This window comes from Sungkyunkwania multivorans, from assembly GCF_042675645.1.
Classification (GTDB): domain Bacteria; phylum Bacteroidota; class Bacteroidia; order Flavobacteriales; family Flavobacteriaceae; genus Sungkyunkwania; species Sungkyunkwania multivorans.
Window position 1 is genome coordinate 286,655 of record NZ_JBHTJH010000004.1, and the last position, 115,343, is coordinate 401,997.

A 115,343-nucleotide genomic window follows, 5' to 3' on the forward strand; every position below is an offset into this window, starting at 1 on the left:
ACTCACCATTCAAAGACTGGTAGCGTTTAGATGATTTTCTATCGGCAAGCAGTGCCGCCTTTTCCGATTCATAGGAGATAGAAGTTGCCCTAGATGGCAGTCTGTTGATCGAGCTAACTTGAGGGTCTTCAATATGCGAAAGCTCAGGGTCTTGAAAACTTAATGCTTCACAGCTAAGAAATATAGTTGATAGGAATAAAATTTGTCGAAAGTACATAAGTCATTTCTTTTGTGAACACTAAATTATGGTAGATAATGCTGATATTTATCCTGTACTCTCCTGTATGCGTTTCTCAATGGTATTTTTGAAGTACTTTACTGAAGATCAAGTAAAGAGCTCCGCAAGAGATCCACGCCGGCAGTGTAACAAAGGACAAGAAGACATCAAATTGAATAGAGATAAAATAGAAAACTCCGAAGCTAATGGCCCAAGCTAGTAGCACGGCCATATTGAAATTGCTTTTTTTGGCTTCTGCATAAAATGGAATTATCCCAACTCGCTTGCCAAAAAAATGCTCAAATACAATAATCGCTCCGATCGGCGCCAAAATAAAGCCATACAGTGCGACAAAACCCAACAATTTCATTGCAAAGGCAGGAAAAATACCGGCTATTGTGGCGATGGTGCCAGCGATGATCGTCACCCAGAAAGTGGATACTTTTGGTATGATCGCCTGAAAGGCCAATCCGGCCCTGTAGATTGTAGGGTTGGCTGTTGTCCATCCGGCTAAGATAACGGCGACAATTCCAAATAAACCAATGGCATTATTGGCTAAAGGCCCAGGGGCGATGGGTGGTGCTTGTCCATTGGTCAAAAATGTTTGAGCCTCTGGCGTTTTGAGATATACGGCGTAGAGAAGTGCAGCGGCAATCCAAGCCATATAGTGACCTACATACATTCCGGCGGCTGTAGTCCAACCCGATGACGATGATCTTGCAAAGCGAAAGACCGAGAGATCAGACATGCCCACATGCATGGCAGCATTTGCGAACCATGACCATAGTACTACATGCCAAAACGTAAACTTCACTTGGCCAGGGAAAGGTTCAGAGCCTTCTCCCCAGATGTTCCAGAAATCATCAAAATTTCTCACCCCAAGTTGATTTAAGGCAACAATACCACAAGCTAGAAATGCCAAAACAATGATTGGAGACATCCAATTGGCCGCTTGAGAAACAGTGCTATACCCTTTTGCTGCAATGATCGAAATGACCGCTCCCACTATGATGACAATGACGATCCAGGTTATGCCATTGGGCATCGTATCGGTTAGTTTTGGCATTTCCATATCAAAGGGCACGCCTACGGCAGTCGCCGACACCGTGATCATCGCTCCGGCGAGGAAACAAAATAGAATTCCATTTGCCAGATTGTAGGTGGTCACTAGATTTTTACCACAAATTTTTTCCAAATGATAGTAAAGTGTGAGTCTGTGTTTTACGGCAATTTCAGCAGTAAAGAAGCGCCAGCTCAGCACGGCTAGCAAGTTACCGATCAATAGGCCAATGATAAGGTCAAAAGCGCTTACACCAGCAGTAAGGAAAAGCGGTCCGATCATAAACTCGGTTCCAGCGGCATGTTCTCCTGCATACATGCCTAGAAAGCTTTTCCAACCTTTCCAACTATACTTGGGGACTGGTGTTCTTTCGAATTCACCCCCGGCTATTTCCTCAATTTCTTCTTCAATATTGAATTGACTCATGCTAGGCTGTTTTTAGGATTGATCGACCAAATGATCTGGCAAGTCGGTTACTTTTTCGCAGCAGAGCTGCTCCATTATCTGTTGTAATTGGGTTTTTAGGATACTTATAGTATGATCACCTCCTGTTTTTCCCAAGGCGGCAACTCCATACATGAATGACCTGCCCATAAATGTAAATTTGGCACCGCTTGCCATGGTTCTGGCCACATCTGGCCCCGATCGTACGCCACTGTCCATCATTATGGTGATCTTGTCACCATACTTCTTTGCTATTTCGGTTAACGGCTTTATGGTAGATTGCCCGGCATCTAATTGCCTTCCGCCATGATTGGAAACGATGATCCCGTCGAGACCTAGTTTAATGGCGCGCTCTGTGTCGACCTCGCTAGCCACGCCTTTTAAGACGATCCTTCCTTTCCAAAGGTCTCGAATAGGCGCAATTTTCTCTTCATTCAATCTTCCGCTGAATGTTTGATCCATAAACTGGCCAAGGGCACTCAGATTCATGTTCTTTGGCATATAGGGTTTTAAAATTTCAAAGTTCGGCTGGCCTTGAATAAGTGTTTGCAATGCCCAATTTGGTTTACCTAATATCTGCAGGATATTTTTTACAGACATTTTTGGGGGCATCGCTAAACCGTTTCTAATATCTCTTGGCCGATATCCGAAAGTTGGCACATCGCATAGTAGCACCAATATTTCGTTGCCGATTGCTGCGGCTCTTTTCAAAATATCATCTCTTAACCTTTCTTCGGTAGGGTGATATAACTGGAACCATGCCTTGCCCTCAGTAATTTCTCCAATGCGTTCGATACTACTGGTGGTTACCGTGCTCAATACAAAGGGGATATTGTGTTGAAAAGCTGCTTTGGCCAATATTTCGGGAGCATTGGGCCACATCAGTCCTTGAAGCCCAACGGGTGCTATTCCGAAAGGGGCATCATAGGTCTCACCAAACAAGGTCGTTTTCATATCCGAGCCTTTGTGTAAACTGAGATATTGTGGTTTGAGTTCTACTTGCTGGAGGTCCGATCGATTCCGATGCAAATTCACATCCTCATTACAACCTCCATCGAGGTATTCGAATGCAAATTTTGGGATACGCTTCTTGGCCTTTGATCTGAGATCATCAATCGATGGATATCGTTTATCGTAGTTCCACATCATATTAATTTGTCGTTTGCAGAGGAACAAGCTTTTGTAACTTGTAGTTGTTCTTTAAAAACCTTCTGTCCAATTTTTGATTGCCGATCACCATAGCCGCTCCAAGTGCTGACCCCAACGGAGATCTCGTGGTTCTCACCTTATGATCTTTAAAGTGATTGGCCATCAGGGTCACAAAAATGTGATTGTCGGTGAAACCGCCATCGATGTATATCTTTTTGATACTCGTATTTCCGATGGCCATTTTTATGGTTTCAAACTGAAGTTGCATTAGTTCGATCATCAACTGATGATAGGCTTCTTCAAAGGTGGCAAAAGCCGCTAATTGGGTTCTTTCGATCTCTTTTCGTTTTAGCAGGATACTTTCAAAGTGGAAATGGATATCCTCACGGGAGATCAACTTATGGTATATGTCAGAATTGAATTTAATTCCTTGATGATAGCCATATGGTTTTTGAAAGTGGTCGCTAATATTTTTTACCTGTAACTTATATTCGTTCCCCATAAAAAATCGCGTTGCCTTTATTCTTTTGCCATCAACACTCATATAATTGAGACAATTATTTTTTAGGTCCTTTGTTGTCAATGGTTCATCATTAAAGGGATTTAGAGCAACGCTCCATGTTCCGGTCGAAAGTAATAGAAACGGTTTTTTCTCGCTTAGCAAATAGGGGATCAAGGCCGCGGAGCTATCATGAATACCAACCCCGACAGCATACTTTTTGCCTTTGTAATCGATTTTGATACTGGTTTGTGTTGGGACGATAGGGGGTAGGACGCTATGGAGTCCTTCCGCATAGACCCAATGGTGATAATCCTTTTTGTTGTAGTCCCATAGTCCGGTGTGGCAACCGATACTGGTGTATTCGCTTAGCGGGATTCCTGTAAATAGATAGGATAGATATTGTGGAAAATGAAGGGAATATTTTATTTTTTCGAATATCTCAGGGCGAGTTTCTTTGAGCCAGAAAAGCTGCATGCCCGAATTGAGCATTCCCGATGTGGGTGATGCTGTGTCCGTGGCTATTTCAGTAGCATCGCCGTGATGTGAATGAAATTTCTGGACAACTTCACTGGGGATAGGCTTTAGGTAGTTGTAGAGCGGCGTAAGCACCTTTCCGTTGGCATCTATGTGAACAAAACTAGCTCCATACGTTGAGAAATTGATTTTTTTAATGTTGAACTTCTTAGCATTTAAGACGCTGTCAAAGACCGAAAGAAGCCATTTCTTCAACTCGGTCAAGTTTTCGGTAGGGTGTCCATCTTCATCTTCTATCTCATCAAAACTTGTATATTCCCTGTGCACTTCGTTATAATCATCGTCGAATAGAAAGAACTTTTTATTGGTCTTACCAATATCAAAAACTGCTGTTACTTTCTGTCTTTGCATGATATGAGTTCCTTTAGAGGCCAGTGGCGACTGTTTTTGTGCCACGTTCATCGATAAGGCTTCTTCGTACCGCTAACTCTCGATAAGCATCTACTGGATATAGGGCGGCATTGTTTAGAAGACGTGCTTCTCTTACCAGTGGTCTCACATCTGTACGATATGCGTTTTGCAAAATTTCTTGGCATAGGACCACATCATGATCTTGCTGAGCCTGTCTAAGCAGATTTTGATCGATCAACAGGGCTTGGGCATAAGCTATCATAATAGCCTCTAACGACTGAATTAGATCTTCGAGTGGATCCTTAACGTTATGGCTGGCATCGATCATCCAAGCCGGTGTTGGATTTTGTGAATTTTTTTCCATTCCGAAGACCAACTCGTTAAAGATCAAAAATAGTGCATAAGGTTTAATAGAACCTACTGTAAGGTCATCATCGCCGTATTTACTATCGTTAAAGTGAAATCCTCCTAGTTTTCCTTTCATCATCAAGGTGGCTACGATCTGCTCGATATTCGTATTAGGCAAATGATGACCTAGGTCGACTAGGGTGAATGCTCGTTCTCCGCATGCATTGGCCAGCATAAATGAAGTGCCCCAATCTTGAATGACCGTACTGTAAAAATTAGGCTCGTAAGGCTTGTACTCTATAAAGAGTTTCCAATCCTCAGGCATTGCCTTATAGATATGTTGCAAGCTCTCTTGTGTGAGTTTCAAGGCCGATTGAAAATTTTGTTGACCTGGAAAGTTACTGCCATCGGCTAGCCATACGGTAAGGCTTTTTGAACCTAGCGCATTTCCTAATTTCACTACTTCGATGTTGTGCTCAATGGCTTTCATTCGGATCACTGCATCGGCATTGCTGAGTGAACCGAACTTGTAGCTCATTTTCATGTCGGGTTGGTCCTGAAAGGTATTTGAGTTTACAGCATCAAAAAGAAGCTTATTGGATTTAGCAATTTCCTTGATGGCCGAAATATCTTCCGGAATGTCCCACGGGATATGCAAAGAAACGGACCCCGCAGCATTTGTCAACAGATGAAGAATTCCGATATCATCTAGCTTTTCTTCAAGTGAAGCAGGCTCACCGGCATATGAAAACCGTCCAAAGCGGGTTCCGCCTGCTCCTAGGGCCCAACTGGGGATAGCTACTTGAAAGTCGCTTAGTTTTTGGAGGATCCAGGAGACATCGACCTCTCTTTTGATCAACGAATTGCTCAAAAAACTGAACTCGCGATGATGTTCATCACTTTTCTGTTTGTTGATCTCGCTTATTTGATTTTGATGTATTCTCATATATTCTTAGCAGTTTACCTTACAAACGCATTGGCCATACCACCGTCTACATTGATCGTGTTACCGGTACTTTTATCTAAGATAGCACAAAGTGAAAAAACCGCATTCGCTATATCTTCCGGTAGGATTATTTCATTCAATAAATTGCGTTTGGCGTAGTGCGATGGCAATTCATCAACAGAGATGCCGTATGCCTTGGCGCGCCCTTCGGCCCATTCACCTTCCCAAATCTTACTACCTATTATTACACCGTCTGGATTAACAGTGTTCACTCGAATCTTATACTTTCCAAGTTCCGAAGCTAAAAGTCGTGTCATATGCTGTTGTGCAGCTTTGGCCGTACCATAACCAACATTATTTGGACCAGCCACCAACCCATTCTTACTGGCAATATTTATTATAGAGCCTCCTCGGCCTTGCTTCTTCATGATGTTCACTCCATGCTGCACCATAAGAAATTGTCCTTTGACCAGCACATCTTGTAGCAGATCCCATTCTTTCACTGAAGTGTCTTCAAGTGGTTTGGAAATTGCCAGACCAGCAGAATGGACAATGATATCTACACCACCAAAATCGATACTCGCTTTTTTGTAAGCCTTTATAATGGCATTCTCATCAGTCACATCACATTCGGCAACCGAAGCCTCATCTTTATTAAATGACTTCATCGCTTCGATAAGGTTCTTTTCATCTAGGTCAGTGAGCAACACATTGGCACCTTCCGCCACCAGCTTGTCGGCGATTGCCTTTCCAATACCACCAGATCCACCAGTAACTATAGCTATTTTTCTCGATAATGGTTTTTCGGGAGGCATTCGTTTGAGTTTCGCCTCTTCTAGTAACCAATATTCGATGTTAAAAGCTTCTTGTCTCGGCAAGGCCGTATATTCTGAGATTGTTTCAGAGCCTCTCATAACATTGATGGCATTCACGTAAAACTCACTCGCGACTCTGGCGGTTTGTTTGTTTTTGGCAAAGGTAAACATGCCTACTCCGGGATAGATGATCACCACAGGATTGGGGTCGCGCATGGCAGGGCTATTGGGATGCTTGCAGCTTTCATAATAGTCGGCATATTCTTTTCTATATTTCTCAAACTGCGGTTCTATCATTTTTAATATTGCTTCTGTATCTTCCAGTGGATAGTTTGTGTCGATAGATAATACCAGAGGCTTTATTTTAGTTCGTAAAAAATGATCTGGACACGAGGTGCCCATAGCCGCCAGTCTTTCTAGATCATTGCTGTTGATGAATTCGAGCACTGCCTCAGTGTCGTTAAAGTGCCCGACCATAGCTTTTTCGCTACTGCACAATCCTCGGAGAACAGGAGCTAGCATTGCCGCCTTTTCTTGACGGACATCTTCAGGAAGGCTCTCGACCCTAGATCCGCCAAAAGAAGGACCTCTTTTTTCTGCTTTTTCTTCAATATAGTTCGCTGCAGCATCGATTACTTCCAGACTATTTATGTAACATTCATAAGAGGAATCACCCCAGGTAAATAATCCGTGATTACCTAGCACAATTCCCCGAATGCCAGGATTTTCTTCCAGGCACTTTTCCAATTGAAGTCCGAGATCAAACCCAGGGCGTTGCCAAGGCACCCATCCCATGGTATCTCCCCAGATCTCTTTTGTGATCTTTTGCCCGTCCTTTGCGGCTGCGATTGCTATGAGTGCATCGGGATGAAGATGGTCTATATGTTTAAAAGGCAGCAATCCATGCAGAGGAGTATCGATCGATGGTGCTTTACTGTTCAAATCGTAAATACAATGATTAAAAAGAGCGACCATTTCGTCTTCATGTTCAATGCCTCTGTAGACAGTTTTCAAATTTCTTAAGCGTTCTGTGTACAAGCCTGCGATTCCTTCTCTTGTCAAAGTTCCTATGTCTCCTCCAGAACCTTTTACCCACATTACTTCTACCGTATTTCCAGTGAGCGGATCCTTTTCCAGCGTTTTGCAGCTCGTATTACCCCCTCCGTAGTTGGTTATCCGCAAATCGGCGCCTAAAATATTCGAACGATATAGGAATAACGCAAGCTCGTCTCCTTCTAGTTTTTTAGAATGATCGTGATCCCATAGGTAATTTACATTCCGGAAAGTTTTGGCATTGATGTCCATTCGGGTTTTTTTAAATTGAACTATCTCGATATCACGAAAGTATTGTGGCATTCACTATTCTCCATCCTGCACTGTACTGTTCTTTGAAATTATATTTTCATAATTCAATAGAAAATTATTTAATTTTTTGATGAATATTTATGTAAATGGCTTTTATTTTCACTTTTATCAATTAAATTGGCATTTGATAAAGAAAAGTCAGGATGGAATCCTTAGCACATATGGAAATTGACCATAACTCGCGAATCCCCAAATACAAACAAGTGATCGATTCTATAGTTAAAGGGATCGCTAATGGAAGTTTTAAGATCGGCGAGAAAATCCCATCTATAAATGAGATAAGTGAAGAATACTATTTGTCGCGCGACACGGTTGAAAAGGCTTATAGCCAGCTGAAAAAGAGCAATGTGATCGTTTCGGTGAAAGGGAAGGGTTACTACGTTTCCAAAACAGATCTTGACAGCAAGGTTCGGATACTCTTTTTGGTCAATAAACTCAGTTCTTACAAAATGCGCATCTACAACGCTTTTAGGCGCAAAGTAGCCTCAAAGGCCAAGATCGATCTTAAGATATACCATTGTGAAGAGCAGATCTTTTTGAATATACTTGAAGAGAACATTGGCAACTATGATCATTATGTGGTCATGTCACATTTTATCAACAGCCATCAAGAGCATGTTGGCCATACGGATGAGGTTCTGGCTGCTTTGAGAAAAGTGCCCTCCAAAAAACTCATATTGGTAGATAATAGATTAAACGAAATTGAGAACTGTGTTTCGCAGATCTATCAAGATTTTGAAAAGGACATCTTTGGTGCCTTGAATCAGGCGATCAATAAGCTCAAAAAATATGACAAACTAATTCTGGTGTATCCAGAGAGATCTGTCTACCCTTATCCAAAGGAGATTCTCAGCGGTTTTAAGCGTTTTTGCCTTGCTAATGCATTTGAATTTGAAGTTCTTGATCAGATATATGAAGGAATGGAATTTCAGTCAAGAGATGCTTACATCACCATTGAAGAAATGGATCTTGTAAATCTATTGAAGCAAGTAAGAGATCATCATTTGGAAATAGGGAAAGACATTGGGATTATATCTTACAATGACACCCCTTTGAAAGAATTATTGGACATCACCGTGATAAGTACCGACTTTAATGCTATGGGCGAAAAAATTGGAAACATCCTGCTCGATGGCAAAGGTGAAAAACTAATTAAAAACCGCTTCAGTTTTATCGACAGAAAATCTATTTGATCAGGTACTAGACTTTTCGATTCTCTCCATTAAAATTACTCTTCATCAACTTTCTTGCAGTACAGTACAGGATGGATAATATTTAACCCTATCTTAATATTGTTGATAATAATGCAAAAAGAACGACTTTTTTATAGCTATTTATCAGTAAATGAGTTTTTTTTTGAATAATCGACAATAATCAAAGCTAACTGTTTTATAATGAGGAATTTGCAATTTAAACAATTTAAGAAAACCGGACTATGGTTACTGGTCCTTAGTTTCATTTTTGTAACCCACCAAATAAAGGCAAATACCGATCAAGATCGAATTATTTCCGGGACTGTGATATCCGAGGAAGGAACACCACTTCCAGGGGTAAATGTGATCGTGAGGGGAACCAGGATAGGTCAAACTTCAGATTTTGATGGCAATTATAGAATCAATGTTCCGGTAAATGCCGAAATCTTGGTGTTTTCATATATAGGATTTCAAACCCAAGAAGTGACCATAGGGACGCAGACCGTGATCAACATTACCATGAAACCAGATGCGACCAATTTGGATGAAGTGGTTGTGATCGGTTATGGGGAGCGAAAGCGGGAAGAACTTGTTGGAGCGGTTTCAACGGTTCAATCCACTACTATTGAGAATCAACAGGTGCCTACTTTCGAACAAGCTTTGATTGGGCAGGTTTCTGGTGTTCAATTTAGAGATGGTGGTGCCCCAGATGGAGGACCTCAAGTAATAGTCAGAGGACTTTCAACCTTCGGAAACAACAATCCTCTGTATGTGATCGATGGTTTTCCAATAGGAACAAATGCGGGGGTACAGCGTGACAACTACTTGCTCAATTCGATAAACCCTGCTGACATAGAGTCTGTAAGTGTTTTAAAAGATGCTGCCTCAAAAGCGATATATGGATCGCGAGCCTCTAACGGTGTCATCATTATCACCACCAAAAAAGGAAGACGAAATAGAAAACCAGTGATTACGATGAGCACCAATGTTGGCTTTCAGAATGTCCCTGAATACGAAGCACCACCAGTTCTCAATGCCGCTGAATTAGCGCAATATACACTAGAGTATTTTGAAGACCAGGAGGCTGCGGGATCCCCCTTAGGCGGCTTACAACAAAACCAACGTGCTTTTTTGCTTGGAACTAATGATTATGGTGAAGATAACGATTGGTTCGACCTCATTACACGTACAGGATATGTACAGAATTATAACATAGCCGTTTCGGGAGGTAGCGAACGCTCTAGGTACAGCGTATCACTAGCAATGCAAGATAGAGAAGGTATTATCATTAACAGTTCTTTTACACGATATTCATTGAATTTTAATTTCGACACACAGATCAGTGACAAATTGCGATATGGATTGAACTTTGCTCCGACAAAATCCATTGCTACAGGCGGGCGTACAGATTCGGCAGCTGGTAATTTCAGGATATTCAATGCGGTGGCCTTGTCTGCATGGACGGATCCAACAGCACCCTTACGTGATGAGGATGGAAGGCTAACAGCGGTAGCCGACGGGAACTTAATATTCCGGTCGAGAAATCAAAATCCGGTAACATTAATGACCGAAAGAATTGATGAGAGACGATCGGACATATTACGACTCGGTACATTTTTAGAATATACGATCGTTCCTGGACTAAGAGCTAAAACCTTTGGTTCAGTGCAACTGGTGGATAGAAGAAACAACTCATTTACACCATCACGCTTCCCTGGAAGTAGCTTGTTTGCAAGTTTAGATGGTACAGGCAGAGCTACAGCGAATGTATTTGAACTTAACAATCTCAATATGGTTTGGGAGAATACCCTGAACTACCGAAAGGCATTCGGACAAAATGATGAACATCAAATCGATCTGTTGGCTGGTTTTAATATGGAGAAAAGACAGTCATCAACGACCACAGCAAATTCTGCCAATCTTGTGGATGAGAATATTAAATTGCCAAGTGCAAACAACTCTGTAGAACCTCAAGATTTTACCGGAGGTTCTGCCACCGAAGCGAACGGTATCATTTCAATTATTGGAAGGGCGGATTATAATTATGATCAACGTTATTATTTTACCTCTACTTGGCGAAGAGATGGTTCTTCCAAATTCGGACGTGACTCCAGATATGCCGATTTTATCTCAGGCGGATTGGCATGGAGGATCTCTAACGAATCGTTCTTCGAATCTTTGAAGCCGACTTTTTCAGAATTTAGAATTGAAGGAGGATATGGTCTAAGTGGGAATAATAGCAATATAGGTAATTATACTGCACAGGGAGCCATAGCACAAGGAAACGACTATAATTTTGATGGTGTAAATGCTCCAGGGGCGAACGTGAGCATTCTACCGAATAGGCAGGCGCGTTGGGAAGAATCCAAAGAAATAAACTTTGGTGTTGATCTCGGATTTTTTAATAACCGAGTTTTCCTCACTGCTGATTATTATGACTATACTTCAATTGACTTCCTATTTAGCCAACCATTACCAAGAACTAGTGGTTTTGGAAGTATTGTTTCTAATTTAGGGGAAATTCAGAATAAGGGTATAGAACTAGAGCTGACCACGAGAATTATAGAAAAGAAGGATTTCCGATGGACCGCGAGTATTAACTACACGAGAAATAGGAATGAGGTTATCGATGTTCCTCAAGAAGACAATGCCTTTTTTCCAGGAGGAAGCGATTTGAGCGGGGGCAATATTACCGAGGTCAGAGAAGGACAACCTTTGGGGCAATTTAGAGGATTGAAGGTCACTGGACTCTTTACACAAGAAGACTTGGATAATCCAGACCAGCCAAAATATAGAAATGCTTCGCAAACTATCGTCGGCTCACTAAAATGGGAAGATGTTCCAACGATTGACACCGATGGAGATGGAATTCCGGATCAAGCCGATGGCGTTTTAGACTTTGCCGATGTGACGACCATTGGCGACTCCAATCCCAATTTCATATTTGGTTTTAACACTCGGATCAATTATAAAAACTTTGATCTCACCATTACAGGAGATGGCGCTGTTGGGCAACAAGTATTGCTAGCGCAAAATCAGTACCTTTGGAATCAGGATGACGGGCAGTTCAACATTGATAGAGTATTATTGGAAAGATATCGACCTGGAGATGACCCCAGAACAAAGGTCATCCCTGGTACCGGTAGTCGATTTAGTCGACAAGCCTTCAGAAGAACCAATTCACTTCACATTCAAGATGCCGACTATTTATGGGTAAGGAATATCACACTTGGCTATCGTTTACGCGGTGACAAGTTCAACAATGCCTTCGATAGTGTCAGAATCTATTTTAGTGCACAGAATCCATTTTTATTCACAGAATATGACTACGGCGCCCCGACAGTTAACAGGGCAGCAGATAATGCAATAGTTCGCAATGTAGATAATGGGGCTTATCCAATTGCAACTACAGTAAGTCTTGGATTTGATATTACATTCTAAATAAAAACGTACCAATGTTAAAAACATATTTCATGATGAAAAATATCATAAAAACAGCTGTGATCGCTCTATTGATAACGGGATGTCAAGATTTTTTGGAAGAGACGCCCGAGGCATTTAGAACAACTGATAGCTTCTTTCAGACCGAAGATGAGATAGACCAGGGCATCGCCTCGACCTATCGCGTAAATAGAGGCATACACAATAACCTCCAATTAAGATTTGGCGAGACGAGGGCTGATAATACGAACATCGAAATTACAGGAGATGGTGGCGGACTGAATGATGACCAGATGAACGAATTTACCATGGACGCTACAAACGGTCTTCTCTCTAGTTACTGGAATGACAATTATGTTGGAATTTCAAGAGCAAACTTCGTGCTAGCCAGTATCGATGATGTCGAATATCAAGAGCAAGAAATCAAAAACGCTCGAAAAGGAGAGGCACTTTTTTTAAGAACATTATTCCACTTTAATTTGGTGAGGATTTATGGGGATATACCATATATTGATCGTCCTGGGGAAAGCCCAGATCAGATCTTGTCCGAGGAATTCATCGCACGAGACCCGGCTGATCAGGTCTACTCCGAGATTTTGAATGATGCGCAACAAGCCATTGATCTATTACCAAGCGATACCGATGATGAAGGAAGGGCTACCTTAGGAGCCGCTTTAATGTTAAAGGCTAAAATTCACATGGCGTTGCAACAATATACTGAGGCCCGACCGCTACTAGAACAAATTACCGGTCTTGGCTATTCGCTTTTGCCCAACTATGGCGACGTGTTTTTGACCAAGAATCACAACGAAGGAATTTTTGAGATTCAGTATAGTCCAGCATTGGACCAAGGAGCTAACTTTTTCACCAATTTTGTACCTAACAGAAGTGGTAATGACATTCTGGGTCCCAATGCTGCGCCTAACAGCCGAGGCAACCAATTTCAGCCAACCGAAAGCATACTGGACGCTTATGACCCGATGGATGAACGTTATCTGCATAACATATCAACTTATACCGATTCTAATAGCAATTTATTTTATTGGGTTAGCAAATTTGCAAAACCATTCGATCAAAATCAGCCTGGTCAACAGGATATTAATTGGCAGATGTACAGGTATGCAGATGCCTTACTGATGCTAGCCGAATGTTATGAAAAAGTAGGTGGTGGAGATCCAGCCACATTAGTAGGACAAATAAGAGCCAGAGCTGGACTTTCGCCCACTTTATCAGCAGCCGAATTAGCTGACTTAGAACAGACGATAGCCGATGAACGCCGAAAAGAATTAGCTTTCGAAGGTCATAGATATTTTGACCTTCTACGAACCGGTAAATTGGTAGAAGTCATGACCGCACATGGAATTCAGGAGATCGCGAATGGTCAAACAGTGACTGGAGCTGAGGCCTACCAAAACATTAGAGATGTCTTTGGGATTCCTTTCAATCAGGTACTAGAGTTTGGTTTTGAACAAACTCCGGGATGGGAATAGTCAACTGAGTTTTAAGTTAAGGTATAAATTGCGGGAGTAAGGTGTGGTTGTTTAAACGGCCATGCCTTGCTTCTTTAAACAAAAGGAATGAAAAATCCTCACAAAATTGTAGCGTCAATTCTTTTGATCGTCTTATCGATTGCATGTAAGGAAAGAAAAAAGGATGATTTCGCTATTCATGAAGACACAAGACCCAATATCATCTTTTTGTTGACGGATGATCAGCGTTGGGATGCTATAGGTTATGCCGGGAATACCGTCTTAAAGACTCCCAATATAGATACCTTGGCAAAAGATGGGGTGTATTTTAAAAATGCCTATGTCACTACTTCAATCTGTGCAGTAAGTAGGGCAAGTATTCTTACCGGACAATATGCCCGAAGACATAAAATTTGGGGTTTTAGTAAAAATTTTACAGAAGAACAGCTTGACAATACGTATCCACTCTTATTAAGGAGATCCGGATATTACATCGGTTTTATTGGTAAATATGGGGTGGGGAATCAACTTCCCGTTGATAAATACGACTATTGGAAAGGCTTTGAAGGACAAGGCACCTTTGATCAAAAGGATAGAGATGGAAATGCAACACATCTAACAGATATGATAGGCAAGCAGGCCACGGAATTTTTGGAATTGCAAAGGGGCTTGGACAAGCCATTTTGTTTGTCGGTAAGCTTTAAGGCACCTCATGTAGAAGGAGACCCTGGAGTTTTTCTGCCTAATGAGGCTTATGCCGAGCTATATGAGGATGCTACCATCGATATTCCGAAAACATCAACTTCAGAATATTTTGAATATTTTCCTTCAAACTTCACTACGAACAACGTAGCAAGAAATAGATGGGAAGATCGATTTTCGACATCAGCGCAACAACAAGAGTCCATTAAAAAATACTATCGACTGATTCATGGAGTAGACGTTGTCGTCGGAGAGATATTGAAAAAACTAAAGGAAACAGGACAAGATAAAAATACGGTCATCATATATACCAGTGACAACGGCTTTTATCTTGGCGAATATGGTTTCGCTGGCAAGTGGTATGGTAGTGAGGCATCCATTCGTGTACCTATGATCATTAATGATCCTCGTTCTAAGGTTAAAGGTACGGTGATCGATAAAAAGGTACTTAATATAGATGTTGCACCTACGATACTATCAATAGCCGCAGTAGAGGCTCCAAAAATGATTCAAGGGGAAGATCTCACAAAGTTGATGGCTGACCCTGATACCGAATGGAGAGATTCTTTTTTCTATGAACACCTGTGGAAATCTTCAAATGATTATTACATTCCAAGCACCGAAGGCGTGGTAAGCGGAGATAAGAAATACATGAAATACTTCATGAATCGGGATACCACCGATGTGATCTTTGAAGAATTATACGAGCTGTCCAAAGACCCTTTCGAGACGAACAACCTTATGGGGAATCAAGACGCGAAGATGTTAGAACAGGCGATGAGAGAAAAATATTGGAAACTAAAAAAATTAGCCGAGTAATATGATCTCTATAATTGGGAACGTTGGTTCGATTGGTCGTGGTCTATTATTGCTATTGATACCAGCTTGTATCATCAATGCCCAATCGAAACCGTACTGGCAAAATCCAGAGGTGGTCAATGTCAATAAGCTTCCAGCTCGGGCTACCTCCATATCATATCCCAATGAAAGATTGGCCATAGCGACCAATAAGGATGCTTCCCCTAGAAAACTTTCTTTGAACGGACCATGGAAGTTTCACCTTGTCAAAGCGCCTTCCGAAGTACCACAGAATTTCTTCATACCTTCTTATTCCGTAGGCGAGTGGAAAGAACTTCCTGTACCTTCCAATTGGGAATTGCATGGTTATGGCAAACCATGGCATCGCCTTACCCATCAGATATGGGAAAAGAAAGGAGTTAAAGAGCCTAATGTTCCCGAAGATTACAACCCCACGGGTCTATATAGGAAGAATATAGACCTCCCTAAAAAATGGCGAAACATGCAAATTACCTTGCATGTAGGTGCGGTTTCTTCATGTCTTACCGTTTGGGTCAATGGAAACTTTGTAGGCTACAGCGAAGACAACAGATTACCTGCCAGATTTGATATTACGAATTTTTTGAAAGCAAAAAACAATACGATCGCCTTTCAAGTATCGCAATGGAGCGATGGCAGCTATCTTGAGGATCAGGACCATTGGCGCATGAGTGGTATCACACGAGAGGTGTACCTTGAAGCTGCTCCAAAGGTACAACTTTACGACTTTGCGGTGCGAACGGATCTAGATGATAAGTACAATGATGCCGTATTAGCAATACGCCCAGAGATCATGAAATTTAAAGAGATCGATACCAAAGATTGGACAGTGACCGCACAACTTTATGATACTGATAAGCAACCAGTACTTTTGGAAGCACTGGAGATTCCTGTCGAGGAGATCTTAAAGGAATATTACCCGCAGATCGGCAATCGACCTTTTGACAATCTGATGAAGGTAAAGGTGGAAAATCCTAAAAAATGGTCTGCAGAATACCCCAACCTATACACATTGGTCCTTTCATTAAAAGATAATAATGGAAAATTGACTGAAGCTAGAAGTACAAAAGTTGGTTTCCGTGAAATTGATATTAGTGATGGACAGTTTAAGGTCAATGGTGTCCCGGTGCTGCTCTATGGAGTCAACCGTCATGATTGGGATGCTGTGACCGGAAAAGCGGTTACAAAAGAAGCGATGCAAAAGGACGCTCAACTTATGAAGCAACTCAATGTGAACGCGTCCAGGTCATCACACTATCCTAACCCACCATATTGGTATGAGCTTTGCGATGAGTACGGAATCTACGTAATGGATGAGGCCAATATCGAAAGTCACGGGAAAGGATCGCTCTTTAGCAATGTTCCTGCTTGGCATACCGCATTTCTAGAGCGTGGTATTCGAATGGTAGAGCGCGATAAGAACCATCCAAGTATCATCAGTTGGTCGCTAGGTAATGAAGCTGGATTCGGACCCAATCATGCTGCACTCTCAGCTTGGGTCAAAGAATTTGACGCTACACGTCCGATTCACGCCGAGGGTGCCCAGAATATCTATGGCTACAATTGGCCAAAACCCGAACCGAAGGATCGTAGCTATACCGACTTTTTAAGTAGAATGTATAGGCTTACGGATGACATGATCGACCTTGCCACTAAACCCGATGACGATCGGCCAGTGATATGGTGCGAGTATGCACATTCCCAAGGAAATTCTACAGGAGATCTGGAAAGCTACTGGAAAGCGATACGAAAATACCCTCGACTTGTAGGCGGCTATGTTTGGGATTGGCGAGATCAGTTGATCGCTAAAGAGAGCAATGACGGTAAGGTGCTATGGAAACATGGCGAAGACTTTGGGCAACCGCAGGCTGATCTCAATCCTGTGCAGAAAGGGTTGATCTCCGCAGATGGAAAGGTCAAATCAGGAGGATGGCAGGCCAAATATGTCTGGCAACGTGTAAAAATAGAAGCTGACAGTAATGTTAGAGGGAAATTTAAGGTACACAACCGCCATTTTCGTACGAATCTTAGCGAGTATGATGTGACTTGGGAAATTACTGAAGATGGAAGAGTGGTCCGATCTGGTATCTTGGCATCTCCTGATGTTCTTCCCAATAAGACAGGAATCCTTCAGATACCACTTCCAGAAATTCAGCCCAAGCCAGGACTTCACTATCATGTAAAGATCGCCTTTGTGTTAAAAGAAGGTAAACCTTGGGCTGACAAAGGTTTTGAAGTGGCCGCCGAGCAATTCCTTTTACAATACATCCCGAAGAAAGACACCTTGGTAACAGAACCAACTACAACTTTAGAAGAAACGGATTCACACATTACTATTTCGGTCAATGATATAGCCGTTGTCTTTGATAAAATAAATGGGGAGCTTATAAAATATGCTTTGAAAGGTGAAAATTTTATCAGTGTAGCTCCCAGGCCCAATTTTTGGCGCCCTCCTACAGACAATGACTTGGCTTCGGGTATTATGAACCGGCAGAAATTTTGGAAGGGAGCTTCCAAAAGTCTACGATTAGCCAGTATTTCATCCGAGAAGAATTCGCATACAGTTAAAGTGAAAACAAGGCATGAAACAGGGGATACCAAATTGGTAGTGATGCAGCAATATACGATTCACAAAGATGGTTCCATGCAACTGGACTATCAGTTGGAGCCGGCGGCAAATCTCCCTGAAATTCCTCGCGTTGGCTGGCAGCTACAAATTCCGTCCGAATTTGACAAATTAGAGTGGTTTGGGCGAGGACCATTAGAAAGTTATGTCGATAAGCGGACGGGAGCCTTTCTTGGAAGATTTTCAACTTCCGTGAAAAAAGATTTCACTTATTATGTGCGCCCTCAGGAAAGCAGTAATAAAACAGATGTGTTTTGGGCAACGCTGTCCAATTCAAAAGGTCAAAAGCTTTATATTGAAGCGATATCTGAACCATTGAGTTTTAGTGCGTGGCCATTTACCCAAGATCAAATTGAAGATGCCAATCGTATTGAGGAGCTTAAATTTGAAAACACCATAACGTTAAATATTGATTATAAACAGATGGGTGTGGGTGGAGATAATACCTGGAATATTGATGCTCGGCCACATGAATCTTTTAGGATTCCTGCTAAAGCTTACCAATATTCTTTTCGAATCAAGATGGTGAAAGAATAGTCCCTGTCAGGATACAACAAGACGGTTTTTACTTTTCTTTATTCTATTTTGTGAAGTGATATTAAATTCAATGGTCTATGAGGTGGTACTTCGTATTTATGGTTTTACTGGCGTTTTCTTGTAAAGAAGAAAGGACTTCCCCTTCTGGAAAGACGCAATTATCGGTAGCCCAGGATTGGAAAGCCAATTGGGTCACTATTCAAAGCGTATTGCCCGAAAAAAATGCCTGGCTGGCTTTCAGGAAATCTTTCGAATATAAAAAAGACACTTCTCAAGCCAAACTGCGATTAGCAGTAGATTCAAAATATTGGTTATGGATCAATGGAGAGCTTATCGTTTTTGAAGGAGGTCTAAAAAGAGGGCCGACTCCTGATGATACTTATTACGATAAGGTAGATATGACCAATCTGCTAAAGGATGGGAAAAATACTGTAGCAATCTTGGTCTGGTATTTTGGCAAGGACGGAATGACACACAAATCTAGCGGTAAAGCTGGGTTAATTACTGAATTATATCAAAGTGACCAACTCATTCTTCAAACGGATGACTCCTGGAAAGCTATTTCACATCCAGCTTACATTTCTAAAAGTGAGGATCCGCAACCCAATTGGCGCTTACCGGAATCCAATATTGTATTCGATGCGCAAAAAGACGTTCCAGATTGGGTACAATCCGATTTCGATGATAGCGGTTGGCAAGATGCAAAAGTGATTTGCCAAGGTATTTGTCCTCCTTGGAATCAACTGGTGAAAAGGCCGATTCCTTTTTGGAAAGACTTCGGGTTAAAAGCTTATGGGAATACATTCAACTTCCCTTTTGTAAGCAAGGGGGATACCATAAAATGTAAACTACCTTATAATGCCCAAGTAACACCATTTTTAAAAGTGAATTCCAAAGCAGGTGAAAGAATTACCATGCTGACCGACAATTACAAAGGGGGATCGGAATATAATATGAGAGCGGAGTATATCACTAAAGAAGGTGAGCAAAGCTATGAGTCCTTGGGGTGGGTCAATGGACATATAATGTATTATGTAATTCCTAAGGGAGTAGAAGTTTTGGATCTAAAATATCGTGAAACCGGTTATGATACCGAATTTGCCGGTAGCATTGAGGTGGATGATGCGTTTTATAATCAGATGTGCAAAAAAGCAGTGCGTACCTTGTATGTGACGATGCGCGATAATTACATGGACACGCCTGGTCGTGAGCGTGCCCAATGGTGGGGCGATGTGGTGTTGGAAAGTGGAGAAGCCTTCTATGCATTGGACCGTAAAGCCGATGCCTTGACCAAAAAGGGGATGCTCGAATTGATGAATTGGCAACGTAGGGACAGTACCATTTTTTCTCCTATCCCTGCGGGAAACTGGAATCAGGAATTACCAGGGCAAATGCTCATGAGCGTTGGCTATTACGGCTTTTGGAACTATTATTTGAACACTGGCGATCTTGAGACCATCCAAAAAATATACGAACCCGTAAAGCGTTACCTTTCTCTATGGAAGCTTAGAGAAGATGGCACCGTAAACGTTAGAAAAGGAGGTTGGACCTGGGGAGACTGGGGGCAAAATAGAGACATACCACTTTTGATGAATACTCAATATTATCTAGCGCTTAAGGGCTATGCAAAATTATCTGAGGCAGTTGGAAAGCAAAATGAGGCCGATTCTGTCTATCATCTCATGAAAGGCTTTAAAACTGCATTTAATACAAAGTTCTGGAAGGGAAATCACTACCGATCAATGAATTATAAGGGAGCAACGGACGATCGTTCACAGGGCTTGGCCGTTGTTTCTGGTCTAGCTGATAAGGACAAATACGATCCGATCTATAAGGTTTTGCAAACTGAAATGCACGCAAGTCCTTATATGGAAAAATATGTGCTTGAGGCTTTGTTCATGATGGGGCACGACGATTTTGCCCTGCAACGAATGAAACAACGTTTTTCAAAGATGGTGCTCAACACCACCTATTCGACTTTATGGGAAGGTTGGGGCATCGGCGCAGAAGGCTTCGGAGGTGGTACTACAAATCATGGGTGGAGTGGAGGAGGGCTTACCTTGTTATATCAATACGCTACTGGTATTAGACCGACTTCTCCAGGTTGGAACACATTCCAGATTAAACCGCAGCCAGGACCTTTAAAGCATATTAGAGCAGTCGTTCCTAGCATTAAAGGCGATATTAGAGTTGAACTAAAGAACGAAGAGTCCTTTATACTCAAAGTTGAGATTCCCAAAGGAACCAAAGCGAGTGTTTATTTGCCTTCCTCATTCAAAAAAGTTGAGGTCAATAAAACCGGCATGGCCTATACCGAAGAGGGACCATATAGAATCTTTGAAGTTAATGAAGGGTCATACACATTTATTGCAAAGTATTAGCCCTTCTTCATTTGGCACATAACTAAAACCAAAAAATCAAGACATGATCAAAGCCGTATTATTCGGAATTGGATCTTGACGCCTATTGGGCTCAATTTGAAGGACTGCAAAAATATCTTCTCGGGCATCATCTGTAGTAGAAGATAAGGTCAACTACCTCTTTGCTGCTAACGCCTGCGCCACTTTGGTATTGTCAGTTCATGGTTATGGGCTATTTTTTCAATTCTACCGACCATTGATCGATAAATTGCATAGGCTTGATGGTGCCATCGCTACAAAACTCCAGAGGCGCACTCCAATATTGATAATCATGACCTTTGATATTGTCAGATGCCGAACCCCATAAGTCGCCTATCCAGATATACTTTTCACCTTCAGCTGTATTTAATTTCATTACATACGATTGCTGCGCTGGAATGATGGGCTTTTGCTGTATTTTTTTCCCTGTTATAAAAACATTGGCTTTGGTCAGAGATATTGCGTTTCTTCCACGATATAATTCAACTTCATTGATATAGATACTTTCATATGGATAGTCGATTTTGGGAACTATTTTAAGACGATCGACCTTTATCTGATCAAATTCAAGTTTTATTCGTTCACTTAAAGCTGTTTTCTTAACCTCCCTATTCCTAAATGTAATGTCTTTCCATTCTCGTCCTGTCCAAAGCTGTAGATCAAAACTTGGAGTTGTAATTATAGGATGAACTCTTGGATTACTGACATCACCACAATTCTCAGGGCGATTACCGGAAAATGTATAAATGGATAATTGATCTATTTTGGTTGTAGGATTGAAGGTGATTTCAATAGCATCAAATGTATCATCTGTCTTGGTCAATGTGGAATAAGCAGTTCCTCTTTTGATACCATCTATAAGTGTTGGTGCAAACTTGCCTGGATATCTATTGATATTTGATGTGAAAGTATAACCCTTCAAAGGGTTGTCCGATACATACACTCTGGCCCCAGAACCGTAATTACAAAAACAACAGGTATAATCCGTTAGCAAATAGTACTTTCCACCTTTTTTAAACATGGTTCCAGCTTCCATATGTTTGGCAATGATACCTCCGTTTTCCATTGTGGAAGAAAGGTAGTCATCGTTTAATTTTTCTACGGATACTTGATGATTTTGTATGGTGTTATAGCTTAAATAACAAGTATTATCTTCATCAACAAAAAGCCCGAAGTCTCCGAGGCCAATTTTGGAGTTTGCCATGTTCACATTGCTATTGACGATCTTGAAAGGCCCTTGAGGCGTATCGCTAGTCGCTACCCCGAATTGCCCGTCCCAAAGCTTGGGGTACCAGTTATACCAGAGTACATATTTCTTGGTTTTTTTGTTGTAAACAACATGCGGCCGGTAATAGACGCCTTCGGGTTGGTCGGGTAATAATTTGCCCTCATATTTCCAGTTTTTCAGGTCTTTCGAACTGTAACAACGATAGTGATTTTGGGTGGTAAAACCGTTGGTGCTGCCATACGAAGTGCCATACCAATAGAAGGTGTCTCCAAATTGAATGAGACGACCGTCATGCGCATCAACGATCTCACCGTTTTCGTCAAACCTTGATTTTGTGTTATCGATGGTGATCTGTTGTGAGAAACTCAAACATGAAGCAAGAAAAAATAACGAGATAAGTACCCAACCAAAGCATTTCATATTTTAGTGTTTATGAAATAACAAAGTTGAACCGATTTAATGGAAAAAGTATCCTGTACCGTGCTGATAAGGTTGAGGCAGGTAAGTGCATGATGATTGTTCAAATAACAATATGTAGCTTTATTCCAACTAGCATAAACTAAAAGAGCAATGAGAATTACCAGATATGTATTGCCCATTATAGCTATGGCATCATTCTTCATTTTGTCGTCATGTAAGAAAGAAGAAGAAAAACCATCACCGCCTAATATCATCATGATCGTAGCAGATGACTTGGGATGGTACGATTTGGCTTGTTATGGCAATGATTTTATTGAGACGCCAAATCTAGATCGATTGGCAGCAGAAGGCATCAAATTCACCGATGCTTATGCTGCCGCACCGCTATGCAGTCCATCTAGGGCAAGTTTGATAACAGGGCTACATCCTATTCGCGTTAATATTACCGAGCATATTCATGGCAATCAGCCCGCCGGTCCCAATCAAAAATTAAGAACACCGCCCATAAACCAGCAGCTGGATACCACATATCAAACTATTGCGGAAGCGCTGAAAACTAAAAATTATAAGACGGCTTTCATAGGAAAATGGCATTTGGGAGGCGGAAAATTCACACCAGACAATCGGGGTTTCGACCTAAATATCGCCGGTGCATGGAATGGGCTACCGACAAGTTTCTTTTATCCTTTTTTCACTCCTGGAGAAAAGCCTGAGATACAAGACTCCTCGAAAGAAGGGGATTTTTTGACGGATGTTTTAACCGACAAGGCTGTTCAATATATTGAGCAGCAGAAAGATTCAGTATTCTTTTTGAGCTTGAATTATTATTCACCCCACGTACCCATTGAAGCCAAAGACAGCTTAGTTGAAAAATATCGGAACAAAAGAGGAAGCGATGACGAGCGTGTAATGCCAAATATTCATTATGCTGCTATGATAGAAAGCATTGACATTAATGTAGGCCGTGTAATGAAAAAGTTGAAGGATCTGGGAATTGACGAGAATACGTTGGTTCTGTTTACCTCTGATAACGGCGGCTTATCGGTAAGGGAAGTTCCTGCTTTTGCCAAACACACACCGCCTACCGACAATGGTATGCTTCGCGAAGGCAAAGGATATGTTTATGAGGGGGGAATCAGAGAGCCCTTGATCATACGGTGGCCAGCGCTGATCGAGGGGAATCGAATCGATTCGACCCCGGTGATCGCCCAAGATTTTTACAATACCTTTATGGAAATTGCTGGAGCTTCAGAAAGAACGACCGATGGCACAAGTTTGCTACCTTTATTTAAAGGAGATTCGATGTACGATAGGGGATTGTTATGGCATTTACCGCATTACAGTCCGCAGCGAGGAAAACCTTCTACAGCGTATCGAGAGGGAGATTGGAAGCTCATTCATTTTTATGAAGACGACAGCTTTGAGCTTTATAACCTAGAAGAAGATATTGCTGAAAGTAATGATCTAGCGCAGCGAGAGATTCAAAAGCTGGAGGAATTGAAGGCTAAAATGGAAAGTTTACTCATAACCATGGATGCCAAATTCCCAGAGCCAAACCCCGATTATGTCGATGAATAGTTTTAAGTACAGGTTCTTAGTTGAGCGATGCTTTATGATCATTCCATTTTGTTTTTTGCTCTGGATCAACACTTACGGTCAAGATGCAGATTATATATTAAGATCGAATATTCCATATTATGCTGATTCCATCATAAAAACAGACTCCTATCTGCAAGAAAAATGCTTATTGGATATTTATTATCCTACTAAGATCAAAAATTTCCCGACTGTCGTCTGGTTTCATGGGGGAGGACTAGCGGGTGGTGAAAAGTTCATCCCTGAAAGGTTAAAGAATCAAGGAGTCGGCGTCGTGGCTGTCAATTATCGGCTGTATCCAAAAGTTAAAAACCCAGCTTATCTTGCGGATGCCGCAGCGGCTGTAGCTTGGGTGTTCAAACATATTGAAAGCTATGGGGGTACTGCACAACAAATTTTTATTTCTGGACATTCTGCGGGCGGTTATCTCGCCAGTATGTTAGGAATAGACAAAAAATGGCTTAAGGAACAGCACATAGATGCCGACGATATCGCAGGTGTCATTCCGATGAGTGGACATACAATTACGCATTTTACCATCCGCAAGGAAAGGGGTATTTCGGGAGAGCGACCTGTTGTAGATGAGTTCGCCCCATTGTTTCATGTCCGAAAGGAGGCATCACCTTTTTTGCTCATCACTGGAGACCGCAATCTGGAAATGCTTGGCCGTTATGAGGAAAATGCTTATTTCTTTCGTATGATGAAAGTTGTGGGGCATAAAGATGTCACGTTGTACGAACTAAAAGGCTATGGCCACCAAATGACGGAACCGGCGTTTCCTTTATTGTTGAAATTCATTCGGGAAAAGTCAAAGCGATAGCCCATCATTGATGAATGTTCGGCCGGCGATCTTTTCGATCACCCCATATTTGTTGATTGCGAGCTGCTTGAATTTATAGATTTACTAGAAGTAGTTTTACTTGAATACCTTTATCTTTATAAAAAAATAAAAAGGTCATTATATTTATACTTTTTTAGAAGAAATTGTATATTTGCCGACCGTAATACAAAATCATTTTGGTCGCGTAGCTCAGCTGGATAGAGCATCTGCCTTCTAAGCAGACGGTCACAGGTTCGAATCCTGTCGCGATCACGAATAAGCAAGCCTAACCGAGGAATCGGTTAGGCTTTTTTCGTTCGCAGAAAGTCATGCTCGCATGATCTTTCGAGCGGACGAAAAAAGGCGCCAGCGTCGCAGGCGCTGTGAGGCTTACTTTCAGCACGGATGGCAAGGGAACTTGAATCCTGTTGCATGATCTTTCAGTGAACGAAAAAAGGCGTCAACGTTGCAGACGTTGTGAGGCTTATTTTCAGCACGGATTGGAAGGGAACTTGAATCCTGCCTATCAATCTTTCGAGCGAACGAAAAAAGGCGTCAACGTTGCAGACGTTGTGAGGCTTACTTTCACCACGGATGGCAAGGGAACTTGAATCCTGCCCATCGATCTTTCAGCGAACGAAAAAAGGCACCAGCGTCGCAGGCGCTGTTGGGCTTATTTTCAGCACGGGCCATAGAGGTTTTTTGGCTTATTTTTCCATGTGGTGAATTGCCACGGCTATTTTTGAGTCGGCCGTCCCATAGTAGAGAAACCATTTGTTTTTTAACTTTACCAGCCCCTCTACAAAGCAAACTTCGTTCACCTCACCAACTTTCTCATAATCCTTATCGGGATGAATAAAATATTGTTCTGTTCGGTCGAGTAACTTATAGGGCTCGTTCTTGTCAAAAAGTGCTTGGCCAGCAGCATAGGTGAATTTAGGTAAATTGGAGTCATTGAAATTAGCTGCATTACTTCCATTATATATCAATAAAATCCCTTCTTCTTTGAATATGGCAAAAGGGCCGGGTTCAACCAATCTACTATCAAAATAGCCCTTCCGAGGATGTAAGACCGATATCATCCTTTTATTTTCCTCATCCTTACATACTTCCCAATTGATCACGTCTTTTGAGGTGGCCAAAAACAAATTTGTATCTCCAAAATACATCCAATATTTTCCATCTATTTTTTTAGCAATATTTTTGTTTTCGACCAATTCTACAACAATGGCTCCCGATTTTGACCAAATATCTTTATCCTCTTTTAAAACAAGTCCATGCTTGGTCCATGTAACTAGGTCTTTAGAAGATGCAATCGCTAGGCGCGCTGTTTTGCCATCATAGGCCGTATAGGTCATAATGTAAAGCCCATCCTCACTTTCGACAATTCGTGGATCTTCAACTCCATCAAAATAACAGTTTAGACAATCTTCCAATGCTGCATCCTTATCCATCTTCTTATAATTCCATTCATACGCTTTCATAAAATCGTTATCCGGATAGAATACGGGTCTTTCTTGTTTTGTAAAATGAAGTCCATCGGAACTGATCGCAAGGCCAATGCGAGATGTTCCGCTTGAATCTTGTGCTCTATAGAACAGGTAAATTTCACCGTCTTTTACTATTGCGGAAGGATTTAGTACATTTCTTTCCTCCCAATTCCGGTGTTTTTTTGTTATAGGACATTCAAAATGTAGGCTTGCTGTGGGCCTTAGGATAGGGTTAAGACTATCGACCTTTGTAAAACCTGTGAAGGCCCAATGCTGGAGGTCATGTGGTGGTCGATCGGTCTTTAAGGATTTCTCCTTGCAGCCACAAAACAAAGTTGCCAATAGGATCACCAAATAAAAAGACTCAGTCCTATGAATATTATTGAACATGGTATATTTTATAGTGTGGATTGATGTAGTTGTAAGGTAGTGATTTTAAATTCAGTGTCTTATTAATAGCCATTATCAGCAATCTTCTTATTCGGGCATTTCAATTTCAAAACTTTGAGTAACCTTTGCAATTGAAGGACTTACATTTTGATTTTAAGAAGTTTTAATGGTATTAACCAATTAATGAGCTTAAAACAAGTATCTTTGAACAACGTACTATCTTTCTGTTGATATTAATTATCCCTTCGCACCACTACAGCGATTTCTGAGGCTTTGTACTTTGAGCCTTTATTTTGATCAATGAAACCCTAGTGACCAACCTAATGACTGATTGCTGGTAAGTAACTATCTAATAGTAATTGTAATCTTACGTTTTGCTTATGTCATTGCGCTGCAATTCGTTTTAATTCAACTGTATATGGCTTTATTAAAAATGGGTGTTATCGGTACTTCCAAAAAAGAAGATGAAAGACGCGTGCCTATTCATCCAGAGCATTTAAAAAGACTTCCAGAACATATTCGAAGGCAACTTGTTTTCGAGAAGGGCTATGGAGCGCCTTTCAATGTCAAAGACGAAGAAATTAGCGACGTCACTGGTGGAATGGCAACGCGAAGTGAAATATTAACTGATATTGGTTCTGTAATAATTGCCAAACCAGTTCTATCAGATCTAGAGGAACTAAAAGAGGATGGCACGCTTTGGGGATATCCGCATTGTGCACAACAGTCACAAATTACACAGATCGCAATAGATAAGAAATTAACCCTGATCGCTTTTGAAGATATGTATGTATGGAATCCGAGCGGACAAATGGGAAGACATACATTTTATAAGAACAATGAAATGGCCGGTTATAGTGCGGTTATACATGCACTGCAATTAAAGGGAATAGATGGTCATTATGGCAACCAGCGAAAGGTGATCATCTTTAGCTTTGGTGCCGTTAGTAGAGGCGCCATTTACGCCCTAAAGGCACATGGTTTTAGAGATATCACCATCTGTATTCAAAGACCGGATCACGAAGTAAGAGAAGAAGTGCTAAATGTGCACTATGTTCGGATTAGAAAAGGAGGCGAAAACGAACCAAGATTAATTGTGGTTGAACATGATGGTTCGGAACGACCGTTATTAGACCTGATAGAAGAAACTGAAATCATCATCAATGGAACCTATCAAAATACCGATGATCCCATTGATTATGTGAAAGCGCATGAAAGATCGATGCTTAGACCTGGTACGCTAATTATCGATGTGAGCTGCGATGAGGGCATGGGGTTTTATTTTGCAAGGCCTACCACCTTTAAAGATCCGATCATAGCGATCGATGATATCGATTACTACGCAGTGGATCATACGCCGAGTTATTTTTGGGAAAGTGCTTCCCGGTCCATTTCAGCTGCGTTGCTCGTGCATTTGCCTTCTGTGATCGCTGGTCGCGAAAGTTGGAATGAAAATGCAACCATTAAAAATGCGATAAATGTTGACAAAGGAGTCATTGTGAAAGACGCTATTCTAAGGTTCCAGCATCGTCAAAAGGATTATCCCCATCATGTGAAGGCATAAAGAAACAATATGTTTCGAAAAGTACGGTTGCCAATATTGGATTCTAAATTATCGTGAACGTGTTTTTATAGGATGAACCGTGACTACCAGCGATGGGGTAAGATTTGTCTAGAGCCAGCTCTGTGCTCAGTCGAAGGGTAGTCCCAAAGTACCTTTAGCTGAAATTGCAGTTTTACATCAGTATGTATAGGCCTTCACCACTCGGGTTTATAGATCAAATAACTTTTTGGGATGTCGATTTTAATATAGGTCGCAATGTAGTCTTCGCTATACATTTTTATGGTGTCTTTTGATACCTTCGACAAGGTCTCTTTTATAAAGCATTCGCCACATTGTGGATTTTTGAAATAAACTTGAACAATGAACTTTCCTTTTTTATAGGTGTATAAATAGCTTTCCGCCTTTTTGGGGTTTAAATCGTCTATGTCGGTCACATCAATGTTTGTAAACTTCCCAACTCTACCGTTCTCATAAAATTTTAAATACGTAGGATTCGACTTTAGATACTGATTTTGCATCGAGTCGTTAGAATGGTCAAAAGTGTTTATCAGAGAAATTTGTCGATACATTTTAGAGGTGTCAACAATGGTGTATGCAATAGGGTCGGAATTTGGTTTGATTTTTTCAAAATGAAATCCTATTCGTCGTTTCCCAAATTCGTTTACAGAGGAACAGCTCAATGTTATTATGAATGCTAAAAAAAATAGTATAAGAAGTGGAAGCTTGGACATTTAACGTAGTTTGGTCTTTTAATGATGTTTTCTGGTTTTAATAGGCTGACTAGCATGCTTATGTATGTAATTTAGCAAATAAAAACGAATTGAGAATCCGCAAGACAGTCAGACTAGGAGCTTACCAGAACGACTCGGTTAAACTGCTTACTTATCGCTATCTTTTCGTTCAGTACTAGATTTCCGTATAATGGGGTTTTGATTAATTTCTTTTGTTTTCTCTACAAAGGCTTTATTTAAAGCCTTGGTCTTTTTTTTCAGCTCATTCTCCTTTAAAGTACCGTTTTGTAATTCGATCTCTAGCTCGATGTGCTGTGAAATTCTGTTCAATGTCATGTTATACTGTTCTGCTACTAAACTACTTTGATTAAAAGAATATGTATGAAACAGATTTCTCATTTTTTTAGCAGATTCAAATTGAGACAATAATGACTTGTAGGTGCCCTTGGAAATATACTGGCTGATCTTTGAATCGGAAAAAATGATCTCTTCGGTAAAGTTTGGATAATTTAAAGCATTGATAGCAACGTTGAGAGAGTCTAATTTTACCTGTTGGTATAGGTCAATGAGGCTTTTATTTTCTATGAAGTTTTGATCTACGTTGCTCTTGGATATTTCTAGAATATCGATCACATACTGCTTGTCTTTTCTTTTTTCTGCGAGGTCAGAGAAATAAAACGCCAATAGCACACCGATGATCGTGGCTATTAGAGTAAAATAGAAATCGATTCCATTGCTATATCGCTTTCTAATGCCTTTGAACTTCCTACTGAATGAGAAAATTGTGATAACAACAACTAAGATTAAGATGATGACAATTAAAAATCTCATATTTTTTCAATTTAAAATTAGGCATAATGTCTCTTTTAAGGATGGTAGCCAATTTCATAACCATCTGGCTTTAATTCCCATATGCTTAAACTCATCAATTACGTTATTTTTTGCATAACATAATACAGCATTTTTCAAGTTAGGGAACTGTTTTGCATCTTCAGCGGTCTCTATGTCCCAATAATGTTCCCAACCTTCTCCAAATCGCAAAAGTTGCATGTAAATACTGTTTCCACCATCTTGATATATCTCGGTCACTGCATTTGCCAGTCTCTTGGGAATGGGCAGTTGTTTGAAGTATTGTGTTACCTCTGGTATAGGATCATAACCTTCTTTCTCAAGATCGATGTCCCTTTGGTCATACCAGATCACAAATTCGAACAGATCAAATTTTGGCACCAGCAATTGTTGGATATACATGAGTTCTTGGATCATGCATAATTTAAAACCAAAATCTACGAACTCCATTTGCTCTTCATCGATCTCTTTGATGATATATTTGTCTCTTGGTATTTCTTTGACGGAGGGGCCTTTGAAGGTAGTTATCTCAATGGCTTCAACCTTTCCTTCATTTAGATCGAACCAAACACTTATGTTATTCAACACTAAGACTCCTGATGGATCATGGTCGAAACGTTTGACCCTCTTGTTTTTGTTCGCGCTGTAATAGGCAGTGGCTTCCTCATCATTCAAAAAGAACGCTCCTTTAAAGATCTCTTGAGGGCTAAAGTCAAAATTTTCTTCTTTAAGCTCGAGTACAAGACTTTCAATCGCCTTGCCATTTTTTGAATAGGCCAAGACACCTAATTCATCCCAAGTGTAGATGGTGTTGTACTTTTTCTTGACAGCTCTTTTCGGTGCCGATAAAACATTCTCTAAAACCCGTATGTCAATAGGAAATTGCAATGCAGAATCATTGATGCTAAAATTATCTTGGGATAGTCTTATAGAAATCATATTATTTTCGTCAATATTAGAGCTAACTAAATTTTATATGACTCATTTCGAGAAAATTGGGGCATCATTTTTCGCTTTAACCTAAAGATACCAAATTGCAATCACACGAGCCTGCCTCTCCGGCGACCGACAACGATCGATCCGAAAACAATTTGGCAATATCGAATTAAAACAGTCTGTTTTTAGCTCAAGTTCTTACTTGTGTGGAGTTTTTATTCAATTACAAGAGTCACATATATTTTTCCGTCCTCTCCTATATAATCTCTATTAAAGACCTTCCTGCCAATGATCTCATTTTTGGCTTTGATAATATCATCAAGGTCACCAGCTAATTCAATCTTGAATTTATTCTTTTTTGTCCTGAATTCGTGTGACACATATAATAAATATTTATCTAGAATATCTTCAAGAGGATATTGGTCATTGGTCTCACCAGACCCTTGCACGTACGATATACTCATCCTATATTTGAAAACGTCATCGTCTTTAAGGTCGAGATAAATGCCCGTTTCAATAAGCTTGTAACGTTCTTTATTCCTATATCTTCGTGGATTTTCCAAAGTGATGTTGTTCATTACATTGTATTCCAAGTTTAGTTTATACTGTTTTGAGGTAACAGCGTCATTCTCGCTTGTCTGAGCGAATAAAATATCCGTGACAGCGGTTAAGATCATAATGACCATGACTTTTCTTATGGTGTTTTTCATTCGTTTATTATGACATACAACGGCCTTATATGACCGTCAGTTATTAAATGTGGTCATACAGTGTTGTAAATAGTTATTTTTTCCGCAATGTATTTTTCAATCAGTTCTTTGTCCGCTTGGCTTTTTAAAATCAATAATTCGTTGTTTTTATGTGTGCGATAAATCATTAAGAATTTTGTTTTTCCGCTCCTCGTTAATTTCGAGTATTCACATCGGTTCGGATCAAAATTTTCGGTTATGATTTCGGACTTATTAGTTCGACCAAGTATTCTTTTCAAGCTAGTCATTCTTCCACTTTTCTCGTCAATTTTTAATTCCGAATAGTAGATCCAAGAAGCAAATCGGTAAAGAATGTATCCGATCAGGGTCAAGACTGCCACAAAAATTCCGACTCCGAATCCGAGAAAATAAATCAGGAAAAGGAATGTGGTAGAAGTCCATATCATTAGTTCTTTCCACTTGAATGGAATTCGATCACTCAACGTATGTAGGTGGCCATTCTTAGAAATTCTAAAGTAGTCTTCGTCTTCGTTCATCATCGTTTATAACCGTCTTGTACAACTTCAATGAGGATGCTTATTTCGATCGAGAAGATAGTAATTTTGTAGGGAATCCAATTCGTTTTGTCACCGGACCTTCGCAATCATGGTTATCGGTTATTTATGTAGCGCTTCTTAAGTTCAATGTTGAAGTCAGTTATTTTCCCAAGTATCACTTGCTAGAACGATCGAAGTCTCAACTTGTCTTTCAGGGATGGTCCAATAGATCTTCAACAACCTGTTTTTCTCCTCATCCGACAATAATCTAAAGCCATGTTTTTCATAAAAACTAATTGCCCATGAAGCATCTTTCCAAGTCCCGATCAATACAGGTGTTTTTGATTTTTCAATTAGGTGCTGTAACAATTTTCCACCAATACCTTTTTGGCGTGCGATTGTTCTAACATAAGCGTGTCTTATTAGGGTCACGTCATTTTTAAATTGAATTCCCATCACGCCGAGAATTTTGCGATCCTCTTCATATTTCCAAAATTGTACCCCTTCCTTGATTTGAGTTTCAAGCTCATCTCTGGACATATAAGGTTCTTTCCACCTGTCTTCTGGAATAATTCCTTTATAGGCTATCGATGCATCATTTATTATTTCATAAATGGTATTGAAGTCCTTTTTTTCATCACTCTTTGTTATCATATGTCCAATTTTATTAAGTGTTGTAAACCGCGTTCGTGTATGCGCATTAGCGGATTTCAAATACGCTACTTTTTCAGATTACAAGATACTTCCATAAAATGAAATAGCGGTTCAAGTGCAAACTTGAACCGCTATTGCTTACACAGGTTGTTGTGCAACGTTTTATTTTAAGAATAAAAATTAATCGTTATTAAATTTGACTTCTCCACTTTCCATATCATATACAGCAGAAATGATCATAATTTTACCCTCATCTTCCATTTTGGCCATTGTTGGAGAAGCTTCTCTAATATTTTTTACGGTTCGCATCGCATTGTTTGTAATAACGCTATTGGTAAATGTAGTATTTTTTGAACTACGTTCACCTTCTAGTGCTGTTTCGACAACTGCTGGTTCAATCTCGTCCATTAAATTTGCTAACGATCGCATTCCCAGAGCCTCGGCGTCTACTTTGTCGATTGTCGATTTTACAGCACCGCAAGCAGTATGGCCCATAACGATTACCAGTTTTGAGCCTGCAACCGCAGTTGCAAATTCCATTGAACCAACAATATCTTCGTTTTCGATATTTCCTGCGACGCGTGCAACAAATATATCACCAATTCCTAAATCAAAAACGTCTTCCACGGGCACTCTGCTATCAACACATGACAGCACAATAGCTTTAGGAAATTGTCCAATCATCGCTTTTCTTCGCTGTGCAGAATGATCTCGTTGAGTAAGGTTATTATTCATAAAATTCTCATTCCCTTTTTTAAGACGCCCAATGATTTCTTGAGGTGTCATTTCCGCTTGTTCCTCAGCTGTTAAAATACTTTCTACAACGTTCTCTTCAATAAGTTCTTTCTGAGTGTTTTGTGTTGCTGGTTCTTGTTTTTTCGTTTCTCCACAGGAAGTAAAAAGTATTACTGTGAAAAGTGTGGTCAATGCTAAAAATAGTTTTCTCATATATTTAAGGTTTAAAGTGAAAATTTATAGTGTGTGGTGCAAGCTAAATTGTAATTGTCCTTTTCGCCAATTTTCCGTGGTCTGTTTCATCCAACCAAGCTGCAGTCTCAATTTGTTGCTTAAAGCATAGCCAAGACCTAAATAAGTTCTATTTCGATCAAAGAACTCAACATTTCGATCATTTCCTATATTGCGTTCACCGTTTATGAATAGCTCATTGTAAAAGGCAAAATATGGTGTGCCTTTGGTTAAAGCAGTTCCTTTAATTGGAACATTTATAAAAAGATTATAGCGATATCGTGTCCTGAAGTTCTGATTTTCTACCCATCTTTGTTCGTAGCGAAATCGATGCGTTAGTAAAAGTCTTTTTAGAATTGTATTTGAGAACAAGGCTTCCTGGTATATGCGGTTTTCTGATATCGGATTGTCAATATCAGTTCCAAATTGTCCTGTAGTAATATTGGCGAAACCGAGGGTGAATTTTATGCTTGAATCTGATCGCTGATACGTTAAACCAGTTCGTAACAATAACTGTTCTCTATCTCCTAGTCCTCGCCAATCACGGTATTGCAGATCTCCCTGAATTCCCCAATTAGATTCTTTAAAGGTTGCATTATAAAAATACATATACCAGGCTCCTAATTGATTGTTGTCTGGTGCTTGAGCATTTACTTGACATAAAGTCAGAAAACAAATGGTGATAAAGGGAAGAATTCTTTTCATTTTGTTCAAGAATTGTTTTAAATACTTAAACAAAAATACTACCAAAGTCTTTTGGTCACGTGTATTTTAACAAATAGTTAATAGTATTACTTGCAAAAATTATAGGATTGCTTTTATTTTAAGTGATTTTATAAATGTTGCGTACTGTTTTATTCCATATTGTAATTTCCATTCGCCCATTTTATTGTCGGTTCGATCCATTCCTTTAAAGGTCTAAATAAAAATCCGTGTCCCATTCCTGTATTCAATTCTATTTCTTTAAAGTACACTATTTCGCAGTTAGAGATCTCCTTTCGTTCCAATGAAGAAACACCAAATGGGTCAGACTTTTCGTAAATCGTTAAAATATTTCCGCAAAAATTGATTTCTGGTATATTTTCAATATCGCTATTCCTAAAACTTGCAATAAATACAAAATTCAAATCTTTATTATTTGCTAAGGTCGAAACGTATTGAGCAATATATCCACCTTTTGAAGTCCCAACCACTGTTATTTTTCTCGATTCTGTTCCATTTTTTATTAAACTGTCTATCTGGGTTACAATTCCAATCGCATATTCTCTTGCGTTGACATTTCCACTCCGCTTTTCGCTTATCACTTTAAATCCTGCTTTTTTAAATTCAGCGATGATTTCGTTGTAATACGTGCGCCCGAATTGTGGATGCAATTCATTTAATTTGTGTTCTTCCAAAAATCGGTTGTGAAGGAAGAAAACGAATCGCTCATTATCATTGTTTCGACATGCGAGTAAAGTTGAGCAAAAAAGAATTCCAATTAATAGCTTATTTTTCATCGATTTTCGATTTATCTCTAATTGCAGGCAGCATATAAAATATACAAACAGTTTGAGTTTAACGACATTTGGTGCTTATGTCTATCTCCAGCATTTGCTTCCAAATCTGATGATCTTTTCCTTGTGGAGATAAATAAAACCAAACCAAATATTTTTCCATAAGCGGACAATACTCATTTTTGATTTTTACATTCAAAACAATCACCTCTTTTTTAAAAAATTCATCGTACAATTCAATTGAACCTTCAAAGACGTTATTGTCCTTTTGCTGAATGGAAGACTTCGTTTTAGGAATTTTTTTTAAAAAATTAAAATTGGTAATTGCTCCGGTATTCATAAGCCCATCAAAATATGTGTTGCTTATATTTTCTAGCTTGGAAGAGCTTAGACCTGGGTTTTCTTCAAGCACCCACAAGATGATATATGAAAAATAATCCTCTCTGTTTTTCTCTCCCCACCCAGGAGCAAAACGAATATGTTCTTCCCCTTGATAATCCAAATCGTTTGCGAAGATCAATGGAAATTCTAAAACTTCACTTCTCCATTCATCATTTGTAACGAGAACATTGTCAATATCATTATGTAATCTAAGGTAGAGGTACCCAACTCCAATCGCTATAACAACGATAATAAGAAATAATATTTTGAATAGCTTTTTCAGCATTCTTCCATCCTAATCAATTATTTAAAAGGGTCTGTGTATGGCACATTGCGGAAAATCAGCTCTGATTTTCTACTGTAACAAAAGTCAGCAAATTCCATTGACACGAGCGTAGCGAACTAGCGCCAGCAATTTTCAGAAGCTTGTAAATGACGCAGTCGAAGTATAGTCGAATCCGCAGCGACAATGGGAAAGGGCGATGTAGGCACTTACAAAAATTTACAAGCGATCAAAAACATTTAAATTTTATTAATTGGCTTTAACGGTTTTACTCGATCGGCACCGAGACCTTGGTCCTGTCCCACATTAGATTTAAGGCATTACCCTCTAGTGTGATCGTAAACTGCTCCACTGGCGATGTTAGTTGCTGGGTAGCAACGATGACATTGGCGACATCGGCCTCAGGTTCGCGTGGGGTTTCGCTTCCACCACTAGAAAAGGTGACACCCCAATCGTACATCTTATTGTTAAAGATCACCTCCCAAGAATCTTTGTTGGGGATGGTCCAAAGCGAGTATTTACCTGCTGGCAAAGGCTCTCCACCAACGATCAGGTCTTCAGTGGTCTCAAAGGTCGACGGTTCGTTGGCACCTGTACGCCATACCTTTCCATAGGGGACCAGACTGTCAAAGACCTTTCGGCCTTTTTTGAAAGGGCGGTTGTAATAGACGGTGATATCGCTATCTCCGATGGTCTGTGTAATGGTTTGCTCCGGACTGTGCTTTTTAGTACTTGGCTTTAAAACAAAAGGCCAGATCACAAATTGGAATAGCAGAAATAGTACGATAAGGATTCCTACAGTCCATTTTAAAAACTTTTTCATGATGGATGGTTTTGGTTGTTTTCCTAATTAAAGGTAGCAAAATTTCAAAACCAATCCGACCATCGTCCAAATGCTCTAGTGTTTTGAGAATTCTGAAATTTTATCCTGATACTCGCTCAACAATAGACTGAGCGCATTGAGCGTACCTTCTAATTCGTTCAAGTCAAGATTCTCTAATTGCAAGGTGTCTCTGAAAATAACTTTCTGCCCAGATCGGTCCAAGGCAAAAGCACCGTGTAAGATATCTCTGTTCTTGATGAGTAGATTCTTGTATATCAACTCGTGGTCTTTAACAATTTTGAAAAGATATTGTTCGAATATCAATAAGGGTTCATTGATGCCCAATACCAAATTGTGAATAGCTTCTTCGTCTTTTTTGATGATCATGATACCTTGCTTGGCATCTTCCTGAGCGATCTCGAAATGAAGTTTCTTCAAATGGTCTTTAATTATCCTGAAATGATCTTTCATCAGTTACTAGTTCTCGATTTATTTTCTGTTTGCCGTAGATTCGACCTAGCACCATACGGTATCTTCAATATTACAAAAAGAATATGATCTTTTCTACTACGGTGATTACAAATTCGATCAATTTTAAAGCTGCTGCGATTGCCATGATGTTAATTTTGTTAGATTCTTGATTAGTTGTTGCTAATTTTTTTAGTAGTTTGATTTTAAAGTGTTACCTTCGCATGTAAACATCTAAAAATTTTAGCTTTAACGATTATTTAGCTAAAAATGTTAGCGTAAAGATACTATAAAAATTTATATTTGCAAATAAAATTAGCAAAACATGTCTTTTTTTGGAAAGAACATAAAAAAAATCAGAAGCGTAAAAAGTATGAGCCAGCAGGCTTTTGCCGATCTTTTCGACCTAAAACGCGGTACTTTAGGGGCCTACGAAGAGGGTAGGAGCGAACCCAAGATCGAGACTATCATCAAAATAGCTAATTATTTTAGCATATCTATCGATAGCATGCTTACAGACGAGCTTACAGTAAATGAACTACTTCGATTTAAAGGAGATCTCGCAACCGATATCGATGAATATATGCGCGAAAGGTTCGTAGCCGTTCCTTGTATCACAGAACGGACCGCAACCGACTATATCACCAACTATGACAAATCTACCTATGTGAATGAGTTGCCGACACTGCAATTGCCGGTACCGGAAGATGCTGAGCTCCGAGGATATACCATCACCAATCTGGAGATGACCTCACACGATAAAGGGTTGTATCCAGATGATGTGGTCATCGGAGAGAAAGTTGCACTCAGTGATGTAAAAGGTTTAAAGAATGGTACGCTGGTACTTTGTCTGATCAATAACGAGTTGATCCTTCGGCGTATTTACTTTGTGAAAAGTAAGATCGTTTTGAGGGCCGACCATAAGAATATCAACGACAAGCTCTTTGATGTTGCAGACCTGAAGGAACTTTGGGAGATCAAATATGTCTTCAATCAGCGCATTCCAGATTATACCGATATCGTCGAGGAGCGAATGTTGCTGCTAGAGCAAGAATTTGAAAAACTCAGAGAACGCTTCGGTGGTGGAAGTTAATTCACCTCAAACTTAAAGATCGATTCATTCTTATATGTTTCTCCAGGGTGGAGTACGGCAGAGGGAAAATGTGTTTTGTTCGGAGCGTCGGGAAAATTTTGGGTTTCAAAACAGATCGCCCCAAAATCGAGTGGTGTATATACCACAGCAGCTGGTTGATCGGTACTCAACTTCATCGAAAGGCCACTTTGCGCACTTTCTAAATGTATCACCTCCTTTTTGTTCTCCCCAAATATAAAGGTGTCATCCATTCTAGTTTCCCCGATGGCTCTTATTTTAGTGAAATTATAATGGATTTCTTCAACTGCCAATTTTCTACCTGTGGGAATCAATTTATTGTCGACTTCGAGATAATGGGACGCACTCATCCTTAACAAATGGTTATCGATTTCTTTGCTGTTGCCATCCAAGTTGAAATACGAGTGATTGGTAAGATTCACCAGGGTCGGGCGGTCGGTCCTAGCAAAGTGCGTGATCTTTAATTCCTTTTCCTGCGTTAGTTGATAGGTCACAGTAGCTTCTAAATTTCCAGGGTAGTGTTCTTCCAGGTGCTTACTGTGGTATGTGAAACGTATAAAAGGTTCTCGACCGTTTCCTACAGTATCAATTTCCCAATATTTCTTGGAAAATCCTTCCTTCCCGCCGTGAAGATGAACGCCATTTTCTACATGTAGTTGATACTCCTTGGCGTTAAGAGAGAATCGTCCATTGCCTATCCTACCCGCAAAACGACCAACACAGGCCCCCAGATAATACGGGTCGCTCAAATAGCGCTCCGGGTCTTCATGTCCGATCACTACATTGATAAATTGTTCAGCGGCATTCTTCACCTCTAGCTTTTGAATGATAGCACCGTAATTTAAGGCGGTCAGGCGAATGTTCTCTGTGGCAATGGTCAATGACTTCAATGGAAACTGTTTTTAAGCTGAAAATACGATATTCAAGTGATCTTTGGTAGAAAGTTGAAAAAAGAAGTAACTTTTTGCAACATTGAAAATTTTATCCCGTCATTAGGGTGTTAAAGTAATTGAAGAGGATGTCTTTTCCGATTGCTAGCGTCGGAAAAGATATTTCAAACCTAACTAGCCAAGATGTTTCAGGTAGACCTGATCGAAAAATGTAAAAGGAACGACCGAAAGGCGCAGCTAAAGTTGTACCGCAAATATTGCGATGCGATGTTCTGTGTGGCAAATCGGTTCATGAAAAATACATTTGATGCCGAAGATGTGATGCAAGAAGCTTTTTTGAGAGCATTTCAGAAATTGGATCAATACAACGGAGAGGTCGCCTTTGGCGCTTGGTTAAAAAGGATCGTTATCAATAAGAGTATCGACAAATTGAAAGCTAGCAAATACATGATCTCTGTAGATGACATTCAGTTAGAAGTGGTTGAAGACGACGATTGGACGGTAGATGACCATATTTCTCTCGAGGAGATCAAGGCGGCCATCGATCAACTCCCGGAAAAATATAGATATGTGACCATGTTGTATTTGATGGAAGGCTATGACCATCAGGAGATCTCGGAAATATTGAATATCTCTCAAACGGCCTCACGTACTCAATTGATGCGAGGTAAAGGCAAGTTGAAGGAACTTTTAAAGCATAAGCGAAATGGCACAAGACATTAGAAAGCTATTTAAAGAGGCGCAACATTTAGAAAAGAGTAAGCTTAGCAAAGAGCACGAGAAGCGTTTTCTGGCAAAGCTAGAGGAAGAACTCCCAGCCGAGACGAAACGATCATTTCGACCGTGGATATCAATGGCAGCCTCGATCGTGGTGTTGCTTGCCGCTGGGTTTGGTATTTCAAAGTTTTATGAGAAAGAACCGTCTGTGGATGCACAAAAGGTCGTAGAGGTTGATAAGAATGCTTCAAATCCTTACGAGATTACACTTGGAAATATCTCTCCGAATCTCAAAAAGGTAGAAGATTATTATGTTGCCAATATCAATTACGAGTTGTCGCAGATAGAGGTTGATGAAGCGAGCAAACACCTCTTCGATTCCTATATGAAGAAATTGACCGAGCTCAATGACGAGTACGTGCGTCTCAATAAAGAGCTAAACGAGGTTGGGCCCAATCAGGATAGCATCGATGCGATGATCGATAATCTTCAACTGCGCTTGCAATTGCTTTATCAATTACAAGAAAAATTAAAAGAACTTAAAAAATCAAAAAATGAACAGTATAATCCAAAGATCAGCTAATTACTTCATGTTGCTTGTGCTTGCCACCACCATGGTGCAGGCCCAAACACAACGAAGAGAATACAAAGAGAGCTTTGATGTAAATGACGATGTGGTGATTGACATTAACACCAACCATACCGATATTGAGTTTGAAACGACCAACAGAAACAAGGTGGAGATCGTGGCCACCATCGAGGTCGAAGGAGCCACGGAAGAGCAAGTCCAAAGATTTTTCGACAATTGGAAGTTCGAGGCCACTGGAAATAGCTCTAAAGTGAAGATAAATGCTCAGAAAGGTGCTTTTCAAGTTTATTCCTTTTACGAACAAAATGGTTTTGAATTTCCCGATATCGATTTTGAACCGTTGGTCGTCAAAATTCCAGATATCGATATGGAGCCATTCGTTGCAATTCCATCCATTCCTTCTATGCCTCCATTGCCAAGCATGGATTTTACCTTCGACTATGAGGCTTACAAGAAAGATGGGGATGCATATTTGGAGAAATGGAAGAAGCAATGGAAAGACAACTTTGATGAAGAATGGGAAGAAGAGATGAAAGCTTGGAAAGAGGAAATGGAATCTCGAAAGGAAGAAATGGCGAAATGGAAAGAGGAACACGCTAAGGAACGTGAGAAATTTAAGGTGGAGCTCAAGAAAGCGCGCGAAGAGCAGCGAGAGGAAATGAAGAGGGTGCGTGAAGAGATCAAGAAGTCGAGATTAGAAACTCGGGAAAAAATGAAAGAACAGAAACTTAAGCTTAAGTCGAGAGGTCAGAACTATTTTATCTTTTCTACCGATGAGGATGACAACATCAAAGTGAAGCGAAAGATAAAGATCAAAATGCCCAAAGGCGCCCGGTTAAAGATGAATGTACGTCACGGAGAAGTGAAATTGGCAGCAAATCTTAAGAACATCAATGCAACCTTGTCTCATACAAGGTTGCTTGCTGATGTGATCGACGGGAAACAAACGATCATCGAAGCCTCGTACTCACCATTGCAAATTACCAACTGGAACTATGGGCAGCTTAAAGTGAACTATGTGAAAGCGGTTGACCTCAAAAACGTGAACAGTCTAAAACTTTCTTCGAACTCCTCGGATGTATTTATCGGGAATATTCTCAATAATAGCATCATCAATGGTAGTTTCGGAAAATTGAAAATTGCCAACGTGGCCGACACCTTTAAGTCGGTGGATATCGTTTTGGATAATACAGATGCATTGGTCTCGTTACCCCAAACTTCCTTTTTGCTATACTACAGCGGTTCTAATTCCAGCATAAAATATCCCGATGACCTTAAGGTTGGTACCGAAGAGAATTACAACACGGTCATTGTAAAGGGCTTTAGAGGCAGCAGATCCTCAGACAAGAGTATCAATGTAACGGCCAATTATAGCGACGTGGTGATGCAGTGATGTTCATTTGGTTGAAAGTTGAAAGTTACGCAATTCTCTTCCCTAAGATCTCACTATGGCTCAATCCTTACTCTATCACAAAGTCGAAATAGGTTTTAGGAAAGGGTTCTTCCGCCAACGTAAAATGCCACCACTCGGTCGGTAGCGGCTTAAAGCCATTCTTCATCATCAGATCCCTCAGCAAGCGTTGGTTTTCTCGTTGTTGTTCGGTGATACGCCAACTCAGCGGTCTCGATTCCACACCAAAGAAATCCCATGGGGTTCCCATATCCAATTCATCACCATTCCGATCAATTATAGTCAGGTCTACAGTACTTCCTCTAGAGTGACCAGAACGTGTGGAAATATAACCTCTTTTAAAGAGTGTTGGCTTTGCTTCGTTCGGATAGTATTTATATTTCATCAAAGTGTCATTCCAATCGCGTGCCCAAATCCTAAAATGGTCCACCGCTCGTTGCGGGCGGTAGGCATCAAATACCTTCAAGCGCAATCCTTGGGCTTTTAAATTTTCTTGTACACTTTTTAGTTGAATGGCCGCTGCTTTGGTGACGATGCACTTCTCTTCATAGTAGCCGGCGATGGGCTGCCCCACAAAATTGTCGTTGCCACAGTATCGGATCTCCAATACGATATCGGGAATGATGTCATCGATATAAACAAAGCCTTCCGGGAGACGATTTTGACATATACTTGTTGAAATAGCGATGAAAAAAGCCAAAAAGGAATGTGCAATTTTCATGGAATGTCAATCTTTTAATATCAAAGTACTGAAGATGCTCGCATCGATCCATCCACGGTTCTTATCCTCTCCAGGCACAAATACCGATCCGATGAAATTTTCCCGCTCCGCGCTGGCATCGTTATCACAATATGCGAGCATGAAGCCTATCTTCTTTCCTTCCGATAACATCACTGGGATGTTTTCCTCACCGTCAACATAGCTATCATCAAAGACCTTGATCTTTAGTTCCCAAAGGGTTATATCATCTTCGGTAACCTTTTTCATAGCTACATGGTCATTGTATAGCCTTCCTTTTTCTTCAATGTCCATGTCCACCACATTGCCATCCAAAGCAACGTGATAGGCAAAGGCATTGTGCGTGAACTGATGATTTCCACCAGAATTGTCCTCATCGACAAAGATTTCCACACAATCGTCATCCCACCACAGCGTTAGAGGGTCCTTGTGCTGGTCGAAGAGTTGGTCATCAATAACCTTCACCAGTAAAAAAAGACCATCTTCTGTCCAAGCGAGCTTGTAATTTCCTGTGAAATCTTCAGGGGTGTAACTTTCACCTAGCCATGTTTGATCCAGGGGCCGCCATGATATATTTTTCCAGCATAAATCATCGGCAATACCATCGATCACCGGCGCCGTCGCGGCTTTTGAAACTTCAATGATGTCATGGTCGTTCTTTTCACTGCAACTGCAAAGTACTAAGGCGAACAGTATAAAAAGGGTTGGTCGGATTTTTTTCATGCTTAAAGATAGCAACTTTTCCTAGTCTAAAACCAAAATAGCCATGGGTTTGAATCCACGGCTATAATTATCTATGGCGACGGTATTTTTAATGCGCTTCTTCTTTCAACAACTCAGGATATAACTTCTGAAAACGTTTCAATCTTGGGATGGACACAGATTTTATATAGGGCTGATTCGGATTTCTGCGCTCATAATCCTGATGATAGTCCTCTGCCTTGTAAAAAGCCTTTAGCGGAACAACCTGAGTGACGATCGGTTTGCTAAAAAGCTTTTCACGCTCTAGCTGAGCAATATATTCTCTGATGGTCTTTTCTTCTTTTTCGTTCTGGTAAAAAGCAATAGATCGGTATTGTGCACCTCTATCAGGACCTTGACGGTTAAGGGTGGTTGGGTCGTGACTACCAAAGAACACACGCACCAGGGTTTCAAAACTCACCACCTCCGGATCATAATAAACTTCTACTGCTTCTGCATGCTTGGTACGACCATAGGCAACTTCTTCGTAGGTCGGATTTGGTCGTTCTCCGCCGGCATATCCAGAGATGACCTCCTTGACGCCCTTTACGCTTTCAAAAATAGCCTCTACACACCAGAAACATCCGCTGGCAAAATAGGCCTTCTCATAGGAAGAAAGGTCTTGGATGGTTTCTTTCTTCGTGACGGCATTGTTTTCTGAGGTTGCTTTCTCGTTGTTTGAAGTATTCGAAACACAACTTTGGGCAAAAAACAATAAAACAATAAAGGAACTCGCTAACTTCATCTTTTTTCTTTTTCAAATTAAGACGAAAGTTCGTGAATTCCTTACGAAAATTTGGTAAAGAGATGTTAATCCTTGATGATCGCCTTGTTGGTTAAGAAATAACCACCCAATAAGCCCAGTCCCGCACAAAGGAAAACAATTCCTACTTGAGCTCCTTCCATATGATGGTTGAAGCCTTGAAACGCCGTGAATGCCAATATCAATCCAGAGCCAATTCCAATGATGATAGAGGCTAAGTTGATGACGACCACTTTCCATATCTGTGACGGGTTGTTTTTGCGTTTTCCGAAGAAAATATCTGCCTGAGCGCCTTTTTCTATCAGATGCATACGCTCTTTGTGTCGCGTGGAAAAATAAAGGTATATGATTCCGAAAAAGGTTCCAAAAATGATTAAAAGTACAATAGCTGCTTCCATAATTGATTTAAATTTATAACTGTTCGTTTTGCCATTATGACGACACCTTTTCTAAATAGGTTACAGGATTTTTGAAAAAAGTGTGGAAAGATGTTCGTGACAATCTTAACTTTAGGTGGAGGATAGCAACTTTAAGATCAAAAAAAAATGTTTTGGTTGTAACCTTGTTTTAAAAACTGGCGTCTTATTTTCTGAATGAGCAAACAAACTGACCATCTGATCATTGCCGAAGTACGTGCTGGCAATACCAATGCCTATGCGAAACTGGTGACCCAATACCAAGTGATGATATTCACTTTGGCAGTTAGAATGCTGAATGATAGAGAAGAGGCCGAAGAGGTGGCTCAGGATGTTTTTGTGAAGGCCTATCAGAAGCTTGGTCATTTTAAAGGACAATCTAAATTCAGTACGTGGTTGTACCGAATCGCATACAATGCGTGTTTGGATAGGTTGAAGGTCTTGAAAAGGACGGTACGCTCTGAGATTTTGGATGAGGTGAATGAAAGTGATCTTGGAGAAATTCAGAATGGGCTAAGCCATTTGCTGGCACAAGAGCGCAAGGATATGATCAATTTGGCTCTCAGCAAACTGGAACCGGAAGAATCTGCCATTATCACATCGTTCTATTTTGAAGAGCTCTCACTAAGAGAGATCGCAGTAGCATTAAATATTTCAGAGAGCAATGTAAAGGTAAGATTGCATAGAAGTAGGAAGAAATTATTTGCTATCTTGAAACCAGTAGTGAAAACCGAAATAATTTAAGAGATGAAGGACGAAAGAGTTTTTGCAGAACACACAAAGCAACTTTTGAAGGAGGTAGGGGTTGAAAATCCACCTTTTGATTTTGCCGACAAGGTCATGCACAAGATCGAGGCGGTTAAAGAGGTGCAGTCGATTCCTGCGAAGCCGGTCTTTGGATGGCGAGCGTGGATGGCGGTGGCATCATTCGTTGGCCTGGTAGTGTTCCTGGTGATAAATACTTCGAGCACACTAGCGCTGCCAAGTTTTGTTTCGGAGGTTGTTGATGGCTGGGAGCTGCCATCAATCAATTTCGCTTTACCTGCTATTGACCTTCCCAATATATTGGTCTATTGCAGTCTGATATTCGGGGCTTTTGTATTCATTCAGTTTCTCATGATAAAACAGCGACTTGATCGTAGTTTTACTTAGTGCTTGAAGTGCTGCATTTAAGCTCTCAGCGTATGGGTGAATTCGATTAAAGAGGCAACAAAGCGGTGCCAAGAGTATTTTCTCTTTTCTTCTTTTAGGTACATCGTAAAATCGTCGACGCGGTCATTTTCAAAGAAATCGATAATAGCTTCGCTGATCGCCGCAGGATTCCTGTCAACAACATATCCTACCTTCCCGTCAGGGATGGTCTCTGCCAAACCACCGACATTGGTGACCAGCATGGGTCGTTCAAAGTGATAAGCGATAGGTGTTACACCACTTTGGCTGGCGGTATGATAGGTCTGTGCCACCAGGTCGACCGCAGAAAAGTAGTAAGCGATCGTCTCGAAAGGGACGAACTCATCGATGAACATCACTCGATCTTCAATCTCAAATTCGTTCACCAGTTTTCGATAGCGCTGCTGGTCGTCATAAAACTCTCCGACCACCAAAAGATGAATATCGTTTTTCTTGAGAGCCATATTTCCAAAAGCCTCCAGCAGCATGTCGAGTCCTTTATATTTTCTGATCAGCCCAAAGAAAAGTACATAATTGGCCGTGATATTCAATCCAAGTTTTTTTCTGGCAGATGGTTTATCAATTTTGGCTCCTAACTGCTCGTTGATCGGATGAGGTGAATACAGGATGGGTTTGTTGGTGAATTGCTTTAACTCGTCTCTAACGGTGGTCGAAAGCGTAACGAAGGCATCAAAAGGTCTTAAGAAATATTTGGTGAAGGCACGATCACCAAATCGTTTTTCGTGTGGTAACACATTATCTGTGAGTGCGATTTTGATAATGTCCTTGTTCAGTGATCTGGCGATCGTTCCAAAACAAGGTGCCATAAGGGGAATCCAATATCTTACAATGACCACATCTGGCTGTTCGCTGTTTATTGATTTGGCCACTTTTATCCAGTTGAAGGGGTTTGCCGAATTGATCAGCCGCCTTATATCTAGGTCTTTGGGAACTTTTTCTTTGCTGTATTGTGTTTTTCCGGGGAACAAAAAGGAAGGGTACTGCAATCTGAAGGTCACAATGCTCGTCTGATGTCCGTTTTTGTTCAACGCACGACAAAGGGCTTCATTGGTATCGGCGATACCTCCGCGATAAGGATGTGCAGGACCGAGGATGATGATCTTCAATGGATAAATGTTCAGCTTTGCCCTCAAAAATACGCAACACAACCAAAGTGTGGCTATATTTGAAGGAAAAAGACCTCTTTGATGTTAGAAAATTTATTGAAGGCGTATTCGCAGGAGCGTATTGCTGTGGTTGATGCATCGATCTCGTTTAAAAAGTATGCGCTGGTGGACCTATCTGTTCAGAATGAGAGATTGGAAAATGTAGACCAATCAGACCCGAAGCAATTTCAAGACTTTTTGGACGCACATTTGACACGAGAAAGGGCAAAGGTTGCCTACGGTGGCTATAATGAAGAACGAGGACTCTACGAAAATAGCGAACAGTTTAACAGCACTACTGAAAATGCTAGAAACATTCACCTCGGTATTGATTTTTGGGTAGGGGCGGGGACGCCTGTTCTGGCTGCTATGGATGGCGAAGTGCATAGTTTTAAAGACAATAACGCCGTAGCTGATTACGGCCCAACCATCATTCTTAAACATCGATTAGAGGATCAGGTGTTCTATTCACTTTACGGACATCTCTCACGAAGATCCCTTCAGGATATGAACATTGGTAAAATAGTAAAGAAAGGGGATGTTATTGCAACTTTGGGAACACCTGAGGAGAATGTAAATTACGCACCGCATTTGCATTTTCAACTCATCAAGGATCTGCAGGGGAATAATGGGGACTATCCTGGTGTTTGTAGTAAAGCTGAGCGGGATTTCTACTTAGCAAATTGCCCTGACCCCAATCTCTTGCTGAAAATTTAATTTATGCCAAGTCCGTTCTAATGAACTCTTTTTCTATATATATAAAGTAAATCGTTGCAATGATGGTTCCTACAAAATAAAGAGCCATAAGTACACTACCCAATGGTAAATGATCGCTAATGCCAAACCAGTCTCCGGTAAACATAATGAATCCAATTCCTAAAAGACCTCTGATCACCTCGATCCAAACGGCAGATGGATGCTTATCCATCAAAGTGGTGTACCCATAGATGCCAAAAAAGACAAAGGCGCCAAAGAGCAACAACTGATCAAACCCTATCTCGCTATAGCTATAAAACATAAACATCAACAGCAATGTATTGGTAAGTAATTGGAGTATTGCATACCCCTTCAATACATTGGAGGCAGGGGTGTGGTATTTTTTGAAATTGTAAACATCTGTTATGGTCGAAATAGGGAATTTCTCTTTTACATCTTCAGGTCTCCAGCCAGTTGGCATGAACCAGATCCGAAACTTGTCCCAATAGCTTTTGGTACGCCAAGCATCTTTTGTCAAACGCCATACGTGTTGAAAATTGATCAATATGGGATTCCAAGTCCCTGCTGGCTTTAGTACCCCATATTGTGGCGGCACCTCGTCCAATTCTTCTTGAAAAGTGCCGAACATACGATCCCAAACACTGAATATCTGTCCGAGGTTCTTGTCTATATATTCAGGATTGATGGCATGATGTACCCGATGTTGCGAAGGGGTAATGATGACGTATTCTAACCAGCCCAATTTTCCGATATGTCTTGTGTGATACCAAAACTGTGCAAAAAGATGGATAGGAGCCAAAAGTGCAATGACCTCGTTTGGCACGCCCAACAAGGCTGCTGGAATGAGCAACAGCGGAAAGTAACCAAAAATATTGGAAATAGACTGTCTTAAGGCACAGGCTAGGTTAAATTCTTCACTACTGTGATGAATGACGTGCTGATTCCAAAAGAAATTTACCTTATGCGCCAGCCGATGGTTCCAATAACCGGCAAAGTCGAGCGCAATGAACGCGATGACATAGACAAGCCAAGTCGCTTTGATGTCGATAAGCGCCAGATGCTCTAAAAGATAAGGGTAAGATACTAGTATCACCACGAGGCCAAGCGAATCTTTGATGATATTGGTAAGTCCGGAACTAAGACTAGATACCGTGTCCATCACATTGTGCATCTGGTCTTTTATAAAGTAACCATAGAGCACTTCAAAAACGACCAAGAGCACAAAGCCAGGGATGGCATATAACAGGGCATTGGCATAGGTTTCCATCTAACTATAAGTTGTTGGGTGTATATCAAATATACAAAAAGATGGTTGCATGATCTAGCAATATGTCAGCTAAGCATTTTCAGGATGTTCTTTACCGACGGGCGATAGGAGGCCCCAAACATGTTGAGGTGTGCCAGCAGATAATAGAGTTGGTAAAGCGAAATCAGTTCCTTTTTATGATCAGGCTCCGGAATATGGCTATGATACGCTTCGTAGAATGAGGTACTGAAACCACCGAAGAGTTTGGTCATTGCGATGTCTACATAAGAATGTCCGTAATACACGGCTGGATCGATAAGATAGGGTTCACTATTCGCAGAAATTAAATAATTACCACTCCAAAGGTCACCGTGCAGTAGTGATGGTGATACATCAAGGAAAACTTCTGTACAGAGATCGAGTAGATCCTTTTCCTTAGGAATGTCCTTGAAGGTTAACAATCCTTTATCGATCGCCAATCGAAATTGTGGTTGTAAACGTTCTTGGATATAAAAATGTGTCCAATCCTTGTGCTGATGATTCTGCTGCCTTAAATAGCCAATATAGTCATCCTCTACGAACCCAAAAGCCGTGTCGGTATTTTGGTGAAGAAGCGCCAGCTGGGTTCCTAATAGCTCAAAGTCTTTATCGGAAGGACTTTTTGTTGGAACGTATTCCATCAATAGATGAGAGGTGTTCCCAAATTTTCCGTAGCCATAGACTTCCGGTGTCTTTATCGTTTGGGTCTCTGCGATCTTGCGTAATCCCAGTGTCTCAGCCTTAAATATCGAGAGACCTTCCTTAGCGTCATTCAGTTTGCAAAATAATTTTTTACCCGTCGTTTCTATAACATACGCAGACGATATGTCCCCACCCGAAATGGGCTTACACTTTGTAATAGAGATATTATAATGTTCAGAAAGAGAAGCTTTAATGTGGCTGTCCATAATCAAAACTAAGATATTGAAAAGTTGTAAAATTCAGTTGTCAAGATTGGTGAATGTGAATATTGAAGTATCTTCGCTAAAATTTTTTTGACCTCCTTAGATGAATTTATTCTTTATACTTATCGGGTTTGTATTGCTCATATTGGGCGGAAATTGGTTGTTGAAAGCCGCTGTTGGACTTTCCCTGAAACTGAACATTCCAAAAATAGTCATCGGAATGACGGTCGTTTCCTTTGCAACCTCTGCGCCAGAGCTCATCGTAAGTGTCAATGCCGCCTTAAAGGGATCGCCCGATCTAGCGTTGGGTAATGTCGTAGGGAGTAATATCGCAAATTTGGGATTGGTGCTAGCCATTACTATTATTCTAACACATATCGATGTAGAGCGCAGCTTTTATATCACCGATTGGCCCGTGATGATGATCGCTTCGGCCATGTTATATGGGTTTTTGATATTCGATGGACAGTTGCAACGCTACGAGGGTGTCATTATGTTCTCCTTTCTCATCATATTCTTGATCTATCTTTTGCGGTTCCAAAAACCGGCTGTGGTCGACGAGATGCCTGAAGATGACGTGATATTGCCGCTTTATAAGATCGTGCTGTATCTCGCAATCGGCGGAGTAGCTCTTTGGGGAGGCTCAGATATGCTTGTGAATGGAGCTATTGGTCTTGCCCAAGGACTTGGAGTTAGCGAACGTGTTATCGGGATCACCATTGTGTCAATTGGAACCAGTATTCCTGAGTTGGCGGCCTCTATCATAGCGGTATTGAAAAAGGAGAAGGCGATCTCGTTAGGAAACTTGCTGGGTTCCAATGTGTTCAATATTTTGGCGGTGCTGGGGATCACTTCGATGATCACCCCTATAACGGTGCAGGATCAAGGATTGCTCAACAGCGACATCTATTGGATGCTTGCCATCGCATTTGCTGTATTTCCGTTGGTATTTATTCCAAAGGGACTTCGTTTGGGATGGCGCGATGGAATTCTGTTGCTAGGAACGTATCTTACCTTTGTATATATCACGGCTTTTTAAATACAGTTTGATTCACATTTAGGTACAAAAAAAACGCCTTGAACATCAAGGCGTTTTATATTCTTAAAGCGTGCAAGTGTTATGCTACCACTTTAGCCGATTTTACCGTTTTGATAATTCTACCAGCTACTTTGTAGGGATCTGCATTCGATGCAGGACGACGATCTTCTAAATATCCGTTCCAATTGTGCTCTACGGTGTAGATCGGGATACGTATCGAAGCACCACGGTCAGACACACCGTAAGAGAACTTGTCGATGCTCTGAGTCTCGTGAAGACCTGTTAAACGCAAATCGTTGTAAGCACCGTAGACGGCGATGTGTTCTTCCACAACTGGTCTGAAAGCTTCGCAAATAGACTCGAAAAGCTCTTTGCTTCCAGCGGTACGCATCTCTTCATTAGAGAAATTACAGTGCATCCCACTACCGTTCCAGTCACCTTGAACAGGTTTTGGATGAAGGTCGATGTAGTAACCGTATTTTTCAGTTAAGCGATTCAAAAGATATCTTCCAACCCATATCTGATCTCCGGCTTCTTTCGCTCCTTTTGCAAATATTTGAAACTCCCATTGTCCAGGTGCAACTTCTTGGTTGATTCCTTCAACATTAAGACCGGCCTCAAGACAAAGATCCAAATGCTCCATGACAAAATCTCTTCCCCAGGTGTATCTCCCACCTACCGAACAATAGTATTGTCCTTGAGGTCCTGGGAATCCACCACGTGGAAATCCTAATGGAAGGTCAGTCTGATTGTCCATTAAGAAGTATTCCTGCTCAAAACCGAACCAATACGACCCATCATCATCGATCTGAGCACGATGATTGCTTTCGTGCGGTGTGCCATCGGCATTCAAAACCTCGGTCATTACCAAAAAGCCATTATCTCGCTCAGGGTCGTTAAAAATGGCAACTGGCTTTAGAAGGCAATCAGATTTGCCACCAGAGGCTTGAAGGGTAGAAGATCCATCAAAGGACCACATCGGACAATCTTCTAGCTTACCGCTAAAATTATCTTCGATCCTAACTTTACTTCTTAATTCTTGAGTTGGTTGATAACCATCTAACCAAATGTACTCTAAAAACGTTTTACTCATAATCGGACGCTAATTTTTTATAACAAAGAAATTCAGAGCAAATATATACTTATTTTTATATAAGCACTCAAAAAATAGGGGGTATAACCCGGTATTTTTTTCAATTTTTATTAACACCCCAATTTTTTAAGGGGTATTTTGAATAAAAACTAATTTTAGAGGCGAAAATTATATATTTGCATAAAATATTAGCGATGGCAACATTACGATTTAAGGCAGTACACGAAACGTTGAATAGAGATGAGATAGCGGTTGTAAGTAAAGGCCGGCACTCCGAGCTCTTCGGTGCCGATGTATTCAATCAGGCCACGATGAAACAGTACCTAACCAAAGATTCTTACAAGAGCGTCTTGGATGCCATTATTAAAGGTGATAAGATCAGCAGAAGCATGGCCGATCAGATCGCTGCTTCCATGAAAGACTGGGCCATGTCAAAAGGGGTTACACACTATACCCATTGGTTTCAACCATTAACAGGAAGCACCGCAGAAAAGCACGATGCCTTTTTTGAGATATCGAACGATGGCGAGTCGATAGAAAGCTTTGGGGGTGATCAATTGGTACAACAGGAACCCGATGCGTCAAGTTTCCCAAGCGGAGGTATTAGAAACACCTTTGAAGCACGAGGTTATACCGCCTGGGACCCTACCTCTCCAGCTTTTATTTATGGTACTACCTTATGCATACCTACCGTCTTCGTATCCTATACGGGAGAAGCCTTAGATAACAAAACACCCTTGCTAAGAGCATTAAATGCCGTGGATGAGGCAGCTACGGCCATTGCAAAAATATTCGATAAGAATGTAAGTAAAGTGCATGCCACACTAGGGTGGGAGCAAGAATATTTTCTTATTGATAAGGCACTGGCAGCCTCGCGGCCAGATATTGTACAGGCAGGGCGTACGTTGCTAGGTCACTCTCCGGCAAAAGGACAGCAACTGGATGATCACTACTTTGGTTCGATACCCAACCGGGTGATGCGTTTTATGCGCGACCTGGAGCAGCAATGCATATTGCTTGGGATACCAGTGAAGACGAGGCATAATGAGGTTGCCCCGAATCAGTTTGAATTGGCGCCGATCTTTGAAGAGGCCAATTTGGCTGTGGATCACAACTCTCTGCTGATGGACATTATGGAGAAGATCGCGGACAGGCATCATTTTAAAGTGTTGCTCCACGAGAAGCCATTTGCGGGAATCAATGGTTCTGGAAAGCACAATAATTGGTCGTTGGCAACGGATACAGGTGTAAATTTGTTGAGCCCCGGTAAAACGCCGATGAGCAGTTTGCAATTCTTGACCTTTTTTATCAATACCATCAAAGCTGTAAATGATAATGAAGAATTGTTAAGGGCTTCGATTGCAAGCGCGAGTAATGATCATCGCCTTGGAGCGAATGAAGCTCCACCAGCGATCATGTCTGTTTTTATCGGAGAGCAATTGACCAAGGTCTTGGAGGACCTGGAAAATGTTTCCAAGGGCAAGCTTTCACCAGAAGAGAAGACAGATCTGAAATTAAATGTCGTAGGTAAAATTCCAGAGATATTGTTAGATAATACCGATCGTAATAGAACATCACCTTTCGCTTTTACGGGGAACAAGTTCGAGTTCAGAGCAGTAGGATCAAAAGCAAATTGTGCCAACCCGATGACAGTGCTCAACACAATCGTTGCTAAGCAATTAAGAGCGTTTAAAGTGGAGGTCGATGGGCTTGTCAATAAAAAGAAATTGAAGAAGGACGAAGCTGTCTTTAATGTCATAAGAGAATATATCAAGGCCTCTCGTACTATTTTGTTTGAAGGCGATGGCTACAGCGATGCGTGGCAGCGTGAGGCAACCCGCAGAGGTTTGAGCAATAACAAAACGACTCCAGAAGCTTTGGCGATACTTAAAGATCAAAAGTCGATCGCGCTCTTCGAAGAAATGGACGTGATGAACAAGACAGAGCTTCATGCTAGATACGAGATCGGTATTGAAGAATATACGATGCGCGTTCAGATCGAAGGTCGTGTTCTTGGGGATATTGCCCGGAACCATGTGATCCCAACAGCGATACGATATCAAAATACGTTGATCGAGAATGTGAGAGGGCTCAAAGAGATCTATGAGTCCGATTTCAGAAAAGTCGCAAGAGAGCAAATGGACATCATAGAGCAGATCTCTGAGCATATTGCCAATATTAACAAAGGAGTGACGGACATGACCAACGAGCGCAAAAAGGCCAATAAGTTAAAAACTCCCGAGATGCGCGCCAAGGCGTATTGTAATGCAGTAAAACCATATTTTGATGAAATTAGATACAACTGCGACAAGTTGGAATTACTGGTCGATGACGAGTTATGGCCATTGACCAAGTACAGAGAATTGCTATTCATGCGATAAGATGCAGGCTTCGAAATTTATATTCTGAAAAATATCCTTTAAAACGTCAAACTGAAAACAAACTGCTATTTTTGCAGCACAACACAATGATCAATGAGTTCAGAAGTAAGTAAGCGGTACAGCCAGCGTGGGGTCTCTGCGAGTAAGGAAGATGTTCACAAAGCCATTAAGAATATCGATAAGGGGCTTTTCCCTAAAGCATTTTGTAAGATCGTCCCAGACCACTTAACGGGTGATGAGGATCACTGTATCATCATGCATGCCGATGGTGCCGGTACCAAATCCTCATTGGCATATATGTATTGGAAAGAGACGGGGGACCTATCTGTTTGGAAGGGAATTGCTCAAGACGCATTGATCATGAATATCGATGATCTTCTCTGCGTCGGCGCTACAGACAATATCATGCTATCCTCTACCATTGGCCGAAACAAGAATCTCATTCCAGGAGAGGTGATCGCTGCGATCATCAATGGTACCGAGGAGTTGATCACCGAGCTGAAGGAATTTGGAGTCACCATTCATTCCACCGGAGGGGAAACGGCAGATGTAGGCGATCTGGTTCGTACCATCATTGTAGATAGCACCGTTACTGCACGAATGAAGCGCAGCGACGTCATCGATAATAGCAATATTCAAGTTGGAGATGTGATCGTAGGACTGTCTTCCTTTGGGCAGGCAACTTACGAAAAGGAGTACAATGGAGGAATGGGTAGCAATGGACTCACTTCTGCCCGTCATGATGTTTTTCATAAATATTTAGCCGAAAGATTTCCCGAGAGCTTCGATCATGATCTACCTGGTCATCTAGTGTATAGCGGCGGAACAAGGCTCACCGATTCAGTGGATGGTTCACCTATCGATGCTGGAAGATTGGTGTTGTCTCCGACCCGTACCTATGCGCCCATCATCAAAAAGGTGCTTTCAAAATACGATTCAGGAACCATTCACGGAATGGTGCATTGCAGTGGTGGTGCACAAACGAAGGTATTGCATTTTGTGGATGAGCTGCATGTGATCAAGGATGATCTGTTTGAAGTGCCGCCTCTGTTCAAGCTCATTCAAGAGGAATCGGGTACCGACTGGAAAGAGATGTATCAGGTATTTAATATGGGTCATCGAATGGAGCTTTATGTTGCCCGAGAAATTGCCGATGACATCATGGCTATTTCAAAATCTTACAACGTAGATGCTAAATTGGTTGGTAGGGTAGAGGCCTCAGATAAGAAAAAACTCACCATCAAGAGTATATTTGGCGAGTTTGTCTATTGATCGATTTGTTTGAAATAATAACAAGAACTTAGGTGAATTGAGATGTGATAAATAGTAGATAGCTATTTATCTAAGCGTTGCCATCCAATCTCTTTGCAACTTCCTGAATTTTTTGAGTTCTTTTCTCAATAACTGAAGAAACTCCTTACCCTCGGCACTACTGGCTTCCAAGCGTTCGCAAAGCTTCCCTATTCCAATGGTCAGTTTTCGTAAAGACTGCGCATGTTGCATTTTTAATAGATAGCTTTGCTGTGTCTGAACGGCCGCAATACTCGGAGCTAAACCCAATGATTGCATTACAAGATCTCCCGCCTCGTGATCAACACGTTCTTTGCTGAATTCCATCTGTAACAGATCTTTATCATAGGTGAGGTAGGAAGCTATCCTTCTAGACAAAGAAAAGATCTCTATGGCCTTTTTGTAGACCGGCAGCTGATTCAACGGTATGTTGGAATAAGTATTCATAGCAATTACTACAAAGTTAGCGGGTATAATCGTGATTGATATTTAACTTTTAAAGTTATGATGTATATTTACTTTAGGAATTAAATTATTAAAGTTGATTATTTTTCAATATGAAATGAATTAGCAGAAGGGCTTCTTTCATAAGCTGCAGAGTTGAACATTATCACGAGAGAAATGCAAAAATCCTATTTGATGAAAATCGATGAGAAGAGTTGGGCGATCTTAAATTGCCTACAAAAAAATGCCAGACAGACCAATGCCGAGATCGGCAGAAAGGTAGGTTTGACTTCCCCAGCAGTCGCAGAGCGCATAAAGAAAATGGAAGATGCCGGTGTGATCAATGGCTACAAGGCCGAAGTGAGTCATGTAAAAACAGGGTATCAACTAAAGGCGATCATCACCTTAAGGGCTTTCATGGGGCGGCTAAAACCCTTTTTGAGCAAAGTAAGCGATTTCAAGGAGGTGCTGAATTGCTATCGAATTACCGGGAATGAGAACATTGTGATGGAGGTAGTATTGGCAGATCAGTTTCATCTCGAGGCTTTCATCGATCAGTTGATCACCTACGGAGAGACTAGGACCCATATCGTTCTTTCCAACGTCATTGAAAACAATCCGATCACCCATAAGTGAAGCTATTTTAGTAACTTTAATAAGAAATCATTTGTTGATGCTAAATACCATCGAATATGCTGTTACGTCACTTGTCTGCCTGATCACTGCAGTGGTCATTCAGCGAATATATTTCAAAGAGAAACGACGGGGAGCCTCGGCTCAAGCAATAGCAGGAATCAAATGGTTTGGTCTTGCTATCTTGATTTGGGGGATAGGCGGGTTGGTCAACCTCATATGTGTTTCGGGCTTGCATATGGCACCCACCAATAAGGGACTCATCTATTTAGGCGTCACGGTATCATTGGTAAATTCACTGTTCATACTACTATCGCTGCCCTCTATAGAACATCAAAGCAGTCGTAGTGTGGTCGTTCGCATGGTCGAGCGATTTTCAGTAAGAGAGTTCTTTATGGTATTCGGCGGTATTCTATTGATGATCGCATTTGTTTTTGTGGCCGCATCTTACAACAATGCATCGATCAGTAATAACTTTATCTGGTTGATCGATATTCCTATTTCTATTGTCGTTGCCTTCTCATTGCTCAACGAATTGAACAAGGCTTTTATCAATAGAGCCATGCGCTTCATGTTATTGCCCTCATTCGCCCTCTTTGTCCTGATCGTGATCGCGGTCACGCATAGAATCATTCCCCAGGATAGAGCCATAGCCGTCGTCGACCAGCAATTCTGGGGATTGCTAGGGATCATCACTGCAATTTCTTTCAAATTTCTATTTATTCTACTCTTCTCAATTTTACTATATAGTTGGAAATTTCTTTCAGAAAAAGAAGAACAGGAATCACAGATGGCTTCGCTTCAAGCAAAACTCACCTCATACAGGAAAGAAAAACAACGTTTGACATTAAGTATCGAAAGTCATTTGGACACCATTGAATCCTTAAAGAAAGAAGTAAAAGAATTGAGGGTTTCAGCACAGGTGGTCCTTTCGGAACGACAAAAAGAGGTTTTGGGAAATCTTGGGTTGTATGGTGGCCAAAAGTCCTACACGGAAATTGCGGAGGCCATGAACATTAGTGTCGACGGTTTCCAGGCACATATTCATCAAATAAAGAAACTTCTCAATATTAGTGGTACCGGAGGCAAGGAGCAACTGATCTCCTTTGCAAAGGAGCAAGACCTTTTGCGTTTCGCCACCATCAAATCGGATGCTTAAGCACATACTTAAGCATTTCGCGAATAATTTTCATCATTGCGTAACCTTTTCTCTGCATTGATTTGTGCTCATCTTCGTCAGTAAAAAACCGATGATGACCTTATCCATAACGCAACAAGACAACCTGGACCAAAAGATCAATGAAGCATTTAGCAATACGACCGGTTGGTTTGTAGATGCTGTCTTTGCGGAAATACCAGTAACAGATAGCGTAGGCATTCCATGGGTATTGATCATATTGATCTTAGGCGCCAGCTATTTCACCTTTTACTTTAAAGGCATCAACTTAAGGGCGTTCCCCACGGCTGTGAATGTCGTCAGAGGTAAGTATGACGATCTGGAAGCGGGAGCCAAGGTGCTTGTTTCGGAAGAAGTGGTCACTGTCGACGGTGATCAATTAGACACCCTGCGGGTAGAGGGGCACGACGGTGAGGTAAGTCATTTTCAGGCACTGACTGCGGCCTTATCCGCGACCGTAGGCCTTGGAAATATTGCCGGAGTGGCCATAGCGCTTTCTATCGGTGGAGCGGGCGCCACTTTCTGGATGATACTCGCAGGCCTACTTGGGATGGCATCCAAATTCGTAGAATGTACATTGGGTGTTGCCTATAGAGAAATAAACCATCACGGAATCGTTTATGGGGGGCCTATGTATTATTTAAAGAACGGATTGCGAGATATTGGTAAAGGACGACTCGGAAAGATCCTGTCTGTGATGTTCGCCATCATGTGTGTAGGAGCATCCTTTGGAGGAGGCAATATGTTTCAGGCCAATCAGGCATTTAAATTGTTTGAGTTCGTAAGTGGAGGGGAGGAGAGCTTCTTCTTTGGAAAAGGTTGGTTGTTTGGCTTGGTGATGGCAATTTTTGTGGGCATTGTCATCATTGGGGGAATCAAAAAGATCGCGAAAGTGACCGATAAGATCGTGCCGGCGATGGTACTTATGTACGTATTGGTCGTGGTCATTATCTTGGGAATGAACTATGAGAACATTCCGAGTGCCTTTAGTGCGATACTCAAAGGTGCTTTTAACGCTCAGGGAGTCACTGGAGGAATGATAGGAGTGATGGTGCAAGGCTTTAGGCGAGCTGCTTTTTCGAATGAGGCAGGCATAGGCTCCGCATCGATTGCCCACGCAGCAGTAAGAACGCGCTACGCGGCAAGCGAAGGATTGGTCGCATTGTTAGAACCTTTTATAGATACCGTGGTCGTTTGCACCATGACGGCTTTGCTATTGATAATTACCGGTCAGATCACCGTTGGCAATGAAGTGTCTTTTGAGCAAGGAGTTATCCTTACTTCAAATGCATTGGCTCAAGGATTTTCTTGGTTTCCTTATCTGCTAACGGTGGCCGTCATCCTATTCGCATTTTCGTCCATGATCTCATGGTCTTACTATGGGCATCAAGCATGGTCTTTTTTGTTTGGAAGAGGGAAGCGCGCCGAGTACCTCTATAAGAGTATTTTTTGCGTATTCGTTATTGTTGGTGCCGCTGCGAGTTTGGGGGCCGTAGTGGATTTTTCCGATGCCATGGTATTTTCTATGATGGTGCCAAACATGATCGGGCTAGTTTTGCTTGCGCCCAAAGTATCTGTAGAACTAAAACGATATATCAACACCATAAGATCTTAGCATGAATCGTTAAAAATCTCAAAATGCTGTCAGTCGCACATCGAAAGAATTCGTACATTAGAGTTGATGAAAAAAGTACTATTCTTAATATTGTGGTTGATAACTTGGATAGCTTCGGCTCAAGAGCTCCGGTTAAAAAAAGGGATAATTGTCGATTCCGTAAGTGTCAAGGTTTCCGATTCTGTTGCATATAGCTATGCGCTTTACCTGCCAAAAAAGTTTGAAAAGAATGAGGCCACTGGGGTTGTTTTTATCTTTGATCCTAGGGCAAAGGGCAAAGAAGGTTTGCAACCTTTCGTAGCAGCCGCTGAGGTCTATAATTTGATATTGATAGGTTCTAATAATTCTCGAAATGGTGCTTATCAGGAAAATCTTAAGATATTCAGCGATATATCTGACCACGTTTTCAGTCATTTTAAAATAGATAGAGACCAACTATATCTTTCGGGATTTTCTGGAGGGTCTCGTTTGGCTACAGCCATAGGGGTCGTTTCCAATGAGATCGACGGAGTCATTGGATGCGGGGCGGGCTTTCCTATTTCTGAGCCGCTAAACCCAAAGGAAAACAAATATCCTTATATCGGAGTCGTAGGTAATGCTGACTTCAATTATTTGGAAATGAGGGACGGTAAAAAGTATCTGGACAATCTTAAAATAGACAATGAACTACTCGTTTTTGATGGAGGGCACGTATGGCCACCTTCTACAATTCTCATTCAAGCGGTAGGGTGGTTACGGGTACTATCGCATAATCGAGGCGTTCTGCAACTTTCCAAGGAAAGTATGGAAAGACAGTACCAGCAACATCTTGCATTTGCCGAAGAATTGCTCGAAAATAAAGAATGGTCAATGGCTTATAACGCTTACAACAGACTTATTAAGAATTACCAAGGACATTTTGAAGTCAGGGAATTAAAGGATACCCTTAAGCAGATAAGGAAAGAAAAAGCATACAAGGAATATAAGCGAGAAGAGAATCGCTACTTGCTCGAAGAGCGAGACATGCGCGCTACCTATTTGGAATTTTTCAATGAAGATGTTACCGAGGCGGTGTTAGATAATCTGGGATACTGGGAGGCCGAGATGAAAAAATTAAAGATCTTTCAAAATCATGCAAGCGCGTCCAAACGTCTTATGGGGAAGCGACTATCAAACCTGTTGCTTATTCTGGCGATCGAGACGCGGAACGCTTATAATTTGCAAGAGCATGTAGAAAAGCTGCTATTCCTCAACGAGTTTCTGGTGATGCTGAAACCCGATTACCATGAACCATACATCGATTTGATGAAGGTCTACGTTAAGAAAGGAGAATATCAGAATGCGTTAGGTGCCTTGGAACAACTATTTATGAATGGATATAAGGACAAGGACCGATTGTATCGTACTGAAGGTATCGCGTTGTTAAGGGTCTTTCCTGAGTTTAAGGAGATATTAGACAAGTACTAGTCGATGAAGCCTTTGAAAGATCTTTTTTCTGAAGCTGCTGCCGATTATAAAAAGTATCGACCTAACTATCCAAAACTATTTTTTGAGGAGCTCTTAGCATTGGTGGACGAAAAGGATCGATGCTGGGATTGTGGGACAGGTAATGGTCAGGTAGCTGCCATTCTTTCACCTTATTTTCACGAAGTAAAAGCGTCCGACATCAGCGTGGATCAGATTGAAAATGCCATCACAAAGAAGAATATTGAATATCATATTGCGAGAGCTGAGGCCACTGTCTTCCCAGACGACTCATTTGATCTGATAACGGTCGCCCAAGCGATTCATTGGTTCGACTTTGCAGCTTTTTACAACGAAGTCAAGCGAGTGATGAAACCAAAGGCGATTCTTGCTGTTTTTGGATATGGACTTATTAGAGGCACATCCGATTTCAACGATCTTATCGACCATTTTTATGCTGAGATGACACCTTATTGGGCTCCAGAGCGACGCTATGTAGAAATGGCCTATGAGACCATTCCCTTCCCCTTTGAAGAGCATCGGTTAAATAACGAATATCAAATCGATGTTCATTGGACCTTAGAGCAACTTGTGGGATATTTGAGTAGCTGGTCGGCTGTAAAGCATTATAGAGAAAGGCATCAGAGTGATGCTGTCACAAATTTTGGAGAGCGACTCACGGACCTTTACCAACATCGAGGGACATTGCCATTGAAATTTCCTATTTTCTATAGGATTGGAAGATCGTCTTAATTCGAGATCATTCTTTTATCCCAGGCTGCCTTAGTTCAAAACCTTCTTTCTCTTTGGCTTGGTCCACCATTTCTTTTACCTCAGACAACAATCGTTTGGCGTCGAAAACGACTCCATCTCTGATCGTATATTTAACTCCACCGACTCTTACCACTTCATTATCTTCCGTAAGTTTAATGGCGCCTGTTCCATAGAGCACTTTTAGATTTTTCAACGGATTCTCTTCTACGATGACCATATCTGCCAATTTGCCAATTTGGATCGACCCGATCTCGTCATCCATACCTAGTGCTTCGGCACCGCTTAGTGTCGCAGCCCTGACCACTTCCAAAGGATGAAAACCCGCTTCACGTAAGAGCTCCAGCTCACGTATATATGCAAAGCCGTATAGCTGATAAATAAAACCAGAATCTGAACCTGTGGTCACTCGGCCACCGCGATTTTTGTATTCGTTGATAAAGGTCATCCATAGTTTAAAGTTTTCTTTCCAGGCGATCTCCTGCTCAGTACCCCAATAATGCCAATAGCTACCATGAGATATTTTGCTGGGTTCGTAAAACCTCCAAAGGGAAGGTAAGGTATAATCCTCGTGCCACTCGGCCCTTCGAGCTCTATGCAGATCGCGACTTGCCTCATAGATATTGAAGGTAGGGTCTAAGGTAAAGTCCAAGGCCAACAGTTCGTTCATCACCTTGTTCCAATGTTCAGAGTAAGGTTTGGCGGCTTGTTTCCATAATTTGCCAGCCTCCTCAAAACGATGTTGTTCATTTAGGTAGTTGTAATCTAGCGGGTAATTCTGTACAGTTCGATCATCGAACAATGCCTCCGGTAAGCCATACCAATGTTCCATGCTAGTAAGACCGGCTCTTGCCGAATGCAATACGTTCCATCTTGCAACGCTCAATTGCGCATGATGACATGCAGAACCGAGACCTAATTTTTTGTTTTCGTCCAAGGCAGCCGCCATGATCTCTGGTTCAGCACCAAAGAATTTGATGCCATCGGCACCTTTCTTGGCATTGTTGCGTACCCAATTTCTCGCCATTTCTGGCGTACTGATCGGCTCCTTACTGCCTTGACCAAAACCAGTATAGGCAATGATACGTGGTGCAACGATCTTGTTTTCGCGACTCAACTTCTTCAAGTTAAGTGTCCAATCGATCCCTCTTCCGCTCGGCTCTCTTACGGTGGTAACACCGTGGGCCATCCAAAGTCTAAATACATATTCACTGTCCGCGCCCTGAGCAACACCTCCAATATGGCCGTGCATATCGATAAAACCAGGAAGAAGGTACATCCCAGTACAATCCAATTCTTTGCCGCCAGCTCTTAACTTCGGACGTTTCGATTCATCGATCGCAACACCGGGATAACCAACAACGGTGATGTCTTTGATCTTGTTTTTTTCAATCACAATATCTACAGGACCTCTCGGCGGCGCTCCATTACCATTGATCAAGGTCACCCCTCTAATGATCAATTGCGCGTGTGGTCCGTCTCCCAGATAGGAATTATTACTTTGACCATTGACAGAAATGGTAGAGAGGAATAAGAATAAGAATATATACGCTAAATAACGAAATGTAATGGTTGGCATAGTGATGAAGGTTTAATACCTTGAAGATATGAAATAGCTTTCGTTTTAGCTAATAAGCGTTAAAGGACGAACTGTTCTCATTTTATTTTCTTTGAATTTGTACTTTTAGGTATGAGACGATTTTTTTTCATGTTTTTTACTGCGGTGGTCATGGGGCAACCAGCTACGTATGAAAAAGGTAGGGTCATTGATTCTATTGCCATAAAGGGAAGCGCTGATGAAACGTATGCGCTCTATCTGCCAGAAAAGTTCGATGCCTCACAGCTCTCTGCTATCTTGTTTGTTTTTGACCCACTAGCTAGGGGAAAAGTAGGTGTCGGTACCTTTACCGCTGCCGCCGACAAATACAATTACATTTTGGTATGTTCCAACAATACTAGAAACGGTCCGTATGAACGAAATTTTGCGATCACCAATAGGTTATTCGATCATATCTTTGCCCAATTCAATATAGACGAACAACAGATATATACTGCAGGTTTTTCTGGTGGTTCTCGTTTGGCATGCTCGATCGCCGTTCTTACCAACGCGATACAAGGCGTGATTGGTTGTGGAGCAGGGTTTTCGATGAACAGTCCGCAGATGCCTAGTATCAACAGCAACTTTTCATATGTCGGCTTGGTGGGTAACAGAGATATGAACTATCAAGAAATGTTTAGGGTAAAGGATTGGCTGGACCAATTTTCATTGAAGAATGAGATCATCACCTACGAGGACGAACATCGGTGGCCACCTGAGGAACAAATTTTAAGAGCTTTTGATTGGCTAGAGCTTCAAGCCTATAAAAAAGGAATCAGGGCCAAGGATACCAACGTCATTGTAGCGGCTTTTAAAAGGAATCATGATGTGGCAGCACAGGCGATGGCTAGCGATGACCTTCTGTTGGCAGTTAGTGAATATGAGCGTATTCTAAGAAACTTCTCTGGCGATTTAGCAGTCGATAGTATTTCAGCAAAGGTGAAGCGGCTTAAAAAAGACAGACGATATAAGAAATTGGAGAAAGCAAAAAAGGGCTTAGCAAAGCTTGAAGATGAACTGTCCGAAAAATTTACGCTACAATTCAATGAGGAAGTGCTTCAGGCAAGAACAAAAGATGATTATCGTTGGTGGAAACAAGAGCTGAAGGTCTTCGATACAAAACATTTGAATCATGAAAACCCTGACCATCGCAACATGGCCCAGCGCGTTCGCTTTAAGTTAAGGGCATTGGCCATTGAGTCGTCTGATGCTTATCTGCGGGATAAGGACTATGGTCGTGCCTTGTACTGTGATCGGTTATTTGCGGTGCTCGATCCAAATGGGTCCTACCCGTTTTATCGTTTAGCGAGACATTATGCGCGTACCGAAGATCTTGACAAATTCTTTGAAAATTTGGAGACAGCATTAGGGCATGGATTTACCAATAAAAAATGGTTGCTCAACACCGAAGAGTTTCAACCATATTTGACCCATCCACGATTTGTAAAGCTATTGGCAAGCTATTAATTATGCTCGATGATCAAGTGCGGTACGTCATCCAGTTTCCAATCGATAACTAGGCCTTTGGCAAGCGATCTGGCGATCTCGGCGCCATAGAGATACTCGCAGAGGTAGAGGGCTGCCTCAAAGCTTTTTGCACCACCGGCAGAGGTGATCGTATTTCCGTCATGGACAAATAGTACCTCTTTGCGAATATCCAATGCAGGAAACATCTTCCGCATTTGATCGATATCACTGGGAAAGGTGGTAGCTACCTTATTGTCTAAAAGCCCTGCTTTGGCCAGTACAAAAGCGCCGTCGCAATGCGAGGTGACAAATTTTGCCTGCTGTCCAACTTTTTTCACAAGATCGATCATGATCTTGTCTTCCAAATCGGTATCCAAGTGATGCTCTGCACTTGGCACCACAAGGATATCGATAGCTGGTAAGCCTTCTTGGGTATAATCAAAATCCGGCAAGATCCTCATGCCTTCGAAGGTGGTGATTGCCTCCAAAGTGTTGGCCACCGTGAAGACATTCATCTGTTTGATGTTCTCGCGATATTGTGTATGCTGAAAGATGTCATAAGGTGCGGTCAATTCGGTATTGTAAACACCATCCATGATCAAAAATCCAACATTATAGCGATCAGGTTCCAAAGTTTTTGATGGTCTCTCTGTTTCGGTCTTTGTGGCTTCATGAGCTGGTTTCTCAACCTTTTCAGCGCAGGCAAAAACAACGAACGCGCATAGCGCTAGGGCTATTTTTTTCATCGGTTTTATTTTGTATTCAAATATAGTGACTTGTTCTTGGATTCTGCTGCCAGCATTTTCTTTACAATGATCAACAGCACAAAACCGATTCCCGTAAATCCGATCATCACTAGCCAGGTAAGGTCAAATCCATATGCCTGTGCCATTTGCATGCCTGCGTTATGCCCAAAGATATGTGCAACGGCAAAGGACATGCTGTACAATCCCATATAGGCTCCTTGTCGTCCTTTTTTTGAGCGGTCCAAGGCAAATTTGTTTCCAAGCGGAAAGGCGATCATTTCGCCTAGAGTGGCCGCCGCCATCCCTAGAATCAAAATGCCTGTCCACGGTGTGATGAGAAGCATGAGAAAGCTCACGCCAGTCAATACCAATCCATTGATCAGACCGCTGATCGAAGACCATTTTTTTCGTTCTATATAAGCGATCAGAGGCATTTCGAATAAAAATATCAATGCACCATTCATGGCAAGCAGGAGGCCGATATTCTCTTCGGAAAGCGAATGGATCTCTTTGTAGTACAATGGCATTGTTGAGAAGTATTGTACAAATATGAACCCAAAAATTGCTAGAGCGACCAAGAAGATCACGTAGGCCAGATCGCTTTGTGGCGCAACGGGTTGTTCCACGACTTTCTCCTTATCTAAGACACGTGCTTTCTTAGGGTGCAGGGTTTGAATAAGGATCAGGCCCGCAATGATACAGGTGATGCCATCGATCCAAAACAACGCGGCATAACCTGCAAAGGCGATGATCAATCCACCCACCGCGGGTCCAGCAGAAAAACCAAGGTTAATGGCAAGACGGATCAACGTAAGTGAACGCGTTTTGTTTTCGGGTTTGCTATAGGCGCTCAAGGCTACAAAAAAGGCAGGTCTTGCTGCATCTGCGACGGTGATCAATAGGAAGAAACCGATACAGATACTCCAGAAAGTATGGAGCTGCTGAACCACAAAAAAACCAACACCTGTGAATATAAGTGCGCCCAAGATCACTTTGTAATAACCGATGATATCACATAGCTTCCCACCGAGCCATGAACCAAAGAAGGAGCCAACGCCAAAGCTGGTCATGATCCAACCGACTTGCGCCTTGGTAAACTGCAGATCATCTGTGAGATACAATGATAAAAAGGGGATGACCATGGCACCGGCCCTGTTTACCAAAGTGATCAATGACAACCACCATACTTCTTTGGACAATCCTGAAAACGTCTCTGCGTAACGGTTCAATAATTTTACCATTTTTGGTTGGTTTTATGGTTTGGATACCAGTTTTTCAGTTCATTTTTTAGGATGTTACTCCACTGCGGGATTCTTTCTGAACAATCATCTCTACACGATAAATTATCTTCTACAATAAAGCAACATCAAATAAAAAGCCCGGCGATGTCGCCGGGCTTTAATGCATTGTAATTTCTTATTTCAGAATCACCACAACATATCAAAGCCCCGACCATCTCTAACAGAGGTCCATAGTTGCTTATATGTTGTATTGATTGTCATTTCTTGTCTAATGTTGAACAAAACTATGTAAAAAAGTCTTTTGTTGTACTTTTGAAAAAGAAAAAAATCGAAAAATGAGGATATTTCCCCTGATGGCAATAGTTGCTCTGTTGTTTACGGCCTGCAAGAGTGATAAGCGCTACCATGATGAAGTGATGGCTGCCACAGATTTGCAAGTGCAAGATACGATCGATCCTATTGCGGATATCAAAGCATTTCAGAATAAACTGAATACCCAATTTAAGGATAAGGAGGAAAGTCCTTTGAAGGAGAGCGACCGACTTAAATTTGAAGGCTTAGAATTTTATGACATCGATCTTAAATACCGAGTAACTGCCAAGCTAGAATTGACTCCTTTGGCGATGCCATTCGAAATGCCAACAACGACCAGTCGAAGACCTTTATATAAGCAATATGCCATTGCACATTTTGTAATAGACGGACAACCCTATAAGCTGAATATTTATCAAAATCAACGTTTGATGATGGTCGAAGGTTATGAAGACTATCTTTTCGCACCATTTACGGATCTTACCAACGGTAATGGCAGCTATGGTGGCGGACGCTATATGGATCTTCGAATGACCGAAGACGAGGAGATCACACTCGATTTCAATAAAACGTATAATCCATATTGCGCTTATAATGCGAAATATTCCTGCCCCATACCACCAGCAGAGAACGACCTGCCGATCGCTATCAATGCAGGAGTGAAGGCTTTTAAGAAAGGATAATGTCCCTTCTTCTTTAATGCAGAGAATAAGACAATTTAGAGATCAACTTTCAGGAAGCGCATCGAATTCTGCTCTTTTCCTTTTCATCCAATTTTTCATAGCTTCGGAATCTTCAGACTGCATCAAAGCTCGCATTTTATGCATGGCCTCTAAATGTGCCTTGTCGTTCTTCTGAAACATTTCCATACCGTGCTTCTTGCTCATTTCGGAGATCTCTTCGAACGTATTTGCTCTAAATGCTACGTCGCAAGCTCCGCCTAATTGTTTACAGGTCATTGTTTTCATGTTTTCTTGAATTTTTTTGGTAATAATTACCTAATGCTCATTCTTGTTTCTCATATCCATAGATGGTGGTGTGCATCCCTGCGATGCGCCATTGACCAGCTATCTTTTCCATAAGTCTTGTTTCTCTTTTTAAGCCACGCAGCGAGTCTTGTTGCTCAAAGGTCACCCAAGCACCATTTTCATACAGACGAAGGTCAATGTCATTGACCAACTGTGGCATGGGCTCTGGTTCCGGATGTTTTTCGATAAAGGTCTTTACAAAATCGCTGATCTCGTCCCACCCGATCGATTCCGAGAAACTGTTGTCTGCAAAGTTGATATAGGTCTTCGTTATGTCTGGGTCGTGAACCCACTTTTCTTGCCAGCTTTCATAATCTCTCTGAAAAGCGGCCTTGGTCTCGTTATTGATCGTTTCTAAGATAGCTTGTTTTTCCTGTTCGAAGTTCACTTCTTTATCCTCTATTTTATGAATATCTTGTTTGTCGACCTGCTTGCAGCTGATCGCGAAAATTAGTATTATGAAAGTAAGGATAAATGAACGGTTGTTGGTCATGCGGTTATTTTATGTGGTTGATATCGGTTAGAAGCACGTAATGATCGTAGAGAGAAATGCTAAGATCAACAGTAGCCTAACTCATTCTAATCCTTGAAGTATTCTTTGAAATCGACACTGGCCTTCGACTTCAATTCGCTGTCGAAATACAGTTCATAGCCTTTTAGTAAAATTACTTCTTTTGTTTCGCCTTTCCCGAGGGGAATTATATTCCTCATTTAACTTTTCTTTTAAAGATATGAAATTATTGATTACACGTTTATGGATAAAGAATAGGCCTAATGAAGAAAGTTGAAGTGCTCAAGTGGTTCTTCTTTCATTCAATTTATTTAGAAATCGCGAATCCTGTGTTGACTGCGGTTTTAATTATAGAAATTCAATACTTTCTCCGCTAGCACTGCGAGTTCGTCCTTGTTTGTAAGGCTTTTAAGGTACAGCAAAGTTCGTATTGTTTTTGCGTAGTCCACACGTTTTTCTTGCCCTAAGAACGATTCTCCTCCGGGAAAAACCCTCGTATTGCCTTCAGTGGATATTTCTCCACTATTCAATATTCTTGATATTTGCCAAGAGGCGGATGCGAGCAACGTGCTTTCCATTTGTGAAGTATTCTCGTATTCCATAAGACTTAAGAGCTCGAACCCCAATTGTAAAGCGACGCCATTATAGCTGGAATCCCAACCATTATTTTCAATAAAATATCCTTCTTCTGGATGACTGAGTGCCAAGGCCAGGTTCAGAAATTCTATACCCAAGTTCATAGCATCTTGTCTATCGAGATATTTGCCTAGGGTAAAATACCCCAAGGCATCATATAAGAGACGATTGGGCGCTGATTGGTCATAGTCTTTTAGGATACTCTCACTAGAGATCAGATAATTGAGGAGAAGTTCGATCTCTGACTGGTATTGTTCCAATTGTGTTCTAAAATTCAAGGTTTCATCGCTGTTCATAAACCAATCCGATCGTGATAGCGATACCAAGGAAATTCCGAGGCTACTGGCGAAAAAGGCAGTGCCGCTGGTAAGGTCTTCTGCGCTTGGAGGGACAAACCCAGATATGTTTGCAATATGGGGTGGAATGGAAATTTCAAAGTCGCCACTTTCCAATTGCCGTTCAAAGGAATAATTTACAGCCCTTAAAAACTCCGTTAACGCCTCAGTACTTTTTGCGGTAACGGCATAATCTGAGATGGTGGTCATGGCCAACTGAAATCGCACATGAAAATAGCCATCTTTATTTCTGCCCAGAGCTCCTTCGGCATTGGGTATTTCTACGATGCTCGCAAGCCGACCGATTCCGATTTTCTCTATCAGCTGATCATAGTTTAGCCTTTCTGTAATTATCAGTGGATCATCTTCCGGTTCGATCCCTTCAGTGGCGTTGCTATTGCAGCCTAGGAGCGATAAGAAGAATAGAGCCATCAACGAATCTCTTAACTTCATTACTTTTTATCCTTTGCTTTTGTGTTTGACTTTAATAATAACAATAGGTTTAAGGGGCTTGTATTGTGTAATGTATTTTTCAACCCCTTATTGGTCCCATCTGTCCAAGAATCCAACGTATGTAAAATTAACTGTATTCGGTTATGGATTGGATTTGGGATTCGTTTTTCCTTCTTTTAAATTATAGAGCCCCCAAAACATCATGATAAATTCTAATATTAGACCAATGGTATACTGGGTAGAAACTCCATCCACGATGGTACTAAGTAGCCTTCCAAAGGCCAATCCACCCATAAAGATGACATTGCTGATCGTCGCACTTCTCCAGTATTCTGACCTTCTGATGCCGATGATCCAATAAACGGCAAATCCGATATAGAGCCCCATCACGGCTCTAAAAATGTTTTTCAGTTCCAAGTTGTCCACACGAAACTCAAAGAACATGGGCAAGATCTTATTTGGGTTTGCGCCGTAGATCAGGGAGACCCCTAAAACAATGGCTGCAGATATACCTAAATGTAAGTTTTTGGATGTTCTCTTCAATTTGATTCGATCAGTTTGATTCCTATAAATTTTCGCGTATCCTTTCTGTTTGCCGGCGCTGATAGCAAGGCATGAACACGTCTATCTAGCCTTGGCCATATAAGTGTTATGCATCCTTCTCCAATATTTTGGGTTCACCAGATTTGAAATGAACATCCAGTTGGGGAAATGGGATGGCGATCCTGTTCTCGGCAAATTTTCGATTGATGATCCTACGGATATCACTCCGCACCTTATTTATTCTAAATATATTCTTACTGAAGAACAACACTTGAAAATCCAAGGAGGAATTTCCAAAGTTGACCAAACGCGCCTCGGTCAATTCCCTGTCTGAGATATCTGGATGCTCAAAGGCACTTTCCTCTAAGATCCTTATCACAAGGTCCACATCGCTGCCGTAGGCAACACCCACATCGATCTTAAAACGGGTCTTTTTTGTCTGGTGGCTCCAATTGATCACCTTATTCGTGGTGATCAAAGAATTTGGAATGATAATGGAAATATCGTCGGTATTCAAGCCTTTTGAGGTTCGTAGTCCAATACTCTGAATTCTAACGACATCCCCATCGATCTCCAGCACGTCATCAATTTTAATCGATTTTTCTGAAAGCAAGATGATGCCCGAAACAATATCGTTGAATGTTTGTTGCAGGCCAAGTCCGACTCCGACAAGTAAGGCAGCAGAACCAGCGACCAGCACCGTTATTTTAACACCGATCGTCTCAAGGATAAATCCGATGGCGATCACCCAGATCACATAACTGATGATCTGAAATAGGGCATAGGCATTCCCTTTGTCGAGCTTCTTTAATCGCCGTGGACTATAAAGCGCTTTTCTAATGAGCCACAACACGAACTTCGTCACTAGGAAAATAATGAGGATCGACACCAAGGTAAATACTTGGATCTTGTATTCTCCCACACTGAGAAGCTCAACTTCTAAAAATTCCCATAGTTTTTTCATAATGTCTCTTATCTGGTTCCGATAGCGGTGTTGTTGATGAGGTGAATGGTTTTAATGGTATGATCGGCAATCATTTTGTGCCGTTTAATTGAATTCTACTGATCCGAATAGGACGTCATTGGTTTTTAGCGCCGGTATTATTTTCTACCATGCGTTCCAAAAGTGAAATCTGAGCATCCATTTTTTGAACCATCGAATGTAACAGTTCGATATTCTTTGGCGTGACCTCTGCAGTATTTGCGGGGTCCTCCGATTTATTTCTCAGGCTATTCATAAATTTGACCACCAGAAAAATGGTAAAACCGATGATAAGAAAATCAACGCCTGCCTCGATCAATTTCCCATAACCAATAGCGATTTCCTCGGGTTTGGTAATTCCAGCTTCGGTGACGGACTCTCGCAGAATCCATCTTTTGTTCTCCCAATTGATGCCATCGGTTAGGAAGGACAAGGGCGGAAGAAAGATCTCCTTGACCAATACATCGACCACTTTATTGAACGCTGCACCGATGATGACACCGATCGCAATATCGATCATATTTCCCTTTACGGCGAATTCCTTAAATTCTTTGAGTAGTTTAAATTTCATATGGCTCTTTTTTTCAAAATTAGCATAAAGCCAAGAAGTACCATACACTTAAGTTCATTTTTAAAAGGATGCTTCAGCATCTTTTTATTGCTTGTGAAGGTCAATTTAGGATTTTTACGGTGATGATCATTTCTTTACGTGCCTTCATAAAAACATCATTGAACAAAGGAACTGTTACTGATACTTTTCGGGTATTGGATTATCGTTTCGCTCGCTGTCGAACATCCAAGAAAGGATCCACCATCGATGACCATCGTGATATAATTGAATGCTGTTGATGCCTCTTTCCGTAACGGGGCCATTTTGTTCTTGTCTGGTTTCGTAGGTGGTCCAGACATGAGCGATATTCCCAAATTCTTGGATTTCCCTCTTTATTTCGTATTCCCAAAAACCGGTTTTAGGAATACCAAAGCTCTTATGATAATCAGGTAAGCTTTGTACCATGATAAAAGGTTTGTTGTCCTTGTCTTTTCCGGTAACCGATATCAATGCATTTGGATGGTGTAACGATTTATCCCTTTCCCAATTCCGTGGCGCTCCGGCAGGTCCGGAGATGACATCGTAATAGGCTTTGATGATACCATCGATCGTAGTTACATCTTCCTTTAATGGATACTTGTTTTTATTTGATTCTTGTGCGTTTGTAGCGAAACACAAAAAAAGCGATAGGGCCAATAATTTCAAAAGATTCTTTTTCATAGTATTTTTTTATGCGATTTCAGTTGTTATCAGATATTGGTGCAACGATTATGTTCATAAGATATAATAGAGCTGTATATCTTTGATTTGTATGTTTAGTTCAAATATAACGTTAATGCAATTGGGAGGCGCAGTCCATAGTTTGTGATGTAAAATGGAATTGTGCTAGCGCTATATTTTTCCATTGAGCTTTATCAATCTAGACAGCTCATCGAATTCTGCGATCAACAGCTTCCCATTTTTGACACCTTCGATCTTTCGATCGGTCAGTTTTAATTTAAAGCCACGATCGATCAAGTAATTTTTGAAACTTTCTTGATGATTCAGATCGATGCCACTGATCAGCTGTGGAAAGGTCGTTAACACCCTTTCTACGTTATTGTCATCTATTTCTGGTATCGAATCACTTTTAACGGTGACAACCATCGTTCCCTGTCCGTAGTTCGCACAGAAATAGGCATCGGCATCGAGCAATCCGCTTGCGACCAATCCCATCTTGTGCTCAAAACCTTCTGTTGCCATAAAATGCCCTTTTTTAAGTTCCTCTAATTCCTTTTTTTCTCCGAGCGCTTTAAGTTTTGATGAACCGTCCAAAAGGTTTTCGGGGATTCCACTTTTAGTATTGGCCCATCCCCACATCCAAGAATAGTCGTTAAAGGACAACGAGCCGATGACCTGCATGGGGAATTGGAGTGTTCCAAAAGATAGCATGCCTGTGTTCAGGTCGATGTTCCAAGCTACATTTCCCGTGAGCTCGTTGAAATTTAGTTGTTTTTCAAAAGAGTATCCTGCGTGTTGATTCAGGAGGTCTTCGAAATTGTTGAAATCGGTTTTTTTCATCAATGAAAATTCGGATTCCACAAATTCGTTTTGAGAAGCCCCATTTTTGGCTGTTCCGAATAGTTTTTTAAAGAGGTTCATTGTTCTATGTGATTAATATTTATGATTTATGTAGAAAATTTACAGATGTTCGGATATGTCATGTCCATCTCGTTATGGGTTTTGCTTTGTTTCCAATGTGATGTGAAGCGCTTCGAAGTCTTTTATTTTGGACAGACTGTATAACCTCTCAAGTTGTATATCTTCCCAAGTTTCTTCAAAGATAGCATCCTCATTGACTTCTGTATCTTCACTTATATTTTTCCTTATCAATTTCCTTTTGGTCAGAAAATTGAAGCTTTTTTCCCGATGAACGGTTTGTGCATAGTTTTCGCTTGCGTCGTAACCGATGAGTTCGAAATCGGAATTTTGGTATTTGAAGGTATATTTCCAGTGACCGTATCTTCCATGGTCATACCGAAAGAATAACTTCCCATTTTTTATTTCCATCGAAAGTACTGGCGCAAAATACACCCCGCCGTCTTCATTTTCGGATAGAAAGCAATCGAGATTCTTCGTTGTCAATACCATTTTATCGGCATCCGTTAGGTATATCAAGACACCTCTTCTATTGCGATCGGCCTTTCGGTCGAATCGATCGATAACGATGTTCTCCTCTTTGGTTCCTTTGATCATCAACACCTGATCATCTATGCCGTCTCCATTCAGGTCTCCTTTGATTCGCTCGTACAAGGTATATCCTTGGGGTAGTTTAAGATCGTTCTCGATGTTCGAGTCTTTGGTCGAGGGACTCCCTTCGGTGCGTTTTATCGAGATTTCTTGGATGCTGTCAAACGTGGTTGTTTCAGCCTTCTTATTTTGGGAGCATTTAGGCGCTGCCGAATTCTTACAACTTCCCATCCCTAGAATGCCAAATGATATCGCTATGATCGATATGTAGGATTGCGAACACTTCATTATTAACTAACTGTTAGGTTGTCATTGATCACTGGCCTTCTAGAAGATCTAGAGCATGGCCGTTGTGCTATAAGACCATTATTTCTTTTCAAGTCGCTCGATCATGTCTTTCATTTCTGCAATTTCTCGTTCCTGAGCTTTGATGATCTCTTCGGCCAATTGCTTGACCTCTGGGTCTGTAAGGTTGGCCTGGCTGCTTGTAAGGAGCGCTATGGAGTGATGTGGGATCATCGCCTTCATCCATTTGATGTCATCGATTGGGATTTGTTGTCGAACGAGAACTGTTGAAACAACCATTAAGAGAATGCTTCCCACTAGGATCGCTACATTTTTCAAGGTGTTCTTATACATGCCTCTCATAAAGAGAAACATGATGATCGCCATGCCACCGATACCTATTAGTGTCATGTACATCCGTGTCCAGCTAAAGAAGACGTGGCTCAGCTCGTAGGTGTTGAAGTACATCGTTACATACATTGAGATCGCTGAACAAACCAGCATCAGAATGAATTTTGTGTAATTTGTCATATTGCTTTATAAAATTAAGAAGCTCCATTTAGAAAGCTTATATTTTTACATTCATTAGTCATTTACTGTTTTCTTTATCCTTGGTTGGACAAATCAAATCTCCATTGAAAAGAGTCAGGTCATAAAGAATGCTCCTATGAAATATTTAAAAGTGACCGTCGGTTTTAATTCGGTCGTATGGATCGTTTTTGAAATGAAATATAATGAATAGTTACCTCTAGCGATGAATTTTGTGCGCTATTCTTTGACCCTTTCAAAATAATAGAGAGCATTATAGCTTCCACCATTTCCTAAAACAAGAATACTGCCACCAAAGGCTACATGATTGTCAATTAATAGATCATTGTCTGGTGTAAATGAAATTCTGATTCTATTGGTATCGTATTCGCAGTATAAAAGTGGTAGTAATGGCGGTATTTCAATATTCTTTTTTTTGAGGTAAATTTCGTAGAAACCTCTTCTTGAAAATTTTCCATTGAACTGTTCGGTTCTAACTCCTGTGGAATCGTTGAATTTAACTACAAGTGAATGGTCATTTGTAAAGCTCAAATTAATGGAATCCGCATGCTTACTCTTTAATCCAAAGAGATCGATGATCTTTAGGTCGTGACCGCCATTGTTTGGTCGAATATTTTTGTAGGACCGGTTTTTGAACGTCCCGGAAAAATTGGGGTCGATTTTCTGAAATTCAGAAGACTCTATCCCTGTCATTCCACTTCCGCAAGCAATGAGGGTTAAAAAGATGGGAATCGATTTGAATATCATTCTTTTTCTCAAGATCTTGGTTTTTGTGCTATTGGCCATGGCCATGGACAGTAGCGGATTTCTAGTAACCACTTTACGGCTGCTAGCTAAGTCTCATTTCATGATTTTTCTTATGGTCGAAGCACGATGGTGGCTCGGATCAAGAAAAATCTATTTGTTTATGGGCTCAGTTCTTTGTGAGCAAAAGGCGTTTATTCTTTCAGTATTTTCAGAATATCTTTTTGCACCTCTTTTTGCGTGTTCATTAATTCCAGCATCATTATTTTAAGTATCACTTTTTCTTTTTTACCTTTTTCAGTCAAATTGGAATAGACGAAATCTACAAGTTTGTTCCGTTTGTATTTTAAGAGTTCATTCCCTTCTTCTATGTCCGCTAAAATGGATAGTTTATCATACGCTATCAACTCAATTTTTGAGTTCGATAGCGCATTCCAGTAATTCAATCGAATAAACGGGCCATTAATTCCGCCTGCTTTTTCAATAACTTCAAGTAAAGTCATTGTCTCGTTATCCGAGTAGAAATCAAGGGAATCCACCAATACCTGTTGGTACGGTGTTTTTTTGGTGATCTCATTATTCGTATCCCTAAGTTCTTTTTTCAAAGAGGTATAGAAGTCGTTGATGTACTTTCTGTCTTTTCTGGCTTCATTCCAGTTATTTATCCATAAAGCGATCAATACCCCTAATAGAACAGGAATGAGCTCTTTAATAAATCCTTTGAAATGATGTTTCATCTATTGCGTCGTATTTTGGGTGTTTTTTGCTCAGTTTTTTTGTTATGCACTAGACATTTTGATTTTTTTGTTTCAGTTTTTCAATCGTCTTTAATATCAGTTCACGGTTCTTTTTAGATGTCATCCATTTCGGAAGTCTACTACCAATGCTTTTATTCCGATATTCAATTCCGTTTCGTTCTCTCAACTTGGCTTGGATATGGTTTTCTAGAAACTCAATATGCTCAATGTTGTATGCCCAGAATAAATTTCCATTTAGATTTTCAGATAACCAAAGAGGTAAGTGGAAAAAAGGGTCTATTCCACCACCAACAAAGTAATGCCTTCCACGTATTATTTTTTCATTTGAAGCATAAACTACAGAACTAGGTTTTTCAGATAGGATTTTGCTATGACCGCAACTTGAGCAAACCAGTCGAACATTATTTTCATCCGTTTTGCCAAAGGAAAATTCAGAAGCTTTTACGATTGCTTTTTGCTCACACTTTGGGCAAACGACTAGAATATCTTTAATGAAATCATACGTCAGGGTTTGATACGAGTCTTTAAATCTTAATTCAGTCATTTTTGTGTCCTAGTTTCGGCCTTAGCGCTATTTGTGGTATTCTATACGGCCCGTTTTGGAAAATCAGTTAGAATTACACCGTAGACGAAAGATAGGAAATTGTCGTTTATTCCGATGAAGGAATTCGGCTACAATAAACAATGGCTATCATCAGATGCTGACCTTTTTTATTTTCAGTTGATATATTATACCGTAAATCAGTCCGATCATTCCTCCAACATAGCTGAAATTATGCATTGTTCCAGCAATCAAAAAACCTTTTCGGTCAGTCAATTCAGCCGGTAGATTCCAATTCGCATTTAAGTTTGAGATTAGAAACGTTCCAACCAAAATTCCCATGATTCCAATTCCGATTGCGATGCCTAAAGTCCGAAGTACCGCTCCAATTGCACTTTTCCACATAGCTTTTGAATTCGGCTGAAACATCGCCACAATTCCAAGAATCACTCCAATTATAAGTCCAAACCACCAAGTAGATACAAATCCAACAAAAGAAATTGCAATTCGTTCATTTTCTACTTGATGTAACCATTCGCCAATTTGGTCAAATTTGAATTTCGTAAAATATTCAGGTGAGATTGAGTAAGAAATCTGATTGTGTAACATTCCGTAAATCGAGCCGAGAATTATTGATATAATTCCGATCAATATTAAAAGTCCAATCTTTTTTGTCATTCGATTTTTTCAGCTTAGTGCTAACGGTATTGTATACGGCTCGTTTTGGAAAATCAGCTAGGATGATATCGTATAACGAAAGATAGCAAATTAGTCTGAAAAGCAGTTGTTTTTTAGCTTAGTTCATTGTTAGGTGTAGTTTTTTATAAATTCAGTCGTGTTACAATTCGAACACCACCAATATTCTTTTTTGTTATCCTTAAGTTTTGATTCTGTTTTCTTTCCACATTTAGAACAATTCCTCAAGTCAGATTCGTCCTCGAATGCTTGATAGTGACATTCATAACAACTCCAAATTGTTAAATCCGATATTTCGTCGTCCATTCTCCACGTGAATGAGTTTTTTTTACAATTCAGACAAATTTGGGTTGCCATTAATTTAATTTTATAAGTTATTCCACCAATTGACCACTTCAGTTGTCATTTCTTGTGCGTTAATTTGGTGACTTGAAAAACCGTAATTATTTGTCAACTCAAAGTGAATAAGCTGTCTTATCTTAAATTCGTCTGTTCCTTTGTAAAGTTGACTTAACAATAAATGATTTATTGAATCAAATTCATCTATCGGTGAATCAGGAATCAGATTCCAAGAGTTCACAATTATTCTTAATTCATCAAGTCTATGTTTATATTCTTTATTTAATCGAGATTTCATTCCTAATTGCATCTAATGGTCTCGTGTATTACTAGTATCGGATTTCTACTCACAAATTTTTCGGTTTAGCACAGGTGTTAGCAATTCCGAGTGGATTCGGACGCAGTAGAATCCGCCGTAATTTCGGTTATACATTGTTACCTGCTGGCCTTACTTTTTATGTTTTCCTACTTTTTTTTCAGTAAACCAATTGTCTCCTTCGTATACATTTCCATCTTTACCTATTCTACCAACTTTCTTTTCATTGAACCAGTTATCGCCTTCATAAATATTTCCATCTTTATCAATACGACCTGTTTTCTTTTCGGAAAACCAATTGTCTCCTTCATATGTTGTTCCGTCGGATGAAATGCGACCAGTTTTTTTCTCGGTAAACCAATTTTCTCCTTCATATACATTTCCATCACTATCCGTTCGACCGACTTTTTTCTCATTAAACCAATTTTCTCCATCGTAAGTTGTTGTTCCTTTAATTCCGCCGACTTTTTTCTTTATCTTTTGGTTGCTGGAATTGCTTGGTACATAATGTTTATCAGAATAATTCGAGGATTTCGAATTGTAATTGTCTGAATATCCATAGCCTGAGTTACCGCCGGAATAATAATTAGATTTCGATTTTCCGAAAAGTGCTGAAAACGAACCTCCAAAAAAAACAACCACAGCACAAATAACGCCAATAGGCCAAATAAGCGCAAAAAGACAGGAAATTGCTGTTAGGATAATCCATAATAGTCCAAAGAAAAGAATTGCTAACATTTTAATTAATAAGTTAGCGTTGGCTAATGATTTACCGTCTGGAAATATCCATTCAAATGCTGTTTGGTACTCACCACTCATCATCCAAAAAAAACTCAATGTACTAACAACTAATATTATCAATGTTGTTGTTATTGTTTCTCTCATAATTTTTTGTTCAGCTTGCACACAACTTGTTTACATCCGTAATGCCTTTTATTTCCCTGGCGTTTCCCCCAATCATGAATGGAGTTTATTCTTCCAAATCGGACGGCTAACCGCCGTTTATAAACGCCTTGGACTAAAATAAGAAGATTTTTATAGACGAAGGTACGGGTTTTCCGTAATTGGATCGGTTGGAATAGGGCGCAACTAACAGCCACAAAAGTCACAAGAACCTGTGCAATACGCTAAATTTTCAGGAGAGAAAAAGGAGTTGCCCTCAAGCTACCGTGCTGCCACCACTAAAGTAGCGACCGCGACCACCTATCGCATCTTGGAGTATTGGCTGTTCCAGATGGCCGTATTAAAGTTTTTCCCCAAGGCAAAGCCATAGAAGATCACAATAGAGGCCACCATCTTAAACATAAAGAAATAGAGCATCCAAAATTCCACGCCGCTGTTTTCTTTAGAGAATAAACCGTTGGGAACCATCAAGGTCAGCACATAGCTCACCATTAAGGTAAATACCAGCAAATTCTCAAAGTTCCTAAAAGGCAACATCAACCATCGTCTTAACGGATGTAGGTCATTCCCCCATTTATGGATAAGATAGTAATAACCATTTCCGATGGGGGCAAAAAGCAAGGGGTCGTCCGGGTCGTTGAGCTTAAAGAGTTTGGACGGAGCGATGATCTTAAAACCTTTGAGTTGGGTATCGTGATCCTTCTCCAACTTCTTGATCTTTTCAATGGCCGTCCTCGGAATATTGGCTTTAAAGTATTTGGTGTCCAGAAAACGCAGTCGGTAGTCGATACAAATTTTCTTTATCTGATCGATGTGAAAGATCTTCTCGGTTTCAAGCAATTCTAGGTCAAAAGAATTTTCCAATCCCGAAGGTTGAACAATTTCCTTGGCGATTCGCTCTTCTCGGCGGTCATCCTCTTCCAAGATGCGAGCGACTTCAGTAAGAATATCATCACCTTTAAATGCCCTGTTCTTAGCTTTTACAAGCTTTTCTTCAATATTCGTTCTAGGAAATAGCATATTTTTTCTTTTTGGGTAAGCAATGCAATTTTTTTTTTTTTCTAAAGTTAGGAATTTAACATGTGTCAATCAATATTTTAACAGTTCTGTTTAAGATGGCACCAAAAAAAAAGCCACCACGTAGCGGTGGCGGCTTTCCTATGCTATAAGATCGGTACTAACGAAGTTCGGCCCCGAGCTTGTTTTCAAAGTTGGATTGCAGTTTTTTCATGATCTTATCGATCTGCTTGTCCGTAAGCGTTTTGTTCTCATCTTGTAATGTGAAGCTCACGGCATAGGACTTCTTGCCTTTCGGAAGGTTCTTCCCAGCATAGACATCAAACAGGTTCACCTCTTTTAAAAGTTGCTTTTCCGTCTGTTTCGCCAGCGTGAAAATTTCTGAGAAACTCACCTTGTCATCCAATAACAAGGCAAAATCTCTTCGTACCTCTGGAAACTTCGGGATCGGCCGAAACTTAGACGTATTGTAGGTGACGACCTCCAATAGGTTGTCCCAATTAAAGTCCGCAAACAATACCTGCTGTTTGATATCAAAGGCCTTGGTCAGCTTCTTTTTAAGGATGCCAAATTCTACCAGTTTCATTTTGCCAAATGATAGGCTTAAACCTTCAGAGAAGATATCGCTCTTCGCTGGTGAGGTCTTTATCGTGTCGATACCCAATCGCGCCAATATAGAGGTGATGATTCCCTTCAGATAGAAAAAGTCACTCATCTTTTGTTTGGAGGTCCAACTTTCCTCATCCCTATTTCCAGTGACCAAAAGGGTGAGATGTTTGTGCTCCTCCCTGCCACTCTCAAAATTATGATAGGTCTTTCCAAATTCGAATAGCTTTAGGTCCGAGCGTTTTCTGTTGAGATTATATGAAAGTGCTTCCAAACCAGAAAACAGCAAGGATTGGCGCATCACCGATAGGTCGTTGCTAAGCGGATTAAGCATTTCGATATTGTGATCCTCCTTTAGTTGCTCGCTCAGCTTGATGTAATCGGGCGAGGTAAGTGAATTCGCCAACATTTCATAGAAACCCTGGGCCACCAATTGATCACCGATGATATTTTGAATGCGATGGTCGTCAAACCTCGATACACTTGCTATGGATGCATTGAGCTTGGTCGTCGTTTCGATATTGTTGTACCCATAGACCCGTAAGATCTCCTCGATCACATCGGCTTCTCGTTGAACATCCACACGATACGATGGGATGGTAAGGCCAAGACCGCTTTCGGTAATGTTGTTGACCTTGATATCCAAAGAGGATAAAATACTTTTAATGGTCTCTCTCGGAATTTCTTGTCCGATCAGGCTATTCACCTTTTCAAAACTGAGGAACACCTGAAAGTCTTCTGACTTTACCGGGTACACATCCTCTACATCGCAGGTGATCTCACCACCGGCTACTTCTTGTATCAATAATGCTGCGCGCATTAAGGCATATTCGCAATTGTTGATGTTTATTCCACGCTCAAACCGGAAGGAAGCATCTGTGTTTAATCCATGGCGTTTTGCCGTCTTCCTGATGGATACCGGATTAAAATAGGCACTTTCCAAAAAGATACTGGTGGTATTCTCTGTGACTCCCGAATGAATCCCTCCAAACACACCTGCAATACACAATGGACTTTTGGTATCGCAGATCATCAGGTCGTCCTCATGAAGAGTTCGCTCTACGTCATCCAAAGTTGTGAACTTTGTTCCAGCCTCTAGGGTCTTTACAATGATCTTATTGCCGTTGATCTTGTTGGCGTCAAAGGCATGTAAAGGTTGACCAAGTTCGTGAAGCACATAATTGGTAACGTCCACCACATTGTTGATCGGCGTAAGTCCGATCGATCTCAATCTATTTTGAAGCCATGCGGGAGAATCTTCTACTTTGATGCCCGACAGCGTTACGCCACAATAGCGCGGTGCCAGATCTTTATTCAAGACCTCCACGTCGACGCGGAGTGTTCTATTTTCGACATGGAAATTACTGGTAGAAGGGGTGATCAATTCTAGACTTACCTCTTTTTGCAGCAATCCTGCTTTGAGGTCTCTGGCCACGCCAAAATGACTCATCGCATCAGCGCGGTTGGGAGTGAGGCCTATTTCAAACACTTGGTCGATCTCAATGTCAAAGATATCCGCGCAGGAAGTTCCTGGCTTTAGGCTGTCATCGAGGATCATGATGCCATCGTGGGACTTCCCCAAACCTAGTTCGTCCTCTGCACAGATCATTCCATGGGAAGCTTCCCCTCGGATCTTTCCCTTCTTTATTTTCCAGGGATTGCCGTCTTCATCATACAACTCGGTACCGATCGTCGCCACAGGTACTTTTTGTCCGGCTGCCACATTGGGCGCTCCGCAAACGATTTGCACGGGCTCACCATCACCAAGGTCGACGTTGGTCACTTTCAACTTGTCTGCATTTGGATGTTTCTCGCAAGAAAGCACGTGTCCTACGACAACGCCCTTCAATCCTCCCTTTACCGATTCAAAAGTGTCTATACCTTCAACTTCAAGTCCAAGGTCGGTGAGCAATTCACCTGTCTTTTCAGCCTCCCAATCTAGCTTTATAAATTGTTTCAACCAGTTGTATGAAATCTTCATCAGAAAATCTGTTTTTCAAAGATGCAAATATAGCAAATGGCGCTCCTTTGTTAAAGGCAAACCCTCATTTGTTTACTATTTGATGATAATGATCATGTAAACAGTCGAGATTTAAGCAGTATTTTTGCCAAAATTTCTGGTATGAATAAGGGATTGTATGTGGCCACTGCAGAGCCACATAGTGGTAAATCATTGATCGTTTTAGGGCTCATGCAACTTCTTTTGGGGAAGACGGGGAAGGTTGGATATTTCAGGCCCGTGATCGATGATCAGAAAAAAGGGGAGGTGGATAACCATATCAACACGGTGCTTTCTCATTACGAACTGGACTTGGAGCCAAAGGAGGCCTATGCCTTTACAAGAAGTGAGATCATCGCTTTGGGAAATAAGAATCACGGAGGCAAAATAATCGATACGATCATTGATAAGTTTAAGAAGCTAGAACGTCGGTTCGACTTTGTTTTGGTCGAAGGAAGTGATTTTAGTGGTGAGGGTGGCGCGATCGAATTCAATATCAATGTTCAAGTAGCTAAAAATTTAGGCATCCCTGCGGTGATCGTTGGGAGTGGAGTGGGCAAAACGAAGGAGCATCTCTGTGCCGGACTACAGCTGGCGGTCAATAGCTTTAAATTGAAAGAGGTAGAGGTCCTGGCGGTTGTGGCCAATAAGGTTTCGAGGGATGAATTGAGGGGCGTTAAGGATTATATGCTAGAGACACTTCCCGAAGAGATCCAGTCCTATGCCATTCCACGATTGGCGGATCTCTCACATCCTACACTAAAAGAGATCCTTAATACGCTGGATGGGCAAGTACTCTTTGGCGAAGAGTTCTTGGATAACCAAACGGGAAGCTTTGGTGTTGGAGCGATGCAATTGCGCAATTATCTCACACATTTGAGATCCAATAGTTTGGTGATCACCCCAGGCGATCGGGCCGATATCATTTTGGGAGCATTGCAGGCCAATCTTTCAGAAAACTATCCGCAGATCTCCGGCATTATTCTTACCGGCGGAATCATCCCAGAAACGTCCATCATGAAACTGATCGAAGGTTTTGATCATCGAGTACCGATCATTTCTGTGCAGCAAGGAACCTTTGGAGCGACCAACGACGTTGGAAATATAAGATCTAGAATTTATGCCGAAAGCAAACAGAAGATCCAAACCTCTATCGAACTCTTTGAGAAATATATCGACCAAGAGAAACTTTCCAACAGCCTGGTGACCTTCGAACCTGAAGGCATCACACCGCGCATGTTTCAGTATAATTTGGTGCAGCGGGCCAAGCAAGAGAAAAAACACATCGTTCTTCCAGAGGGCAATGACCACAGAATTCTAACAGCCGCCTCGCGACTGCTCGCGCTCAATATTGTAGACATAACGTTGCTGGGAGACAAGACGAAGATCGAGCGAAAAGCAGCACAGTTGGGGCTTAATATCGAGAAGGCCAAGATCATCGACCCGCTAAATGCACCCATGTTCGAGGAGTATGTAAGCACGCTTTACGAGCTTAGGAAGCATAAGAACGTCAATCAGGATATGGCTAGGGATATGATGACCGACGTCTCGTATTTTGGTACCATGATGGTCTATCTGGGTCATGCAGACGGCATGGTCTCTGGGGCAGTGCATACCACCCAGCATACCATAAGACCGGCACTACAATTTGTAAAGACGAAGCCTGGGGTTTCGGTGGTCTCCTCCATTTTCTTTATGTGTTTGGAAGACCGTGTGTCGGTCTTTGGAGATTGTGCCATCAATCCTAACCCTACTGCTCCACAACTGGCAGAGATCGCCATTTCATCAGCCGATTCTAGTTTGGCCTTTGGAATAGAACCAAAGGTGGCCATGCTCTCGTATTCTTCCGGCGCTTCAGGGAAAGGCGAGGACGTGGAAACCGTGCGAGCGGCCACGGAGATCGTTAAACAAAAAAGACCAGATATTAAGATCGAAGGCCCCATCCAATACGACGCGGCTGTGGACATGAGTGTGGCCAAAAGCAAGCTTCCGAGCTCTGAAGTGGCCGGGCAAGCCAGCGTCTTGATATTTCCAGACCTGAACACAGGAAACAACACCTATAAGGCGGTACAACGCGAAACTGGCGCCTTGGCGATCGGACCTATGCTTCAGGGACTTAACAAGCCCGTGAACGACCTAAGCCGGGGATGTACCATCGATGACGTGTTCAACACCGTGGTGATCACAGCAATTCAAGCGCAAGGAATTTAAATTATTAAGTACCATTCTTTACATGAAAATTTTAATCATCAACTCGGGAAGTTCATCCATAAAGTATCAATTGATACAAATGCCAGACGAGATAGTGATCTGCACCGGATTGGTGGAACGAATAGGATTGGAAGACTCGATGATCCATCATCAAACTTCGAACAATAGGATTGAAGGCAAGATCGAGGCCAAAGATCACAAACAAGGCCTGGAAGGCATTGCCAAGATTTTGTTGGACCCGAAGAATGCGGTGATCAGGTCCACGGACGAAATAGCGGTCGTTGGCCATCGGGTGGTACACGGCGGAAGTTCTTTTTCCCAAACCGTATTTATCGATTCCGAGGTAAAAGAAAAGATCCAAAGTCTATTTTCATTGGCGCCATTGCACAACCCTCCCAATTTTGAAGGCATTGTTGTTGCCGAAGAGACCTTTCCCGCTGCTAAGCAAGTTGCCGTTTTTGATACCGCCTTTCACCAGACCATTCCAGAGGTTGCCCATAGATACGCCATTCCAAAGAAGTTATCTGATGAACGAAAGATCAGGCTGTATGGTTTTCACGGAACGAGTCATAAATATGTGTCTCAGAAGGCCATTGAATTCTTGGGAAAGAGCGAAAGTAAGGTGATCAGCATCCACCTTGGAAATGGTTGTAGTATGAGTGCTATCAAAAATGGTAAAAGCATCGACCACTCACTTGGTTTTGGACCTATGAATGGATTGATCATGGGAACACGCAGTGGCGATATCGACCAATCGGTGATCTTTTATCTGATGGATCGCTTGAAACTTTCCTCGAAAGAGGTCAGTGACATCTTGCAAAGGCAAAGCGGGATGTATGGGCTTACTGGGTATAGCGATTTACGCGAAATAGAAGAACAGGCGGAAAAGGGAAATAAGGATTGTGAGTTGGCATTGGCGATGAGCGCCTACCGCATAAAGAAATACATCGGCAGTTATGTGGCCGCGATGAATGGCTTGGACGCCATCGTTTTTACTGCAGGAATTGGTGAGAACTCATCCACCATGCGAAGCTTGGTCTGCCAGGATATGGAGGTCTTTGGAATAGTATTGGATGAAAAACGGAATGGTATTCGATCTCCAGAGATTCGAGAGATCGGTCATGTTACTTCCAAAATCAAGGTCTTGGTAATCCCCACAAATGAGGAATTGGAGATCGCTCGGCAAAGCTTTCAATTGTTGATGAACGATTAAAAATACCATTTATCGATATCATAGATCTTACGGTCGTTCAAAGTCTGGTTGATCAAATCAGGACGTATATTTATCATAAAACAGATAATAATCATGAAAACACAAAACAAAGTATTACTTGGTTTGTCTTTGGTTTTGGCTTTTGCCTGTACCGATCAAAAGAAAAAGGAGGAGCAGCAAAAACAGCTGGATCAAGCCGTCGAACAGATCGAGTCTGTAGAATCTGAGCTAGAGGCCATTTCCGAAGAAGTGGAGGACAAGGCCCAAGAGGTCAACAAATCGTTAAAAGAATTAGATAGCATTTAAAAAAAGTTAAGATGAAGAATTTAGGAATACTTTTAGTGTTTTTACTCTCTTTTCTTGTAGGCGGAAATCAATATACTTTCGCCCAAGGAAAATCCAAAGAAAAGAAGGAGCAAATAAAACAGAAAAAAGAGAAGGGTAAGGAGGCCAATGAAAAAGCGAAAGAGGCTAAAGAAAAGGCTGAGAAGAAAATAAAGGAAGCCAAGGAAGAGGCTGATGAAAAGGCCGAAGAGGCCGAAGAAGCGCTCGAAGAGAAGAAAGAGAAGGCAAAGGAGAAGGCTGAGAAGATAAAGGAGAAAAAGGAAAAGGAAATCAAAGGCAATGCCTACGGACGAAATAAGGGTGAGCTTTCTGGAAGGGAATTTGGCCAAGCCAGAGCATCGGAGGCTAGAGCAAAAATAAAGGAGCAAGAAAAGCGGCTGGCAGCTCATGAAGAGACCGTAGAGAACGGAAGAGAAAAGATCGCCAAAGCGAGGGAAAAGGTAAGGAGACAACGCCAAGAGAAAGAGATCACCGAAGAAGAAGCAGCGGAAAAAGAAGAGAAAATAAAAAAGGCGGAAGAGGAAGTCATCGAACTAGAAGAGGTGATAAAGAAGGAGAAGAGCGTTATCGAAAAGCAGAAGAAAGTGCTAAAGGATATTATGTTTCCTGATGCCAATTAACAATTGCTAACAAACAAATGGAAGCGCTCTGCAAAGAGCGCTTTTTTTGTACATTGTTTTGTCCTTATTTTGAATTCATTTCAAAACTTATGAAGAAATTTCTTTTATCCGTTATCGTTATCGCATGTCTTTCTTGCAAGAATGAGAATAACAATTCAGCACCAAAATCGGGCACATGGCGTGCCACACTTACCGTTCAAGACAATGAGACGCTACCCTTTATTTTTGAATATACTCCAAGCGGAACGGTCAAGATCTTCAATGCCGAGGAAGTGATCGAGGTGGACGAAGTGATGCTGAAAGGAGATTCGATCTATATTCGACCACCGGTCTTTGAAGGCTATATTGCTGGCACGTTTACAGAACAAAGTATACAAGGACAATTCATAAAGCCAAGTTTAGATAGGATCGTTCCTTTCAAGGCCGAATATGGCAATGAAGATCGTTTCGACATCATCGACACTCCAAAAGTGACAATTTCAGGAACTTGGGAGACGGTTTTCAGCCCAGAGAGTGATAAGGACAGCTATATTGCCAAAGGAATTTTCAACCAAGAAAAAGATAAAGTGACGGGAACCTTTCGCACGACCACTGGAGATTATCGCTACCTGGAAGGAGTGGTGGATGGAAATGAGTTAAGACTTTCCACTTTCGATGGGGCGCATGCATTTCTTTTTACAGCAGCTGTGACCGATAGCACCATGAGCGGAACGTTTTATTCTGGAAATCATTGGAAAGAGCCTTTCGTCGCAAAAAGAAATCCCAATTATGAGCTTCCCGATGAGCATACACTGACCTTTTTGAAAGAAGGTTATGACCGCTTGGGTTTTAGCTTTCCCAATGAAGATGGTCACATGGTCTCCTTGTCTGATAAGGAATTTAAAAACAAGGTCGTGGTCGTTCAGATAATGGGTACTTGGTGTCCCAACTGTTTGGATGAAAGCAAGTATTATTCCGAATTTTATAAGCAGCATAAAGATCAGGATGTTGCGTTTGTTGCTTTGGCCTTCGAGTATGCAAAGACCCAAGAACTTGCATGGCAGCGTATTAACAGACTAAAGGAGCATTTGAGAATAGATTATCCCATATTGCTAGCCCAATATGGAACTTCAGACAAGCAAAAGGCCAATGAAAAACTCCCGATGCTCAATCATATATTATCATACCCTACAAGTATCTTTATCGATAAAAAGGGCCAGGTAAGAAAGGTCCACACTGGTTTCAACGGTCCCGCCACGGGAGAAAAATACCATGAATTCAAGCACGAGTTCGAAGATTTTCTCGAACAACTGTCATCGGAAGAATCGCTTTAACATAAATTGGTGTTAAACTTCAGGTCGTTTAACAAGGCCCTTCGATTTTTTAACAGGACTGTAACACCCACCACCGACATTCCTTGTTAATTTCAGTATTAATTATACATCAAGTATATCGACCAAACTGATTTATAAACTTTAACAACCAATCAAATGAAACAGACGTATCAAAAGCTCTTAGGGGGCTTTATGCTTGCATTTGCTGTATGCTCTTTCCAATTTGCAAATGCACAATTGAACACTCCTCGCGGCAGTCAGATGGCCAAAACCATGCAACGGGTTGGAATCACCGACATTTACGTGAAATATTCACGACCTCAAGTAAACGATCGAGAGATCTGGGGCAATCTTGTTCCTTATGGCATGAACAATCTCGGTTTTGGTACTGCCAAGGAATCGCCATGGCGAGCTGGGGCCAATGAGAACACCACCATCACCTTTAATGATGCTGTCACCGTAGGAGGAAAGAAAGTTCCAGCGGGTACTTATGGATATCATTTGATCGTTAACGAGGATGATACGGCTACGGTCATTCTTTCGAGTGACTCAGGCTCGTGGGGAAGCTATTTTTATGACCCTGCAAACGACGTCGCACGTGTTGACATCAAAACAGAAACAGTACCCCACAGAGAATTTCTAACCTTCGAGTTCACCGAAGTGAACCCTAACGACGCCACACTTGCACTGATCTGGGAGAAAAAGGCATTTCCGCTTAAGATAGAGGTGGATGTGAAAGATATTGTCCTTGCCGATATTCGTGAGAAACTAACGAATTCTCCTGGGTTCAATCGCCAGTCTTGGGAACAGGCTGCGCAGTATGCATTGAATAACGGTGGTGATCTGAACGAGGCACTTGCTTGGGTCGATGCGGCCATCGCGGGACAATTCTTTAGCCAAAAGACCTTTAATAATCTTGGCATCAAAGCACAGATATTAATGAAACAGGGCAAGAAAGAGGAGGCCTTTGCTATGATGGACGAAGCTAGAGAAATGGGCACAGTGCTTCAGGTGCACCAAATGGGAAGACAATTGATCGCACTCGACCAAAAGCAGAAGGCACTTGAAGTATTCAAGTTCAATGCGAAAAAGAACAAAGATACTTGGCCTGTCCACTACGGCATGGCAAGAGGACTTTCGGCCATCGGAAAACATAAAGAGGCCCTGAAACATCTAAAGATCGCGCTAAACAATGCACCGAATAAGCCAAATAAGGATGCAATTGTTGCAGGAATTGCCAAACTGGAGAAAGGAGAAGACATCAATTAAAAAATCGAACATAATCATACGAAACGCCCTACAATAATTATAGGGCGTTTTTATTTGGAGACAAAATTTATGAACATGTCTATATGTTTATAAATATCTAATTATCAATATTATAATAGAAATATTGGTAATTAGATCGCGTTGTTAACAATTCCATTAACGATTTCGTAACATTCCGCGAGTGTTGTGTTTGTTTTCTAACAGTAATTTTAGAGAGCTGACTATTAACTAAACAACACGACAACTATGAAAAGAACACTACTCTGGTGTTTTTTGTTGGCATCGTTCTTGGGATATGCTCAGATCCCCAGCTATTATAACGATGTTAACTTAAACCTTTCTGGAACACAGTTAAAAGATGAGCTCGCTGTGAAGGTCATCACCACACACACCAACAACCTGTCTTACACACCTGGGGTTTGGGACGCCTTGAAACAGACCGATCTTAATCCTGCAAATTCGTCACAAGTCCTGCTCATTTATGGATGGAATGATAGCGATAGCGACATTACCAATGACCGAACACGTGGAGTCAACGATAATGGCGGTGGCACTGGCGTTTGGAATCGAGAGCATGTGTATGCAAAATCGCTTGCCAATCCTGACCTTGGAACTTCTGGACCAGGAGCGGATGCACATAATTTGCGTCCCTGCGATGCACAACGAAACTCCTCTCGAAGCAATCGCAGGTTTGCCGATGGCAGCGGTAATTCGGGTATTACACCGCAAGGATATTGGTATCCTGGCGACGAGTGGAAAGGGGATGTCGCTCGGATGATGATGTATATGTACTTGCGCTATGATAATCAATGTTATCCGTCTGGAGTTGGTACCGGAGCTACGGTGGCCAACGACCCAAATATGCTTCAGCTATTTCTGCAGTGGAATGCCGAAGATCCTGTTTCCCAAGTGGAAGAACAACGTAATCCTGTCTTAGAGGGGTTGCAGGGTAACCGAAATCCATTTATTGACAATCCAGCTTTTGCAACACAGATTTGGGGCGGACCGCAAGCCGAAGACAAATTTGGCTCTGGTGGTGGAGGAGACACCGAAGCACCGACCATTCCAAATGGCCTTTCTATAGCTTCGACGACCGCATCCTCGATTTCTTTGAATTGGAATCCATCTAGCGATAATGTTGCAGTAACAGGCTATGACATTTATTTGAACGGTTCATATACAGGGAGCAGCACTACGACCGACTATACCGAGTCGGGACTTATGGCTGGGACCACCTATAATTTTGCAGTTCTTGCCAAAGATGCAGCAGGCAACGCTTCTGTCTTAAGCAATACCATTGCTGCCACGACCAATTCTTCTGGTGGCGGTAGTGGTTCAGCTACCGAATTGTTCTTTTCAGAATATGTCGAAGGGTCCTCCTATAACAAGGCGTTGGAGATCGCGAACTTCACTGGAACCGCTGTGAACCTGTCCAATTATAGTATTAAAAAGCAAACAAACGGTTCAGGGTCTTGGTCAGCACCATTCGGGTTGGCGGGAACGCTGACCAATTCAGCCGTCTATGTGGTAGCGCATAGTTCTGCTTCTGCCACAGTAACTGCCAAGGCAGATGTTACCACTACCGCTAGTATTATCACCTTTAACGGTAATGATGCGGTAGGCTTGTTTAAGAACGATGTGCTGATCGATATTCTTGGAACTTTCAATGGGGGAAGCGCCAATTATGCACAGGATGTCACATTAAGAAGAAATTCGTCTACTACCTCACCAAATACGGTGTATTCAGTATCTGAATGGGATAGCTTTGCTGCGAACACCTTCGACGGTCTAGGAACCCATGCCTTGGATGGTGGTACTCCTACCACTGTTGTCTTGAATGAAGCTTACTTTGAGACGGGTTGGGATGGATGGATCGATGGAGGTGGAGATGCCTATCGCTATAACGGAAGTCGTTCTTACGAGGGAAGTTATTCTATAAGGATCAGAGATGATAGCAGTACGGCTTCTTCGATGACCTCGCCGACCTATGATATCAGCGGTTTCGACCAGATCGAGGCGACCTTCTATTTTTACGCCTATAGCATGGAGAACGGTGAAGACTTTTGGTTCCGTTATCACAACGGAAGCTCTTGGCAAACCGTAGCAAGCTATGCCAGAGGCGCAGATTTCGATAATAACACTTTCTATAGTGCCATTGTGATCATGGACAAAGCAGACTATAGTTTTGTTAGCAATGGTAGATTCCGCTTTCAATGTGATGCTTCGGCAAATGCCGATCAGATCTATATAGATCAAGTGACCATCAAGGGTATCACTGGGGCCTCATCTGGCAGAACGCCAATGATGGACAACAAAAAGCATGGATTGGATCTGATCGGTTATTTGGACACTCAAGATACTATGACGGAGCAATTTATGGTATATCCTAATCCGGTAGTTGGTGGTAGATTGTATGTGGACTTCTACGGAGAAAAAGTAGGGGCGTTTAAGATCTATAACCTGCTAGGACAAACCGTAAATCAAGGGAGTTTGTCTATAGATGCCGTTGACGTTGGGGATTTGAACAATGGAGTATATATTCTTGAAGTGAATGATGGAGATGAGATTGAGACCATAAAATTTGTAAAACGATAAGTCGGCCGTCGATCTAATATCACGATCTCACTTATATAGGATATTGAAAGCCTCTCTGAATGGAGAGGCTTTTTATAATTTCCTAATGAAGATGAATCCTCAATGAGCTTAGATAGTTGAGAAGTCTTAGTTGGATGGTTGATATTTGGGATGTTCGGTCTTCCAGAAGAGAAAGGTCATAATGTCTGCCAGCTCTTCATTTCTTTTATCGATATCAGCCTGAAATCCGTGCCCCCCGTCAAAGTCAACCATTAACATCACATCATTGTTGGGATTTGCCTGCTCTAAACGAGCGGCAAATTTTGCAGCTTGCCAAGGCGGTACTCTGGCGTCGTTCATCCCTGCGGTAAGTAATACCGAAGGATATTTCGTTCCGTCCTTGATACTTTGGTACGCATCCATTCTTAGCAAGGCCTTAAATTCGGTGGAGTCATTGACGGTACCAAATTCCTTGACGTTGTTTTTACCATTAAGGCCAAACTCTGACCGAAGCGGATTTAATACGCCAACTCTGATCACTGCAGCTGCATAGAGGTCTGGGCGCTCGGTGATGGCTCTACCGACGGTGATACCTCCGGCACTGGCACCCCAAAGGGCGGTTTTATTCTTTGACGTATATTTTTCATCGATCAAATATTCTGTAGCGGCGATCAGGTCTTTCCAAGAATTGTACTTGGTCTCCTTGTATCCTGCCTTGTACCAGCTGTCACCTTTTTCACCACCACCTCTAACATGAGCTACGGCATAGATTCCTCCATTGCGTACCCAATGTAGTAGATAAGGATAAAGATACGGGCTGTTGGACCACTTGTAGGCGCCATAGGCATTGATCAGCAAGGGATTCTTGCCATTTTTCTTTAGATCCTTATTATAGATGATGGAAAGTGGCATCAACGCTCCGTCGTGCGAAGTGATCTCGATCTCTTCTACGATAACATCACTTAATTCAGGATGGTCTTCCACTGGGGCGAGATTCTCTTTTACAAATATTTTTTCTTGCCAATTATAGAGATAGCGATCTTCATAATTGAGCCAGCCCTCTATTTTAACTTCCAAGTTGAACTGGTCCGAATTTGCGGACGAAATATTAATGCTGCCCGCGGGTGTCGGAAGATCGATTTTTATATGTTGCCCATCTTTTAAAAGAAACAGCTTGGCATCTACACCATTTTTCGTCCGCACATAATACAAACCATCTTTCGTAACGGCGAAGTCTGTGATAACCCCATCTGGACTTTCGTCTACCATAACCTTCGGATTTATAAAATCGGGATCATCGAGGTTGGTTACGCAAATTTTAAAGTTAGAGGCGTCCCTGGCAGTTCGGTAGTAAAAGGTAGTGCTGTCGATCACATATTGTCTTATCAGTTGTGATTTGCCAAAGAGAGGAATCCATCTTCGAGCTGTATTCTCAATATCAGCGATTCTCTTATAGAAATAATTGGAATAGCCGACACCGCCAGCTTTAGCCAACAGGTAGGGACTGTTTGGATCTGGGATAAAGATCATCGCCAGATCCTCCTCGTTGATATCGATTTTACTACTCTTTTCCTTCGCGAAGATCACCTTGCGATCATTGGGATCTTCTCCTAATTTATGTAATATAGACTGAGTATTGAGAAGGTAATTTTTGGCCCTACGATCTATATTAGGAATATAGGTATATGTAAAACCACTGTTATCTGGAAGCCAGCTGATACCTCCGAGTTCTGAGGGCCAGCAATTGGATATGCGGAGGTCTTCGAGTGTACGAGTCCTTACATTGAATACTACAATTTCCGAGATCTCCTCATCGTCTTTGGTTATTGCTAGGGCAATTTTAGAGGCGTCCCAACTGGGCTTTAAATATGTGATGGTGTAGCTACTGGATTCTTTTGTGGTCGTCTTCAAAAACGTAGGTGACCACAACAATTCTTCGGCATTCTCACCAATACGTCTTCGATATAGATCATAGGTTTTACTCTTGGGTAAGCGTTTTAAATAGAAATAGTATTGCTTTGCAGTATAAAGTCTCTTTACAGCTGCTTTAGAACCTTGCGTGTTATTGGTGATATTCGCTAGTAGAATATTTCTTTCTGAAATTTTCTCCAATTTTTCTGTGGAGGATCGGGTGTTTTTCTCCAACCACCGTATTACAGTACTGTCTGCTAAATTTTCAATATTTCGAAATGGATCTTGCACCGAATGCCCAAAAAATGATTCGGTCACATTGTTCGGTTCAAAGGTCATCTTTTGGTTTTTCTCATCGCTACAAGCGATTTGTATGAGTAAAGATAAAACAAGTATGCCATAGGTATTTCTCATTCTTTGGGCAATATAATGGATGCTAGATCGGATAGTACATTTCAAATAGTTGACGAATAGACAGAATTACTGTTGCATGGTCTTGGTTTGGGTATCGCCTGTACCACTTACGTCGTCGTCATCGTCGTCATTGTTATTGACGTTCAAGTCTGGAACAATCGACACATGGCCTCCTTTAATCAAATGCTGATTTTGAATTTGTGCGATTCTGAATTTTTCTAGATTTAGTTTTCCTGTCAATGTGTTTAAAGTTTTCATGATTCAAAGGATTTTTTTGGTTATGAGTGCAAGTTAGTTCGAAGTCCACTCCAAAAGCAAGTAAAGGGTCTCGCTTTTTATAAATTTCGATACGCTATACAATATATAAAATACTTAAAATCAGATAATTAACTCATGCCTTCTAGCTTTTTTATAAAGTAAGATGGATAGATGCCATTTTTATTATAAAAGGCTTTAGAGAAGGATTCTGCATTTCTAAAACCTACTTCGTTAGCGATTGCTTTTATCGTATACGACCTAAATAAATGGTCATTTTTCAATTTGGAAACAGCATAGTTGACACGAATATTGTTGATATAATTGGAAAAGTTCATCTGCTTAGAATGATTGATGATCTTGGATAAGTAGGTACTGTTGGTTCCCAACTCTTTAGCCAATCTGTGTAGACTATACTTGGAATCTACAAACTTGGCCGATTGTTCAAACTTGTTCAATTTCTTAAGGACATCTTGTACAAGGTCTTCTGGCAGGTCCAAAGACTCTTTTGTTTTTGTTGCCTTTTGGGTACCGCTGTAATTTGCCAATTGGTCTTTTTCATTGTTTTCGCTATCTATAAGTTGTTTGAAACGTTTCTTATAGACGTAATTTTTACGAAGTGCATAGAACAGCAATAACAATGCGAGCACTGCGACGATTAGCACCACCCCTAACAATGACTTTGATCGTAGCTTATCATTTTCTAATTTTTTGATGAGTCGTTCTTTTTCCATCAAGAGCATCGGTGACTCATATTTCTTGACGATCTGTTTGTTTAGGTTCTTGAAGTCATCATTGATAATACTATCAGCAGTTATAAATTTGTTAAGCGCCCAAAGTTGAGATTCGGTGTCATCGTTATTCCGGTATAGTTTTACCAACATCTCATAGGCGTCCTTTGCATTATAGATCACCTCGGGCTCTGTCTGGTAGATAGAATCCACCTTCTTCAAATATCTGATAGCCTGAGCTACGTCCTTGCTTTTTTCATAGGCCTTTGCGATATACAGATAGGTGTTAGACAGATTTTTCTTGTCATCTCCGAGAATAGTGGAGGCCTTTTGTAAACTGTCTATGGCTTCCTCATATAAAGATGCTTTGGATAGTTCTTTCTTACCGTCGTCTATTACAACAGCACGTTTTCGAAGGCTATCGATGATTTCATCATTTTCTCCCATATAATAGCTAGTGATGCCATATCCAGTTAAAAAATGTGGGTATAGATATTGGTCTTTATATGAAAGGCTTAATTGTATTCCGGCGTCATTGAAGATCTGGGCAGAATCCAATAGGCTGTTCTTACTGTAAGAGTCTGCCAGGGCATAGAGCGATCTTAGATATTGTTTTCGTTCTGAGCGTTGCAAGCCAAGATCTTCGATGCTTGACACGTTCTTTCGAAATATATCTAGTGATTCTTTATAGTCTTTACTAACATTCTTAAGGAGCCCTACATAATGTTTTACAGTGATCTGTTTAATGATATCCTCGTTGCGTATCGCCAGATCGTTTGCAAGCACGAAATTCTCCAGTGCCTGATTATATTCCGAATTATAGTATAGCTGTATGCCTTTTTGCAAATAGGACTTGGATAATTTGTCCTCGTCTTTTGCCTTTTTTGCATAAAACACCATGCTATCAGCATACTCTATTGCCAGCGGGGTATGGGAGTATCTATTTGAGAAATTTTCATAGGCATCTACGATCCTCGATGTATTCTCTTCTTCTATTGCCTTTTTTAAGAAAGCATTTGAATACAATATTGCATTCGTTGTTTTAGCTGCGATGTATTCGTCTATTTTCTCTTGCAGCTCTGCATACGACTTTTGTGTTAGTGAGGCGGACGGAGCCTCTTGAGACCATGCGGAAGAAATAAATAAAGAACATATCACCAAGTGGCGGGCATGATATAGGCTTTTGTTCCTTCTTGATCCGGAGTTCTCAAGCATATTTAACCACGATGACAGCCCCTCTTGAAAATTTAAAAAGAGTGCTGGTATGTATATAAATCTACTATTTATCAAGGGAAAAACGGGTAACAAAAGTTAGTTCCTATAAATGTACTTTATAGTTTGCTAAAAAACAACTAAAGAAGCCCGTAAGCCATTAAAAATAAAGGATTTTGCACGAAGTCGAAATTTATAAATCTATGGGTGGAAATTTATAAAAGCCGTGCGGCATCATTTGATTTTACGTATTTCCTGCCATTACTTTGATCTCAGAAACATCGTGGTCGTCGCTTTGATACAAGCACAAATTCGATGACCATCTTGAATCTAAATTACAGTCGCGACAAGAGGCGTAACCCAAAAAGCCTTTAACAGAGTAGGGAAACAATTTCAAAAACTTTAAAAAATGAAAAATTTAGAAAAAAGTCTTTCGATCACTGAATTAGAAGAGCGTCATGAAATGGCTGCAGTTGCACCTGAAGGTGTAGATGCGCTAGAGATAGAGCGCTGTAGAGACAGATGTGGAGCAGCTGAAGAGCAAGCTTTCATCGAAAGTTACCAACAATAAAAATGTAAATGCCATAGCATTTGCTGATCACTATGGCATTTTTAAAGAATTAATCATTTAAAACACAAAATTATGAAAAATTTAGAAAAAGCATTATCGATTGTAGAATTGGAAGAAAGACACGAAATGTCTGTTGCAGCACCAGGAGAATATACCGCTGCAGATATAGGACGTTGCGAAGGCAGATGTAGAGGCGTTATCGACGAAGCGATCGCTGAGCAGGAAAACCAAATTGCTTAGAGCAATATTTTTAGAAAGGCGGTGTTTTCCACCGCCTTTTCATTCTTAAAAAACCACAAAATGTCAGAGACGTTACAATATCGTATAGAACCAACCGCAGATAAAGACACGGTGATTCTCACCATCCACGGAAAACAATTTTATATCGGAAAACTGTTATCCGAGATCTTCGATCTTCATTCACAGAATTTCCCTTTGGATCGTATCGTAGCGTCCTTGAATCAGCGTCATAATGCCAACTTGGACAAAAACTTCGTACAAGAGGTCATCACTACCAAAATACCCACGCTCACCAAAGTGCCTACTACAAAAAAAGCAACATCGGTTAGAAGCTTTGGCGCTATAAATAACCTAGAACGGTTTGGAATCCTCATGAGAGGAACCAGCTTCCTGTTTGGAGCAAAGCTTTTCTATACGCTATTAAGTATCTTCTTTCTGATCAACCTAACATTCTTATTCCTCTTAGAGCAACCAGTGGTAACTGACATTCCATTCAAGACCCCGATCATCATTTTGGCTGTCATCTTTATCATAATTATTCACGAAATAGGACACGCCACGGCATCTTACAGCAACGGTATTGTTCCCAAAGAAATAGGGGTAGGATTGTATTTTATTTTTCCAGCCTTTTACACCGACCTTACCGAAGTTTGGAAGTTGAGCAAAGAGAAGAGAGTGATCATCAACCTCGCTGGAATTTACTATCAGTTCATTCTGAATACGATCTTATTCATATTGATGATCACAAACATATCTCCGCAATTGAATCATCTGTTTTTTGTATTGGCCACAGTAAGTTTTTGGCTTGCCATGTACAACCTCAATCCATTCTTTAAGTTCGATGGCTATTGGGTAATTGCAGATATGTTTGGTCTTCCCAATCTACGCAAACAATCCATGGACCTCATAAAAGAATCCTTCAAAAGAAATTTTGAACTACTGCACGATGCATCCAAACCGCTAGTGATATACGCGGTCTCTTACTTGATCTTTATGAGTTACATCTTTTATCTGGTGATATCGTTTGTGATCAGCCAGCAGCAAAAATTTTGGAAAACACAACCCATGGGAGAAGGATATACCATTTGGGATTGGATTGTCTTGGCAATTTCAATACTCGTCATGTGCTTCTTCCTATTTAGAGTCTACAAAGCAATAAAACCTAAGAAAACATGAAAACAACAGTTTATAACAAGACCAGATCACCTTTTTTTATTATTGAAAAGGAGCGTTCTATACTGAATGATACGATCTCTGGAAAGAAGTATGAGGTAGGAGAAGAGGTGCTTCATTTTGCCGCTACTCGCAGAAACATCTCAGATGTGGACAAGCTAACGGAACGCGAAGAGACCATCCTGAGCAATTTGCTGTCCATCGGATTCTTTGTGGACAAGGATAACTTGTTGAAAACTACCTACCGACTTAGGTTGCGTAACGAGAAGATGTTCGACTTTGCCGATCTCCGACCAGAAGAAAATGGAAAGATAGCCCTTGTTGGAGTGCCATTTGGAAAAGGTAATTATACCTCTGATAAGACCAAACATTTTCCAGAAATATTTCGCAAGACCTGTGCTAGCCAGAATTTGACATTCAGAAACAACTTGAAGGCGCTCCAACCAGGTTTCATATCATCTTTTTCTAATTATTCCTTAGAAAATCTATCAAAGGCATTGACCAATGACCTCTTTAGAGATGCCGGAGACGTATATGTGCATCATTACGAATCACGTCTGGATTTTTATAAGAAGCTAGAGAAGATCGCCGAAGAGCTTTATACAAAGCACACGCCCTTTTTCGTAGGAGGAGACCATTCGATAACCTACAGCACACTAAAGGCAGCTGCCAAGAAATATCCAAAGATCACCGTGCTGCATTTCGATGCGCATACTGATACCTATTCTTCTAACTATAACGAAATCCTGAATCAGCTGCAGCTGCATCACCATGGTAACTTTGTTTCTAAAATTATCGATGATCCATCGATAGTGAATTATGTGCAAATCGGGATCAGAGGACTAGGTAACTCCTCAGGACAAAAGCACCCCAAAATAAAAGCATTTTGGGCTCATCAGCTAGAGAAGCTAGCAAAAGGTCAGATCTTTTCACAAGATCCAGAAATGGTGTATTATATCACATTTGATATCGATGTGCTAGATCCCTCATTCGCTCCAGGAACAGCGACTCCCGTCGTCAATGGCCTCTCCGTGGCGCAGGTCTATGAGCTTTTCGATCTGCTACTGGAAAATAAAAGGATCATTGGTGGTGATATTGTGGAAGTGAATATTGAAAAAGACCAAAACAATGTCACCATAGGACTCGCCACCGAGATCATCTTCAAGCTGCTAAGTTATATCAATGTTTAATCAAAAAATATTAGAAAAATGAAAACACTCGCCGAAAAAGCCGTCGCCCTAAAGAAGAACATTTATAACACAAATGCCAAAACCGAAGAAAGGTATAGCAAGAGCGTCGCATTCACCTCTGCCAATCTAAAAAGATTTTTACCTCAAATTCCTTCTAAAGAGCATGAACAATTTTATCGTGATTGCCTCTATAATCAACATTTGTCCAGTTTGGAAGAATACGACATTGGTGCTATAGATGCAGTAGATGTGATCAACGAAACCTCTTTGCCTTCACTAGAGAACATCGATCAGCCACTGGTATTTGCAACCTATCACTTGGGATCATACAGAATTCTTAACTCCTACTTGACAAAGCTGGGCCTAAAGACTGCGCTGATCGTTGATGATGAGGTGTACAATGCCCAAGCAAATAAATTTCTCAACAGTTGGAAAAAAGTCGAAGGCCACTATAAAAATGGAAGTGACTTCGTGGTGCTCAATGCCGAGAAACGTACAGTGCTATTACAATTGATGAAACTTCTTAGAGACAATTACGTGTTGATCGTTTACCTGGATGGTAATACCGGTACCGGAAAAAGGCTAAGTGAGAACCCTAACCTGTTGAGCACAAATTTTTTAGGTCATGATATTTACACAAGAAAAGGTTTTGCTTATCTTAGTCATATAGTCAAGGCCAATATTGTAACGACGTTGAGTTATAGAGATAAAGGAACCACAAAACTTCACTTTTTCGAAGAGATCGAGTATGACCCTTCGGTATCGCGTGAAGCACATTGCCAGACCGTGGTGAAGAAATGCTATGACATCTTTCAATCGTATCTGCTCAAATATCCTCAGCAATGGGAAGGCTGGTTCTATATTCATAAATGGTTTGAAACCGACCTCCTAGAAGATCAAAGGGAAGATAGTAAACCGTCAATAGCGGTAAGGGGATTCAATAGTGAAGAATATGCCTTGTTCAAGTATTGTCTCAATGATTATTTTATATTGGATAAGAGTAATTATAAATCCATATTGATCACTAAGGGTATTTACGAAGCCTTAAAGAACAATCGATACAAACAGCTGGGAAAGAATGTTTTACAGCAATTAATGACCAATAATATCATCGTATGAGTTATCAACTTTTTAAAATGAGCTTCATGGCAATTTGCTTCACGAGTATTTCTTGTACTTCCACCCGTTCATTGAAGCTAGATAATCCCTATCGGGTAGATCTAGAAAGTGATGATATTGGTAAGGTAACCTTTTACATGGATTATGTGGAAGAGGAAGATGGGTTCGAGCTCTTTTCTCCTAAAAATACCGACAAAAAGCTATTTGGAAGCGCGAAGGCATTTTTGGGGCGCATTTTTGGGGCCAACATGCACAAAGGAAGCCTGCTTTATGTGAAGGGAGAAAGCCAAGGTGATCGAATTACTGGTACAGCGACATCTCCTCTTGGAATACTTGATTTCGAAGGGGAGCTTGTCGATGGTAATTTATCAGGTTCTTTAACCAGAAAGGGAAAGGATTATGCCAGTATTACCGGTAAGAGAGCGGTTACCATCACGGATATTAGGGATTATGATTTACTTGTGAATAAGGTATTGAAGGTCACAGAAGATAGGATCTATGACAAGAACATGGTACATCATCCAGATTGGAAAAAATTCAAGAAGAAATTGCTAAAGAAGACGGCAGATGTCAAAGACGATCTAGAGCTGGTGAGCTTATTTCATTACATGTCCAAAGAGCTGCCATTTTCGCACTACGCGTTACTCAACTACGACTTCACGCCAAAATTTGACTTGAAGGAGGTAACCTTAGAAGAATTGAATGAACGTACCGTCTTGCTTACAATTCCAAGTTTTAATACAGATGTGGATGCGCTAGACCAACTTCTTGATATGATCTATAAGAAGCAATATGAGAACCTCATTATCGATCTTAGAAAAAATACTGGTGGAAATATCGAATCCTCCTATTTGTTAGGTGCATTTTTGATAGAGCAACCCCTAGTTGCCGGTCATTTTTTAACACAAGATTGGTTTCAACAGCATCAAGGAGTCCCCAACAAGGATAACATCAAGGATCTGCGTATTTTGGATAAGGGAGACCTACAATTGCTTAGAGATGGCATCAACAATTCACAAGGGGTCACCTTGAAGATTCTTCCAGATGGACGGAAGTACAAGGGAAATGTTTTTATTTTAACAAGCAATAAGACCGCTAGTGCGGCCGAACCTTTGGTATTTGGTCTAAGAGAAACAAAATTGGCAACGGTCATCGGAGAAAATACTTCTGGTGCTATGCTTAGCGCTGAGGTGATCGAGATCGATGACGATTACAATTTGTTTTTGCCCATCGCCGATTATTTCACTGCTAGCGGAGTACGATTAGAAGGAAAAGGTGTAGCTCCAAATATTGCTGTAGATTCCAAGGAAGCCTTGGATATGGCATTGGAGGTTTCAAGGAAAACTACAAACTGATCCTTTTGGAGAATACGTATATTTACTGCGTATTAATCTTGCTTAGAAGTTAAGCGTATGAAAGTAAAAGGAATCCTCTTCAGCTTGATGTCGATCTTTGCTGTCGTAACCGTTGCACAAGAAACAATGTCAGAACTACCATATCATCAAATTCCCGATGCTCCCGAAAGCTACACGGCTGGAACCGTGGCAGCGCGCATGGTCGATGGTCTTGGCTTCAGATACTATTGGGCCACCGAAGGACTTAGAGAAAAGGATCTAGAATATAAGCCCAATAAAGAGTCGAGAACTACAGCACAAACGATAGACCATATTTACGGCTTGTCAAAGACCATCATCAATGCTACCCTGAAAAAGCCAAATATCAGCAGTGAGGAAAAGGAATTGTCATTTGAACAGAAACGAGCAGCTACTTTGAACAATTTCAAAAGAGCAGCCGATATCCTAAGAAGTAGCGATGATATTTCACAATATAACATGGTCTTTCAACAGGCAGATGGTCGTACGAGCGAATTTCCTTTCTGGAATCATATCAATGGCCCCATTGCCGATGCGATATGGCATTGTGGGCAGGTGGTGAGCTTTAGAAGGGCTTCTGGTAACCCGTTTAATTCTAAGGTGAGTCTATTAAGAGGTAGATTGAGACAATGATAGTTAAACTGGCAGAAGGGAATCTAAAGACCAAATACGGAGAGTATCGCGAAATCCTATATTACGATGGGCAAAAAGAGTCTTTTGCGCTCATTATGGGTGATATTGAAGGAGAGATGGACGTCCTGTGTCGGGTCCATTCTTCTTGCATCTTTGCGCACCATTTCAATAGTATCGAATGTGATTGCCGAGAGCAAATGGAAATTTCACAACAGCTCATTGAAAAAGAAGGCAAAGGTATCGTCATTTGGTTGGAGCAAGAGGGCAAGGGCAACGGGCATTATGCACTTTTAAAAAGTGTGGCCTACAAACGCCGAGGGATGCCGCAATCCGAAGCCTACGAGGCGGTTGGATTTAAGCGTGATGCGCGTGATTTCAGTGCTGCTGCAAAAATTCTGAACGACCTAAAAGTAGGCTCCGTACGTATGCTTACCAATAATGCCGATAAAACCAAATTGCTAACAGCTTTCGGAGTTGAAGTATCTGGAATTCAGTCTACTAAGTTATAAAACGATTTAGGTTCATTGCTCTTTAAGTAAATGGCCTCCCTTGATTTTTGTCGACAATATCGTACCTTACGATAAAAAATGTTGCGAAAAATTTCACTGGTCGCATTCTTAGCGTTATCGATTTCTTGCAGTAGCGATAACGAGGCTGATTTTGCCCCCATTCAAACAGGGACATTTCCTTTTGATCTGACCGTGCTGGCAACCGCCCCAAATCTGGATTCTAGGCTTCATCAATATCAGATACAATTGATCGAAGGACAAACAAGACCTTCGTCTGTAACTGATCTCACCGATGAATTGGGTCTGGACCTTGATCTTCGTGTGCAAGTGGAAGGTGCGGTAGTAACTTTCCATGATCTCATAGACTGTAAAGTTTGGAGAAAAAACGTGATCACCGATGAGCGCGCTGCATGGACGGATTTTTTTAATAACGATGGCGAATGTTTCTACAATCCGATCTTTATATCATCTCAAGAAAAACTACTCAATTTTCATGTGGACTGCCCAGATTCCTTTTATACAATAAATAGCTATGATACTCAAAGTGAGAATACTGCTGATATCGAAATCCCTCCTTTATATTTGCTTTTTGATGACATTTTTGTGGCCGGGGAATTTCTTTTTGTAAAATATGAGGATGATAACAGTGACCGTTGGCTCGACATCTATGATCTAGAGAATTCTCAGAAAGTGACCACTCTCGATATTAATACCTTTGACACCTACGCTACGTCGGGTGATAGATTGTATCTGATCGCTGGTGCGGGTGCCTACACCATCTTTAATATTCGAAATCGACAGGTGGAGGCCACTGTCGCAGATTCAAATCTGGGTTGGGTGTCTGGCTTTGCTCATGCCAATCTTCTGGGCAACAAAATGGCGACGGACGTCTTTTATCCACAACCCTCAAATTTGGTAAAGACACCGGCCATTTATGATTTTGGATCCAATAAGTTACGATCATTCGATCTACAGCAATTTCGAACTGTCCTTGCCGACGAATCGATCATTCTAGGTAGTGTCCACGATTATGTTGTTGATCTCGAAAGCGAGATAGTGGCGATTTCCTATAGCTATGGAGATGTTGGGGGTCTTCAAAAACATCGGTTGACCTTCGTTACATTTGATGGTGAGATCATTGCGAGTACGGCCTTAGAACAAACGCCTTATAGGTTGATCTCCAATTAACTGATATAATTCCAAATATTGCGGTGCTTGGCCATTTGTGCATAAGTATAGCGTATTACCTTGTTCGCTTCCTTTGAAAGGGATGGATCGTCTTTTAAGATCTTTAGCGCATAGTAACGTGCGGTCTTCAAAATGTCATTGTCCTTAACAATGTCTGCAATTTTCAGGTTCAGCACACCGCTTTGCTGCGTCCCCATAATATCACCCGGACCGCGAAGTTTTAGGTCCACCTCGGCAATTTCAAAACCGTCATTGGTACGGGTCATGGTTTCCAAACGTGTTTTAGAGTCATTGGTCAACTTATGGCTGGTCATTAAGATGCAATAACTTTGCTCGGCCCCGCGGCCAACACGACCACGTAGCTGATGTAACTGTGACAGCCCAAAGCGTTCCGCACTCTCGATGATCATTACCGAGGCGTTTGGCACATTGACGCCCACTTCGATCACTGTCGTCGCGACCATGATCTGTGTTTCACCTTTTACAAAGCGTTCCATCTCATAATCTTTGTCCGCGGCCTTCATCTTGCCATGAACGATGGAGATCTGATATTCGGGTTTCGGAAAATCGCGTTCAATGCTCTCATAGCCATCCATGAGATCTTTGTAATCCATTTTTTCAGACTCTTGGATCAAAGGGTAGACGATGTATACCTGTCTTCCTTTGGCAATCTCATCTCGTATAAATCGAAACACTTTCAAACGGTTACTGTCATACCGATGAACCGTCTTTATCGGTTTTCTACCTGGTGGTAATTCATCGATGATCGAAATATCAAGATCGCCATACAAACTCATTGCCAGTGTTCTTGGAATAGGAGTGGCGGTCATGACCAAAACATGTGGGGGAATCTCATTCTTTTCCCACAATTTGGCGCGCTGTGCAACACCAAAGCGATGCTGTTCGTCGATGATGGCCAATCCTAGATTAAAAAACTGTACCTTATCTTCTAGAACCGCATGAGTGCCGATCAAAATGTCCAATTCTCCATTTAGAAGCTGTTCGTGTATTACTTTGCGCTCTGCAGTTTTGGTAGACCCAGTGAGTAATTTCACGTTGACTCGTAGGTCATTGACAAGCGTTAAGATACTGTTATAGTGTTGTTGTGCCAATATCTCGGTAGGTGCCATTAAACAGGCCTGAAAATCATTATCGATGGCTAACAGCATGGTCATAAGGGCAACGATGGTTTTCCCAGAACCGACATCGCCCTGGAGCAATCGATTCATTTGGGCATTGCTTCCAAGGTCGTTACGGATCTCCTTGATGACACGCTTTTGTGCGTTGGTCAACTGAAAAGGGAGGTGCTGCTTGAAGAATTCATTGAAAAGATCGCCTACCTGATCAAAATTGAATCCCTTGATCTTGTGCTTTCTGGTAATGTTCTTTTGGATCAACTGCAGTTGAATATAAAAAAGCTCCTCAAATTTGAGCCTCCATTGTGCCTTTGCCAACAATTCTTGACTTTTAGGGAAATGTATATTTACAAGGGCCTCCGCCTTCGAAATAAGATTCAACTCTTTTAAAATATCTACTGAAAGCGTGTCGTAGAACCGGGCTTTTGTTTCAACGAAGAGTTGTTGCATCAATTTGTTCACTACGCGATTGTTGATGCCTTTATTGTTTAATTTTTCCGTAGAAGGATATATGGGCTGCATTGCCGAACGAAGACTTGCCTTGTGCTCGGAGAGCAACTCCATTTCGGGATGCGGCATGCTGAATTTCCCATTGAACCAATTGGCCTTTCCAAAGATGACATAGGGAGTGTTTAGTTTTATACTTTCTCTGATCCATTTGTGACCGCGAAACCATACCAATTCCATTTGCCCTGTATCATCGACGAACGTTGCTACCAGGCGCTTGCCGCGCTGCTGCTCTACCATCTTAAGATGCACCACTTTGCCCACGATCTGTACTTCGGAGCTGCTGCGTTGCAATTGCCCGATCTTGTAGTAATGGGTACGGTCCAGATATCGATTGGGAAAAAGGTTAAGAAGGTCTTGATAGGTGTGAATCCCAAGTTCGCTTCGTAAGAGGTCAGCCCTATTAGGGCCAACTCCTTTTAGGTAATCAATTGGTGTTTGAAGCGCTTCGGGATTCATTAAGGCAAATATAACAAAGCCAAGGTTTGCACTTTTAACAGAACGATAAATAAATTTGTCGTCACCGTGCTTGGTACATGTATTTTTTTACAATACAAAGTCGACTCTAAAGTTTAAGTAGAATGCTGATTTTCGCAAGGAGACTTTCAAAAAAATCCGTAATTTTACATTCCAAACACACAGCATGAGTCAAAAGGTTTTACTTAACTCAAAAGAAATCGACATCATCTTACACCGTTTGGCCTGCCAATTAATTGAAAACCATCTAGATTTTTCGAATTCAGTCTTAGTTGGTATCCAACCTAGAGGAGTTTTTTTGGCTGATCGCATTGCCAAGATCCTTAGAGAGGAATATAAGGTCACCGACCTGATCTTCGGGCATTTGGATATCACCTTCTATCGCGATGACTTCCGCAGAAATGAAAAACCCCTAGAGGCTAGTACCACCAAAATCGATTTTGTAGTGGAAGACAAAAGGGTAGTGTTCATAGACGATGTACTGTACACCGGTAGAAGCATCAGAGCTGCACTAACGGCAATCCAGTCATTCGGTAGGCCAAGCGAGATAGAATTACTAACGCTTATAGATAGACGCTTTAGCCGCCATTTGCCTATCCAACCCAACTACCGTGGTAGGCAGGTGGATGCGATAAATGATGAAAAGGTAAAGGTATCATGGTTAGAGAACGATGGAGAAGACATGGTGTATTTGGTAACTAAATAAACGAAAGTAAATGAGTGAGCTAAGTGTAAATCACTTATTAGGAATTAAATATCTTACCTCAGAGGATATTCAGCTGATCTTTGAGACAGCCGATCATTTCAAAGAGGTGATCAACCGACCGATCAAGAAAGTGCCATCGCTTAGAGATATTACGATAGCCAACCTATTTTTTGAGAACAGCACCCGAACCAAATTGTCTTTTGAATTGGCAGAAAAGCGTCTTTCTGCAGATGTGATCAATTTTTCGGCGTCGCAATCATCCGTAAAAAAAGGAGAAACGCTGATCGATACCGTGAATAACATTCTTTCGATGAAAGTGGATATGGTGGTAATGCGCCATCCCAACCCAGGAGCGGGTGTTTTCCTGTCCCATCATGTCAATGCAAGTATCATCAATGCAGGAGATGGTGCTCACGAGCATCCCACTCAGGCCCTTTTAGATTCCTATTCGATAAGAGAAACCCTCGGAGAGGTAACGGGTAAAAATGTTGTCATCGTCGGGGATATTTTACATTCACGGGTAGCTCTTTCAAATATCTTTGCATTACAAAAACAAGGCGCACATGTAAAAGTTTGTGGCCCCTTGACATTGATACCAAAACATATTGAAAAGTTGGGCGTAGGAGTAGAGACCAACTTAAAAAAAGCATTAGCGTGGTGCGACGTGGCCAATATGCTACGGGTGCAAAATGAGCGGATGGACATCAGTTATTTTCCATCCACAAGAGAATATACTCAACAGTTTGGGGTAAACAAGGCCTTATTGGACTCGTTGGACAAAGAGATCGTGATCATGCATCCAGGTCCCATTAATCGTGGTGTGGAGATCACCAGTGAGGTGGCGGATTCTAACCAGGCCATCATCTTGAACCAAGTTGAGAACGGTGTTGCCATTCGTATGGCTGTGATATATTTATTAGCGTCCAAAATTAAACAGTAACCACCATGATCTTTAGCAAACAGGGAAACACCAATGTGGTGACCCAAGAAACCGTATCCTTGATAGAATTCGTTAAAAAATTGAATGAGTCCTATCCTAAGTTAAAGTCAGATAATTTGATCTTGAATCTTTTTTCATTGAAAGATTTTACTGCCGATGACCTTTTAGAATTCTTAACGCTTTCTAACCAGCATAGAGCCAATGGGAGATCCTTTGTCATCGTAACCGATAAGGTAGGTGTCGACGACGTGCCAGATGAATTGATGGTCGTACCCAGTTTGCAAGAGGCACACGATGTGATCGAGATGGAAGAGATCGAACGAGATCTAGATTTTTAACACCATTTCGGATAGATTGGCTATTTAATGCTAAAATCGTTTATTTGTTCCTTATTAAGGTAATCTGATAAAAAGACGTGAAGCTTACTATCCTAGGATGTTATTCTGCAACCCCTCGAATCGATACACACCCAACCTCGCAGTTGTTGGAGGTCAATGGGCACATGTTTCTTATCGATTGCGGCGAAGGGACGCAGGTACAACTCCGTCGGTATAAAGTGAAATTTTCACGTATCAAGCATATTTTCATCTCTCACTTGCACGGTGATCATTTTTTTGGACTTGTCGGTTTGATATCTACATTTCAGTTGTTGGGTAGAGATACCGAATTACATGTCTATGGCCCCAAGGGCATAAAAGAGGCAATTACACTACAATTGAAACTGGGAAATTCGTGGACACCCTTCGCGCTGATCTTCCATGAGCTTACTTCAAAGAAGCCAGAGTTGATCTTTGAAGATGACAAGGTCACTGTGGAAACGATTCCTTTAGACCACCGGGTATATACGAATGGTTTTCTTTTCAAAGAAAAGGAAGGTGAGCGAAAATTGCTTATCGAGAAAGTACTAGAGGCAAATATCAATGTCGCCTATTATAACAAGTTGAAGCTGGGCTTCGATGTAGAAAATGAGGATGGTGTATTGATCGATCATACCAAGGTAACAATGCCACCACCACCACCCAAGAGTTATGCATTTTGTAGTGACACCACCTATAAACCAGACAATGCAGATCAATTAAAAGGTGTAAATGTTATCTATCACGAATCGACATTTTTAGAGAGCCACGCGCACCTATGTAAAAAAACCAAACATAGTACCGCCAAGCAGGCAGCGCAGATCGCAAAACTGGCCAAGGCCAAGGCGTTGATCCTTGGGCATTATTCCACACGATATAACGATCTGGAAGACTTCAGAAGGGAGGCCAAAGAAATCTTCGACAATGTGGCATTGGCCGAAGATGGAAAGGTTTTTGACTTCTGACCAATTTGAATGCCTTTCACTGTCGGAAATTGATGTCAGAATGCTTAACTTTATCTTCATGAATAATGATTTAAGCGATTACAGAAAATCCTACGAGAAAAGTGTGCTTACCGAAGCACAAATACCAGACAATCCGATGCAACTCTTTCAAACATGGTTCTATGAAGTTGAGGACTTTGGAGGCTTGGAGGAGGCCAATGCTATGACGGTGGCCACCCATGGTTTGGATGGCTTTCCAAAGAGCAGAGTGGTGTTGCTAAAAAAATACGATCACGAGGGTTTTATTTTCTACACCAATTATGAAAGTGAAAAGGGAAAGGCCATCAAAAACAATCCAAATGTTTGCCTGTCTTTTTTTTGGCACAATCTAGAGCGGCAGGTCATTATAAAGGGGAAGGCCGAAAAGGTGTCGCCCAACCTATCGGATGGCTATTTCGATTCCAGACCTGACGGAAGTAAATTGGGAGCAATTGTTTCCAACCAAAGCGAAGTCATCGAATCTAGAAAGGAACTTGAGGATAAACTCTTGGCATTGGAAAAGCAATACGAAGGCAAGGAGATACCTAGACCCAATTACTGGGGAGGTTATCTGGTACGACCGGTAGCGATAGAATTTTGGCAAGGTAGGCCCAACCGACTACATGATCGTATTCGTTATCAATTACAGGAGGATTTTGATTGGAAGATAGAGCGTCTAGCACCGTGATCACTTTAATTATACGATAATAATAAACCTACATGAAAACGCTTATTTTTGTTCGACATGGAAAATCCTCTTGGGAGTATAGCGTTCAAGATAAAGATCGCCCCTTAAAGGAGCGAGGTATTAATGATGCTTATTTGGTCGCCAGCGAGGCGGTAAAAAATGGCATCATGCCAGAGGCGGTCTTTGCTAGCTTTGCCAATCGGGCATTGCACACCTGTATCATCTTTTTGAGAACGCTTCAGTTTCCCATAGAAAAGCTGGTTGTTACTCCTGAGTTGTATGATTTTGGAGGGAGTAGTGTGCAAGCGTACATAGATAGCATAGATAATTCTATAGACACAGTGATGCTCTTTGGCCATAATCACGCCTTTACTTCTTTGGCAAATATGCTCGGTGACAAATACATCGAAAATGTACCTACAAGCGGTATGGTGGTCATCGATTTTGAAGTAAATTCGTGGAAAGATATCAAACAAGGGAAGACAAAACATTTTATGACACCTAAACAGCTCAAATGACAACAACCGCGGAAAAGGTAGAGAATAAGTATATCAATAGAGACCTAAGCTGGCTAGATTTTAATGCAAGAGTGCTTCAAGAGGCTGCCGATGTAAGTGTTCCGCTTATCGAAAGACTTCGGTTCTTAGGTATTTTCTCAAATAATCTGGATGAGTTTTTTAAAGTTAGATATGCAGCCATAAAACGCATTGCCCAAATGGGAAAAAGCGCTCGTGGTCAACTCGGAGGTATCAAGGCAAAGGATCTTTTGGATCAGATCACCAAAACCGTTATCCAGCAGCAGGAAACCAGTCTTAAGATCTTGGACACCATCAAACAGCAGTTAGAGAGCGAGAATATTTTTGTTGTCAATGAAAAGGAGGTTTCTCCGAGCCAAAGCGAATACGTCAGAAATTATTTCATCACCAAGGTAAGCCCGGCGTTGGTCACCATTATCCTTAATGACTTGGAAGAAGTGCCAATATTGAAGGACAGCGCGGCCTATCTAGCGGTAAAGATGGTGCTGAAACCAAAAGAGCGACAAGGTAGTTTGAGCAAGTTGTTGAGACCACCAGCTAAAGAGACCCGTTATGCACTCGTAGAGATCCCGAGGACGATAGAGCGTTTTGTGGTACTTCCAAAAGAAGGGGAAAAACAATATATCATCATTCTAGATGACCTTATTAGACACTGTCTGAACAGTATCTTTAATATATTCGATTATCAAGAGCTTTCCGCACATATGATAAAGATCACCAGAGATGCACAGCTAGACATCGATAGTGATCTTAGTAAAAGTTTTATCGAGAAGATCTCCGAGAGTGTGCGCGACCGTCGTATTGGAGACCCCGTTCGCTTTGTTTATGACAGCACGATCGAAAAAGATACGCTTCAGTATCTATTGAAAAAAATGGGAATCGATAGTACCGATAGTTTGATTCCGGGAGGGCGATACCACAATAGAAGGGATTATATGAACTTTCCGAGCCTGGGAAGAGAGGATCTCATGTATAAGACCTATCCACCTTTGCCAATCAAAGACTTGAGTCTCGATGGAAGTCTCTTCGAGAAAATTGCAGAAAAGGATTATCTACAATTTGCGCCCTATCACACCTTTTCGTATGTCGTTCGTTTTTTACGGGAGGCTGCCTTGGACCCCAAAGTAAAAAGTATCAAGCTTACCATATATCGTCTAGCGCGTGTTTCGCACGTGGCCAGTTCGTTGGTGAATGCCGTGAAGAATGGCAAGAAGGTGACGGTCCAAATAGAATTACAGGCTCGATTTGACGAAGCCGCCAACATCGAATATGCCGAGCAACTTCAAACGGAAGGTGTAAAACTCATTTTTGGTGTTCCGGGACTTAAAGTGCATAGTAAGACCTGTGTGATCGAACGCTGGAATAATGGAAAATTGAAACGATACGGATTTATAAGCACCGGAAATTTCAATGAATCAACTGCAAAGATTTATACCGATTATACCCTCTTTACCGCCAATCAAGAAATATTGAAAGAGGTGAATAAGGTCTTCAATTTCTTTGAGATCAACTACAAGGTGGCAAAATATAAACATCTGATCGTCTCGCCACATTATACGCGCCCCATGTTATACAAATTGATCGATGATGAGATAAAGAATGTCAAAGCAGGTAAACCGGCTTATATGAAGATCAAAGTGAATAGCCTCTCGGACTGGAAGATCGCGGATCGTTTGTATGCGGCGAGTAGGGCCGGAGTGAAAATTCAATTGATTGTCAGAGGGATCAATATCCTGATTCCAGGGGTGGAAGGAATGAGCGAGAACATTGAGGCTATAAGCATTGTAGATAAATTTTTAGAACACCCAAGATTATTTATTTTTGGCAACGGAGGAGATCCAAAGGTATATATTGGTTCGGCCGACCTGATGACCCGAAATATTGATAATAGGGTAGAGGTGACGACGCCTATCTATGACGCCGATATCAAGCAAGAATTGATAGACACCTTTGATATTGGTTGGAGTGATAACGTGAAAGCCCGTGTTTTCTCAATTGATCAGGATAATGCCTATCGTAAGAACGAGTTGATCAAAGTGCGTTCGCAATTTGCGACCTATGATTATTATTTGGCTAAGTTATCTAATTAAAAGTGTAGTTTTTTGAGTTTATCAATAAAGAAATATGCAGCAATCGATATTGGCTCCAATGCCATACGATTGTTGATATCCAATATTATAGAGGATCAAGGTAAAGAAACGCAATTCAAGAAAAGTTCTTTGGTAAGGGTGCCCATACGTTTGGGGGCTGACACTTTTACCGTAGGGCAGATCTCTGAAAGAAATGCATTGCGTATGATCGAGGCCATGCAGGCCTTCAAATTACTGATGAGTGTTCATGGAGTGGAAAAATATATGGCATGCGCCACCTCCGCGATGCGAGAAGCCAAGAATGGTGCCAAGGTGGTCGCTATGGTAGAGGAGACCACAGGTATCAACATCCAGGTGATCAACGGCAAACGGGAAGCTGCTATCATCGCATCGACAGATCTGCACCAACTCATAGAAAATGACAAGACCTATCTGTATGTAGATGTGGGTGGTGGTAGTACAGAATTCACGGTATTCTCCGAAGGGAAGATCGTTTTGTCCAGATCATTTAAAATAGGAACCGTACGATTATTGGATGGTTTGGTTTCTGAGACCATGTGGAAACAGATGGAGCTATGGGTAAAGGAAACACTTAAACCCTACAAGAGGGTTTCCTTGATAGGGTCTGGAGGAAATATCAATAAGATATTTAAGATGTCTGGACGCGAAATGGGAAAACCCTTATCGTACATCTATCTCAATGCACAATACCAATTCTTGCAAAGCCTCACCTATGAACAACGCGTCTCCGAATTGAGCTTGAATCCCGATAGGGCCGATGTGATCATTCCGGCAACAAGGATCTATCTATCCGCTGCCAAATGGAGTAGGGCCCAAAAGATCTATGTGCCCAAGATCGGACTCTCTGATGGAATCATCAAGACGCTCTATTTTGAGAAGAAGAATAAGAAAAAGAAGAAGTAACTGTGGCTACTTGACAAACTTTATGGTCTTACTTCCTTTTTCAGACTCGATCTTAAGGAAATATATTCCTTTAGAATACCCTGTAAGGCTTATGTTATCTGTGTTGAGAACACCTTTTACCAAGACCTGCCCTGCTGTAGATACTATCGTATAATTAAAGAAATCGTTTGGCAAATTGTCAAACAGCAATTGTTCCGTAGTATAGTCAATAACTATATTAACATTTAAAATTTCGGCACTTTTTGTTGAAAGTGTCTGTGTCCGCTTCAGAAGGATTGTCGAGGGTGTAGAAGAAACACGCATACTAGACATAAGAGAGATGAGTAAAGTGTCTTCTCCCTCTGCGGTTCTATCTATGTTGAACATCAGCTCATTTGGTGTTGTGCCTACCATCAGAATATCGAATAATGCAGTTTCAAACTCATCGGCAATGGGGCAGGGATCGTTGGTACTGTTCAAAGAATGCAATGGGAGCTGATAGGCATATGAATCTATTCTGTAAGTACCATTGAAATCGTTGCAAACTGAAACACCTTGAAGGTCATAAAACCTCGTTATTTCATTCACAGTTGCTTGAAAGGTGATGCTTGGATCGTGACCAGCAGGAGGAACTATATTCGTTCCTACAGCGTTCGTTACTTGATGAATATACCATCGGCCGAAGAGCGTCGGGCCAGTTAACGGATCCCTAGATAACACAGCAAAATCCCCATCCGGGTTGGTGACTGTTAATGTGGTGCCGCTGATTGAATAATTGCATGAGTTACTGTC

107 protein-coding genes and 1 tRNA gene (2 of these 108 running past the window's edge) are annotated in these 115,343 nt (G+C 41.2%); 51 read left to right on the forward strand and 57 right to left on the reverse strand.

Annotated elements, in window-relative coordinates; translation table 11 throughout:
* The 6 genes from ACFQ1M_RS04265 to ACFQ1M_RS04290 all read right to left on the reverse strand — a co-directional run.
* Positions 1-217: the 5' portion of a glycoside hydrolase family 2 TIM barrel-domain containing protein gene (locus tag ACFQ1M_RS04265; protein ID WP_386404371.1), read on the reverse strand. The gene continues 2,993 nt to the left of window position 1, outside the view; only the first 217 of its 3,210 coding nucleotides appear in the window; it begins with the start codon at positions 215-217; its stop codon lies beyond the left edge, outside the window.
* 76 nt (positions 218-293) lie between these two features.
* The gene (locus tag ACFQ1M_RS04270; protein ID WP_386404374.1) at positions 294-1,703 is read right to left on the reverse strand and encodes a purine-cytosine permease family protein; all 1,410 of its coding nucleotides are present in this window, start codon (positions 1,701-1,703) and stop codon (positions 294-296) included.
* A gap of 12 nt (positions 1,704-1,715) precedes the next feature.
* Entirely contained in the window at positions 1,716-2,870 is a 1,155-nt protein-coding gene (locus tag ACFQ1M_RS04275) for an alpha-hydroxy acid oxidase (protein WP_386404377.1), read from the reverse strand.
* A 1-nt stretch (position 2,871) separates the two neighbouring features.
* A complete protein-coding gene (locus ACFQ1M_RS04280) occupies positions 2,872-4,308 on the reverse strand; it encodes an FGGY-family carbohydrate kinase (protein WP_386404380.1) in 1,437 nt (478 codons plus the stop codon).
* Entirely contained in the window at positions 4,271-5,551 is a 1,281-nt protein-coding gene (locus tag ACFQ1M_RS04285) for a sugar isomerase (protein WP_386404383.1), read from the reverse strand. The genes ACFQ1M_RS04280 and ACFQ1M_RS04285 overlap by 38 nt, the downstream gene beginning before the upstream one ends.
* Before the next feature lie 14 nt (positions 5,552-5,565).
* Entirely contained in the window at positions 5,566-7,671 is a 2,106-nt protein-coding gene (locus tag ACFQ1M_RS04290) for a bifunctional aldolase/short-chain dehydrogenase (RefSeq protein WP_386404386.1), read from the reverse strand.
* A gap of 203 nt (positions 7,672-7,874) precedes the next feature.
* Here ACFQ1M_RS04290 and ACFQ1M_RS04295 point away from each other — a divergent pair, with 203 nt between their 5' ends.
* From ACFQ1M_RS04295 to ACFQ1M_RS04320, 6 genes are all read left to right on the forward strand, one after another.
* Complete coding sequence (locus ACFQ1M_RS04295; RefSeq protein WP_386404389.1) at positions 7,875-8,924, forward strand: GntR family transcriptional regulator; 1,050 nt, start codon at positions 7,875-7,877, stop codon at positions 8,922-8,924.
* Positions 8,925-9,125: 201 nt separating this feature from the next.
* Entirely contained in the window at positions 9,126-12,365 is a 3,240-nt protein-coding gene (locus tag ACFQ1M_RS04300) for a SusC/RagA family TonB-linked outer membrane protein (RefSeq protein ID WP_386404392.1), read from the forward strand.
* A 32-nt stretch (positions 12,366-12,397) separates the two neighbouring features.
* Positions 12,398-13,855 carry a RagB/SusD family nutrient uptake outer membrane protein gene (locus tag ACFQ1M_RS04305; RefSeq protein ID WP_386404395.1) on the forward strand — a complete coding sequence of 486 codons (1,458 nt, stop codon included), beginning with the start codon at positions 12,398-12,400 and terminating at the stop codon, positions 13,853-13,855.
* An 87-nt stretch (positions 13,856-13,942) separates the two neighbouring features.
* Positions 13,943-15,355: a sulfatase family protein gene (locus tag ACFQ1M_RS04310; protein ID WP_386404398.1), complete on the forward strand. Its 1,413-nt coding sequence runs from the start codon at positions 13,943-13,945 to the stop codon at positions 15,353-15,355.
* A 1-nt stretch (position 15,356) separates the two neighbouring features.
* Entirely contained in the window at positions 15,357-18,536 is a 3,180-nt protein-coding gene (locus ACFQ1M_RS04315) for a glycoside hydrolase family 2 TIM barrel-domain containing protein (RefSeq protein ID WP_386404401.1), read from the forward strand.
* A gap of 77 nt (positions 18,537-18,613) precedes the next feature.
* On the forward strand, positions 18,614-20,917 hold the full coding sequence (locus ACFQ1M_RS04320) for an alpha-L-rhamnosidase-related protein (RefSeq protein WP_386404404.1): 2,304 nt from the start codon (positions 18,614-18,616) through the stop codon (positions 20,915-20,917).
* A 211-nt stretch (positions 20,918-21,128) separates the two neighbouring features.
* Here ACFQ1M_RS04320 and ACFQ1M_RS04325 read toward each other — a convergent pair whose 3' ends face one another.
* Positions 21,129-22,583 carry a family 43 glycosylhydrolase gene (locus ACFQ1M_RS04325; protein ID WP_386404406.1) on the reverse strand — a complete coding sequence of 485 codons (1,455 nt, stop codon included), beginning with the start codon at positions 22,581-22,583 and terminating at the stop codon, positions 21,129-21,131.
* A gap of 150 nt (positions 22,584-22,733) precedes the next feature.
* Here ACFQ1M_RS04325 and ACFQ1M_RS04330 point away from each other — a divergent pair, with 150 nt between their 5' ends.
* From ACFQ1M_RS04330 to ACFQ1M_RS04340, 3 genes are all read left to right on the forward strand, one after another.
* Complete coding sequence (locus tag ACFQ1M_RS04330) at positions 22,734-24,161, forward strand: sulfatase (RefSeq protein WP_386404409.1); 1,428 nt, start codon at positions 22,734-22,736, stop codon at positions 24,159-24,161.
* Positions 24,154-24,999, forward strand: coding sequence for an alpha/beta hydrolase (locus ACFQ1M_RS04335; protein ID WP_386404412.1), 846 nt, complete (start codon positions 24,154-24,156; stop codon positions 24,997-24,999). Before ACFQ1M_RS04330 ends, ACFQ1M_RS04335 begins: the two co-directional genes overlap by 8 nt.
* Positions 25,000-25,198: 199 nt before the next feature.
* A tRNA-Arg gene (locus ACFQ1M_RS04340) sits at positions 25,199-25,272 on the forward strand.
* 434 nt (positions 25,273-25,706) lie between these two features.
* Here ACFQ1M_RS04340 and ACFQ1M_RS04345 read toward each other — a convergent pair.
* Complete coding sequence (locus ACFQ1M_RS04345; RefSeq protein ID WP_386404415.1) at positions 25,707-26,879, reverse strand: glycoside hydrolase family 130 protein; 1,173 nt, start codon at positions 26,877-26,879, stop codon at positions 25,707-25,709.
* Between the two features lie 418 nt (positions 26,880-27,297).
* Here ACFQ1M_RS04345 and ACFQ1M_RS04350 point away from each other — a divergent pair, with 418 nt between their 5' ends.
* Complete coding sequence (locus ACFQ1M_RS04350) at positions 27,298-28,443, forward strand: N(5)-(carboxyethyl)ornithine synthase (RefSeq protein ID WP_386404418.1); 1,146 nt, start codon at positions 27,298-27,300, stop codon at positions 28,441-28,443.
* 194 nt (positions 28,444-28,637) lie between these two features.
* Here the strand turns inward: ACFQ1M_RS04350 and ACFQ1M_RS04355 are convergent, their stop codons facing one another.
* The 12 genes from ACFQ1M_RS04355 to ACFQ1M_RS04410 form a co-directional block, all read right to left on the reverse strand.
* The gene (locus ACFQ1M_RS04355) at positions 28,638-29,174 is read right to left on the reverse strand and encodes a hypothetical protein (RefSeq protein WP_386404421.1); all 537 of its coding nucleotides are present in this window, start codon (positions 29,172-29,174) and stop codon (positions 28,638-28,640) included.
* A 147-nt stretch (positions 29,175-29,321) separates the two neighbouring features.
* Positions 29,322-30,005 (reverse strand): hypothetical protein, encoded by a 684-nt coding sequence (locus ACFQ1M_RS04360; RefSeq protein ID WP_386404424.1) that lies wholly within the window; start codon positions 30,003-30,005, stop codon positions 29,322-29,324.
* Between the two features lie 54 nt (positions 30,006-30,059).
* Positions 30,060-30,962: a DUF6892 domain-containing protein gene (locus ACFQ1M_RS04365; protein WP_386404426.1), complete on the reverse strand. Its 903-nt coding sequence runs from the start codon at positions 30,960-30,962 to the stop codon at positions 30,060-30,062.
* 212 nt (positions 30,963-31,174) lie between these two features.
* Positions 31,175-31,669, reverse strand: coding sequence for a hypothetical protein (locus ACFQ1M_RS04370; protein WP_386404429.1), 495 nt, complete (start codon positions 31,667-31,669; stop codon positions 31,175-31,177).
* A gap of 53 nt (positions 31,670-31,722) precedes the next feature.
* Entirely contained in the window at positions 31,723-32,208 is a 486-nt protein-coding gene (locus ACFQ1M_RS04375) for a hypothetical protein (RefSeq protein ID WP_386404432.1), read from the reverse strand.
* Between the two features lie 153 nt (positions 32,209-32,361).
* The gene (locus ACFQ1M_RS04380) at positions 32,362-32,859 is read right to left on the reverse strand and encodes a GNAT family N-acetyltransferase (protein ID WP_386404434.1); all 498 of its coding nucleotides are present in this window, start codon (positions 32,857-32,859) and stop codon (positions 32,362-32,364) included.
* Positions 32,860-33,039: 180 nt separating this feature from the next.
* The gene (locus ACFQ1M_RS04385) at positions 33,040-33,807 is read right to left on the reverse strand and encodes a carbonic anhydrase family protein (RefSeq protein ID WP_386404437.1); all 768 of its coding nucleotides are present in this window, start codon (positions 33,805-33,807) and stop codon (positions 33,040-33,042) included.
* 24 nt (positions 33,808-33,831) lie between these two features.
* Positions 33,832-34,530 carry a DUF2490 domain-containing protein gene (locus tag ACFQ1M_RS04390; protein WP_386404440.1) on the reverse strand — a complete coding sequence of 233 codons (699 nt, stop codon included), beginning with the start codon at positions 34,528-34,530 and terminating at the stop codon, positions 33,832-33,834.
* 149 nt (positions 34,531-34,679) lie between these two features.
* On the reverse strand, positions 34,680-35,324 hold the full coding sequence (locus ACFQ1M_RS04395) for an alpha/beta hydrolase (RefSeq protein ID WP_386404443.1): 645 nt from the start codon (positions 35,322-35,324) through the stop codon (positions 34,680-34,682).
* A gap of 58 nt (positions 35,325-35,382) precedes the next feature.
* Positions 35,383-35,988, reverse strand: coding sequence for a hypothetical protein (locus ACFQ1M_RS04400; protein ID WP_386404445.1), 606 nt, complete (start codon positions 35,986-35,988; stop codon positions 35,383-35,385).
* Positions 35,989-36,253: 265 nt separating this feature from the next.
* Positions 36,254-36,808: a DUF2911 domain-containing protein gene (locus ACFQ1M_RS04405; protein ID WP_386404448.1), complete on the reverse strand. Its 555-nt coding sequence runs from the start codon at positions 36,806-36,808 to the stop codon at positions 36,254-36,256.
* 75 nt (positions 36,809-36,883) lie between these two features.
* Positions 36,884-37,279, reverse strand: coding sequence for a CesT family type III secretion system chaperone (locus tag ACFQ1M_RS04410; RefSeq protein ID WP_386404451.1), 396 nt, complete (start codon positions 37,277-37,279; stop codon positions 36,884-36,886).
* Positions 37,280-37,649: 370 nt separating this feature from the next.
* Here ACFQ1M_RS04410 and ACFQ1M_RS04415 point away from each other — a divergent pair, with 370 nt between their 5' ends.
* Positions 37,650-38,369: a helix-turn-helix domain-containing protein gene (locus ACFQ1M_RS04415; RefSeq protein ID WP_386404454.1), complete on the forward strand. Its 720-nt coding sequence runs from the start codon at positions 37,650-37,652 to the stop codon at positions 38,367-38,369.
* Here ACFQ1M_RS04415 and ACFQ1M_RS04420 read toward each other — a convergent pair.
* Positions 38,366-39,277, reverse strand: a complete 912-nt coding sequence (locus ACFQ1M_RS04420; RefSeq protein ID WP_386404457.1) for an aldose epimerase family protein — start codon at positions 39,275-39,277, stop codon at positions 38,366-38,368. The two genes, ACFQ1M_RS04415 and ACFQ1M_RS04420, sit on opposite strands and share 4 nt — an antisense overlap.
* Before the next feature lie 183 nt (positions 39,278-39,460).
* Here ACFQ1M_RS04420 and ACFQ1M_RS04425 point away from each other — a divergent pair, with 183 nt between their 5' ends.
* From ACFQ1M_RS04425 to ACFQ1M_RS04435, 3 genes are read left to right on the forward strand one after another with little or no spacing between them, the layout of a single operon-like run.
* Positions 39,461-40,000, forward strand: a complete 540-nt coding sequence (locus ACFQ1M_RS04425) for an RNA polymerase sigma factor (RefSeq protein WP_386404460.1) — start codon at positions 39,461-39,463, stop codon at positions 39,998-40,000.
* Complete coding sequence (locus tag ACFQ1M_RS04430) at positions 39,984-40,577, forward strand: hypothetical protein (protein WP_386404463.1); 594 nt, start codon at positions 39,984-39,986, stop codon at positions 40,575-40,577. The genes ACFQ1M_RS04425 and ACFQ1M_RS04430 overlap by 17 nt, the downstream gene beginning before the upstream one ends.
* On the forward strand, positions 40,549-41,976 hold the full coding sequence (locus ACFQ1M_RS04435; protein ID WP_386404466.1) for a hypothetical protein: 1,428 nt from the start codon (positions 40,549-40,551) through the stop codon (positions 41,974-41,976). The genes ACFQ1M_RS04430 and ACFQ1M_RS04435 overlap by 29 nt, the downstream gene beginning before the upstream one ends.
* Before the next feature lie 67 nt (positions 41,977-42,043).
* Here ACFQ1M_RS04435 and ACFQ1M_RS04440 read toward each other — a convergent pair whose 3' ends face one another.
* The 4 genes from ACFQ1M_RS04440 to ACFQ1M_RS04455 all read right to left on the reverse strand — a co-directional run bounded on the left by ACFQ1M_RS04440 (position 42,044) and on the right by ACFQ1M_RS04455 (position 44,635).
* The gene (locus tag ACFQ1M_RS04440; RefSeq protein WP_386404469.1) at positions 42,044-42,715 is read right to left on the reverse strand and encodes a M15 family metallopeptidase; all 672 of its coding nucleotides are present in this window, start codon (positions 42,713-42,715) and stop codon (positions 42,044-42,046) included.
* A 6-nt stretch (positions 42,716-42,721) separates the two neighbouring features.
* Positions 42,722-43,456: a sugar-binding protein gene (locus ACFQ1M_RS04445; RefSeq protein WP_386404472.1), complete on the reverse strand. Its 735-nt coding sequence runs from the start codon at positions 43,454-43,456 to the stop codon at positions 42,722-42,724.
* A gap of 88 nt (positions 43,457-43,544) precedes the next feature.
* A complete protein-coding gene (gene msrA, locus ACFQ1M_RS04450) occupies positions 43,545-44,219 on the reverse strand; it encodes a peptide-methionine (S)-S-oxide reductase MsrA (protein WP_386404475.1) in 675 nt (224 codons plus the stop codon).
* 65 nt (positions 44,220-44,284) lie between these two features.
* Positions 44,285-44,635: a DUF6249 domain-containing protein gene (locus tag ACFQ1M_RS04455; RefSeq protein ID WP_386404478.1), complete on the reverse strand. Its 351-nt coding sequence runs from the start codon at positions 44,633-44,635 to the stop codon at positions 44,285-44,287.
* Between the two features lie 195 nt (positions 44,636-44,830).
* Here ACFQ1M_RS04455 and ACFQ1M_RS04460 point away from each other — a divergent pair, with 195 nt between their 5' ends.
* Both ACFQ1M_RS04460 and ACFQ1M_RS04465 read left to right on the forward strand, forming a co-directional pair.
* Positions 44,831-45,397: an RNA polymerase sigma factor gene (locus tag ACFQ1M_RS04460; RefSeq protein WP_386404481.1), complete on the forward strand. Its 567-nt coding sequence runs from the start codon at positions 44,831-44,833 to the stop codon at positions 45,395-45,397.
* A 3-nt stretch (positions 45,398-45,400) separates the two neighbouring features.
* The gene (locus ACFQ1M_RS04465) at positions 45,401-45,805 is read left to right on the forward strand and encodes a hypothetical protein (RefSeq protein WP_386404484.1); all 405 of its coding nucleotides are present in this window, start codon (positions 45,401-45,403) and stop codon (positions 45,803-45,805) included.
* A gap of 17 nt (positions 45,806-45,822) precedes the next feature.
* Here the strand turns inward: ACFQ1M_RS04465 and ACFQ1M_RS04470 are convergent, their stop codons facing one another.
* A complete protein-coding gene (locus ACFQ1M_RS04470; protein WP_386404487.1) occupies positions 45,823-46,950 on the reverse strand; it encodes a glycosyltransferase in 1,128 nt (375 codons plus the stop codon).
* An 81-nt stretch (positions 46,951-47,031) separates the two neighbouring features.
* Between ACFQ1M_RS04470 and ACFQ1M_RS04475 the strand changes: the two genes are divergently transcribed.
* Positions 47,032-47,706 (forward strand): peptidoglycan DD-metalloendopeptidase family protein, encoded by a 675-nt coding sequence (locus ACFQ1M_RS04475; RefSeq protein ID WP_386404490.1) that lies wholly within the window; start codon positions 47,032-47,034, stop codon positions 47,704-47,706.
* 1 nt (position 47,707) lies between these two features.
* Here the strand turns inward: ACFQ1M_RS04475 and ACFQ1M_RS04480 are convergent, their stop codons facing one another.
* Complete coding sequence (locus ACFQ1M_RS04480) at positions 47,708-48,973, reverse strand: sterol desaturase family protein (protein WP_386404493.1); 1,266 nt, start codon at positions 48,971-48,973, stop codon at positions 47,708-47,710.
* Between the two features lie 65 nt (positions 48,974-49,038).
* Positions 49,039-49,899: a fructosamine kinase family protein gene (locus tag ACFQ1M_RS04485; protein ID WP_386404496.1), complete on the reverse strand. Its 861-nt coding sequence runs from the start codon at positions 49,897-49,899 to the stop codon at positions 49,039-49,041.
* 100 nt (positions 49,900-49,999) lie between these two features.
* Between ACFQ1M_RS04485 and ACFQ1M_RS04490 the strand changes: the two genes are divergently transcribed.
* Positions 50,000-50,935, forward strand: a complete 936-nt coding sequence (locus tag ACFQ1M_RS04490) for a calcium/sodium antiporter (RefSeq protein WP_386404499.1) — start codon at positions 50,000-50,002, stop codon at positions 50,933-50,935.
* A gap of 79 nt (positions 50,936-51,014) precedes the next feature.
* Here the strand turns inward: ACFQ1M_RS04490 and ACFQ1M_RS04495 are convergent, their stop codons facing one another.
* Positions 51,015-52,028 carry a glutamine synthetase beta-grasp domain-containing protein gene (locus ACFQ1M_RS04495; RefSeq protein WP_386404502.1) on the reverse strand — a complete coding sequence of 338 codons (1,014 nt, stop codon included), beginning with the start codon at positions 52,026-52,028 and terminating at the stop codon, positions 51,015-51,017.
* Between the two features lie 194 nt (positions 52,029-52,222).
* Between ACFQ1M_RS04495 and ACFQ1M_RS04500 the strand changes: the two genes are divergently transcribed.
* Entirely contained in the window at positions 52,223-54,409 is a 2,187-nt protein-coding gene (locus ACFQ1M_RS04500; RefSeq protein WP_386404505.1) for a glutamine synthetase III family protein, read from the forward strand.
* A 93-nt stretch (positions 54,410-54,502) separates the two neighbouring features.
* Positions 54,503-55,681 (forward strand): AIR synthase related protein, encoded by a 1,179-nt coding sequence (locus tag ACFQ1M_RS04505; protein WP_386404508.1) that lies wholly within the window; start codon positions 54,503-54,505, stop codon positions 55,679-55,681.
* A 66-nt stretch (positions 55,682-55,747) separates the two neighbouring features.
* On the opposite strand, the gene ACFQ1M_RS04510 is transcribed toward ACFQ1M_RS04505, so the two are convergent.
* On the reverse strand, positions 55,748-56,146 hold the full coding sequence (locus tag ACFQ1M_RS04510) for a hypothetical protein (protein WP_386404511.1): 399 nt from the start codon (positions 56,144-56,146) through the stop codon (positions 55,748-55,750).
* Between the two features lie 192 nt (positions 56,147-56,338).
* Here ACFQ1M_RS04510 and ACFQ1M_RS04515 point away from each other — a divergent pair, with 192 nt between their 5' ends.
* The 5 genes from ACFQ1M_RS04515 to ACFQ1M_RS04535 all read left to right on the forward strand — a co-directional run bounded on the left by ACFQ1M_RS04515 (position 56,339) and on the right by ACFQ1M_RS04535 (position 61,764).
* The gene (locus tag ACFQ1M_RS04515) at positions 56,339-56,779 is read left to right on the forward strand and encodes an Lrp/AsnC family transcriptional regulator (protein WP_386404514.1); all 441 of its coding nucleotides are present in this window, start codon (positions 56,339-56,341) and stop codon (positions 56,777-56,779) included.
* Between the two features lie 37 nt (positions 56,780-56,816).
* The gene (locus ACFQ1M_RS04520) at positions 56,817-57,935 is read left to right on the forward strand and encodes a hypothetical protein (RefSeq protein ID WP_386404517.1); all 1,119 of its coding nucleotides are present in this window, start codon (positions 56,817-56,819) and stop codon (positions 57,933-57,935) included.
* 91 nt (positions 57,936-58,026) lie between these two features.
* Entirely contained in the window at positions 58,027-59,568 is a 1,542-nt protein-coding gene (locus tag ACFQ1M_RS04525) for an alanine/glycine:cation symporter family protein (protein ID WP_386404520.1), read from the forward strand.
* Between the two features lie 66 nt (positions 59,569-59,634).
* Entirely contained in the window at positions 59,635-61,014 is a 1,380-nt protein-coding gene (locus ACFQ1M_RS04530; RefSeq protein WP_386404523.1) for a hypothetical protein, read from the forward strand.
* A 3-nt stretch (positions 61,015-61,017) separates the two neighbouring features.
* Positions 61,018-61,764 (forward strand): class I SAM-dependent methyltransferase, encoded by a 747-nt coding sequence (locus tag ACFQ1M_RS04535; RefSeq protein ID WP_386404526.1) that lies wholly within the window; start codon positions 61,018-61,020, stop codon positions 61,762-61,764.
* A 7-nt stretch (positions 61,765-61,771) separates the two neighbouring features.
* Here ACFQ1M_RS04535 and ACFQ1M_RS04540 read toward each other — a convergent pair whose 3' ends face one another.
* Positions 61,772-63,361 carry an amidohydrolase family protein gene (locus ACFQ1M_RS04540; RefSeq protein ID WP_386404529.1) on the reverse strand — a complete coding sequence of 530 codons (1,590 nt, stop codon included), beginning with the start codon at positions 63,359-63,361 and terminating at the stop codon, positions 61,772-61,774.
* 111 nt (positions 63,362-63,472) lie between these two features.
* Here ACFQ1M_RS04540 and ACFQ1M_RS04545 point away from each other — a divergent pair, with 111 nt between their 5' ends.
* Complete coding sequence (locus tag ACFQ1M_RS04545) at positions 63,473-64,846, forward strand: TPR end-of-group domain-containing protein (protein WP_386404532.1); 1,374 nt, start codon at positions 63,473-63,475, stop codon at positions 64,844-64,846.
* Here the strand turns inward: ACFQ1M_RS04545 and ACFQ1M_RS04550 are convergent.
* On the reverse strand, positions 64,843-65,592 hold the full coding sequence (locus ACFQ1M_RS04550) for a DJ-1/PfpI family protein (protein ID WP_386404535.1): 750 nt from the start codon (positions 65,590-65,592) through the stop codon (positions 64,843-64,845). The genes ACFQ1M_RS04545 and ACFQ1M_RS04550 overlap by 4 nt on opposite strands.
* 5 nt (positions 65,593-65,597) lie before the next feature.
* Complete coding sequence (locus ACFQ1M_RS04555) at positions 65,598-66,833, reverse strand: MFS transporter (RefSeq protein ID WP_386404538.1); 1,236 nt, start codon at positions 66,831-66,833, stop codon at positions 65,598-65,600.
* A gap of 335 nt (positions 66,834-67,168) precedes the next feature.
* Between ACFQ1M_RS04555 and ACFQ1M_RS04560 the strand changes: the two genes are divergently transcribed.
* Positions 67,169-67,828, forward strand: coding sequence for a DUF1684 domain-containing protein (locus ACFQ1M_RS04560; RefSeq protein WP_386404540.1), 660 nt, complete (start codon positions 67,169-67,171; stop codon positions 67,826-67,828).
* Positions 67,829-67,870: 42 nt separating this feature from the next.
* Here the strand turns inward: ACFQ1M_RS04560 and ACFQ1M_RS04565 are convergent, their stop codons facing one another.
* The 19 genes from ACFQ1M_RS04565 to pheT all read right to left on the reverse strand — a co-directional run bounded on the left by ACFQ1M_RS04565 (position 67,871) and on the right by pheT (position 83,147).
* The gene (locus ACFQ1M_RS04565; protein ID WP_386404542.1) at positions 67,871-68,104 is read right to left on the reverse strand and encodes a DUF1059 domain-containing protein; all 234 of its coding nucleotides are present in this window, start codon (positions 68,102-68,104) and stop codon (positions 67,871-67,873) included.
* Between the two features lie 46 nt (positions 68,105-68,150).
* On the reverse strand, positions 68,151-68,666 hold the full coding sequence (locus ACFQ1M_RS04570; RefSeq protein ID WP_386404545.1) for a hypothetical protein: 516 nt from the start codon (positions 68,664-68,666) through the stop codon (positions 68,151-68,153).
* An 86-nt stretch (positions 68,667-68,752) separates the two neighbouring features.
* Positions 68,753-68,884, reverse strand: a complete 132-nt coding sequence (locus ACFQ1M_RS04575; RefSeq protein WP_386404548.1) for a hypothetical protein — start codon at positions 68,882-68,884, stop codon at positions 68,753-68,755.
* 144 nt (positions 68,885-69,028) lie between these two features.
* Positions 69,029-70,108, reverse strand: coding sequence for a hypothetical protein (locus tag ACFQ1M_RS04580; RefSeq protein ID WP_386404551.1), 1,080 nt, complete (start codon positions 70,106-70,108; stop codon positions 69,029-69,031).
* 141 nt (positions 70,109-70,249) lie between these two features.
* Positions 70,250-70,651: a DUF4345 domain-containing protein gene (locus tag ACFQ1M_RS04585; protein ID WP_386404554.1), complete on the reverse strand. Its 402-nt coding sequence runs from the start codon at positions 70,649-70,651 to the stop codon at positions 70,250-70,252.
* 106 nt (positions 70,652-70,757) lie between these two features.
* Complete coding sequence (locus ACFQ1M_RS04590; RefSeq protein ID WP_386404557.1) at positions 70,758-71,615, reverse strand: mechanosensitive ion channel family protein; 858 nt, start codon at positions 71,613-71,615, stop codon at positions 70,758-70,760.
* A gap of 115 nt (positions 71,616-71,730) precedes the next feature.
* Positions 71,731-72,204 (reverse strand): large conductance mechanosensitive channel protein MscL, encoded by a 474-nt coding sequence (gene mscL, locus ACFQ1M_RS04595; RefSeq protein ID WP_386404560.1) that lies wholly within the window; start codon positions 72,202-72,204, stop codon positions 71,731-71,733.
* A 174-nt stretch (positions 72,205-72,378) separates the two neighbouring features.
* Positions 72,379-72,903, reverse strand: a complete 525-nt coding sequence (locus ACFQ1M_RS04600) for a hypothetical protein (RefSeq protein WP_386404563.1) — start codon at positions 72,901-72,903, stop codon at positions 72,379-72,381.
* 171 nt (positions 72,904-73,074) lie between these two features.
* On the reverse strand, positions 73,075-73,824 hold the full coding sequence (locus ACFQ1M_RS04605; RefSeq protein ID WP_386404566.1) for a DUF6882 domain-containing protein: 750 nt from the start codon (positions 73,822-73,824) through the stop codon (positions 73,075-73,077).
* Between the two features lie 72 nt (positions 73,825-73,896).
* On the reverse strand, positions 73,897-74,700 hold the full coding sequence (locus tag ACFQ1M_RS04610; protein ID WP_386404569.1) for a hypothetical protein: 804 nt from the start codon (positions 74,698-74,700) through the stop codon (positions 73,897-73,899).
* 78 nt (positions 74,701-74,778) lie between these two features.
* A complete protein-coding gene (locus ACFQ1M_RS04615; protein WP_386404572.1) occupies positions 74,779-75,201 on the reverse strand; it encodes a DUF305 domain-containing protein in 423 nt (140 codons plus the stop codon).
* Positions 75,202-75,465: 264 nt separating this feature from the next.
* Entirely contained in the window at positions 75,466-76,005 is a 540-nt protein-coding gene (locus tag ACFQ1M_RS04620; RefSeq protein WP_386404575.1) for a hypothetical protein, read from the reverse strand.
* Positions 76,006-76,184: 179 nt separating this feature from the next.
* The gene (locus tag ACFQ1M_RS04625) at positions 76,185-76,727 is read right to left on the reverse strand and encodes a hypothetical protein (RefSeq protein ID WP_386404578.1); all 543 of its coding nucleotides are present in this window, start codon (positions 76,725-76,727) and stop codon (positions 76,185-76,187) included.
* 49 nt (positions 76,728-76,776) lie between these two features.
* Positions 76,777-77,292, reverse strand: coding sequence for a hypothetical protein (locus ACFQ1M_RS04630; RefSeq protein WP_386404581.1), 516 nt, complete (start codon positions 77,290-77,292; stop codon positions 76,777-76,779).
* Positions 77,293-77,442: 150 nt separating this feature from the next.
* Positions 77,443-77,967, reverse strand: a complete 525-nt coding sequence (locus ACFQ1M_RS04635) for a hypothetical protein (protein WP_386404584.1) — start codon at positions 77,965-77,967, stop codon at positions 77,443-77,445.
* Positions 77,968-78,352: 385 nt separating this feature from the next.
* Positions 78,353-78,634 (reverse strand): hypothetical protein, encoded by a 282-nt coding sequence (locus ACFQ1M_RS04640; RefSeq protein ID WP_386404587.1) that lies wholly within the window; start codon positions 78,632-78,634, stop codon positions 78,353-78,355.
* Positions 78,635-78,772: 138 nt separating this feature from the next.
* A complete protein-coding gene (locus tag ACFQ1M_RS04645; RefSeq protein WP_386404590.1) occupies positions 78,773-79,525 on the reverse strand; it encodes a hypothetical protein in 753 nt (250 codons plus the stop codon).
* Positions 79,526-79,843: 318 nt separating this feature from the next.
* On the reverse strand, positions 79,844-80,563 hold the full coding sequence (locus tag ACFQ1M_RS04650) for a hypothetical protein (protein WP_386404593.1): 720 nt from the start codon (positions 80,561-80,563) through the stop codon (positions 79,844-79,846).
* Between the two features lie 157 nt (positions 80,564-80,720).
* On the reverse strand, positions 80,721-83,147 hold the full coding sequence (gene pheT / locus ACFQ1M_RS04655; protein ID WP_386404596.1) for a phenylalanine--tRNA ligase subunit beta: 2,427 nt from the start codon (positions 83,145-83,147) through the stop codon (positions 80,721-80,723).
* Positions 83,148-83,288: 141 nt separating this feature from the next.
* On the opposite strand from pheT, the gene pta reads away from it, so the two are divergent.
* The 7 genes from pta (at position 83,289) to ACFQ1M_RS04690 (ending at position 92,731) form a co-directional block, all read left to right on the forward strand.
* Positions 83,289-85,376 (forward strand): phosphate acetyltransferase, encoded by a 2,088-nt coding sequence (gene pta, locus ACFQ1M_RS04660; RefSeq protein WP_386404599.1) that lies wholly within the window; start codon positions 83,289-83,291, stop codon positions 85,374-85,376.
* Positions 85,377-85,398: 22 nt separating this feature from the next.
* On the forward strand, positions 85,399-86,589 hold the full coding sequence (locus tag ACFQ1M_RS04665; RefSeq protein ID WP_386404602.1) for an acetate/propionate family kinase: 1,191 nt from the start codon (positions 85,399-85,401) through the stop codon (positions 86,587-86,589).
* Positions 86,590-86,682: 93 nt separating this feature from the next.
* The gene (locus tag ACFQ1M_RS04670; protein ID WP_386404605.1) at positions 86,683-86,895 is read left to right on the forward strand and encodes a hypothetical protein; all 213 of its coding nucleotides are present in this window, start codon (positions 86,683-86,685) and stop codon (positions 86,893-86,895) included.
* A gap of 11 nt (positions 86,896-86,906) precedes the next feature.
* The gene (locus ACFQ1M_RS04675) at positions 86,907-87,554 is read left to right on the forward strand and encodes a hypothetical protein (protein ID WP_386404608.1); all 648 of its coding nucleotides are present in this window, start codon (positions 86,907-86,909) and stop codon (positions 87,552-87,554) included.
* Between the two features lie 89 nt (positions 87,555-87,643).
* A complete protein-coding gene (locus ACFQ1M_RS04680) occupies positions 87,644-88,867 on the forward strand; it encodes a peroxiredoxin family protein (RefSeq protein ID WP_386404611.1) in 1,224 nt (407 codons plus the stop codon).
* Positions 88,868-89,023: 156 nt separating this feature from the next.
* Complete coding sequence (locus ACFQ1M_RS04685) at positions 89,024-90,136, forward strand: DUF2911 domain-containing protein (RefSeq protein WP_386404614.1); 1,113 nt, start codon at positions 89,024-89,026, stop codon at positions 90,134-90,136.
* 246 nt (positions 90,137-90,382) lie between these two features.
* Positions 90,383-92,731 (forward strand): endonuclease, encoded by a 2,349-nt coding sequence (locus ACFQ1M_RS04690; RefSeq protein ID WP_386404617.1) that lies wholly within the window; start codon positions 90,383-90,385, stop codon positions 92,729-92,731.
* Between the two features lie 126 nt (positions 92,732-92,857).
* On the opposite strand, the gene ACFQ1M_RS04695 is transcribed toward ACFQ1M_RS04690, so the two are convergent.
* The 3 genes from ACFQ1M_RS04695 to ACFQ1M_RS04705 all read right to left on the reverse strand — a co-directional run bounded on the left by ACFQ1M_RS04695 (position 92,858) and on the right by ACFQ1M_RS04705 (position 97,236).
* On the reverse strand, positions 92,858-95,035 hold the full coding sequence (locus ACFQ1M_RS04695) for a prolyl oligopeptidase family serine peptidase (RefSeq protein WP_386404620.1): 2,178 nt from the start codon (positions 95,033-95,035) through the stop codon (positions 92,858-92,860).
* 66 nt (positions 95,036-95,101) lie between these two features.
* Positions 95,102-95,293 (reverse strand): hypothetical protein, encoded by a 192-nt coding sequence (locus tag ACFQ1M_RS04700; protein WP_386404623.1) that lies wholly within the window; start codon positions 95,291-95,293, stop codon positions 95,102-95,104.
* A gap of 128 nt (positions 95,294-95,421) precedes the next feature.
* Positions 95,422-97,236, reverse strand: a complete 1,815-nt coding sequence (locus ACFQ1M_RS04705) for a helix-turn-helix domain-containing protein (RefSeq protein ID WP_386404626.1) — start codon at positions 97,234-97,236, stop codon at positions 95,422-95,424.
* A 406-nt stretch (positions 97,237-97,642) separates the two neighbouring features.
* Between ACFQ1M_RS04705 and ACFQ1M_RS04710 the strand changes: the two genes are divergently transcribed.
* From ACFQ1M_RS04710 to ACFQ1M_RS04750, 9 genes are all read left to right on the forward strand, one after another.
* Positions 97,643-97,804 (forward strand): hypothetical protein, encoded by a 162-nt coding sequence (locus tag ACFQ1M_RS04710; RefSeq protein ID WP_386404629.1) that lies wholly within the window; start codon positions 97,643-97,645, stop codon positions 97,802-97,804.
* Positions 97,805-97,876: 72 nt separating this feature from the next.
* Positions 97,877-98,044, forward strand: a complete 168-nt coding sequence (locus ACFQ1M_RS04715) for a hypothetical protein (protein ID WP_386404631.1) — start codon at positions 97,877-97,879, stop codon at positions 98,042-98,044.
* A gap of 60 nt (positions 98,045-98,104) precedes the next feature.
* Positions 98,105-99,220 carry a site-2 protease family protein gene (locus ACFQ1M_RS04720; protein WP_386404634.1) on the forward strand — a complete coding sequence of 372 codons (1,116 nt, stop codon included), beginning with the start codon at positions 98,105-98,107 and terminating at the stop codon, positions 99,218-99,220.
* Positions 99,217-100,407, forward strand: coding sequence for an arginase family protein (locus ACFQ1M_RS04725; protein ID WP_386404637.1), 1,191 nt, complete (start codon positions 99,217-99,219; stop codon positions 100,405-100,407). The genes ACFQ1M_RS04720 and ACFQ1M_RS04725 overlap by 4 nt, the downstream gene beginning before the upstream one ends.
* Before the next feature lie 18 nt (positions 100,408-100,425).
* Complete coding sequence (locus tag ACFQ1M_RS04730) at positions 100,426-101,526, forward strand: LpxL/LpxP family acyltransferase (RefSeq protein WP_386404639.1); 1,101 nt, start codon at positions 100,426-100,428, stop codon at positions 101,524-101,526.
* A 26-nt stretch (positions 101,527-101,552) separates the two neighbouring features.
* Positions 101,553-102,881, forward strand: a complete 1,329-nt coding sequence (locus ACFQ1M_RS04735; protein WP_386404642.1) for a S41 family peptidase — start codon at positions 101,553-101,555, stop codon at positions 102,879-102,881.
* A gap of 57 nt (positions 102,882-102,938) precedes the next feature.
* On the forward strand, positions 102,939-103,532 hold the full coding sequence (locus tag ACFQ1M_RS04740; protein ID WP_386404645.1) for a hypothetical protein: 594 nt from the start codon (positions 102,939-102,941) through the stop codon (positions 103,530-103,532).
* The gene (locus ACFQ1M_RS04745; RefSeq protein WP_386404648.1) at positions 103,529-104,041 is read left to right on the forward strand and encodes a GTP cyclohydrolase; all 513 of its coding nucleotides are present in this window, start codon (positions 103,529-103,531) and stop codon (positions 104,039-104,041) included. Before ACFQ1M_RS04740 ends, ACFQ1M_RS04745 begins: the two co-directional genes overlap by 4 nt.
* Positions 104,042-104,119: 78 nt before the next feature.
* Positions 104,120-105,229 (forward strand): hypothetical protein, encoded by a 1,110-nt coding sequence (locus tag ACFQ1M_RS04750; RefSeq protein WP_386404651.1) that lies wholly within the window; start codon positions 104,120-104,122, stop codon positions 105,227-105,229.
* Here ACFQ1M_RS04750 and recG read toward each other — a convergent pair.
* The gene (gene recG, locus ACFQ1M_RS04755) at positions 105,226-107,331 is read right to left on the reverse strand and encodes an ATP-dependent DNA helicase RecG (protein WP_386404654.1); all 2,106 of its coding nucleotides are present in this window, start codon (positions 107,329-107,331) and stop codon (positions 105,226-105,228) included. The two genes, ACFQ1M_RS04750 and recG, sit on opposite strands and share 4 nt — an antisense overlap.
* A gap of 184 nt (positions 107,332-107,515) precedes the next feature.
* Between recG and pyrR the strand changes: the two genes are divergently transcribed.
* The 8 genes from pyrR to ACFQ1M_RS04795 all read left to right on the forward strand — a co-directional run bounded on the left by pyrR (position 107,516) and on the right by ACFQ1M_RS04795 (position 114,572).
* The gene (gene pyrR, locus ACFQ1M_RS04760; protein WP_386404657.1) at positions 107,516-108,055 is read left to right on the forward strand and encodes a bifunctional pyr operon transcriptional regulator/uracil phosphoribosyltransferase PyrR; all 540 of its coding nucleotides are present in this window, start codon (positions 107,516-107,518) and stop codon (positions 108,053-108,055) included.
* Positions 108,056-108,065: 10 nt separating this feature from the next.
* Positions 108,066-108,995 (forward strand): aspartate carbamoyltransferase catalytic subunit, encoded by a 930-nt coding sequence (locus tag ACFQ1M_RS04765; RefSeq protein WP_386404660.1) that lies wholly within the window; start codon positions 108,066-108,068, stop codon positions 108,993-108,995.
* 5 nt (positions 108,996-109,000) lie between these two features.
* Positions 109,001-109,333 carry a ribonuclease Z gene (locus ACFQ1M_RS04770; protein ID WP_386404663.1) on the forward strand — a complete coding sequence of 111 codons (333 nt, stop codon included), beginning with the start codon at positions 109,001-109,003 and terminating at the stop codon, positions 109,331-109,333.
* 77 nt (positions 109,334-109,410) lie between these two features.
* The gene (locus tag ACFQ1M_RS04775) at positions 109,411-110,316 is read left to right on the forward strand and encodes a ribonuclease Z (protein ID WP_386404666.1); all 906 of its coding nucleotides are present in this window, start codon (positions 109,411-109,413) and stop codon (positions 110,314-110,316) included.
* Positions 110,317-110,374: 58 nt separating this feature from the next.
* On the forward strand, positions 110,375-111,022 hold the full coding sequence (gene pdxH, locus ACFQ1M_RS04780) for a pyridoxamine 5'-phosphate oxidase (RefSeq protein WP_386404669.1): 648 nt from the start codon (positions 110,375-110,377) through the stop codon (positions 111,020-111,022).
* A 32-nt stretch (positions 111,023-111,054) separates the two neighbouring features.
* Positions 111,055-111,540, forward strand: a complete 486-nt coding sequence (locus ACFQ1M_RS04785) for a SixA phosphatase family protein (RefSeq protein ID WP_386404672.1) — start codon at positions 111,055-111,057, stop codon at positions 111,538-111,540.
* On the forward strand, positions 111,537-113,648 hold the full coding sequence (gene ppk1 / locus ACFQ1M_RS04790; protein ID WP_386404674.1) for a polyphosphate kinase 1: 2,112 nt from the start codon (positions 111,537-111,539) through the stop codon (positions 113,646-113,648). Before ACFQ1M_RS04785 ends, ppk1 begins: the two co-directional genes overlap by 4 nt.
* Positions 113,649-113,660: 12 nt before the next feature.
* A complete protein-coding gene (locus ACFQ1M_RS04795) occupies positions 113,661-114,572 on the forward strand; it encodes a Ppx/GppA phosphatase family protein (RefSeq protein WP_386404676.1) in 912 nt (303 codons plus the stop codon).
* 6 nt (positions 114,573-114,578) lie between these two features.
* On the opposite strand, the gene ACFQ1M_RS04800 is transcribed toward ACFQ1M_RS04795, so the two are convergent.
* On the reverse strand, positions 114,579-115,343 hold the 3' portion of the coding sequence (locus tag ACFQ1M_RS04800; RefSeq protein WP_386404679.1) for a T9SS type A sorting domain-containing protein. 345 nt of this gene lie beyond the right edge of the window; 765 of the gene's 1,110 nt are visible here — the last part of the coding sequence; its start codon lies beyond the right edge, outside the window; the stop codon is at positions 114,579-114,581.

Bases quoted from the DNA above. Each gene is read 5' to 3' on its own strand.
- ACFQ1M_RS04280 (WP_386404380.1), bottom strand. From the start codon at position 4,308: ATGAACGTGGCACAAAAACAGTCGCCACTGGCCTCTAAAGGAACTCAT.
- ACFQ1M_RS04700 (WP_386404623.1), bottom strand. From the start codon at position 95,293: ATGAAAACTTTAAACACATTGACAGGAAAACTAAATCTAGAAAAATTC.
- ACFQ1M_RS04490 (WP_386404499.1), top strand. From the start codon at position 50,000: ATGAATTTATTCTTTATACTTATCGGGTTTGTATTGCTCATATTGGGC.
- ACFQ1M_RS04495 (WP_386404502.1), bottom strand. From the start codon at position 52,028: ATGAGTAAAACGTTTTTAGAGTACATTTGGTTAGATGGTTATCAACCA.
- pheT (WP_386404596.1), bottom strand. From the start codon at position 83,147: ATGAAGATTTCATACAACTGGTTGAAACAATTTATAAAGCTAGATTGG.
- ACFQ1M_RS04380 (WP_386404434.1), bottom strand. From the start codon at position 32,859: ATGATAACAAAGAGTGATGAAAAAAAGGACTTCAATACCATTTATGAA.
- ACFQ1M_RS04625 (WP_386404578.1), bottom strand. From the start codon at position 76,727: ATGAAACATCATTTCAAAGGATTTATTAAAGAGCTCATTCCTGTTCTA.
- ACFQ1M_RS04635 (WP_386404584.1), bottom strand. From the start codon at position 77,967: ATGACAAAAAAGATTGGACTTTTAATATTGATCGGAATTATATCAATA.
- ACFQ1M_RS04410 (WP_386404451.1), bottom strand. From the start codon at position 37,279: ATGAAAGATCATTTCAGGATAATTAAAGACCATTTGAAGAAACTTCAT.
- ACFQ1M_RS04320 (WP_386404404.1), top strand. From the start codon at position 18,614: ATGAGGTGGTACTTCGTATTTATGGTTTTACTGGCGTTTTCTTGTAAA.
- ACFQ1M_RS04395 (WP_386404443.1), bottom strand. From the start codon at position 35,324: ATGAAAAATAAGCTATTAATTGGAATTCTTTTTTGCTCAACTTTACTC.
- ACFQ1M_RS04740 (WP_386404645.1), top strand. From the start codon at position 102,939: ATGAAAGTAAAAGGAATCCTCTTCAGCTTGATGTCGATCTTTGCTGTC.
- pdxH (WP_386404669.1), top strand. From the start codon at position 110,375: ATGAATAATGATTTAAGCGATTACAGAAAATCCTACGAGAAAAGTGTG.
- ACFQ1M_RS04510 (WP_386404511.1), bottom strand. From the start codon at position 56,146: ATGAATACTTATTCCAACATACCGTTGAATCAGCTGCCGGTCTACAAA.
- ACFQ1M_RS04460 (WP_386404481.1), top strand. From the start codon at position 44,831: ATGAGCAAACAAACTGACCATCTGATCATTGCCGAAGTACGTGCTGGC.
- ACFQ1M_RS04570 (WP_386404545.1), bottom strand. From the start codon at position 68,666: ATGACCAACAACCGTTCATTTATCCTTACTTTCATAATACTAATTTTC.
- ACFQ1M_RS04745 (WP_386404648.1), top strand. From the start codon at position 103,529: ATGATAGTTAAACTGGCAGAAGGGAATCTAAAGACCAAATACGGAGAG.
- ACFQ1M_RS04730 (WP_386404639.1), top strand. From the start codon at position 100,426: ATGAAAACACTCGCCGAAAAAGCCGTCGCCCTAAAGAAGAACATTTAT.
- ACFQ1M_RS04270 (WP_386404374.1), bottom strand. From the start codon at position 1,703: ATGAGTCAATTCAATATTGAAGAAGAAATTGAGGAAATAGCCGGGGGT.
- ACFQ1M_RS04785 (WP_386404672.1), top strand. From the start codon at position 111,055: ATGAAAACGCTTATTTTTGTTCGACATGGAAAATCCTCTTGGGAGTAT.
- ACFQ1M_RS04485 (WP_386404496.1), bottom strand. From the start codon at position 49,899: ATGGACAGCCACATTAAAGCTTCTCTTTCTGAACATTATAATATCTCT.
- ACFQ1M_RS04750 (WP_386404651.1), top strand. From the start codon at position 104,120: ATGTTGCGAAAAATTTCACTGGTCGCATTCTTAGCGTTATCGATTTCT.
- ACFQ1M_RS04710 (WP_386404629.1), top strand. From the start codon at position 97,643: ATGAAAAATTTAGAAAAAAGTCTTTCGATCACTGAATTAGAAGAGCGT.
- ACFQ1M_RS04670 (WP_386404605.1), top strand. From the start codon at position 86,683: ATGAAAACACAAAACAAAGTATTACTTGGTTTGTCTTTGGTTTTGGCT.
- ACFQ1M_RS04455 (WP_386404478.1), bottom strand. From the start codon at position 44,635: ATGGAAGCAGCTATTGTACTTTTAATCATTTTTGGAACCTTTTTCGGA.
- pta (WP_386404599.1), top strand. From the start codon at position 83,289: ATGAATAAGGGATTGTATGTGGCCACTGCAGAGCCACATAGTGGTAAA.
- ACFQ1M_RS04360 (WP_386404424.1), bottom strand. From the start codon at position 30,005: ATGAGATTTTTAATTGTCATCATCTTAATCTTAGTTGTTGTTATCACA.
- ACFQ1M_RS04350 (WP_386404418.1), top strand. From the start codon at position 27,298: ATGGCTTTATTAAAAATGGGTGTTATCGGTACTTCCAAAAAAGAAGAT.
- msrA (WP_386404475.1), bottom strand. From the start codon at position 44,219: ATGAAGTTAGCGAGTTCCTTTATTGTTTTATTGTTTTTTGCCCAAAGT.
- ACFQ1M_RS04500 (WP_386404505.1), top strand. From the start codon at position 52,223: ATGGCAACATTACGATTTAAGGCAGTACACGAAACGTTGAATAGAGAT.
- ACFQ1M_RS04305 (WP_386404395.1), top strand. From the start codon at position 12,398: ATGATGAAAAATATCATAAAAACAGCTGTGATCGCTCTATTGATAACG.
- ACFQ1M_RS04385 (WP_386404437.1), bottom strand. From the start codon at position 33,807: ATGAGAAAACTATTTTTAGCATTGACCACACTTTTCACAGTAATACTT.
- ACFQ1M_RS04480 (WP_386404493.1), bottom strand. From the start codon at position 48,973: ATGGAAACCTATGCCAATGCCCTGTTATATGCCATCCCTGGCTTTGTG.
- ACFQ1M_RS04770 (WP_386404663.1), top strand. From the start codon at position 109,001: ATGATCTTTAGCAAACAGGGAAACACCAATGTGGTGACCCAAGAAACC.
- ACFQ1M_RS04505 (WP_386404508.1), top strand. From the start codon at position 54,503: ATGAGTTCAGAAGTAAGTAAGCGGTACAGCCAGCGTGGGGTCTCTGCG.
- ACFQ1M_RS04430 (WP_386404463.1), top strand. From the start codon at position 39,984: ATGGCACAAGACATTAGAAAGCTATTTAAAGAGGCGCAACATTTAGAA.
- ACFQ1M_RS04445 (WP_386404472.1), bottom strand. From the start codon at position 43,456: ATGAAAAAAATCCGACCAACCCTTTTTATACTGTTCGCCTTAGTACTT.
- ACFQ1M_RS04330 (WP_386404409.1), top strand. From the start codon at position 22,734: ATGAGAATTACCAGATATGTATTGCCCATTATAGCTATGGCATCATTC.
- ACFQ1M_RS04650 (WP_386404593.1), bottom strand. From the start codon at position 80,563: ATGCTATTTCCTAGAACGAATATTGAAGAAAAGCTTGTAAAAGCTAAG.
- ACFQ1M_RS04705 (WP_386404626.1), bottom strand. From the start codon at position 97,236: ATGCTTGAGAACTCCGGATCAAGAAGGAACAAAAGCCTATATCATGCC.
- ACFQ1M_RS04555 (WP_386404538.1), bottom strand. From the start codon at position 66,833: ATGGTAAAATTATTGAACCGTTACGCAGAGACGTTTTCAGGATTGTCC.
- ACFQ1M_RS04610 (WP_386404569.1), bottom strand. From the start codon at position 74,700: ATGAAGTGTTCGCAATCCTACATATCGATCATAGCGATATCATTTGGC.
- pyrR (WP_386404657.1), top strand. From the start codon at position 107,516: ATGAGTCAAAAGGTTTTACTTAACTCAAAAGAAATCGACATCATCTTA.
- ACFQ1M_RS04425 (WP_386404460.1), top strand. From the start codon at position 39,461: ATGTTTCAGGTAGACCTGATCGAAAAATGTAAAAGGAACGACCGAAAG.
- ACFQ1M_RS04345 (WP_386404415.1), bottom strand. From the start codon at position 26,879: ATGTTCAATAATATTCATAGGACTGAGTCTTTTTATTTGGTGATCCTA.
- ACFQ1M_RS04405 (WP_386404448.1), bottom strand. From the start codon at position 36,808: ATGAAAAAGTTTTTAAAATGGACTGTAGGAATCCTTATCGTACTATTT.
- ACFQ1M_RS04315 (WP_386404401.1), top strand. From the start codon at position 15,357: ATGATCTCTATAATTGGGAACGTTGGTTCGATTGGTCGTGGTCTATTA.
- ppk1 (WP_386404674.1), top strand. From the start codon at position 111,537: ATGACAACAACCGCGGAAAAGGTAGAGAATAAGTATATCAATAGAGAC.
- ACFQ1M_RS04310 (WP_386404398.1), top strand. From the start codon at position 13,943: ATGAAAAATCCTCACAAAATTGTAGCGTCAATTCTTTTGATCGTCTTA.
- ACFQ1M_RS04435 (WP_386404466.1), top strand. From the start codon at position 40,549: ATGAACAGTATAATCCAAAGATCAGCTAATTACTTCATGTTGCTTGTG.
- ACFQ1M_RS04465 (WP_386404484.1), top strand. From the start codon at position 45,401: ATGAAGGACGAAAGAGTTTTTGCAGAACACACAAAGCAACTTTTGAAG.
- ACFQ1M_RS04475 (WP_386404490.1), top strand. From the start codon at position 47,032: ATGTTAGAAAATTTATTGAAGGCGTATTCGCAGGAGCGTATTGCTGTG.
- ACFQ1M_RS04665 (WP_386404602.1), top strand. From the start codon at position 85,399: ATGAAAATTTTAATCATCAACTCGGGAAGTTCATCCATAAAGTATCAA.
- ACFQ1M_RS04285 (WP_386404383.1), bottom strand. From the start codon at position 5,551: ATGAGAATACATCAAAATCAAATAAGCGAGATCAACAAACAGAAAAGT.
- ACFQ1M_RS04355 (WP_386404421.1), bottom strand. From the start codon at position 29,174: ATGTCCAAGCTTCCACTTCTTATACTATTTTTTTTAGCATTCATAATA.
- ACFQ1M_RS04725 (WP_386404637.1), top strand. From the start codon at position 99,217: ATGAAAACAACAGTTTATAACAAGACCAGATCACCTTTTTTTATTATT.
- ACFQ1M_RS04580 (WP_386404551.1), bottom strand. From the start codon at position 70,108: ATGAAGTTAAGAGATTCGTTGATGGCTCTATTCTTCTTATCGCTCCTA.
- ACFQ1M_RS04605 (WP_386404566.1), bottom strand. From the start codon at position 73,824: ATGAACCTCTTTAAAAAACTATTCGGAACAGCCAAAAATGGGGCTTCT.
- recG (WP_386404654.1), bottom strand. From the start codon at position 107,331: ATGAATCCCGAAGCGCTTCAAACACCAATTGATTACCTAAAAGGAGTT.
- ACFQ1M_RS04715 (WP_386404631.1), top strand. From the start codon at position 97,877: ATGAAAAATTTAGAAAAAGCATTATCGATTGTAGAATTGGAAGAAAGA.
- ACFQ1M_RS04415 (WP_386404454.1), top strand. From the start codon at position 37,650: ATGAGCCAGCAGGCTTTTGCCGATCTTTTCGACCTAAAACGCGGTACT.
- ACFQ1M_RS04540 (WP_386404529.1), bottom strand. From the start codon at position 63,361: ATGCCAACCATTACATTTCGTTATTTAGCGTATATATTCTTATTCTTA.
- ACFQ1M_RS04560 (WP_386404540.1), top strand. From the start codon at position 67,169: ATGAGGATATTTCCCCTGATGGCAATAGTTGCTCTGTTGTTTACGGCC.
- ACFQ1M_RS04690 (WP_386404617.1), top strand. From the start codon at position 90,383: ATGAAAAGAACACTACTCTGGTGTTTTTTGTTGGCATCGTTCTTGGGA.
- ACFQ1M_RS04615 (WP_386404572.1), bottom strand. From the start codon at position 75,201: ATGCTGGTTTGTTCAGCGATCTCAATGTATGTAACGATGTACTTCAAC.
- ACFQ1M_RS04290 (WP_386404386.1), bottom strand. From the start codon at position 7,671: ATGGACATCAATGCCAAAACTTTCCGGAATGTAAATTACCTATGGGAT.
- ACFQ1M_RS04640 (WP_386404587.1), bottom strand. From the start codon at position 78,634: ATGCAATTAGGAATGAAATCTCGATTAAATAAAGAATATAAACATAGA.
- ACFQ1M_RS04645 (WP_386404590.1), bottom strand. From the start codon at position 79,525: ATGAGAGAAACAATAACAACAACATTGATAATATTAGTTGTTAGTACA.
- ACFQ1M_RS04765 (WP_386404660.1), top strand. From the start codon at position 108,066: ATGAGTGAGCTAAGTGTAAATCACTTATTAGGAATTAAATATCTTACC.
- ACFQ1M_RS04575 (WP_386404548.1), bottom strand. From the start codon at position 68,884: ATGAGGAATATAATTCCCCTCGGGAAAGGCGAAACAAAAGAAGTAATT.
- ACFQ1M_RS04545 (WP_386404532.1), top strand. From the start codon at position 63,473: ATGAGACGATTTTTTTTCATGTTTTTTACTGCGGTGGTCATGGGGCAA.
- ACFQ1M_RS04630 (WP_386404581.1), bottom strand. From the start codon at position 77,292: ATGACTGAATTAAGATTTAAAGACTCGTATCAAACCCTGACGTATGAT.
- ACFQ1M_RS04720 (WP_386404634.1), top strand. From the start codon at position 98,105: ATGTCAGAGACGTTACAATATCGTATAGAACCAACCGCAGATAAAGAC.
- mscL (WP_386404560.1), bottom strand. From the start codon at position 72,204: ATGAAATTTAAACTACTCAAAGAATTTAAGGAATTCGCCGTAAAGGGA.
- ACFQ1M_RS04525 (WP_386404520.1), top strand. From the start codon at position 58,027: ATGATGACCTTATCCATAACGCAACAAGACAACCTGGACCAAAAGATC.
- ACFQ1M_RS04390 (WP_386404440.1), bottom strand. From the start codon at position 34,530: ATGAAAAGAATTCTTCCCTTTATCACCATTTGTTTTCTGACTTTATGT.
- ACFQ1M_RS04685 (WP_386404614.1), top strand. From the start codon at position 89,024: ATGAAACAGACGTATCAAAAGCTCTTAGGGGGCTTTATGCTTGCATTT.
- ACFQ1M_RS04300 (WP_386404392.1), top strand. From the start codon at position 9,126: ATGAGGAATTTGCAATTTAAACAATTTAAGAAAACCGGACTATGGTTA.
- ACFQ1M_RS04600 (WP_386404563.1), bottom strand. From the start codon at position 72,903: ATGAAAAAGAATCTTTTGAAATTATTGGCCCTATCGCTTTTTTTGTGT.
- ACFQ1M_RS04530 (WP_386404523.1), top strand. From the start codon at position 59,635: ATGAAAAAAGTACTATTCTTAATATTGTGGTTGATAACTTGGATAGCT.
- ACFQ1M_RS04370 (WP_386404429.1), bottom strand. From the start codon at position 31,669: ATGAAAAACACCATAAGAAAAGTCATGGTCATTATGATCTTAACCGCT.
- ACFQ1M_RS04275 (WP_386404377.1), bottom strand. From the start codon at position 2,870: ATGATGTGGAACTACGATAAACGATATCCATCGATTGATGATCTCAGA.
- ACFQ1M_RS04335 (WP_386404412.1), top strand. From the start codon at position 24,154: ATGAATAGTTTTAAGTACAGGTTCTTAGTTGAGCGATGCTTTATGATC.
- ACFQ1M_RS04565 (WP_386404542.1), bottom strand. From the start codon at position 68,104: ATGACCTGTAAACAATTAGGCGGAGCTTGCGACGTAGCATTTAGAGCA.
- ACFQ1M_RS04400 (WP_386404445.1), bottom strand. From the start codon at position 35,988: ATGCTGAAAAAGCTATTCAAAATATTATTTCTTATTATCGTTGTTATA.
- ACFQ1M_RS04550 (WP_386404535.1), bottom strand. From the start codon at position 65,592: ATGAAAAAAATAGCCCTAGCGCTATGCGCGTTCGTTGTTTTTGCCTGC.
- ACFQ1M_RS04440 (WP_386404469.1), bottom strand. From the start codon at position 42,715: ATGAAAATTGCACATTCCTTTTTGGCTTTTTTCATCGCTATTTCAACA.
- ACFQ1M_RS04375 (WP_386404432.1), bottom strand. From the start codon at position 32,208: ATGATGAACGAAGACGAAGACTACTTTAGAATTTCTAAGAATGGCCAC.
- ACFQ1M_RS04365 (WP_386404426.1), bottom strand. From the start codon at position 30,962: ATGATTTCTATAAGACTATCCCAAGATAATTTTAGCATCAATGATTCT.
- ACFQ1M_RS04535 (WP_386404526.1), top strand. From the start codon at position 61,018: ATGAAGCCTTTGAAAGATCTTTTTTCTGAAGCTGCTGCCGATTATAAA.
- ACFQ1M_RS04515 (WP_386404514.1), top strand. From the start codon at position 56,339: ATGAAAATCGATGAGAAGAGTTGGGCGATCTTAAATTGCCTACAAAAA.
- ACFQ1M_RS04695 (WP_386404620.1), bottom strand. From the start codon at position 95,035: ATGAGAAATACCTATGGCATACTTGTTTTATCTTTACTCATACAAATC.
- ACFQ1M_RS04735 (WP_386404642.1), top strand. From the start codon at position 101,553: ATGGCAATTTGCTTCACGAGTATTTCTTGTACTTCCACCCGTTCATTG.
- ACFQ1M_RS04590 (WP_386404557.1), bottom strand. From the start codon at position 71,615: ATGAAAAAACTATGGGAATTTTTAGAAGTTGAGCTTCTCAGTGTGGGA.
- ACFQ1M_RS04520 (WP_386404517.1), top strand. From the start codon at position 56,817: ATGCTAAATACCATCGAATATGCTGTTACGTCACTTGTCTGCCTGATC.
- ACFQ1M_RS04675 (WP_386404608.1), top strand. From the start codon at position 86,907: ATGAAGAATTTAGGAATACTTTTAGTGTTTTTACTCTCTTTTCTTGTA.
- ACFQ1M_RS04325 (WP_386404406.1), bottom strand. From the start codon at position 22,583: ATGAAATGCTTTGGTTGGGTACTTATCTCGTTATTTTTTCTTGCTTCA.
- ACFQ1M_RS04680 (WP_386404611.1), top strand. From the start codon at position 87,644: ATGAAGAAATTTCTTTTATCCGTTATCGTTATCGCATGTCTTTCTTGC.
- ACFQ1M_RS04295 (WP_386404389.1), top strand. From the start codon at position 7,875: ATGGAATCCTTAGCACATATGGAAATTGACCATAACTCGCGAATCCCC.